At 52.1% G+C, this 98,710-nt stretch carries 82 protein-coding genes and 1 pseudogene (1 of these 83 running past the window's edge); 38 read left to right on the top strand and 45 right to left on the bottom strand.

From position 1 onward, the window contains the following. The first annotated feature begins 331 nt into the window (after nt 1-331). Nucleotides 332-760, top strand: coding sequence for an ExbD/TolR family protein (locus tag ACO0LK_RS02400; protein WP_422971810.1), 429 nt, complete (start codon nt 332-334; stop codon nt 758-760). 87 nt (nt 761-847) lie between these two features. Here ACO0LK_RS02400 and ACO0LK_RS02395 read toward each other — a convergent pair whose 3' ends face one another. From ACO0LK_RS02395 to ACO0LK_RS02380, 4 genes are all read right to left on the bottom strand, one after another. After that, complete coding sequence (locus ACO0LK_RS02395; protein WP_422971808.1) at nt 848-1,246, bottom strand: VOC family protein; 399 nt, start codon at nt 1,244-1,246, stop codon at nt 848-850. Between the two features lie 27 nt (nt 1,247-1,273). Beyond that, the gene (locus ACO0LK_RS02390; protein ID WP_422971806.1) at nt 1,274-2,110 is read right to left on the bottom strand and encodes a branched-chain amino acid aminotransferase; all 837 of its coding nucleotides are present in this window, start codon (nt 2,108-2,110) and stop codon (nt 1,274-1,276) included. Nucleotides 2,111-2,172: 62 nt separating this feature from the next. Beyond that, nucleotides 2,173-3,072: a DUF6348 family protein gene (locus ACO0LK_RS02385; protein WP_422971804.1), complete on the bottom strand. Its 900-nt coding sequence runs from the start codon at nt 3,070-3,072 to the stop codon at nt 2,173-2,175. Between the two features lie 173 nt (nt 3,073-3,245). Next, nucleotides 3,246-4,139, bottom strand: coding sequence for a LysR substrate-binding domain-containing protein (locus ACO0LK_RS02380; RefSeq protein ID WP_422971802.1), 894 nt, complete (start codon nt 4,137-4,139; stop codon nt 3,246-3,248). 115 nt (nt 4,140-4,254) lie between these two features. Here ACO0LK_RS02380 and ACO0LK_RS02375 point away from each other — a divergent pair, with 115 nt between their 5' ends. Beyond that, on the top strand, nt 4,255-5,019 hold the full coding sequence (locus ACO0LK_RS02375) for a sulfite exporter TauE/SafE family protein (protein WP_422971800.1): 765 nt from the start codon (nt 4,255-4,257) through the stop codon (nt 5,017-5,019). Beyond that, nucleotides 5,016-5,315 carry a GNAT family N-acetyltransferase gene (locus tag ACO0LK_RS02370; RefSeq protein ID WP_422971798.1) on the top strand — a complete coding sequence of 100 codons (300 nt, stop codon included), beginning with the start codon at nt 5,016-5,018 and terminating at the stop codon, nt 5,313-5,315. The genes ACO0LK_RS02375 and ACO0LK_RS02370 overlap by 4 nt, the downstream gene beginning before the upstream one ends. A gap of 219 nt (nt 5,316-5,534) precedes the next feature. Here ACO0LK_RS02370 and ACO0LK_RS02365 read toward each other — a convergent pair whose 3' ends face one another. The 10 genes from ACO0LK_RS02365 to ACO0LK_RS02320 all read right to left on the bottom strand — a co-directional run bounded on the left by ACO0LK_RS02365 (nt 5,535) and on the right by ACO0LK_RS02320 (nt 22,738). Next, the gene (locus tag ACO0LK_RS02365) at nt 5,535-6,602 is read right to left on the bottom strand and encodes an alpha/beta hydrolase family protein (RefSeq protein ID WP_422971796.1); all 1,068 of its coding nucleotides are present in this window, start codon (nt 6,600-6,602) and stop codon (nt 5,535-5,537) included. 120 nt (nt 6,603-6,722) lie between these two features. Next, nucleotides 6,723-7,868 carry a helix-turn-helix domain-containing protein gene (locus tag ACO0LK_RS02360; RefSeq protein WP_422971794.1) on the bottom strand — a complete coding sequence of 382 codons (1,146 nt, stop codon included), beginning with the start codon at nt 7,866-7,868 and terminating at the stop codon, nt 6,723-6,725. A gap of 88 nt (nt 7,869-7,956) precedes the next feature. Then, nucleotides 7,957-9,834, bottom strand: coding sequence for a glucokinase (locus tag ACO0LK_RS02355; protein WP_422971792.1), 1,878 nt, complete (start codon nt 9,832-9,834; stop codon nt 7,957-7,959). Between the two features lie 196 nt (nt 9,835-10,030). Beyond that, nucleotides 10,031-12,457 carry a TIM-barrel domain-containing protein gene (locus tag ACO0LK_RS02350; protein ID WP_422971790.1) on the bottom strand — a complete coding sequence of 809 codons (2,427 nt, stop codon included), beginning with the start codon at nt 12,455-12,457 and terminating at the stop codon, nt 10,031-10,033. Nucleotides 12,458-12,490: 33 nt separating this feature from the next. Beyond that, the gene (locus ACO0LK_RS02345) at nt 12,491-14,176 is read right to left on the bottom strand and encodes an alpha-amylase family glycosyl hydrolase (RefSeq protein WP_422971788.1); all 1,686 of its coding nucleotides are present in this window, start codon (nt 14,174-14,176) and stop codon (nt 12,491-12,493) included. A 25-nt stretch (nt 14,177-14,201) separates the two neighbouring features. Continuing rightward, nucleotides 14,202-15,566, bottom strand: coding sequence for an MFS transporter (locus tag ACO0LK_RS02340; protein ID WP_422971786.1), 1,365 nt, complete (start codon nt 15,564-15,566; stop codon nt 14,202-14,204). Nucleotides 15,567-15,963: 397 nt separating this feature from the next. Further along, nucleotides 15,964-17,163, bottom strand: a complete 1,200-nt coding sequence (locus tag ACO0LK_RS02335) for a cation:proton antiporter (RefSeq protein WP_408058855.1) — start codon at nt 17,161-17,163, stop codon at nt 15,964-15,966. Nucleotides 17,164-17,248: 85 nt separating this feature from the next. Further along, nucleotides 17,249-18,757, bottom strand: coding sequence for a tryptophan halogenase family protein (locus ACO0LK_RS02330; protein WP_422971783.1), 1,509 nt, complete (start codon nt 18,755-18,757; stop codon nt 17,249-17,251). A gap of 178 nt (nt 18,758-18,935) precedes the next feature. Further along, entirely contained in the window at nt 18,936-21,734 is a 2,799-nt protein-coding gene (locus tag ACO0LK_RS02325) for a TonB-dependent receptor (RefSeq protein WP_422971781.1), read from the bottom strand. 611 nt (nt 21,735-22,345) lie between these two features. Continuing rightward, on the bottom strand, nt 22,346-22,738 hold the full coding sequence (locus tag ACO0LK_RS02320) for a hypothetical protein (protein ID WP_422971779.1): 393 nt from the start codon (nt 22,736-22,738) through the stop codon (nt 22,346-22,348). A 256-nt stretch (nt 22,739-22,994) separates the two neighbouring features. Here ACO0LK_RS02320 and ACO0LK_RS02315 point away from each other — a divergent pair, with 256 nt between their 5' ends. The 6 genes from ACO0LK_RS02315 (at nt 22,995) to ACO0LK_RS02290 (ending at nt 30,100) form a co-directional block, all read left to right on the top strand. Then, nucleotides 22,995-24,314, top strand: coding sequence for an amidohydrolase family protein (locus ACO0LK_RS02315; RefSeq protein ID WP_422971777.1), 1,320 nt, complete (start codon nt 22,995-22,997; stop codon nt 24,312-24,314). Nucleotides 24,315-24,392: 78 nt separating this feature from the next. After that, on the top strand, nt 24,393-24,767 hold the full coding sequence (locus ACO0LK_RS02310) for a hypothetical protein (RefSeq protein WP_422971775.1): 375 nt from the start codon (nt 24,393-24,395) through the stop codon (nt 24,765-24,767). A 160-nt stretch (nt 24,768-24,927) separates the two neighbouring features. Continuing rightward, the gene (locus tag ACO0LK_RS02305) at nt 24,928-25,839 is read left to right on the top strand and encodes an SDR family NAD(P)-dependent oxidoreductase (protein WP_422971773.1); all 912 of its coding nucleotides are present in this window, start codon (nt 24,928-24,930) and stop codon (nt 25,837-25,839) included. 204 nt (nt 25,840-26,043) lie between these two features. Next, nucleotides 26,044-26,988 carry a hydrogen peroxide-inducible genes activator gene (locus ACO0LK_RS02300; RefSeq protein ID WP_422971771.1) on the top strand — a complete coding sequence of 315 codons (945 nt, stop codon included), beginning with the start codon at nt 26,044-26,046 and terminating at the stop codon, nt 26,986-26,988. 43 nt (nt 26,989-27,031) lie between these two features. Next, the gene (gene rimJ, locus ACO0LK_RS02295; protein ID WP_422971769.1) at nt 27,032-27,580 is read left to right on the top strand and encodes a ribosomal protein S5-alanine N-acetyltransferase; all 549 of its coding nucleotides are present in this window, start codon (nt 27,032-27,034) and stop codon (nt 27,578-27,580) included. A 195-nt stretch (nt 27,581-27,775) separates the two neighbouring features. Next, entirely contained in the window at nt 27,776-30,100 is a 2,325-nt protein-coding gene (locus ACO0LK_RS02290) for a patatin-like phospholipase family protein (protein WP_422971767.1), read from the top strand. Here ACO0LK_RS02290 and ACO0LK_RS02285 read toward each other — a convergent pair. Beyond that, nucleotides 30,073-30,861: a helix-turn-helix domain-containing protein gene (locus ACO0LK_RS02285; protein ID WP_422971765.1), complete on the bottom strand. Its 789-nt coding sequence runs from the start codon at nt 30,859-30,861 to the stop codon at nt 30,073-30,075. The genes ACO0LK_RS02290 and ACO0LK_RS02285 overlap by 28 nt on opposite strands. Before the next feature lie 350 nt (nt 30,862-31,211). Here ACO0LK_RS02285 and ACO0LK_RS02280 point away from each other — a divergent pair, with 350 nt between their 5' ends. Further along, nucleotides 31,212-31,436: a hypothetical protein gene (locus ACO0LK_RS02280; RefSeq protein WP_422971763.1), complete on the top strand. Its 225-nt coding sequence runs from the start codon at nt 31,212-31,214 to the stop codon at nt 31,434-31,436. Between the two features lie 56 nt (nt 31,437-31,492). Here ACO0LK_RS02280 and ACO0LK_RS02275 read toward each other — a convergent pair whose 3' ends face one another. From ACO0LK_RS02275 to ugpB, 4 genes are all read right to left on the bottom strand, one after another. Then, nucleotides 31,493-32,569, bottom strand: a complete 1,077-nt coding sequence (locus ACO0LK_RS02275) for a sn-glycerol-3-phosphate import ATP-binding protein UgpC (protein WP_422971761.1) — start codon at nt 32,567-32,569, stop codon at nt 31,493-31,495. A gap of 67 nt (nt 32,570-32,636) precedes the next feature. Beyond that, a complete protein-coding gene (ugpE, locus tag ACO0LK_RS02270) occupies nt 32,637-33,488 on the bottom strand; it encodes a sn-glycerol-3-phosphate ABC transporter permease UgpE (RefSeq protein WP_422971759.1) in 852 nt (283 codons plus the stop codon). A 2-nt stretch (nt 33,489-33,490) separates the two neighbouring features. Beyond that, entirely contained in the window at nt 33,491-34,372 is an 882-nt protein-coding gene (gene ugpA / locus ACO0LK_RS02265) for a sn-glycerol-3-phosphate ABC transporter permease UgpA (RefSeq protein WP_422971757.1), read from the bottom strand. 180 nt (nt 34,373-34,552) lie between these two features. After that, nucleotides 34,553-35,866 carry a sn-glycerol-3-phosphate ABC transporter substrate-binding protein UgpB gene (gene ugpB / locus ACO0LK_RS02260; protein WP_422971755.1) on the bottom strand — a complete coding sequence of 438 codons (1,314 nt, stop codon included), beginning with the start codon at nt 35,864-35,866 and terminating at the stop codon, nt 34,553-34,555. Nucleotides 35,867-35,989: 123 nt separating this feature from the next. On the opposite strand from ugpB, the gene ubiA reads away from it, so the two are divergent. The 4 genes from ubiA (at nt 35,990) to ACO0LK_RS02240 (ending at nt 38,037) form a co-directional block, all read left to right on the top strand. Further along, entirely contained in the window at nt 35,990-36,856 is an 867-nt protein-coding gene (gene ubiA, locus ACO0LK_RS02255) for a 4-hydroxybenzoate octaprenyltransferase (protein ID WP_422971753.1), read from the top strand. A gap of 141 nt (nt 36,857-36,997) precedes the next feature. After that, the gene (locus tag ACO0LK_RS02250; RefSeq protein WP_186947223.1) at nt 36,998-37,309 is read left to right on the top strand and encodes a DUF883 family protein; all 312 of its coding nucleotides are present in this window, start codon (nt 36,998-37,000) and stop codon (nt 37,307-37,309) included. Between the two features lie 4 nt (nt 37,310-37,313). Further along, a complete protein-coding gene (locus tag ACO0LK_RS02245; protein ID WP_422971751.1) occupies nt 37,314-37,697 on the top strand; it encodes a phage holin family protein in 384 nt (127 codons plus the stop codon). 10 nt (nt 37,698-37,707) lie between these two features. Further along, nucleotides 37,708-38,037: a YqjK family protein gene (locus ACO0LK_RS02240; protein ID WP_422971749.1), complete on the top strand. Its 330-nt coding sequence runs from the start codon at nt 37,708-37,710 to the stop codon at nt 38,035-38,037. Nucleotides 38,038-38,061: 24 nt separating this feature from the next. Here ACO0LK_RS02240 and ACO0LK_RS02235 read toward each other — a convergent pair whose 3' ends face one another. From ACO0LK_RS02235 to recA, 15 genes are all read right to left on the bottom strand, one after another. Then, nucleotides 38,062-39,315, bottom strand: a complete 1,254-nt coding sequence (locus tag ACO0LK_RS02235; protein WP_422971747.1) for a glycosyltransferase — start codon at nt 39,313-39,315, stop codon at nt 38,062-38,064. A 7-nt stretch (nt 39,316-39,322) separates the two neighbouring features. Beyond that, entirely contained in the window at nt 39,323-40,483 is a 1,161-nt protein-coding gene (locus ACO0LK_RS02230) for a glycosyltransferase (RefSeq protein ID WP_422971745.1), read from the bottom strand. A 31-nt stretch (nt 40,484-40,514) separates the two neighbouring features. Beyond that, on the bottom strand, nt 40,515-41,345 hold the full coding sequence (locus ACO0LK_RS02225) for a class I SAM-dependent methyltransferase (protein WP_422971743.1): 831 nt from the start codon (nt 41,343-41,345) through the stop codon (nt 40,515-40,517). A gap of 97 nt (nt 41,346-41,442) precedes the next feature. Then, nucleotides 41,443-43,359, bottom strand: a complete 1,917-nt coding sequence (asnB, locus tag ACO0LK_RS02220) for an asparagine synthase (glutamine-hydrolyzing) (protein ID WP_422971741.1) — start codon at nt 43,357-43,359, stop codon at nt 41,443-41,445. Nucleotides 43,360-43,362: 3 nt separating this feature from the next. Beyond that, nucleotides 43,363-44,811 (bottom strand): MOP flippase family protein, encoded by a 1,449-nt coding sequence (locus ACO0LK_RS02215; RefSeq protein WP_422971739.1) that lies wholly within the window; start codon nt 44,809-44,811, stop codon nt 43,363-43,365. 90 nt (nt 44,812-44,901) lie between these two features. After that, nucleotides 44,902-45,591 (bottom strand): class I SAM-dependent methyltransferase, encoded by a 690-nt coding sequence (locus ACO0LK_RS02210; protein WP_422971737.1) that lies wholly within the window; start codon nt 45,589-45,591, stop codon nt 44,902-44,904. Beyond that, complete coding sequence (locus ACO0LK_RS02205; protein ID WP_422971735.1) at nt 45,576-46,193, bottom strand: acyltransferase; 618 nt, start codon at nt 46,191-46,193, stop codon at nt 45,576-45,578. Before ACO0LK_RS02205 ends, ACO0LK_RS02210 begins: the two co-directional genes overlap by 16 nt. Continuing rightward, a complete protein-coding gene (locus ACO0LK_RS02200) occupies nt 46,187-47,350 on the bottom strand; it encodes a DegT/DnrJ/EryC1/StrS family aminotransferase (RefSeq protein ID WP_422971733.1) in 1,164 nt (387 codons plus the stop codon). The genes ACO0LK_RS02205 and ACO0LK_RS02200 overlap by 7 nt, the downstream gene beginning before the upstream one ends. 70 nt (nt 47,351-47,420) lie before the next feature. Further along, complete coding sequence (locus ACO0LK_RS02195; protein ID WP_422971731.1) at nt 47,421-48,038, bottom strand: FHA domain-containing protein; 618 nt, start codon at nt 48,036-48,038, stop codon at nt 47,421-47,423. A gap of 30 nt (nt 48,039-48,068) precedes the next feature. Beyond that, on the bottom strand, nt 48,069-48,905 hold the full coding sequence (locus ACO0LK_RS02190; protein ID WP_422971729.1) for a Stp1/IreP family PP2C-type Ser/Thr phosphatase: 837 nt from the start codon (nt 48,903-48,905) through the stop codon (nt 48,069-48,071). 173 nt (nt 48,906-49,078) lie between these two features. After that, nucleotides 49,079-49,960 (bottom strand): succinate--CoA ligase subunit alpha, encoded by an 882-nt coding sequence (sucD, locus tag ACO0LK_RS02185; protein WP_186947208.1) that lies wholly within the window; start codon nt 49,958-49,960, stop codon nt 49,079-49,081. Between the two features lie 18 nt (nt 49,961-49,978). Further along, complete coding sequence (gene sucC, locus ACO0LK_RS02180) at nt 49,979-51,163, bottom strand: ADP-forming succinate--CoA ligase subunit beta (RefSeq protein WP_268977622.1); 1,185 nt, start codon at nt 51,161-51,163, stop codon at nt 49,979-49,981. A 31-nt stretch (nt 51,164-51,194) separates the two neighbouring features. Then, nucleotides 51,195-51,779 carry a DUF2889 domain-containing protein gene (locus ACO0LK_RS02175; RefSeq protein WP_422971831.1) on the bottom strand — a complete coding sequence of 195 codons (585 nt, stop codon included), beginning with the start codon at nt 51,777-51,779 and terminating at the stop codon, nt 51,195-51,197. 242 nt (nt 51,780-52,021) lie between these two features. Continuing rightward, on the bottom strand, nt 52,022-52,480 hold the full coding sequence (recX, locus tag ACO0LK_RS02170) for a recombination regulator RecX (RefSeq protein ID WP_422971727.1): 459 nt from the start codon (nt 52,478-52,480) through the stop codon (nt 52,022-52,024). 99 nt (nt 52,481-52,579) lie between these two features. Then, the gene (gene recA / locus ACO0LK_RS02165) at nt 52,580-53,623 is read right to left on the bottom strand and encodes a recombinase RecA (protein ID WP_422971725.1); all 1,044 of its coding nucleotides are present in this window, start codon (nt 53,621-53,623) and stop codon (nt 52,580-52,582) included. 739 nt (nt 53,624-54,362) lie between these two features. Here recA and ACO0LK_RS02160 point away from each other — a divergent pair. The 3 genes from ACO0LK_RS02160 (at nt 54,363) to ACO0LK_RS02150 (ending at nt 59,095) form a co-directional block, all read left to right on the top strand. Then, a complete protein-coding gene (locus tag ACO0LK_RS02160) occupies nt 54,363-55,064 on the top strand; it encodes a hypothetical protein (protein WP_422971723.1) in 702 nt (233 codons plus the stop codon). A 215-nt stretch (nt 55,065-55,279) separates the two neighbouring features. Continuing rightward, complete coding sequence (locus tag ACO0LK_RS02155; RefSeq protein WP_422971721.1) at nt 55,280-56,353, top strand: alpha/beta fold hydrolase; 1,074 nt, start codon at nt 55,280-55,282, stop codon at nt 56,351-56,353. A 549-nt stretch (nt 56,354-56,902) separates the two neighbouring features. After that, complete coding sequence (locus ACO0LK_RS02150) at nt 56,903-59,095, top strand: TonB-dependent receptor plug domain-containing protein (protein WP_422971719.1); 2,193 nt, start codon at nt 56,903-56,905, stop codon at nt 59,093-59,095. A 152-nt stretch (nt 59,096-59,247) separates the two neighbouring features. Here ACO0LK_RS02150 and ACO0LK_RS02145 read toward each other — a convergent pair whose 3' ends face one another. Next, nucleotides 59,248-60,747, bottom strand: a complete 1,500-nt coding sequence (locus ACO0LK_RS02145; protein WP_422971717.1) for a diguanylate cyclase domain-containing protein — start codon at nt 60,745-60,747, stop codon at nt 59,248-59,250. A gap of 294 nt (nt 60,748-61,041) precedes the next feature. On the opposite strand from ACO0LK_RS02145, the gene ACO0LK_RS02140 reads away from it, so the two are divergent. Beyond that, nucleotides 61,042-63,873 (top strand): choice-of-anchor Q domain-containing protein, encoded by a 2,832-nt coding sequence (locus ACO0LK_RS02140; RefSeq protein WP_422971715.1) that lies wholly within the window; start codon nt 61,042-61,044, stop codon nt 63,871-63,873. A gap of 99 nt (nt 63,874-63,972) precedes the next feature. Here ACO0LK_RS02140 and ACO0LK_RS02135 read toward each other — a convergent pair whose 3' ends face one another. Continuing rightward, nucleotides 63,973-66,108: a hypothetical protein gene (locus ACO0LK_RS02135; protein ID WP_422971713.1), complete on the bottom strand. Its 2,136-nt coding sequence runs from the start codon at nt 66,106-66,108 to the stop codon at nt 63,973-63,975. A 444-nt stretch (nt 66,109-66,552) separates the two neighbouring features. On the opposite strand from ACO0LK_RS02135, the gene ACO0LK_RS02130 reads away from it, so the two are divergent. The 18 genes and pseudogenes from ACO0LK_RS02130 (at nt 66,553) to ACO0LK_RS02045 (ending at nt 86,918) form a co-directional block, all read left to right on the top strand. After that, nucleotides 66,553-67,467, top strand: a complete 915-nt coding sequence (locus ACO0LK_RS02130) for a LysR family transcriptional regulator (RefSeq protein WP_422971711.1) — start codon at nt 66,553-66,555, stop codon at nt 67,465-67,467. 129 nt (nt 67,468-67,596) lie between these two features. Next, the gene (locus tag ACO0LK_RS02125) at nt 67,597-68,499 is read left to right on the top strand and encodes an ABC transporter permease (protein ID WP_422971709.1); all 903 of its coding nucleotides are present in this window, start codon (nt 67,597-67,599) and stop codon (nt 68,497-68,499) included. Nucleotides 68,500-68,501: 2 nt separating this feature from the next. Continuing rightward, a complete protein-coding gene (locus ACO0LK_RS02120) occupies nt 68,502-69,395 on the top strand; it encodes an ABC transporter ATP-binding protein (protein ID WP_422971707.1) in 894 nt (297 codons plus the stop codon). A 2-nt stretch (nt 69,396-69,397) separates the two neighbouring features. Further along, nucleotides 69,398-70,672 (top strand): acyl-CoA dehydrogenase family protein, encoded by a 1,275-nt coding sequence (locus tag ACO0LK_RS02115; protein ID WP_422971705.1) that lies wholly within the window; start codon nt 69,398-69,400, stop codon nt 70,670-70,672. Further along, nucleotides 70,669-71,772, top strand: a complete 1,104-nt coding sequence (locus tag ACO0LK_RS02110; RefSeq protein ID WP_422971703.1) for an LLM class flavin-dependent oxidoreductase — start codon at nt 70,669-70,671, stop codon at nt 71,770-71,772. Before ACO0LK_RS02115 ends, ACO0LK_RS02110 begins: the two co-directional genes overlap by 4 nt. Nucleotides 71,773-71,785: 13 nt before the next feature. Beyond that, nucleotides 71,786-72,766, top strand: a complete 981-nt coding sequence (locus tag ACO0LK_RS02105; protein WP_422971701.1) for a D-isomer specific 2-hydroxyacid dehydrogenase family protein — start codon at nt 71,786-71,788, stop codon at nt 72,764-72,766. A 22-nt stretch (nt 72,767-72,788) separates the two neighbouring features. Beyond that, on the top strand, nt 72,789-73,670 hold the full coding sequence (locus ACO0LK_RS02100; RefSeq protein ID WP_422971699.1) for a class II aldolase/adducin family protein: 882 nt from the start codon (nt 72,789-72,791) through the stop codon (nt 73,668-73,670). Between the two features lie 115 nt (nt 73,671-73,785). Further along, nucleotides 73,786-74,526 carry a TonB family protein gene (locus tag ACO0LK_RS02095; protein ID WP_422971697.1) on the top strand — a complete coding sequence of 247 codons (741 nt, stop codon included), beginning with the start codon at nt 73,786-73,788 and terminating at the stop codon, nt 74,524-74,526. Nucleotides 74,527-74,540: 14 nt separating this feature from the next. Continuing rightward, on the top strand, nt 74,541-75,332 hold the full coding sequence (locus ACO0LK_RS02090) for a MotA/TolQ/ExbB proton channel family protein (RefSeq protein ID WP_422971695.1): 792 nt from the start codon (nt 74,541-74,543) through the stop codon (nt 75,330-75,332). A gap of 1 nt (nt 75,333) precedes the next feature. Then, entirely contained in the window at nt 75,334-75,756 is a 423-nt protein-coding gene (tolR, locus tag ACO0LK_RS02085; protein WP_186947190.1) for a protein TolR, read from the top strand. 25 nt (nt 75,757-75,781) lie between these two features. Then, the gene (locus tag ACO0LK_RS02080) at nt 75,782-76,789 is read left to right on the top strand and encodes an ABC transporter substrate-binding protein (protein ID WP_422971692.1); all 1,008 of its coding nucleotides are present in this window, start codon (nt 75,782-75,784) and stop codon (nt 76,787-76,789) included. Beyond that, nucleotides 76,674-79,154: pseudogene (locus tag ACO0LK_RS02075) on the top strand (TonB-dependent receptor plug domain-containing protein); the annotation flags it as partial. The gene ACO0LK_RS02080 and the pseudogene ACO0LK_RS02075, both read left to right, overlap by 116 nt. A gap of 178 nt (nt 79,155-79,332) precedes the next feature. Next, nucleotides 79,333-80,331, top strand: coding sequence for an ABC transporter substrate-binding protein (locus ACO0LK_RS02070; RefSeq protein ID WP_422971691.1), 999 nt, complete (start codon nt 79,333-79,335; stop codon nt 80,329-80,331). 31 nt (nt 80,332-80,362) lie between these two features. Continuing rightward, a complete protein-coding gene (locus ACO0LK_RS02065) occupies nt 80,363-81,691 on the top strand; it encodes an LLM class flavin-dependent oxidoreductase (protein WP_422971689.1) in 1,329 nt (442 codons plus the stop codon). A 46-nt stretch (nt 81,692-81,737) separates the two neighbouring features. Continuing rightward, entirely contained in the window at nt 81,738-82,307 is a 570-nt protein-coding gene (locus ACO0LK_RS02060) for a cysteine dioxygenase (RefSeq protein WP_422971687.1), read from the top strand. A gap of 21 nt (nt 82,308-82,328) precedes the next feature. Next, nucleotides 82,329-83,948, top strand: coding sequence for a rhodanese homology domain-containing protein (locus ACO0LK_RS02055; RefSeq protein ID WP_422971685.1), 1,620 nt, complete (start codon nt 82,329-82,331; stop codon nt 83,946-83,948). A 55-nt stretch (nt 83,949-84,003) separates the two neighbouring features. Beyond that, nucleotides 84,004-84,597 (top strand): NADPH-dependent FMN reductase, encoded by a 594-nt coding sequence (gene ssuE, locus ACO0LK_RS02050; protein WP_422971683.1) that lies wholly within the window; start codon nt 84,004-84,006, stop codon nt 84,595-84,597. 221 nt (nt 84,598-84,818) lie between these two features. Then, the gene (locus tag ACO0LK_RS02045; RefSeq protein WP_422971681.1) at nt 84,819-86,918 is read left to right on the top strand and encodes an AsmA family protein; all 2,100 of its coding nucleotides are present in this window, start codon (nt 84,819-84,821) and stop codon (nt 86,916-86,918) included. 88 nt (nt 86,919-87,006) lie between these two features. Here ACO0LK_RS02045 and ACO0LK_RS02040 read toward each other — a convergent pair whose 3' ends face one another. Both ACO0LK_RS02040 and ACO0LK_RS02035 read right to left on the bottom strand, forming a co-directional pair. Further along, nucleotides 87,007-88,011 carry a hypothetical protein gene (locus ACO0LK_RS02040; protein WP_422971679.1) on the bottom strand — a complete coding sequence of 335 codons (1,005 nt, stop codon included), beginning with the start codon at nt 88,009-88,011 and terminating at the stop codon, nt 87,007-87,009. A 39-nt stretch (nt 88,012-88,050) separates the two neighbouring features. Beyond that, nucleotides 88,051-90,492: a glycoside hydrolase family 2 TIM barrel-domain containing protein gene (locus ACO0LK_RS02035; RefSeq protein ID WP_422971677.1), complete on the bottom strand. Its 2,442-nt coding sequence runs from the start codon at nt 90,490-90,492 to the stop codon at nt 88,051-88,053. Nucleotides 90,493-90,660: 168 nt separating this feature from the next. Here ACO0LK_RS02035 and ACO0LK_RS02030 point away from each other — a divergent pair, with 168 nt between their 5' ends. After that, nucleotides 90,661-92,874, top strand: a complete 2,214-nt coding sequence (locus ACO0LK_RS02030) for a molybdopterin cofactor-binding domain-containing protein (protein ID WP_422971675.1) — start codon at nt 90,661-90,663, stop codon at nt 92,872-92,874. A 29-nt stretch (nt 92,875-92,903) separates the two neighbouring features. On the opposite strand, the gene ACO0LK_RS02025 is transcribed toward ACO0LK_RS02030, so the two are convergent. The 6 genes from ACO0LK_RS02025 to ACO0LK_RS02000 all read right to left on the bottom strand — a co-directional run bounded on the left by ACO0LK_RS02025 (nt 92,904) and on the right by ACO0LK_RS02000 (nt 96,859). Then, nucleotides 92,904-93,491, bottom strand: coding sequence for a metal-dependent hydrolase (locus tag ACO0LK_RS02025; RefSeq protein WP_422971673.1), 588 nt, complete (start codon nt 93,489-93,491; stop codon nt 92,904-92,906). Nucleotides 93,492-93,677: 186 nt separating this feature from the next. Further along, nucleotides 93,678-94,112: a hypothetical protein gene (locus tag ACO0LK_RS02020; RefSeq protein WP_422971671.1), complete on the bottom strand. Its 435-nt coding sequence runs from the start codon at nt 94,110-94,112 to the stop codon at nt 93,678-93,680. 98 nt (nt 94,113-94,210) lie between these two features. After that, a complete protein-coding gene (locus ACO0LK_RS02015; protein WP_422971669.1) occupies nt 94,211-94,738 on the bottom strand; it encodes an O-acetyl-ADP-ribose deacetylase in 528 nt (175 codons plus the stop codon). Beyond that, a complete protein-coding gene (locus ACO0LK_RS02010; RefSeq protein ID WP_422971667.1) occupies nt 94,731-95,021 on the bottom strand; it encodes a hypothetical protein in 291 nt (96 codons plus the stop codon). Before ACO0LK_RS02010 ends, ACO0LK_RS02015 begins: the two co-directional genes overlap by 8 nt. A 140-nt stretch (nt 95,022-95,161) precedes the next feature. Beyond that, nucleotides 95,162-96,004, bottom strand: a complete 843-nt coding sequence (locus ACO0LK_RS02005) for a hypothetical protein (RefSeq protein ID WP_422971665.1) — start codon at nt 96,002-96,004, stop codon at nt 95,162-95,164. A 261-nt stretch (nt 96,005-96,265) separates the two neighbouring features. Further along, entirely contained in the window at nt 96,266-96,859 is a 594-nt protein-coding gene (locus ACO0LK_RS02000; protein ID WP_422971663.1) for a hypothetical protein, read from the bottom strand. 262 nt (nt 96,860-97,121) lie between these two features. Between ACO0LK_RS02000 and ACO0LK_RS01995 the strand changes: the two genes are divergently transcribed. Next, on the top strand, nt 97,122-97,850 hold the full coding sequence (locus ACO0LK_RS01995) for a metallophosphoesterase family protein (protein ID WP_422971661.1): 729 nt from the start codon (nt 97,122-97,124) through the stop codon (nt 97,848-97,850). Between the two features lie 72 nt (nt 97,851-97,922). Here ACO0LK_RS01995 and ACO0LK_RS01990 read toward each other — a convergent pair whose 3' ends face one another. Then, nucleotides 97,923-98,710 carry the 3' portion of an alpha/beta hydrolase family protein gene (locus ACO0LK_RS01990; protein ID WP_422971659.1) on the bottom strand. Its footprint extends 457 nt past the window's final position, so 788 of the gene's 1,245 nt are visible here — the last part of the coding sequence; the start codon falls outside the window, past its right edge; it ends in the stop codon at nt 97,923-97,925.

Genomic DNA, 98,710 nt, shown 5'->3' with positions numbered 1-98,710 from the left:
GCGGGCAGGTATCGCCAAGGTAGGCTTCGTGATCGAACCGCCTGCACGTAATTAAGCGGAACTAAGCGGAACTACAAGCAATTCGATACAGACCTGAGACCTCTGAACACAGAGGCACAGGGATGCATAGAAAGGCAAAGAGAAATTCTGAAGAAGATAGAGAAGAGAAAAGCGAATACTGTGAAGTAATCTGATTCTCGTCTCCTATTTTTCCTCTGTGTTTCTATGTCTCTATGTCTCTGTGGTAAAGATTTCAGGTCTTGAAGTTTGATTTTTTATTCAGATTCCGAATCATTCGTGATGTGAATAAGTGATTCATAAAGGAAGCATTATGGGTATGCAAATAGGTTCCGGCGGTGCTTCGGCTGATCCGGAAGTAATGATAGAAATGAACATGACGCCATTGATTGACGTCATGCTGGTATTGATCATTATGTTGATTATTACCATTCCTATTCAGAACCATGCGATCAATCTGAACATGCCGACAGGCCCATCACCACCACCATTGGTTGAGCCGGTAGTAGTTAATATCGACGTGGACTTTGATGGTACGGTATTGTGGGATGGCGTGGCAGTCAACCCGACTGAGCTGGATGCCAAGTTGCAGGCAGCCGCGACCGCAGCAGTACAGCCAGAAGTGCATTTGCGTCCAGTGGCTGTGGTACCGTACAAATCGGTGGCTGCGGTGATGGCAGCAGCACAGCGCAAGGGTGTGACCAAGATCGGGATGGTCGGGAACGAGCAGTTCCTGAAATAAACACGATGGTGCATCAATGCAAAAAGGCGGGTATTCCGCCTTTTTGCTTTTGTATTCAGTCCATTACATCACAGCCGGCAACTGCCTTCAGCCATTTACGGGCACAGCCTCATAGAGTTCCAGCGGCAAGCCATCGGGGTCGGCAAAGAATACGAAGCGCCGCTTGGTGAATTCATCGACACGTATCGCCTCTACCGCTATGCCCTGCTCTTCCAGCACTGCCTTGCAGGCAGCCACATCATCCACTTCAAATGCCAAATGACGCAAACCTTGTGCTTCTGGTCGTGACGGTCTGGCAGGCGCACCGGGAAAAGAAAACAGTTCAAGCTGGGAGCCATCCGGCAAGGCCAGATCCAGCTTGTAAGACTGCCTGTCTTCCCTGTAATTTTCTGCGATGATGCGCAAGCCCAGGCATTTAGTATAGAAATGTCTGGACGTTGCATAATCTGCGCAGATAATCGCTACGTGATGAATGCGTTTAAGCATATTCATGACCAACCATCACAACCAGACTTATTGTTTTTCCATGAAGGCAAAATACAGGTCACGTGCACGGGTGGCTATGTCACCTACCGGCAACTGACGGTCTTCGTAACGCGTGCAAGGTGTGACTTTTGCAAAATTGCCGGTATTGAAAATCTCTTTGGCTTGCAACAGTTCTTCCGGTTTGACCGTGCGCTCTGACACTTGCTTGCCATCTTCTTTCAACAGGCCTATGACGCGGGCACGAGTGATCCCGGACAAAAAACTGCCGTTCGCAACGGGGGTGACGATTTCATCGTCTGCCGTCACAAAGAAGATATTGGCAGTCGCAAATTCAGCCACATTGCCATGCACATCACAAACCACGGCATTGTCATAACCACGGTCTTTGGCTTCGCGCAAAGCCTTGGTGGAATTCGGATATAAACAAGATGCCTTGGCATCTGTCGGCGCCATCGAAGGGTCGGGCCGACGCAAGCTGGACAGACAGGCAGAGAAACCAGAAAAAGCCGGCATGGCTGCGTCAAACAGTGTCAGCGCAAAACCGGAGGTTGCCGGTTCAGGAATCAGCAAGCCATCGGTACCAAATACCAGCGGGCGTATATACAGCTCTGCATCCGCCGGGAACAAGGCAATGCCTTCGCGGCACAAGGCTTCGAGTTCATCCACATTGTAAGGGCATTGCAAACCCAGTCTCTGGGCCGACTGTATAACCCTTTGCAGATGCAGGCGCAAATCCGGTGTCAGGCCACGTATGGAACGTGCGCCATCAAATACCGAAGAACCGAGCCAGACAGCATGATCCATCGCTCCAAATAAAGGCGTATTGCCTTCGCTCCATTGACCCTTGAAATAAGTGCGGTACATAGTATTCCTCAACGATAGAAAGGGATGACATTTGATTCTACAACTTGCCTGCCTGGGCTCAGCTATGCTTTAGGGCTTGAGGCATTGGCGCTGTCGATAACATTGTCGACAGCATTATCGGCAGAATGAATAGCGCCGCCAGCATTCACGCTACGCTCACTACTTCTGATCACGACATACTGCTTGCGAAATTCAAGGCCGCGTTGCGGCCATTTTTCTGCATAGTGCTGCAGATGTTCAGTTGCTGCTGGAAAGTCTTCGCCATTCACGCGACAATCAACGGCCAGCTTGCCTTCATTGTCACGCGAGACAAACAGGCGTACACCTAAAAATTGCCTGGTCTGTAACAGATCATGAAAAGCAGGCATGCTTTCCGTGAACAGGCAGCAGGGGCAAAATGGATGCTCTTCCTTGCGCTTGGGGGCTGGCAAGGTCGCCAGATGAGCCACCGGCCCCAATATGACTTGTCGGTACACGGCCTTGCCTGCCGCCACGTCAGTCTCACTCGCCACATTCATTTCAATGACAGTACAGTCTTTGGGTAACTCGCGCGTGGCATCCAGCAAGGCCAGCAAATCCATCCTGGCCCAGGTACGAAAGCCTTCCGTCATCGCCAGTACTTCGCTTGTTCCCATTGCATGTTGATATTCACTGAGACCTTGCGGAAAATAGTCTGCATGGCTGACATGAATACGGGTGCAGGTTCTGAACCTGTCTTCTGCCAGGGTCACTGCTTCTACCCTTTCGGCAGCCAATACCAGTCCGTCTGCCAGGCGCAGGTAGCTGCCTTGCCATGTAGCTTTGATGTTTTCTGCGGTCAATACTTCAAACACCATTTGCATCAGCACAGGATCTGTTTCAATCGATGGTGAGACTGCCTGTTGTTGCGAAATAGCCTGGGCAGGAAGCAACTTGTCTTTAACAGTATTGAAAACTTTGCTGAATGAATGCGTAAGGGACATGGCAGGAGGAAAAAACAAGGATGAGGACAATCAACCTGCATTGTAACAAGAACCTGCCATGCACGAGCAAATCATGCTGGCTGGTCTAATTTGTCTTCTAATTCGCCTTCTAATTCGCCTAATGCTTGCTCGCGGCATGTTCATGAACCATGCACAACTTGCTGATGACGGAATCAGGCCTTGATCATGGAAATCAGTTCACGTGCATGGGCTGGCAATTCATCATACTGACGTACGCAAATCAGCAGTTGCCGCACCGCCCAGACGTCAGTCAGTTGCAACTGGCTGATCTTCATTATTTTCTCGTAACGCAATGCCGCTGTCTCCGGAATGATGGCAATGCCAGCACCACTTTCCACCATGCGACAGATGCCGTCAAAGCTGCGCAAGCGTAGCCGGTAACGCAGACGCTGTCCCAGTCTGGCGGCATGATCACTCAGATATTGTTGAAGCGCACTGTCACCAGCCAGTCCGACAAAATCATACGTCAGACTATCGGCAAATGACACCCTGCCATTCACATCCGCCATCTGTGCCAGCGGATGCTCAGATGCCGTGACCAACACCAGTTGATCATGGCGAAAAGGAAAAACCTGCAAACCCGCACAACTGACTGTGTTGGCCACAATGCCGATATCGGCCTGGCCTTCCATCAGGGCCTGTACGATGTCATTGCTCAAACGTTCTTCCACTTCGATATTCACATGCGGATGTGCATGCATGTAGGCGGCCAGGGCCTGCGGTAAAAATTCTGTCAGGGCCGAGGTATTGCACAGCAGACGTATATGGCCTTTCAAGCCCTTTGCGTATTCGCCGAGATCACCACGCATTCTTTCCATTTGCTGCATCAGCAAACGGGCATGATGCAATAGCGTACGGCCAGCATCAGTCAATTCTATGCCGCGCCGGTTACGGGTTAGCAAGGGTACGCCCAGTTGTTCTTCCATGCCACGCAAACGGGCGCTGGCCGATGCCAGTGCGAGATGGCTGCGACCAGCCCCGGACGTAATACTGCCTGCTTCCACCACATGTAAAAATAACTGCAGATCGACCAGATCAAAGCGCATCGCGTAGTCTTCCTTAGTTTTTTATATCATCACCACTTCAGCCTAAGTATAATCCGAAGGCTAACTGAGTGTATTCCACATTTTCAGTTCTTGCTGGCAATGGCAAACTGTCAGAATGGAAAACTTGTTCAACCTGTTCGGCGGCTATCAGCAACTCCTGGTGATCTGCCTGGTTTTTATACTTGCTGGTATGGTCAAGGGCATTGTTGGCCTGGGCTTGCCTACGGTTGCCATAGGTTTGCTGAGTTTGTCCATGCCAACCATGGAGGCTGCGGCTTTATTGATCATGCCTTCGCTTTTAACGAATATATGGCAGCTTGCCGCCGGCCCTGATCTGCGCCAGCTATTGCATCGCCTGCGCCCCATGCTGCTGGGCATCTGCGCAGGCACCTTGGCGTCTGCCCTGCTGCTGACACGTATCAATCCTTACTGGTCAGGTATCGGTCTGGGTCTGGCCCTGATTACCTATGCCGGCATGGGCCTGGCATCATTTCACTGGAGCATGCCGGTCAGACTGGAAACCAGGATGGCTTCCGTTGCCGGTACGCTGACAGGCATAGTCACTGCTGCTACCGGCGTATTTGTGATGCCATCCGTTCCTTTTTTGCAAACCCTGAATCTGGAAAAAGACAGTCTGATACAGGCTATGGGCCTGACGTTTACCGTTTCCACGCTGGCGCTTGCTGCCAATCTGGCGTGGGCGGGGCAACTGCACTGGAACGCAGCTGGCAATTCTCTTTTTGCCTTGTTGCCTGCCGTTGCCGGCATGCAGTTGGGGCAAGTGCTACGCGACAAAATGCAACCCGTAGTTTTCAAGCGCTGCTTTTTTGCAGGCTTGCTCTTGCTGGGCTTGCATTATCTATGGGGAGCAAGAGGATGATCAACACCATACCCTGTGGCAATCTGGCAGAGTCCCTGAAGATCTGCAAGCAATGCAGTAGCACCGATCAGTGCAGCGTGCAGTTCAATGCATTCTGGGACAGGCAGCATGTAGGCGCACTCGATTGCAGCGTCAACGGCAAGCACATCCACATCAACGTCCTGTATGTGAAACCGGCATTCCGCGAACAGGGCATTGCCAAAGCCCTGCTCAATTTTCTGCGCGCCGACTTACCTGGAATGGAAGTGACCTGCCAGCAAACTGTCAAACCTGACAAACCAGCCAACCATCACTGACAAGATATCCAGAGGGGGTTTATAGCAATGTAAGCTACTATCCTCTCCCCACAATGACAATGCGTTTGAAATGAGTGTGAAATGAGTGTGAAATGAGTGTGAAATGAGTGTGAAATGAGTGTGAAATGAGTGTGAAATGAGTGTGAAATGAGTGTGAAATGAGTGTTTTTTAGCCCGCTTCAATTATTTACTGGCCAAATAATACTTTGATGTTCAAGCTCACTTCTGCACTAAATGCTGTTCGAAGAAACGCGCGATCTTTTGGTCAACTTCAGCCATCTGACTGCGATCAAATCCAGGCGGGTCATTCAGCATATCGCCTACCAAACCCGTCAATCCTGGCGGCAAAGGCGACAATAATGCGCCATGACCTGCGGCAGGCAAGTGCGCCAGCAGCACGCAGCTTTTACAGGCCTGCATCACCAGATCGCTGTGAAAGCGCGGTATCAGCCAACGGTCTTGCCCAGCCGTGATCAGGGCTACAGGCATGGCCGGATGCTCCAGCGATGTCATGTCAAAATCGGCCGCTGCCGGCACGCCCGCAACCACGGCAGCAATCCTTGGGTCATGGTGTTCCCGTGGCGTTGCATCACTGAAACGATGACGTATCACCAGCATGGCAGCCCATTTCTTGATGCCATCAAACATGCTGCCCGTCAAACGGGTAATCAGACCGACGCAGGATTGAAAATCTTCTTCCAGACTGGCTTCGCAATGCTGCTTGAAACCGGCTGGCGACCAGCGCCCGCCAGCCATGCTCAGGGCAGTGTGTCCGACTGCGGACATGCCGTAGATACCGACTTTGTCCAGCGTCAGCAAACTGGCAAAACGGGGATCACGCCCAACGGCATCAATGGCACGTGACACTTCTGCCGGCCTTAACGTCCAGCTATCCGGCCCAGGATTACTTTCATCCATAAAATTATCCGCATGATGCTGCGGCATGGCGACCACAAAGCCAGCCTCAACCATGGCACGTGCCAGATTTACATGTACCCAGGGCCCACCACCAGAACCATGTGAAATGACAATTAGACGACCATTGCCACGTATCGGCCCAGCCCGCTCTGCCAGGTTCAGCACAAAACGACCACGTCTTAGCGGCTGGTCCTCAGCCTGGGTGGGATAAAACAGGGTGACGATACCGTCAGTTACCGTTGCGGGTAATTCCTCCAAACCGACACCAGCCTGCGCCCTGTTCGTCCATAAGAACAAGACAAGTATCAATACAGGGAACAGGTAAGACCGCCAGATACGTTGAATGCTAAAAACAGGTAGGGTATGCATAGTCAGATTCCAGTTCATGTGAAAGCCACAGGCGGCTGCCTCCGGCGAAACTGACTATGGGTTTGAAACGAAACGATGTCTTGCCAGAGACTGCAAATTGCAGAATACGGCTAGCCGATTTCAGGAATCGGCCATATTTTCTTTGCGAAACTCGGTCGGTGTAAGACCGGTCGCAATCTTGAACGCACGGTTGAATGGTCCTATGGACTGAAAACCTGCCTCCAGCGCAATGCTCAACACCGGCAAATCCCGTAGCGCGGGGTCTTTCAGGGCAGTGCAGGCTTCGGTCAGACGAAACTCATTGATGTAGGCATTAAAGTTGCGATAACCCAGCCGCTGGTTAATCAGGCGACGCAAACGGTATTCAGGCAATTGCAGGCGCGCCGCCAGGCTGGCCAGACTTAGCTCTTCGCTGCGATACAGACGCTCTTGCTTCATCAAGTCCTGCAATCTGATAGCCAGGCGCTCTTCGGCGGGATCATCTTCAACGGCTCTGGGTGTCGGGGATATTGGCGGAGATCCTGGCGACAGTGGCTCATCTGCCTGCACCATATCAAGCTGTCCTGATACGGGCAGAGCATGCTGGCGTGGTGCGGGGAACAAATCCAGATTCCCCAATTTCAACATTTTGACTGTTACCGTAGCGATAATCAGTAACAGAATCAGCACATCGGCAGTAGCCGTCGGCCCCAATAAGCGCCCATGGGGTGAACCCAGCCGGGCTGCCAGCAGGATGACGGTATAGGCAATGCCGGTAATCACAATGAAGGCACGCAGACGCCGACGTTGCTCGACCAGGTCAGTACGCCATTGTCTGGCTGCTGCCAGGGCGGCGAGAGCAGCAAACAACAGCGGAACGCCGCGCTGCACACCCAGCAATAGCGGTGTCAGTATCGATGAACTGCCAGCAACCACAGCACAATTCAAGCCGCTGAGTACAGCCACCGCCAGCCAGAGCACAATATGCAAGGGACGCAGCACAAAGTCATCATCAAACAGGGCTTGTACAAATATCCAGAACAGCACGGCATTCGCGACAGAAACAGCCACCAGTGGTGCCTGCCATATGCGCGGCACCATCGCTTCAAACAAGGGGGTAGCCGCCAATACCTGCACTGCCAGCCCCAGGCAAAGGGCAATGCCGGTCCGCACCACGGTCAGGCGCGGACGGTCGCGCCAGAGGATGGCGGACAATAGCAGTAACAGGGCAATCAGTGTGCCACGCAGCCCAGCATCCAGCAGCATCAAAGGTTCGGTAAACGGCATGACAGATCATCACTATGAAAGATGATCACGATAGCAGCAAGCCGTTGATCTGCGCAAGCGCCTGAAGTATCAGTCAGCGATCCAGGAATTAACTGTCAAGGTGGGAAATCAGCAAATTGCTGAAACGCGATAATTCCTTGCGCCTGACTTCATCACCACCAGTACCAGTTACTGGTGCATCGATAGACAGCCCCACGGCCAGAATATCGATGAGCAGCAATTGCAGTATGCGGGAAATCATGGACAGGAAAGTAGCATTGTCTTCCGTATGATTGACGGCCAGACAGACCGTCGCCTTTTTTGCCAGCGGCGACTGGTTTGGCGTGATGGCGATGACATCAGCCCCGGCATGCAGGGCGGCATCCACTGCCTTCAACAATTCCGGCAACTTGCCAGAATTCGACACGACAATCACCACGTCACCCGGATTCAGCAATTCTGCCGCCATGGAAAACAAATGGGCATCACCATAGGAAGCAGTGGGAATGCGGAAGCGGAAAAATTTATGCTGACCATCCAGCGCCACCGCACGTGAATTACCCATGGCATAAAACTCGACCTTGTTGGCCTTGCGCAGTAACGCAATCGCCTGATCCAGCGAACGTACATCAAGCTGATCACGGAAATTCAAAATCGCCGACACGGTATTGTCGATCACCTTGGCACTCAGGTCATGCGTACTGTCGCTCATACGTACCTGACTGTGTCTTACCGGTATGGTACCGGTCAGGCTGCTGGCAAATTTGAGCTTGAAATCGGCCAGGCCCAGAAAGCCCAGGGAGCGGCAAAAACGAATCACGGTAGGCTGGCTGACATCGGCCAGACGGGCAATTTCTGCAATAGCTTCATTCAGCACGGTGCGCGGGTTTTCCAGCACCAGGCTGGCAACCCGTCTTTCGGCTGGCGTTAATTCAGCATGCAATTGCTGTATGCGGTCCATCAGTGAACTATCGCCACTGCGGCCACGCAAGTGTTCCGACAAAATCGCTGATACGCCGTAAAAGGCTGGATTCGGCGTGGTAATCACAAAGGTGGGGATTTGTGCGAGGTAGCTGGAAAAGCGCCCCTTGGCTTCAAAGCGGCTGCGGAAAGAGGAAGTCGCAAAACGCTCGCCCATCAGTGGCACAATGCCACCACCGATATAAATCCCGCCAAAAGCGCCAAGCGTCACTGCCAGATTGGCACTGAAACTGCCCAACATGCCGCAAAAGCATTCCAGCGTTTCCAGACACAATGCATCGCCATCCGTCAGCGCACCACGCATGATGTCTTGTGCCGGCAAAGCCTTGACAGTTTTTTTATTGCGATCGGCAAGGGCACGATAAATCAGTTCCAGACCTGGGCCGGAGATCAGACGTTCGGTAGAAACATGCGGCCATTCTTTCCAGGCAAATTGCAGGATGGCATATTCACGTTCATCTACCGGTGCAAAATTGACGTGCCCCCCTTCACTGCCCAGGGTAACAAAGCCGTCAGAAGTAGGGATCAGGCCAGACACGCCCAGACCGGTACCCGGCCCCAGCACACCAATCACGGATTTGGCAACAGGTGTACCACCACCTACCTGCATCAGATCCCTGGCCTGCAAGCCCGGCAAGGACATCGCCAGCGCAGTAAAATCATTCACGATGAGCAGTGTGTACAAACCAAATTCGCGGCGTACATCTTCAATCGAAAAAGCCCAGTCGCGGTTGGTCATTCTGACCTGATCACCATCGATAGGGTTAGCCAGCGCGAAAGCCGCATGATGTACCTTGCTGGCCGGTACCGACGACAGATAGGCACGTAACAGGGCAATGATGTCCGGGTATTCGTCACATTTCAGGACCTTAACGGATTCAAACACGCCTGGTGAAGATTCAAGCGTAAAACGTGCATGGGTAGCGCCAATATCGGCCAGCAAGCGTGGGCCACCGGAAAAACCTGCGGCATTGCCATGTTCTACAAGTGCGTGTTCTGTCGTCATGCTGTCTTCATGTGTCACGTTATACCATTCCGGGAACAAATTTCATCATCCGGCCATTCTCTGTCATGCCTGTCAGGCCTGTGATGTCTGTCAGGCATTCCTACATCAATCTCGCAATTTACCACAATCGTCAGCCAGATCAGGGCAAATCAGCCAACAAATGCCGCATTCCCTGCGGGCACCTGAGCAATATCACTCAATGACTGAGTTGCACATTCACATGATGGACAGTATTTTTTTGCCAGTGCACATCCACGCTCAGCAACTGCTTTTGTTCATCCCAGACAAAAGGCAGCGACCGTTTCTGACTCAGAACCTGTGCTGGCTTGCTGCGAATACCATGTACCAGCAATTTGATTGTGCGATCACTGGCAGGCATCAACCGTCCCTGTTGGGCACTAAAGCCGATATCCAGTTGCCTGCCCTTCACCTCGCTGTTAAAACGCAAGAGACTATATGCGCCTTTTTCATAGGCTTGCGCTGTCACGCCGTCATCATCGTAAAGCTTGCCACTGGCGCGCCTGACTGTAGCGTCATGGTAATAGTGTAGTTCCAGTGTACTGGCAGAATAGTCACGGGTATTTTGTATCGGTCCCGTCATCGGGACAAACGCACCGGCACGCACAAATACCGGAATATGACCTGCCTCGACAGCCACTACCTGGCTAGTGCCGCCACGGTATAACTGTCCGGTATAAAAATCAAACCAGTGATGTTGCGCAGGAAAATAAACGACGGCTTCTTTTTGCCCGGCATGCATTACCGGATGCACCAGAAAACTGTCGCCCCACAGATAGGTATCGGCCACATTCTGCAAGAAGGTCTTGTCCGGTTCCGCATAAAACAGCGGACGCATGAAAGGCAGTCCTTGCTGGTTGTTATCAAACGCCAGGGTGTAGTTGTAGGGTAAAAGACGATAACGCAATTCTATGGCGGCCTTGGCCAACGCCCTGGTCCTGGGCTCGCGCAGCACGGGTTCGGAAGCAACTTCTTCCTGAGCATGCGGGCGGAAAACCGGCTGAAAAACACCATACTGCAACCAGCGTGCATACAATTCATCATCCAGATTGGCACCGGCAAAACCACCGAGATCGGAGTGCATGTAGGCCATGCCCTGCATGCCCATTTGCAAGGCGATTTCAGGCTGTGAACGCAAACCGCCCCAACTACGGTTGACATCTCCCGACCAGGGAATCATGCCATATCGCTGGGAACCGGAATAACCGGAACGCATGAGTATAAAGGGCCGCTCGTCCGGATATTCTTTATGGTAGCCTTCGGCAATCAGCCTGGCCCAGTTATGTCCATAGATATTGTGCAGCTCGTCTGCACTGCCAGTTTTATGCTGCAAGGCTGAAGGATGCACTTCCGGTTCCCCCAGGTCCCCCCACCAGCCGGTGACACCCTGATTTTTCAAATCTTTGTAAATAGCCCAGAACCAGTCCTGGGCAGGTGGATTGAAGATATCGATGAGGCCAGTGTTTCCAAAATAAAAATCATAAGTAAATGGCTTGCCCTGTTTGTCGGTCGCCAACACATTTTTATCGACAGCTTCTTGCCATTTTTTTGACGTAGTCAGGACAAACGGTTCAGTGATCAGTATGGTTTTAATGCCCTGTTGCGCAAAATCAGCCATCATGCCACTGGGGTTGGGAAAACTGTCTCTGTCAAATTCCAGATTACCCATGGTGCCCTTGATATCTTTACCAAACCAGTACAGATCAAAGATGATGGCATCGACAGGGATTTTTTCTGCACGAAATTTATCCAGTATGCTGCGTGCTTCTGCTTCGGTATGGTAACCAAAGCGGCTGGCAAAATTGCCGAAGGTCCAGCGCGGCGGCAAAGGCTGGCGCCCGGTCAGGCTGGTATAGTTACTGACGATGTCAGCCCAGCTGTCACCGGCGATCACCTGGTAAGTTTTTCTGCCGCTGATTGTTTCATAAGCAAGTACATTGTTTTTCTTGCTGTCGAGATCAAGCTGGCCTATCGCTGCATTATCAAAATGCAGACCATACATTTTGGAAGAAAACACCAGTGGCATGGCAAAGTTCATCTGCTCTGAACGCTCTTCATAACCATAGTGAGCCTTGTTGTATAGCGGCAGGCGATTGCCACGACGATTCATCCCCAGGGCACGGGCACCACCGCCATACAGTGCCTCGGTCGCATCCAGATTAAAGTCCAGCACTTCTGCATCTGCAGTTTTGCTATAGCCATTTTTTTCAGACAACAGGGGCTTGCCCTTATACGCATAGGCAAGCTGCAACGGTGATCTGGTGATGGTCACACTGATATCGCCGGCGACATACTGAATGCTGCTGGCAGTTTCCCTGAAACTGGTCTTGACGGGTGAAGGCTGCAACACAACGGCGTGCGATGCAGGATTAAAACTCTCGGTAGCAGGGATAAAACTGGTTTCGATAATCTTGTCGCTATACGGCTTCAAGACATAGCGACCATCATTGGTTTTTATTTCCAGCTGATTCGCCTGCCGGAGCTGATTCGCCTGCAGCTTTACCGACACGATAGTGCGATTGGCATTTTGCGCATGCGCTGTATTCGCCAGTGACAAGGCCACAGCCACCATGATATTCAGTTTTAATATGGATTTTTTTCTCATGCTGTCTCAGATTATTTTTTCAATCCAGGCGTACTAAGGTGCGATCAATACCGTGCTCAGGTCACTATTGAACTGCACCTTGCCATTGACGACCGTGGCCGTCTTGCCCGAATAATAGTCTTTCAATATTTGTCCATCGGCAAACACACCATGCACACTGATCGCGGGATAGGTCTTTGCCGGTATATCGAGCGCGATCACCACTTTGTCACTGATGCCCTGCTGCTCATAGGTACGCTTGAAGGTATAGGGCTGGTCTGCCAGTTTTTCATGCAAGCCAGCACCTATGGCAGGATGGGCACGCCGGAACAGGCCAAGGCGGCTCCAGTGCCGGCGGACATCGGCAATGCGGTAGCCATCACGGCTGGCATTTTTTTTCAGCTCATCCCAGTTCATGAAAGAACGCAGGGTCGCATCACCCTGTGCACCAGCGACATTCAGCGATCTCGCGGTTTCATCCCCATAATAAATCTGCGCAGCACCAGGGCTTAGCAAAAGTTTATTGGCGGATTCAAACGGTTTTTGACGCAAGAGATCAAATGGCCCGCCATCATCATGTGAACTGATGTAATTGAGTACGGAATATCCGGCCAAAGCACCATGAAGACGCGCAGCATAGTCGCTGAACAGGGTTTCATAATTTTTATTGGCATCTGACTTGAAACCAAAATTGATGAGACTGTCAAAACCATTCTGGTAAAAATTGACGGTCTTGCCACCACCCATGTCAAAGTCCTGGCCATTGGCCAACACGTAGTTATACACTTCGCCGGTCATGAAAAAGGCCTGGTTGCCCAGTTTCTTTTTGGGGTTGGCATGCTTCCAGTCTTCATACGCCGCACTGGCAAGGCCATGCAATTCTTTCCAGATTTCTGGCTCGGTATGCTTGGCGGTATCAGCGCGAAAACCATCAACACCATATTTTTTCACCCAGTCTACATGCCATTTCATGAGGTAGTAGCGCGGTGCACGTGGCAAACCTGTGCGCTGAAAAAAGTCATCCAGCTCTTTGACTTCACTGTCGTAGCGCCCTTCTGCTTTCCACTTCTCTACCAGCACTGACGGCAAGCTGACAGGGACTTGACTGTCTGTACGTATATCCGGCAGGTTTTTCACCAGTGTGCAACTGACGGTGGTTACAGTATCCTTATAAGTACATGTGGGCGATGTCCTGACCCATTCTTCTGGCCAGACAGGGTCTTGCTCTGTCACTGGCCCCAGGTGGTTCATGACCACATCCAGCAAGACACGCATGCCGTGCGCATGCGCGGTATCGACAAACTCGCGCATGTCGGCTTCTGTACCCAGGTTGGCATCGACACGGGTGAAGTCTTTGGCCCAGTAACCGTGGAAACCATAGGATTTTCCCGTACCCTCATCGGTACCCGCATGGATTTGCTCAACCGGTGGCGTCAGCCAGATGACATCAATACCCAGGTCTTTGAAATAGCCGGACTTGATCCTGGCAGTGATACCAGCCAGATCACCACCGGCATAACCACGTAAAGCTGCCGCATCATTTTTGCGGCCATAGGCAAGGTCGTTTTTATGATTGGCGTTATGGAAGCGGTCTGTCAGTAAAAAATAGACAGTGGCGTTTTCCCATAAAAATGGCTGGAGTGAGCTTTTTTTGTGCGGAGATGGCTGAGCCATAGACGCAGGAATCGAACCCGCGGCCAGCAGCAATGCCAACCCCAGTTTTATTGCAGTCATTTGCATGATGAGTCCCGGACGGTGCTATGGATTAAACTACAGCAGCATTGGCTGCCGTCTTGTCAATGCCTGACGCAGCTTCGGCTGCTTCATCCCTGACCAGCAAGGTCAGCAAGCCCGCCAGTATCATGCAAAAGCCGCCCAGCATCAAAACCTTGACTGACTGATTATCAAACACATGTTTCAATATTGCGCCCAGCACGACACCAGCAATGATCTGCGGTATCACTACAAAGAAATTGAACAGGCCCATGTAATATCCCATGCGATTGGCAGGCAGGGCACCGGCCAATATCGCATACGGCATGGTCAATACACTGGCCCAGGCGATACCCACACCCACCATGGGCAAGAGTAGCATTTGCTTCGATGAAATCAGGAAGATGCTTACCAGGCTGACACCGCCAATCACCAGGCACAGCATGTGGACAAACTTGCGGCTGGTCATTTTCGCCAATACCGGCAACAGGAATGCTGCCAGTGCAGATACGCCACCGTACACGGCAAACATGATACCTACCCAGTTACCCCCTTCCTGGAAGGCCGCTGACTGTGCATCGCTGGTATGAAACACCGTTTGCGCAATCGAAGGCGTGGTATACACCCACATGGCAAACAGGGCGACCCAGGTAAAAAACTGTACCAGCGCCAGTTGCACCATGGTCCTGGGCATTTTGGTGAAGCCGCCGAGGATTTCCGATATCGCCTTGCCTATGCCCTGATTGTTTGTGCGTTCCTGTTTGAATTTTTCCAGATCAGCCGGAGGAATTTCCTTGCTGGTGAATACGGTCCACATGACAGACAAGGCAAAGATCGCACCGCCGAAATAGAAGGAATACCTGACGGTGTCGGGTATGGCTCCATTTACCGGCACATTGCTGACACCCAGATAATCTGTAAATATCGTCGGCAACAACGAAGCAATCACACCACCGCAACCAATAAAGAAAGTCTGCATGGCAAACCCGGCGGTTTGTTGCGACACGTCGAGTTTGTCACCGACAAAGGCACGGAAGGGCTCCATGGATATATTGATGGCGCTGTCCATCATCCACAACACGGCAATCGCCATCCACAAGGCCGTGGAATTGGGCATGAGGAACATCGCGACCGAAGCCAGTATCGCACCGATAAAAAAGAAAGGTCGCCGACGGCCCCAAAATGGATGCCAGGTATTGTCACTCAGATAGCCGATGACCGGTTGCACCAGCAAACCCGTGATGGGTGCGGCCAGCCAGAACAATGCCAGATCATCCGGATTTGCACCCAGGGTAGAAAATATGCGGCTGGTATTGGTATTTTGCAGCGCAAAACCGAATTGAATACCAAAGAAACCGAAACTCATATTCCACAACTGCCAGAACGACAGGCGTGGTTTGTATGCAGATACTTGCATGGTGTTGTGTCCCCAGATTTATTATCAATTAGAACTCATTTCATAAATAAGGATGAGTTCTACTTGTTGCGGCATCGCTTGGCGGCAGAAAACGACTTCCCAACAAAGTCACCATACCAAGCCCGCATTTTTGAAATACTACCACAGCAAAATGTAATCAAACTACATAAATTTTCAATGGCAACTACAAAGAATTTTAAAGCAACTTTTAAATAGAAAATTCAAAGCAGAGTGAGATTTGAAAATAGATGGTTGTAGCAATACTACCCATATTTTTACATGTGTTTCGTCGCTTGCTCCATCTTGCCAGAAAGGCCTGAAAGCATAAGGAAAAATGCCCGCTACCTTCATTAAAGCAGCGGGCATTTTCTATCGCAAAGCTAAACTGTCAGGCGTGTTACTTGCTCCTGAAAATAAGCTCCTTCATTTTCTGCAATTTCGGATACACGACAGGCACGGTCAACATGGTGCTGGCGATGGCCATCAACAGCAAGGCGGTAAAAGTCTCGCTGGTGATGATGTTTTTATCCAGCAAAATGTTGACGAAGATAATCATGATCAGGGCCTTGGTCTGCAATAACCAGCCTATGATGGAAGCCTCGCCCTTTTCCCATTTCAGTATCTTGCCTGCCACCTGTATGCCTATCAGCTTACCGGCAACCGAAGCGACCAATAACACACCTGCGGCAACAAACACGGCAACACCACCCATGGCCCAGTTGGTACGCAAGCCTGTGCTCAGGAAAAACACCGGCATGATGGCCAGCAGCACATGATGGCGCATCAAGTCCATTTTTTCCTGGTTAAACCAGTGTGCATCCATGACTGCCCCGGCCAGGAAAGCGCCCACCATATAGTGCAGACCAGCCCAGTCCGCGGCAAAACTGCAGGCAGCCAGCCAGATCAGCCCCACGTACCAGCGATCACGCTCTTGCAACCAGACCATGAGCTTGCGGAACAAATAGGTAGTGATGGCAAATAACAACAGAAAACCAACTTGCCGCCCTACCCGGGTCCAGTCCAGCAAGATAATCGCCAGCACGCCCCAGATGGCAATATCGTCCAGGCTGGCATAACGCAGGATGCGCTGACCTATGGGCTGGCGCAAAATCTCCAGCTTTTCCATCAACAATATCAGGATAGGCAAGGCAGTTACCGCACACGCCATGCCCACCCCGAGTACAAATTGCCAGCTCATGGCCTTGGGTCCCATCCAACCATCCATGGTCAGCAAACCCATGCCGGCAACACAACCAAACAGCAAAGGCATGCCCAGTGCCAGGCCTGCGGTAATGGTACTTTCACGCCGGTGTTCCCAGGCCTTCTTCAAGTCCAGTTCTATTCCGGCAACCATGACAAAAATCATCACCGCCCACCATGCAATACCATTCAACGACTGTATCACCTGGGGATTAAACACAAATTTATAGTAATCCGGAAAAATGGCGCCCAACACGCCAGGCCCCAGCAAGATACCAGTGATAATCTGCACTACGACCAGTGGGGCATAATAGTCGGTTTTTCCTACCCGCCAGATCAGGTAGGGCAAGGTAAAAATCACAAACATCGCGATCAAGAAAATCTCGGTGGTGCTCATCCCTGTATGCATAATTTTGATTGGATTTAGGTTTATATTTTTATGCACCGCCTTTTCTGGCGGCGTCTCCCCGCACCTGTATTGCTTAACTTCTGGCCGCGCAATACTGGGCAATATAGGCAGCATGATCCGGCATGATGGCCACACATTTCTGCACTACTTCACGCACACTCTCGAGATAGTCGATCGTATCCGCTTCGGTCTGTAAATCTACCAGAGGATTGGTATTTTCAGGGACTAAATTTTGTCCTTCAAACACCTGCAACCAGCCCACCTCGGCAAACAATTCATTGTCAATGCGCAGCAAGCGGCCGGTAGCACGGAACAAATCTATTTTGTGCTGCAGACTGTCTGGCACCTGCATGCTGGCACAGTCTTTCCAGAAGTCGGAATCCTCACGCTGATTGAGCTTGTAGTGCAAAATCACGAAGTCACGGATACGTTCATATTCAAGGCGCGACTGGCGATTGTATTCCGCAATATCAACCGCATTGAAACCCTGATTAGGAAAGAAATCGATGAGACGCGCAATCGCCGACTGTATCAGATGAATACTGGTCGATTCCAATGGCTCCAGAAACCCGCCGGCAAGTCCTATCGCTACCACATTCTTGTTCCAGGCCTTGTTACGCATGCCGGTCTTGAACCTGATCACGCGCGGATCGGCCAAGGGCTTGCCATCAAGATTGTCCAGCAAAACCGATGTTGCCTCATCATCACTGACGTACTTGCTGCAATACACATGGCCATTGCCTGTACGATGCTGCAAGGGTATGCGCCATTGCCAGCCTGCACGGTGCGCCGTCGCGCGGGTATAGGGTAAAAATTCTGCTGCCGATTCACAGGGAACTGCCTGCGCCCGGTCGCATGGCAGCCAATGTGACCAGTCTTCATAACCTGTCTGCAAGGTCTGTTCTATCAGCAAACCGCGAAAGCCAGAACAATCAATAAACAGATCACCGCTGATGCGCTGACCATTTTCCAGCGTGACGGCATCGACAAAACCATCAGCTTCACGCTGACTGACTGAAACAATCTTGCCCTCGGTACGAACGACACCGCGCGACTCGGCAACTTTACGCAAGTAACGCGCATACAGGCTGGCATCAAAATGGTAGGCGTGAGCGATCTGGTTAAGCGGTGAATTCGGTACATCATGCCGCGCCGGCATGAACTTGTTTGCTCTGGCAGCCATGCGCGTGATTGAATATGCGGCCAGCTCATCCGCCTTGCCCTGCTTGCGCATTTTTTGCCAGTACTGGTCAAAACGCACGGTTCCCAGGTCCTGGCCTATGGTGCCAAAACCATGCATGTAGCGATCACCCGGCTTGCCCCAGTTGACAAATTCTATGGCCAGCTTGAAACTGCCCTGGGTTTCTCGCAGGAACTCATTTTCATCAATGCCAACCACCTGGTTGAATCTTTGTATCATCGGTATGGTTGCCTCACCGACACCGACAATACCAATTTCATCCGACTCCACGACATGAATCCGGTATTGCCCCTGCAATACCGTTGCCAGTGCAGTCGCCGTCATCCAGCCTGCCGTACCACCACCAACCACTACAATATTTTTTATATTTGTATTCTGCATTTTTGTCCCCTGCAACACCTGAAAAACAAATCCCCTGCATAAAAGAAAGCGACCAAGCCTGGAGGCGACACGCATTTGAATACGAATTCAAATGAATGACATCTCAGGCTTGGTCGGCAGTTTTTAAAACATAAGCGCTGTCGGCATTATGCTGACAGCGGCTTGTTTGCAATCCGGTTCAGAACTTATAGTTCACACCGAATAAATAAGTCCTGCCGTACACAATCTTGTCAGTGATCACACTGGGGTCAGTGTTGTACTGCTGGAACGGTGCATTGTTCCAGTTATTTGCCTGCGCCAGCACCGACAAGCCTTTCAGCCAGCCAGTCTGGAATTCATACGACATTTGCAGATCGACTATCGTTTCCCCCTTGATAAAAGTCAGTTGCTGATTATCCTGGAAGTCGCTGATCTGTCCCAGGAAGTCGGAACGCTTGCGACCTGCGATAGCAATCTGGAAGCCATTTTTTTCATAATACAGGCGCAGATTGCTGACACGTTTGGACAAACCCGGCAAAGGAATATTGGCGGCACTGATATTCGTGGTGCCAAACCCAATTGCCGGCAGGGTGATCTGGCTGGAGGTGTCCGAATGATTCACCATCACGCCAAAACCGTCAAGCACAGGTGTGATCAGCGAGAAAGGAATATTCAATGCAATTTCAAACCCGGAAATACTGCCACCCGTGCCATTTTGCGGTGTAGTCAACAAGCCCATGGTGGAACCCTTGTACGGGCCACTCAAAGGTAAAGGTGTATTGGCGCTGACGAAAGGTTTAAAGTCAAATGAACGAGGTGCGCGGTAGATATAAGTATCAAGCTGCTTATAGAAACCGGCAACGCTGAAATAGCCTTTCTTGCCGAAATATTTTTCATATGACAGGTCAAAAGCTTTTGCACTGAAAGGCTTTAACTCTGCATTGCCGCCACTACCTGTCAGGATAGGATAAGGACCGCCGTTATTAACGCCAAATTCCTGGCTGGCGCGCAGGTCATCCATATTCGCACGCGACAAGACCTTGGCCATACCCAAACGCAGGAATTGTTCTTTACCCAGGTCAAACGACACATTCAGGCTGGGCAGGAAATCAGAATACGATTTGCCGCCACTGACGGTTGTAAAGGGGCAGGTGGCAGCGGTAATGCCGGTACACTTCGCCAGATCAACCTGGTTGCCGGTAGAGTTTTGATTGGTATGAATGAATTGTCCACCAAAATTGCCACGGTAATTAAAGCCCATCAATTGGCCGTCCAGGTCACCCATGGCATAGGCTGTCGTGACTTTTTCACTCACGGACCAGTCTTTTGCCAGCACCGAAGCATCCACCCAGCGCGCCAGTTCGTAAATCGAACCCAGAGAATTATCCGGATCGAAAGAGACGATAGGCAAACCCACTGTGCCAGCTGTTGCGACAGCACTGCCAGGCACTGCTGCGGATGCATAGCCGCCACCACCTTTGACGACCAGGCGACCTTCCTGACCCGTGCGTGCCTTGTCGCGATCAGTGTAATTGAAGCCAAACTGTGCCGCCACGACAGGACCGAAGTTCAGGTCACGTTTTGCGATCAAACGTATGCTGCTGACTTTGTCGTTAATATCCGGCAGGGCGACATAACCGGCTTGCGGCGTGTTCGGGCCACCGCCCCAACCATCAACGTCTGTCAGTTTGGCGACATTGCGGTCAGCATAGTTCAGGCTCGTGGTGTACTTGACGTCAGCAAAGTTACTGCCATTAAAACCGGTGTACGAAATCGAACCCAGAGAAGCTGCATCACCGGGCTGGCCGGCTGTGGTTTCATAGCGTTTGCTGTGCTTGACTGCCTTGGAATAGGACAGATCGGCAATCGCCGTCCATTCATCCAGTTTCAGTTCATTGTTCCAGCCTATCGATGTCAGCTTGTCGTCGGCGCTTTCCTTATGATTGCGTACTACGCCTTTATAGTTGCTGAAAGTACCAGCTGTGGCAACACCGTTCACGATGGTGGCATTGCTCAGCACGCCATCCGGGTCATAGCCACCGGCAGAACCGGCAATTGCACCTTCCAGACCGGTTTTCTTCAAACTGGTGGAACCGGCGGAATAAAATACATCGACCGCAGATTTAAAGTTTTTATTTGGCTTGTATTGCAAGGTCAGCGAAGCACCATCGCGGTTGTTTTTACTGACTTCGGTATCGGATTTAAAGCCACCAGGTGCGGCAACCTTGGCACCGTTATAGTCTACCAAAGGCGCATAACCACCCCAGGAATCAAATTTTTGCTGGCCGCCGCCATCTTCCTTGAACTTGGTCAGCCCCAGTGACAAACCGATGGTACGGTCGGCAAACTGATCCACATAAGAGAATGATGCGCGATCGCCTGTGCCCTCTTCGGAGCCTGATTGCACACCTGAGCGTTGCTTGCGATAGCTTGCCGCCAAAACACGTTTGCCAAAGTCCAGCGGCTTGAGTGTATTCAGATCAATGGTAGCGGCCAGACCCTGACCAACCAGAGCTGCATCCGGTGTTTTATAGATCAGCACAGAACCCATGAGTTCTGCCGGAAACAGATCAAATTCCGGGCTGCGCGCATTGCCGGTAGATGCCTGTTCACGACCGTTCAGCAAGGAACCGTTGAAACTGGGCGAGAGACCACGCACACTGACATCAGCCGCCTTGCCCGACGAACGGCTACGCTGCGCCGTGACGCCAGGCAAACGGGCAATCGATTCGGCCACACTGGCATCTGGCAATTTGCCGATGTCTTCTGCGGAAATGGCTTCAACGATGGAATTGGAATTTTTCTTGATGGAAATTGCCTCTTCAATACCCTTGCGGATACCCGTGACCACGACGGTGTTGTCTACCGCCTCTTGCGCTGACGCGATGTCAGTCAAACCAAAAATCAACACTGCACATCCGGCCGCAACCGGACTCAACTTAAAAGAAAAACGATGCAGAGCTCCGCCCTGCTGACGCTTTTGCGTAGCATGTTTCATGTAATGTCCCCTCACACTTTTATATATGACCTGCACTCTTCGAGCTGCCAGACAGAAACCCAACATTCCGGCCCAGCAATCAGAACCCAACGTTCCGAAATGGATTCTGTACTAAAACTAGATTCAATGTCAAACGAAGACTACAAAAAACTACAAGGAAAATACACAAACCAATATAGATTCATATGAGGAAAGGCTCTAATTGCGCCTGAACATGTTGCGAATGCCCCACAAAGCAGCAAAGTTTAATATGTAGTTAGACTACTTTATGTAATTGGACTACTTACTTTTTTAATGTATACGTCCTAAAGCCCGTATTTATTTGGTGTGAACTTGCCCATCGCACGTAAATGCGTGAAAAGCACCGGGGGCCGGTATTGAAGAAGAAATAAGGAAGAAGAAATAAGGAAGAAGAAATAAGGAAGAAGAAATAAGGAAGAAGAAATAAGGAAGAAGAAATAAGGAAGGAGATATAAGGAAGGAGAAACAAGGCGAAATTACCTGTGGAGTGCAATATGCGAAACCACGGCCAGATCAGCAACAGTGATAAGCCGACACACCCGATCAGGGTGCGGAAACATTCTTAAGCGCTTGAAAAGTACCTGGCAGTTTTATTCTGCACCAAGCTGCTGACGCCGCCAGATGGCGCCGTACACACGCAAAAGAGCGAATGGCAATAAAAACCAGAAGCAGACATTCGCAATCACGCTTACCTGTGTGAAACTGAAGTGGTAATAATTGTCGTTGGCATCTACATACACCGCCACGTAAGGCAGGCCGGCAAACCAGCCCGGGCCCATACTGTTCGGATAGGGAAACAGCATCCAGAACGTTGCCAGGCTGGAAATCAGTCCCAGCAGCAGGCCCGCACCCAGGGTAGAAAAAACCAGCTTCTTCCAGTTCTTTGGTGTCGCACCCGATCTGGCAAAGCGCCAGATGCCAACAAAACCCCAGACACTGACCAGCATCAACAGCGTGGCAGCAATAACAATAAAGATCAACATGACATGCCTGGAAATATGAACGGAAATACTGCCAACATACCTGAAGGCCGGGCTGACTGCAATGCCCCGGTTTATCAAGGTCCCGCTTAAAACCCGTCAAAGTTCTGCGCCGATCTTCTGCGCACTTTCCACCTGAACACCGTCGTGACAAACAGTCAATTTACCCTGAGATCAGTCACAGCGATCAAATTCCCCATGGGTGCTATGTTATATTCGACGGGGATACTCATCGAAAAACACAACAAGGGTAAGAATAATGAAAAAAAACCAGATGCAACACGTCTTCACCAGCCTGTTTTGCAGCAGCCTGCTGCTTGTTTCTGCTACTGCAGTTGCCGAGGAAAAAGTAGCTGCAAAACAACTGATCGCCATCAAGGCAGGCCGTTTGATTGATGTTGAAAATGCTAGAGTCTTGCGTGATCAACTGATCATGATTGATGGCGAACGCATTGCCGCCATTAGTCCTTTAGCGACGACCAGCATACCGGTCAATGCCACGGTGATAGATTTGTCGAAAGCGACTGTACTTCCCGGCCTGATTGATGCGCACACCCACCTGACCAGCAATCCACGCCAGCACGGCTATAGTTCGCTAGGCACATCCAATGTCAGGGCCGCACTATATGGTGTCAGGGCAGCACGCGACACCCTGAATGCCGGCTTTACCACCGTACGCGATGTCGGCTCTGAAGGTTTTGCCGATGTCGCCTTGCGCGATGCCATCAATGATAGTGACTTCCCCGGTCCACGGGTGCTTGCATCCGGTTATGCATTAGGCATCAAGGGTGGCCATTGCGACAATAATTTATTGCCGCCAGAATACAATGACGTTGGCAAGGGCGTTGCAGACGGCCCCTGGGCAGCGCGCAGCAAGGTCAGGGAAATGGCCAAGTATGGTGCCGACCAGATCAAGATTTGTGCTACCGGCGGAGTCTTGTCCAAGGGTGACGCCGCCGGCGCACAGCAATATACGCTGGAGGAAATGCAGGCTATCGTACAGGAAGCACACAAGCTGGGGCGCAAGGTGGCGGCCCATGCCCACGGCGCCAGCGGCATCAGCGATGCCATTCGCGCCGGGGTAGATTCGGTCGAACACAGCAGCCTGATCGATGCCGAAGGCATACAACTGGCGAAACAGCATGGCACCTGGCTGGTGATGGATATCTATAATGATGACTATATTCTGGGCGAAGGTGAGAAAGCTGGTTTCTTGCCAGAGTCACTGGAAAAAGAAAGGGAAATAGGCCAGAAGCAGCGTGACAACTTCCGCGCTGCCCTGCTCGGTGGTGCACGCATGGCCTTTGGTTCCGATGCAGGCGTCTACCCGCATGGTGACAATGCCAAACAATTTTATTATATGGTCAAATATGGCATGACACCCATGCAGGCGATACAGGCAGCCACCATCAATGCAGCCGATCTGCTGGGACTAAAAGAAAAAATCGGCAGTATCAAGGCAGGTAAATTTGCGGACCTGATCGCGGTAGAAGCCGATCCGCTGGCGGATGTCACCGTCCTCACCAAGGTGTCTTTTGTCATGAAAAACGGCAGCATCTACAAAACAGCAACAAAATAAGAATTCAAACAATTCAAACAATTCAAACAATTCAAACATATGAGGGCATCACGCCCTCAACCACTCCGGAAAGCAGCAATGAGTCACAAATTAAGCATAGATGAATACGACGCCCTTGAGCAATTAAGCAAGTTACCACGCCAGAGCAAACCAGGCGTCTGCATCAGTCGCAATGCCAAGCGCCTGTGCGGTATCAAGCTGATGGCATACCGCAAGGACGGCACACTGGAACTGACTGAAAACGGCCGTCAAACCCTGTTCATCAAGCAATGCATAGATGGTCTGCGCGCCATCGCCAATGACCCCGACACAGCCCTGCCCGGCCCGGTCGCCACCTTCCTCGGCAAAAAAGCACATGTGGAAGTGGATGCAGATACTGGCAAGCTGCTCATCACACAACGTGGACGTGAATGCCTGGCAGATATTGATGCACAAATGCAGTCCAGCAAATAAACACGTCGCCATCCATTCCGGACCAGTGCATCCTGTGCCTCCGGATGGCCAGATAGCTGGATAGCAGAATGATCAGACGACAAGTAAATCATACAAAATCTCTTTAACGACTCTGCCTGCTTGCCAACAAGCAGGCACTTTTTATAAATAAGGACTAACAATGACTATCGACTTCAAAGGCCGTGTTGCCATCGTGACTGGTGCAGGTGGTGGACTTGGGCGTGAACATGCGCTGGCGCTGGCGGCACGCGGTGCCAAAGTGGTCGTCAACGACCTCGGCGGTGCGCGTGACGGTTCAGGTGGCTCGTCTGCCGCTGCCCTGGCAGTGGTGGAAGAAATCCGTGCAGCAGGTGGCGAAGCCATCGCCAATGGCGCATCGGTCACCGACTTTGAGGCTGTACAGGCGATGGTAGCTGACACCATGGCACAATGGGGTCGTGTCGATATCCTGATCAATAATGCAGGTATCCTGCGCGACAAGAGCTTTGCCAAAATGGATATCGCCGATTTCAAACTGGTACTGGACGTGCATCTGATGGGAGCCGTGCATTGCTGCAAAGCAGTCTGGCCCATCATGACTGAACAAAAGTATGGTCGCATCGTGATGACGACTTCGTCGTCCGGCCTGTACGGCAACTTCGGCCAGTCGAATTACGGCGCTGCCAAACTGGCGCTGGTCGGCCTGATGCAGACTCTGGCGCTGGAGGGCGCCAAGTATGACATCCGCGTCAATAGCCTGGCACCAACCGCAGCCACCCGCATGACAGAAGCCTTGTTCCCGGAAGAAATCCTGAAAGCCCTGCAACCATCCGATATCGTTCCGGCGATGTTGGTGCTGGCGTCTGAACAGGCGCCGACTCGCGCTATTCTGTGCGCTGGCGCTGGCAGCTTTGAAGCAGCCCATATCACCATGACTCAGGGTGTATGGGTAGGCAGGGGCGGCGATGCCCCTGAACAACTGGCAGCCCGCCTGAGCGAAGTCAGGCAGCGCGACGCAGAAACCGTGCCGGAAAGTGGAGCGGCACAAGGTCATCTGGAGCTGAGCAAGGCCATGAGCCAGCTCAAGGCCTGAGCCAAAACCGGGCATCGGCCGTTATCGGGGTGCCCGGTTACAATTTAGGGACAAGCCAGAGTATCCGCGAATTCAGCAATCCCATGCCTGTCGGGTATGACTATCCAAAGATACTCCCCCATTTTCTTGTGAAAATAGAAAAAAATATAGATCCGGAGCCAAGCACTTGCTGACGCTGCCCGCAGTCTGTGCCAAACTATCGGCATGACACTTACAGAATTAAAATACATCGTTGCGGTTGCCCGGCAAAAGCACTTTGGCCATGCGGCTGAAGCCTGCTTTGTTGCGCAACCAACGCTGTCCGTCGCCATCAAAAAACTCGAAGATGAATTGGGCGTCACCATCTTTGAACGCGGTGGCACGGAAGTCTCGACTACGCCACTGGGCGCGCAGATTGTCGCCCAGGCCGAACGCGTGCTGGAACAAACTGCTGCCATCAAAGAAATTGCCAAGCAAAACAAGGATCCGCTGGCTGGTCCTTTCCGTCTTGGCGTCATCTACACCATCGGCCCTTACCTGCTACCCACGCTGGTCAAAACCATGATACAGCAGGTGCCGCAGATGCCACTGGTATTGCAGGAGAACTTTACCGTCAAACTGATGGAATTGCTGCGCCAGGGTGAACTGGATGCAGCCATCGTCGCCCTGCCCATACCCGACCACGGTATGGTGGTGCAGGCACTGTATGACGAACCATTCGTGGTCGCCATGCCCAAAGACCATGCATGGGCAGAACGCAGCGAAGTATCCGCCGAAGAACTCAAGTCAGAAACCATGCTCTTGCTGGGAAATGGTCACTGTTTCCGCGATCAGGTGCTTGAAGTCTGCCCTGAGATGTCACGTTTTTCTACCACCGGTGATGGCATCGCCAGAACCTTTGAAGGATCTTCACTGGAAACCATACGTCATATGGTGGCTTCCGGCATAGGCATTACAGTATTACCTATGGCTTCGGTGCCTGACATGGATGCACGTGACGGTATGTTGCGTTATCTTCCATTCACGGCACCAGCACCTGACCGCCGCGTGGTGATAGCCTGGCGCAAGAGCTTTACCCGCCAGGCTGCCATTGAGGCCATACGCCAGGCCGTACTGGCTTGTGATTTGCCCGGCGTCACCATGCTCGATGAAGCGCCCAGTGGCCAGTAACACGTAATAATTCTATTACCCCTTGTTGTTAAAGACGATGTTGATGATGGATGCTATCGCCACCGCGCGCCTGCAATTGCGGGTACTTTTGCCGGAACAGGCCACATTGCTGCAGCAGTATCTACTGAACAATCGCGAGCATCTGGCCCCCTGGGAGCCGGCTCGTGATACGGCTTTCTTTTCGCTGGAAAAATGCGAAGAACGCCTGCTGGCCAGTACACGCTTGATGGAAGCCGGGCTGGCAGTGCATTTTGCGGTATGCCAGGGTCAGGAAATGATAGGCATCTGCAATTTCAGCAATATCGTGCGCGGTGCCTTCCAGGCCTGCCACCTTGGCTATGCCATAGGTGAAAAACAGCAGGGACAAGGATACATGTTTGAAGCGGTACAGGCCGGCATCCGGTATATGTTCGATGCACATAATCTGCACCGCGTCATGGCCAATTACGTGCCGGAAAACCAGCGCAGCGCTGCCCTGCTCACTCGACTGGGTTTTGAAAAAGAAGGCTACGCCAAGTCCTACCTGAAAATCAATGGTGTCTGGCGTGACCATGTATTGACCGCCCTGGTCAATACCGCAGAACAAACCTGAGCTGCCTGGGCAGACACGCAGCCCGTAGCCCGCATCCCGCAACCCGCAACCCGCAACACATTGCCATTTTATTCATTATTGCCATGGCTTAGGTATAGTTCCGTATATACTGCGGTCTTTTGCGAAACCAGATGAGCATTGTGCGGTCTATTCCACTGCCACGTCATCATCGCCTTTCTAAAGAAAGCAGTATCCATGTCATCGCTACGCTCGTTTCTGCACTTGTTACCAAGAGACTATTGCAAGACTAACCCGGCGCTGCTGCGTCTGTCGCTGAACCACATGGTCGTGCTGGTTGCTCTGGTGGCCAGTATTTTTCCTCTTTCCAGTCAAGCCCAGAGCGCTACTGAAGCATCGCCAGCAGCCAATACCAGTTCTGTTGCCAACCCGCGCCCCAAGGTCGCGCTGGTCCTGTCTGGCGGTGGTGCCCGTGGCTTTGCCCATATCGGCGTCTTGCGTGCCCTGCGCAAACTGCGCGTGCCGGTAGATATGGTCGTAGGCACCAGCATAGGTGCCGTTGTTGGTGGTGCCTATGCAGCCGGCCGTTCTGCTGACGAACTTGAACAGATCGTCCGTGATACCAACTGGGACAACGTGCTGGCCGACCGCCCTGCCCGTTATGACCTCGATTACCGGCGCAAGGAAGAAGATTTTCTACTACCTTCCCGCATAGAATTTGCCGTGACCAAATCCGGCGTCTTCCTGCCCCCTGCGGCAGCCGGTAATGCGGCGCTGGAAAATGCATTGACCCGTCTGATGCCGGAAGGCATGCGCGACCAGCCGGTTGATCAACTAACGCTGCCTTTCCGCTCTGTCGCTTCTGACTTGCTGACCGGAGACATGGTAGAACTGAACGACACACCTTTGCTAATGACCATGCGTGCCTCACTGGCACTGCCTGGTGTATTTGCGCCAGTACGTATCAAACAGAAACTGGTGGTAGATGGGGGACTGGTCAGCAATCTGCCGGTAGAACTGGCGCGTTCCATGGGCGCCGATATTGTGATTGCAGTCAATGTTGGTACACCACTGGCAAAAGAAAATGAATTGAACAGTGCGATTGAAGTCACCAAACAAATGCTGCAAATTCTGACCGAACAGAATGTACAGCGTTCGATCAAGGATCTGCGTAGCAACGATATTCTGATTGCGCCAGAATTATCCGGCATCAGTTTTCTCGACTTTGGTGAATATGTGAAATCCATCAAGGCAGGCGAAGCCGCCACCCATAAAATGGCCGATAAACTGGCTGCCCTGCGCGTTACGGACGAACAATATGCCAGTTTTGAATACCAACGCTCCACTGGCACACTGACCGCCAAACCCAGCACCGGCAAACTGCCACTGGCGAAGGTGGAAGTGGAAGGCCCTCGCTATATCAACCCCAAGGCCCTTATCACCCAAACCGGCCTACAGGAAGGGCAGGTACTGACGCCAGAACAGATACGACAGGCATCTGCACGCTTGTATGGACGCGGCGACATCGATAATGTGGAAACCGTTATCACCGATGCGGAAGGCAAGCGCAATGTGTTGATACGGCCAACAGAATCCAATTCCAGTCGTAACCGCCTGCGCGTGGGCCTGGAGCTGACCAGCGATTTTGCAGACGAAAACCGCTTCGCCTTAAGTCTCATGCATGTCGCTTCATCACTCAACAGTTACGGGGCTGAGCTGCGCAGCGTCGCGCGCATAGGCAGCGAACGTCAGTTGGGTATGCAGTTCTGGCAGCCCATTGGGTCAGGGTCACCCTGGTTCCTGGCCCCTTCCATCCAATACAATGGCAAAAGCCTGGACTTGTTTAATGATGGCCGCAAGATTGCCCGTGTCGGTGTGCGTGCCACCCAGGCAACCATGAGCTTTGGTCGTCTGCTGGACAACTGGGGCAAGATAGAAGCAGGTATAACGCGAGGTTTTGGTAAAATCGATTTGCTGCTGCCAGCCAATACCAGCCAGGACAGTGTGCGTTATTTTGATACGACGCAATTTGTCAATTTCCAGCTCGATACACTGGATTCACTGGCTTACCCAAGCCGTGGGAATCGTATCGCGGCAACCTGGGAAAGAGCACCGTCCAAAGGACCGGGCGAACCATCTCAGGCACAATCAGAAATCGATGTATTGACGGCCTTTCAGTTCGGCGAATGGGCTGGTCACGTGTATGGCGAATGGGGTAAATCGCAGCGCGGCAGCGCACCAAATCCGCTGGGTGGATTCTTGCGTCTGTCCGGTACGGCAAATAATTCACTGACGGGCAATGCCACCGCATTCAGCCGTATACTGCTGGCACGCAAGATAGGTTCACTTCCGAGCACGGTGGGCGGTGCCATACGGCTGGGCTTTTCTGCCGAGATCGGCAATGCCTATGGCGATACCCAGCCGCTACGCTTCAATACACTGAAGCAGGCAGCCAGCGCCCACATATCGATTGATACCCGGTTTGGCCCACTGTTTTTTGCCGCCGGAGCAACCCGCGGCAACGGTTCCTCGCTTTATCTTTTCCTTGGACCTATCTGGTGAGTCAGGCTTTTGACAGCGGGCGCTGCTTCCGGGCGGCGCAGCGCAGTGAAGGCTGAAAACTCCCAGGAGCGGAAACCCACCAGCAAGGTGAACCCATCACGCTCTTCCGGCTTCAGGCGCCGGTCATCCTGATGCAGCCTGGCCAGCTCGGCTGCCAGTTGCTGGATCTTTTGCACCAGTTCCTGTGCGCTGTGTGAAGAAACCCTTGCCGGTACAAACAGCAGGGTTTCACCAGGCCCGTCAAAGCTGCCGGCGAAGTAATCGCTGACCACCACATCACGAAAATATTGCTGTATCGGGCCATCCGGACGCCAGTGAAATGCGGGCGACACATTCAGGCGATAACGGTTATGCGGGCGCAGTTCTATCAGGGCCAGCTTGTCGAGTGCAATCATTTGCAATATGCATTCCGATTCGGACATGTGATAGGTTTCGATGATCTGTTCCAGCGTCCAGTGTCCAAGACAGCAAATTGCCACCAGCAAGAGCTTGGGGTCAGCCATCAGCGATTGTTCCTGCTCAAGGCTGAGGGTGTCAGATTGCGGTGTGACATCCGCTGCCTGCCGCAATATATCTTCCATAGCGATGCCTGCTGCCTTGCAGATTTCTGCCAGACGCGAAAGGCTCATGTCCTTTTGCCCGAACATGCGCTTCATGCTGGATTCGCTCATGCCTATGCGTTCTGCCAGCATTTTGTATGTCACGCCTGCTGCCCGCAATTCTGAACGCAAGACTTTCAAGACCAATTCGGGTGAACTCATGAACGCTTCCTGAGGAAAAGTTAAATTTTGCAAATAGTACCGTATTTCAATACTAAAAATAGTAATAAACAATGCTTTTAGTAATTTTATGGTACGTAATTTTAATTATTGCGACACTTCGACTCGCAATAACAGTGTGAAGTTCAACCCGTCGTGAAACTGCTCAGGGATTCTCAAAAAGACCCTGCCTGTCACATCACTGTCGCGCAAATAGGGTGTTGTCGTGTATTTGCGCAGTCCAGTCCGATAGTGCCGTCCAGTTTTCAGCGCGATGTCAACTCTGATACAGAGGAGCAAATATGGGCAGGGAAGTGGTAAGTAGAACAAGTCCGACAATCAAGGCCATCAATATGGAAACAGCCAGCAGATACCTCATCAGCATCTGCCTGACAATCACAATATTCGGGCTAGGCTATTTTTGCGGCACACAGGCAGAAAAAGAAACCCGCTTTAACAGGCATTTACATATCGGCACCCCTGCCACCAGTGCGACCGCTGATACCAGCCCCGCCAGCGTGCCTGTAGAAACACTGCGTCAGCAACAAATACCGCGCAAGGCAGGATTGCTGGTGTGACAAAACAGTTCAGCTTGCCTGAAAAAACGGCAAAAACCTGTCCGACAGGTGTGCCGTTAAAACCGTTTGTTTGTCACCGGATCAAACCAGTGCATTACATCGGCCGCAAAACCAACCGAAGTATGCTCACCGGCTTCCACTGCCGTACCGGTAGGCGTTCTTATCACCACAGGCTGTTCACCACAGAGTCCATGTACAAGCAAATCCGCTCCCAGCGATTCCACCAGTTGTACTTCCAGTGGCAACCCAGGCATGCCTATGAACAAATGTTCTGGTCGCACGCCCAGTATCAGTTCACGGTGCGCGACGCGCTCTGCTTCGCTTTGCACCAGCGGCAATGACACCAGCGACTGCCCTATCTGCATCTGGCGGCCAGTTTCACTGAGCTTGCCGCGCAACAGATTCATCGGTGGCGAGCCAATAAAGCTGGCGACAAAGGTAGTGGCTGGTGTGCCATACACCTCTGCCGGGGTCCCGATCTGTTCTGCCACACCTGCATTCATGACGATCATGCGCTGCCCCAGCGTCATGGCTTCCACCTGGTCATGCGTGACATACAGACTGGTCGTGCCCAGGGTCTTGTGCAGGCGCTGAATTTCCAGGCGCATCTGCACCCGCAGTTTGGCATCCAGATTCGACAGGGGTTCATCAAACAGAAACACTGCCGGTTCCCGGACAATGGCGCGGCCCATCGCCACCCTTTGCCGCTGCCCACCTGATAACTGGCGCGGCGTTCTTTGCAACAGCTCGCCCAGTTCCAGTATCTGCGCTGCCTTCTGCACCCGGGTTTCGATATCGGCTTTGGAAAAGCCACGTATCTTCAGCCCATAAGCCATGTTCTGGTAAACACTCATATGCGGGTATAGCGCATAGTTCTGGAAAACCATGGCAATGTCGCGGTCCTTGGGTTCAAGTTCATTGACAATGCGGTCACCAATGATGATATCGCCAGACGTGATTTCTTCCAGTCCGGCCACCATGCGCAACAAAGTGGATTTACCACAACCTGACGGACCCACCATGACGATGAATTCACCATGCTGTATGTCTATGGAGATACCATGAATGATATCAACGGCCTTGTCTCCTTTGCCGTAGGTTTTTTTGACGTTTTTTAAATGAACCTGTGCCATATGTTTATTATGTAACTCCATACGAATTGAAGCTTGACCGAGCATTTGTCATTTTTTGCCAGGGCATTTATTTCTCGGCATCGACCAGTCCCTTGATAAACCATCTTTGCATGACGACCACGACCAGAGCTGGCGGCAGCATGGCCAGCAGCAGGCTCGCCATCACCATATTCCATTCAACCGCAGCATCACCACCGGCAATCATGCGCCGGATGCCAACGCCTATGGGGTACATATCCTGTTCTGTCGATACCAGTAAGGGCCACAGGTACTGGTTCCAGCCATAAATGAACATGATGACAAACAGGGCAATCACATTGGTGCGTGACAAGGGCCACAGAATATCGACAAGAAACCGCACGGGGCCAGCACCATCTATGCGCGCAGCTTCTGCCAGTTCATCCGGCACCGTCAAAAAAAACTGCCGGAACAGGAAAGTCGCCGTCGCTGACGCAATCAGCGGTACGGTCAGCCCGGCATAACTATTGAGCATGGACAGATCAGACACAACCTTGTAGGTAGGACTGATACGCACCTCCACCGGCAGCATCAGGGTGATGAAGATCATCCAGAAAAACAGGCTGCGCCCCGGGAAGCGGAAATACACCAGCGCAAATGCAGACAGCATGGAAATGGAAATCTTCCCTATTGCTATCATCAGTGCCGACACCAGGCTGACCCATAGCATGCGTCCTACCGGGCTGGTAGCGACATTGCCAGATGTACCGCTGCCAAGTACCGCACTCAGGTTATGCCATAGCTGATCACCCGGGATCAGCGACATCGGTGCCAGTGCCGACTGCTCCGCTGTTTGCGTGCTGGCGACAAAAGCAACATAGACAGGAAACGCCACCAGACTGACGCCCAGTATCAGGATAAGGTGGCTGAACATTCCCAGAAAAGGACGGCGTTCTATCATGTTCAATACTGCACTTTCTTTTCTACATACTTGAACTGCAATACGGTAAGGACAATGACGATGCTCATCAGTATCACCGACTGCGCCGCTGCACTGCCCAGGTCACCACCCTTGAAGCCGTCATTGAATACCTTGAAGACCAGGATTTCAGTATCCTTGCCAGGCCCACCCTGCGTGGTTGCTTCCACGATCGCAAAGGTATCAAAAAAAGCATAGACAACATTCACCACCAGCAGAAAAAAGGAGGTGGGTGTCAGTAAAGGAAAAACGATGGTAAAAAAGCGGCGCCAGGGCCCGGCACCATCAATCGCTGCCGCTTCTATCAGGGATTTCGGAATGGACTGCAAACCCGCGAGAAAAAACAGGAAGTTGTAACTGATCTGCTTCCACACCGCAGCCAGAACGATCAGTATCATGGCATGCTGGCCATTCAAAAGACTATTCCATTCGACACCCACATGCCGCAAGCCATGCGCCACAATACCCAGCGTGGGATTGAGCAAGAACATCCATAACACACCGACCACCACAGGCGATACGGCATAAGGCAGAATCAGCATGGTCTTGTAAAACGAACTACCCCTGACCACGCGGTCAGCAAACACGGCCAGCAGCAATGAAATACTCAAGCCCAGCACCGCCACCAAAAACGAGAACAAGGCCGTGGTCTTGAAGGCCGCCAGGTAAGTGGGATCGGCAAACAAGTCCTTGAAATTATCCAGCCAGACAAACTGAGAAGCTATGCCAAATGCATCCTGCAGCAGTACCGACTGATAAAGGGCCTGGGCCGCAGGCCAGAAAAAAAACAGTATGGTGACCAAGATCTGCGGCAGCAGCAACAGATACGGCAACCAGGCAGATCGAAAACGTGCGCGTTTTTCCAAAAAATCCTCGAATGCTTAAATACTAAAACGGTAAAACCAAAAAGCTCACCACAGAGGCACGGAAACACAGAGAAAACAAAGGAGAGAAAGTATGGATTAAATTATTTCTCCATGAAGCTTTCCGCACTTCCTCTGTGCCTCTCTGTGTCTCCGTGCCTCTGTGTTGAGAGGTCTTGCAGTTCACTTATTCGCTTTTTCGAAACGTTCCAGCAATTCATTACCACGGGCGACCGCGCTATCCAGTGCTGCCTTGGCCGGTTTTTTACCGCTCCAGACTGCTTCCAGTTCTTCATCCATGATGGTGCGTATCTGTACGAAACTGCCCAGACGTATGCCGCGTGACTTGTCGGTGGTCTTGACGATCATCTGCTGCACGGCGACGCCAGGGCCTGGTGTCTTTTCATAAAAGCCCGAACTTTTGGTCAGTTCGTATGCAGCGTTGGTGGTGGGCAGATAGCCGGTTTCCTGATGCCATTTGGCCTGTACCTCTGCCTGTGAAAGAAATTTATAGAACTTGGCAACACCTTTGTATTCTTCCGTCTTCTTGCCATTCATGGCCCATAGTGATGCGCCGCCTATGATGGTATTTTGTGGCGCACCTTTGACGTCAGAATAATAGGGCATGGGCGACACGGCAAATTTGAATTTGGCGTTTTTTGCCACATTGCCATAAGCAGAACTGGATGAGGTCAGCATGCCGCATTCACCGGAGTAAAACTTGGCCTCTGGCTCATTCTTGCGGCCGGCATAAGTGAAATAACCTTGTTTGGCCCAGTTTTCCAGATTTTCTATATGTTTGACGTGTAAAGGGCTGTTGAACTTCAGCCGCGCATCCAGACCGCCGAAACCATTGCCTTTGGATGCAAATTCGACGTTATGCCAGGCAGAAAAACTTTCCAGGTGCACCCAGGTTTGCCAGCCGGTGGTGTACGCACATTTTTCGCCGTTGGCTTTCAGGCGGGCTGCGGCGGCCACCACTTCCTGCCAGGTAGCGGGTGCCTTGTTGGGGTCCATACCGGCTTTGGCAAACATGTCCTTGTTATAGTAAAACACGGTAGTCGAACTGTTAAAGGGGAAAGACAGCATCTCCCCTTTCGGTGAGGTGTAATACCCGGCGACCGCGGCTACATAACCCGAGGTATCAAATTTCTCGCCCGCCACCTTCATAACTTCCGACACCGGCTTGATGGCACCTTTGGAATACATCATGGTAGCCGTACCCACTTCAAATACTTGCAGGATATGCGGGGCATTGCCAGCGCGGAATGCAGCTATGCCAGCAGCCAGCGCTTCATCATAGCTACCCTTGTAGACAGCCGTCACACGGTATTCTGTCTGGCTTTTATTGAATTGATCTGCCAGACCGGTAACGCGGTCACCCAGCGCACCGGTCATCGAATGCCACCAACTGATTTCGGTCACGGCATGGGCAGAACCGGCAAGGCCCATGCACGCGGCGGCACTTACCAGTTGCAATTTGGTCGTAAATTTCATAGATGTCCCCGAAGATTTTATTAGCGTACTGTTTCTTGCAATAACACTACGATAGCATTGCCAACTGTCCAATGTATAGATAACACTTATAATTCTGCCTATGTGCAACAACAAAGCTGAATCATGAACCGCCTGTATTCTCGTCTGCATCTGTATTTCAAGCTGGTCAGGCTGGACAAGCCCATAGGTATCCTGTTATTGCTGTGGCCAACCCTGGCGGCGCTATGGCTGTCCTCGCAAGGTCAGCCCAGCTGGCAACTGGTGCTGGTTTTCAGTGTGGGTACAGTGTTGATGCGCTCTGCCGGTTGCGCCATCAATGATTATGCAGACCGTGATTTTGACCGGCACGTCAAGCGCACGGCAGAAAGACCGCTGACCAGTGGCAAAATCAGCGGTAAGGAAGCCGTTGGCGTGGCCGTGGTACTGGCCCTGATATCTTTTTCCCTGATACTGCCCTTGAACACGCTGACCAAGCAATTGTCCGTCGCTGCCGTGCTGGTGGCGGGCAGCTACCCTTATTTCAAGCGGTTTTTTGCCATCCCGCAGGCGTATCTGGGCATTGCTTTCGGCTTTGGTATCCCTATGGCTTATGCTGCGGTGCAAGATACAGTGCCCATGAGTGCCTGGATATTATTGCTGGCAAATGTCTTCTGGGCCGTCGCCTATGACACTGAATACGCCATGGTGGACCGTGACGATGACCTCAAAATCGGTATCAAGACCTCAGCCATCACTTTTGGCCGCTATGACGTGCTGGCCATCATGCTGTGTTATGCCATCAGTTTTGCCCTGATACTGGCAGTAGGCTGGCAAGCCGGACTGCGTACCTGGTTTGTGGCGGGCATGGGTGTAGCCGTATTGTTCGCGATTTACCATTACAGCCTGATACGCGAGCGTGAACGCATGGCCTGTTTTGCCGCCTTTCTGAATAACAATTGGCTGGGTGCAGCAATCTTCGCTGGCATTGCGCTGGACTATGCAGTAAAGTAAAACCATAGATTGCTACTTATTCAATTTTCTTGCGAGTCCTTGCGTTTCGACAAACCCGCCCCCATCTTTTTGCATAGACTGAATTTAATTAACTTATTTAATTCACTTGTTAATTCACTTCCCAACCAGAAAGGAAACATCATGAGTACAGTAGATGAGCATAAAGAACAGTTGATGAATGACTTGCATCTCGTCATCCGTGATGCAGAAGATTTGCTGAAAAACACCGAGCAACAAAGCGGCGAAGGCTTCAGAGCAGCCAAAGCCAAGTTTGAAAAAACCCTGAAAAATGCCAAGGCAGAAGTCGAACGCATTGAAGACCTGGTCGTCACCCGCACCAAAGAAGCAGCCCGTGCCACCGACGTCTATGTCAAGGAAAACCCATGGCAGTCTGCCGGCATTGCTGCTGGTATAGGTTTGCTGGTAGGTTTGCTCATCGGCCGCAGTAAATAAGTTCATGGCCATTACCGATTCGCTGGCACAACTGGCATCGACACTGATCAACAGTGTCCATACACGCCTGGAATTAGCCTCGGTAGAGCTGGAAGAAGAGCTGAATCGCTTTTCTTCCAGCCTGTTATGGTCGCTGGCAGCCATGTTTTTTGCCGGTCTGGCGATACTGGTTGCCATACTGACGCTGATTGCCCTGTTCTGGGATAGCTATCGCTATACCGTCCTGTTATCGCTGCTGGGTCTGTTTTCGCTGCTGGCCATCGGTATTTCCCTGCACGTACGCAGTGTCATGCGCAACAAACCGGCATTTCTATCCTTCACATTGGCTGAGCTGAAAAAAGACAGCACCAGCTTAAGCAATGCTGACCGCACTGTGGTTAAGGAATAGGCGTTCAGTCATGGTGAAACGGCAAGAAAAACTCGCACAGAAACGTCAGGCCTTATTGCTGAAGATACAGGCCCAACGCAGCCTGGTCACCATCTATGGCACAGAAATCAGGCAATCATTAAGCCTGGTGGATATGGCCAGCGAACTGTTCGGCAAGATGGGCAACTCTGCCCGTCGCCGTCCCATTGCCAGTCTGCTCATTACCGCCGTGGTCATGATACTCAAACCCGCGCGCGCCTTCGCTGTCGCAAGATCCGCCCTGATGGGCTGGCAAATCTGGCAAAGCCTGTCCAGCCTGGTGAAACACCTGCGTCAAAGCAGGGATAAGCCTGCGGCTTGAAGGCAGGAATAAGGAGTTTTTTACCTAACTCTTCTCTACAGCATCAAAAAAAGCCGCCATGAATTGTTGTCTGGTTGATTCATCACTAAATTCATCCGGTAATGGGTAGGTGATGCATTCCTGACAGGCATTAATAAATTGTTCAATACGTTTTGTGGCGTTTTCAATATTCTCGTACTCAGCAACAAATAACTGAGGCAGCCTTGCACTGATCTCACCGACAATACTGTCCATCGATGCAATGGCAAGTATAGGGTGTCCGGAAACCAGATAATCGAATAACTTGGCAGGTATGGATGCCTGGGATGAAGAAAGCATGATCAGACCATCCGCATTTGTGAGCAGCTCAAGTACGGCCTGACGTGGTACCAGTGAGCGAATCTCAATTGTCCAGTTGATAGCTCTGAACCGTTCTTCCCATGAACGCAATCCTGCAATTTCAGCGGTAGATAGATCTCCAACAAAAATCAGATTGCCATGGGCTTTTGGTAAGCCTTCCAGCAAAGGGTGTAGCAAGTCTGCGATTTTTCGTTCGGCACGTGAACTAAAAATCCGTCCGGCGTACATCAATTGCAAATGCCGCCCCTGATCTTTTTTTATGACATGGGGCAATTGACTGCCAGGCGGATAAGCGTTCGTTATGGCAACTGTTTTTTCGCGACAAAATGGAAGTCGTTCAACCAGCATTTTTTTCCAGCGCTCAGATGTAACCGTTATCAAACTTGCCTGTTTGAGTATCCTTTTCTCAGTCAAGCCTTCGCGCCAGCGCTGCAATGCAGAACTGACCAGCAAAGGCTTCATCGGTTCGTCCAGCCAGCCATCACGCATATCTACCAGCAATGGCAATTGAAACCGAAATGCAAGGTGAGATGCCGCAACATGAACAGATTCTGGAAAACTGGAAGACAATATAGCGTCAGCCTTGCCTGCATATTCCTTTACCAGCGGATGTCGCATTGCCCTGCGAGCCCAAAGCACACCGGGATCAGGGCTCAATAAAGCATAGGCCAGCAAACGCAGGCGTCGACGCACTTTGACAACGAAAGCATGCTTCGGTTGAACGTTAGATGAAAAACGTTGGTCGCTTTTCTTTCCATAGATACCCAGAGGATCAGGGATGCAAATCAAATGCCCCCATTCCATTTTACTAAACGTCTCTTGTTCAGCAGAGGCAATGATGGTGACAACAACTCCGGACGCCGACAACCAGCGAACGAAGCGCTCTATTCGATATTGTCCCAAGTGCTGTGGATCACACCAGTACGGTGCAATGATCATTAAATGACTACACTTCACGAGTCGCTCGCAATTCGCGGTAGATGCTTGCAAGCCTGTCAGCTTGCAATGTGACATCATATTCAGCTTCTATCAGGTCGCGGGCAGCCCGGCTGAGATCAATCCATTTTTCCGGCGCGAGTATCAAGGACTGCATTTGCGCCAACAGGCCATCGACATCATGCTCGTGTGCCAGCAAGCCGGATACGCCGTGCTTGATCACTTCCGGAATATCGCAATGAAAGGTACTGACAACTGGCATGCCGCTAGCGGCCATTTCTATAATGGAAACAGGCAAGCCACCTTCCGAATCGCCATCTTGAGCATGCACGCTGGGCGAAAAGAAAATATGGCTCTTATATGCTTCTTCCAGCATCTTCGTGTGAGTACAATACCCCAGCATCCGCACCTTGTCTGCCATGCCGTATTTGTCGATAACTGCAAGGATGTTTTGCTTTTCTTCCTTACTGCGAGGATCAGCATCAGCGTCACCAATCAGGGTAATCTCCAGACAAACACTATCCTGCAACCGGCCCAATACTTCCAGTGCACAAGGAATGCCTTTTTTTTCTCTGAAAGCGCCTGCTATCAAAACTTTTAACGGCGTAGCCGGATCCCATGCCCGGGGCTGGAAAGGAATGAATTTCAGATCCACCCCAAGATGATGGACACGCACTTTCTCTGCCTTACACCCTCTGGCTACAATACGGGAAGCCATGTGGCTTCCTTCACATAAAACCAGATCAACGCTATCAAACAATTGCGCGTAACGTGTCAGCCAACGCGAATCCTGCTGGGGAAGATGATCGACATCCAATCCGTAAAAAGTCACCACATGCGGCAAATTTAATTGTGTTGCGGCGAGAAGATCGAACCACCCCATATTACCAAAGTGGGAATGTATCACTGTACTACGCGAACGTTTGGCATACTGCTTCAACCAAAACGGATACAGGGGAATATTCAGTTTTCTGAGCAAAGCCTCAAACTTATAACGCAAGCCAGATGTACCACAGAAGCTATGCAAATCGGCTACTGGAAACAATTCAGGCTTACTAAGACCGATACAGGCAACTGTGCATTCAATATCTGCGGGCAAAGACTTAATCTGGTTATACAACCAGGTTTGTGTCGGTGCCAGCCAGACAGGGCAGCTATGTAATATTTTCACAGGTCGATAACTCAAGTTGCGTACCTTTACGTTATTCCACAGCCACCTGGGCATCTGTTTTTTGCACTATCCACAAATCCTGCCGATGAAAACCCTCGGGTGAAAAATGGATGACTTTGTATCCTATTTGATGGACTACGGATTCAACCCATTGTTTCGGATGAAAAGAACCAAACAGTTTTTTCCCCTCAATATCGCCGTCTCTGGTCACCAGGTTCCCTTGCCGAAAAGATTCCATCTGCTCTGGGCTTAAACAAAAAGTAAATTTCTCTCCATGAGTGGTAAACGCGAAATATCCTTGATCCTTCAACAGACGGTGCATTTCAGCCAGCCATTCATGTATTGATTTTTCTGACAGATGGGTAAAAATCGAAATCGCGTAAATAAAGTTGAATTGCTGATCGTTCAAGGCAATAGGTGGAGACAATCGATTTTCAAGGAAATGAATACCAGGTAATTTGGCATTACACCACTGAATCGAGGCGGCATTATAGTCAGACCCGGTCAATTCAACTTTTTGAAATCGCGTCAATTTTGCGCCAAGATGCCGAATTATTCGCGCCGGACCACAACCCCATTCAAAGACAGCGGCATCTGGACCATCAACATAGCGTTCGATCAGATCTGCAATCTTTTGCGCGTCAGTCATTCCAGATGAACGATAAGTCTCCCAGTTGACATTATGATTCGCATCAAATATCAATTCAGGTGGTGGAAGCTGAAATTCAGGATACTTCTTAACGAAAGCCGCATTTTCTTCTTCAAACTTTTTATTCAGGTAGCGGAAGTGTAATTTGTCAGCGACACCGCGCAGCCCCAGTGACCAAATTAGTTTTATCAAGTCTGATTTAAGTTTTTTCACGATAATTAAAGTTATAAGTTTGAGGGTGGTATTTGTTAACCATAGCAATGTGCGACTGTTTTCCAGGTAGCGATTTTAATCAATGCGCCACAAAAAATTACTGAGGCGCGAATCGCAATTCTTCCTGATTGACACAACGATGCCACCAAAAAATGACAGACAGCACGCGCCATAAATAGTACGGTTGGCCTTGAGCTAATTGCCGGTAAGCACCTTGCAGGTTGACAAAATCAATGAATGGGCAATCCGCTGTTGCCGCAACAAGTAAAAATTCACGATCATGCAGCAACAACCAATTCGTCATCGGAAAAGGAAAACCCATTTTTGTTTTTCGCCACACCACTTGGGAAGGCAGAAAATCTTCAGATGATTTGCGTAAAATCCATTTCAGCCAGCCATTCCGGATCAAATAATGCAAGGGAAGTGAAAACGCAAATTCAAGCAGCCGATGATCAAGAAACGGTGCGCGCACCTCTAGCGGCACTCCCATCGAAGACTGGTTACCAGAACGCAGCCAGTAATTCATACGCCAATTGCCGACATTGTCAATGAGCCGCTGGTTTATTTCCAGAGAGGCACCAGCACCTGGAAAACTGGTGTGTGAACCCGTTTTCAGTATGTTAAAAGCCGGTTCCGTTTGCGTCTTCCCGTTAGAAATTTTCAGGCCTCTGAGCAAGGTATTGAGAGGGGAAGCACGCATCTCGCTGAACCTGGCAATCTCATTGAGCATGGCAGGCCAGCGCCTTTGTCCATTTAAATGCCGTAAATATGGCCTGAAATATTCAGCGTAACCTGCCAGCACCTCATCACCAGCTGCGCCATTGATACTGATCTTAATTCCATCTGCCTTCATGCGTCGCCAGATATTGTGATTGGTAAGCATGTTGGGGGCATGAAAAGGTTCGTCCATGAGCGCAACAAAGCTGTCCATCTGTGGCAAAAAATCTTCTGATGGTGGTCGTAATACTGTGTAATCTACTTGCTGCGGATAACGTTCTGCAACCATGCGGGCATAAGGTTCCTCATTCTCACTCTTTGCCTGAAAAGCTACGGTGTATGCTTTCAACGAAGAACCTGCGCTGGCGGCAAATCCGACCAGGGCCGATGAATCCATACCGCCACTCAGCTCAAACCCGATAGGTACGTCGGCTCGCAAGCGGATCCTTAATGCATCACTTAGTATATTTTTAAATTGACCAATCGCTTCCTGATCGGAAATATCACTAGCCTGCATGCGCGACGCGGGGACAGCCCAATATGACTGGGGAACAAAACGACCATCATCATCGATCCAAGCATACGATGCGGCAGGAAAACTGAAGACATTGTCGTAGAAAGTTTTATTGTCGACATCGCGCCAACCAGATTGCACAAAATCCAGGATCGCATCCTTACGAACATCAAATTTCGTACCAAGTGAACGGAGCCCTTTTATTTCGGACGACCAGGCCAGGCGATCATGCAATCGACTGATATAAAGTGGTGCCTTGCCCAATCGGTCACGTGCCAGCAAAATCGCATTTCGGTCTACATCATATAGACTCAATGCCCAAAAACCATTGAGTCTTGAAAAACATCGCTCTCCCCAGCACTGGTAAGCACGTACCAATACTTCAGTATCGGAAGATGTATAAAATACATAGCCTAGTGCCTGAAGCTCGGTTCGAATCTCAAGAAAATTATAGATTTCACCGTTGAAAGAGATGCACACTTTATGATCGTCAGACCAAAAGGGTTGATGACCAGCATTCGATATATCAATAATAGAAAAACGAAGGTGGCCAAATGCAGCCCAATGCGGGAAGCATTCACTGGAATGTAATTGTGGCAAAGCCACGCCTTTGGCAGAGCGCAAAGTTCCGAAATCTATTGGTGCACCACCGTTAGCAGGAATGAATGTAATTCCTTCGTCATCAGGTCCCCGGTGATGAATCGCTGAATTCATCGCCATTATTTTATGGGCAGTGTCTTCTAGCCGGTGACGATGCATCTGGTAGCCTGAAACTCCACACATCACTCATTTCCCTTTAATCAGATCGATCAATTCGTTCAAATATTTGCGGCAAAACACCATAATATTGCAAATGTACAGGGCAGCACCACATGCAATAAGGCAGGTCAATCGGAAGGCATTTTCAAGTTTAGCCAACAGATAGTGATCCAGCCCCCACATTACCAGTGACATTAAAAACCCAGAAATAAGGAATGGCCAGACAACGCGCAAAAAGTCACTGGCTCGCATACCAACCAGCTTTGAACGCAGATAAAAATCCACTGGCATAACAAAAATGGCCGTAGTCAGTAACAATGCCCAAGCTATGCCAGTGATATTGAAAAAACTACCTATATAAAGGGCTGAAATGTACATCGTTAGCCCATATACGTTCATCCAGAAACCTAAATCGGCGCGTCCCTTTGCAAGCAAAATGCTGCCTAGCAAATTTCCAAACGAATATAAGATACCAAGGAAAGCTAGTATCTTTAAAACTCCTGCGCTTCCCAGCCAACGGTCACCAAACAGAAATTGAATAAGCGGATCGGCAATGCTTGCCATACCAAAGTATATGGGTACGCACACTAAGGCAATTCCAGAAATTACGAAATGATAACCACGTTGTATTTTTTGATTATCAGTTTGTACCTGTGCGAACAAGGGAAAGCTTACGCGCGATATGGCGGAACTCATCGCGGAAAACGGTTTGATCATCAATTGCGACGCGACCGAGTAAACGCCCAAAGCATCCGCCCCTAATATTTTACCGATCAGCAATTTATCGATATTCATATAAAGCAGATTCAGAATACGCTCGCCCATCTGGTATCCACCAAAAACCAGATAAGGCCTGACGTCCTGCATACTGAAATGCCAATCTGGCGACCAGCGCTTTCGCCCAAGTACTACCAGCAGACATGAGCGCAAAAGTGTAGAAACCAGCAAACCCCAGGCAACCGACCTTGCCTTTTCGCCGAAATAGGCCGTACTGCAAGCAGCAATTGTGCCGAATGACAATGCGATTATTTCAATAATCGCAATTTGTTTAAAACGAAATTCTTTTTGCATGAGCGACTGGAATTGCTGCCCTGCCGGGGCAATCAGAATACTTAGCGCGGCAAGGCGGACAATCGCACTCAACTCAGGCTCCATATAAAGCTGCGCAATACCTGGTGCAATCAAGATGAGAAAGGCACAAGCCAAACTGCCAAATATCCAGCTCAACCAATACAAACTAGATAACTGTGATTGACTGGCACTCTGAAAATGCACCAGAGCGTTACTCATGCCTGCATCAACAAAGCCTTGAAATATCGTAATTACCACGAGAACCAAAACTATCAGTCCATACTCGTGGATATTCAAAAGGCGGGTAAGTAACACCAGTTGAAGTATCTGCAGCGCACCCGTCACAATGGTAGATAGTCCTGACCATCTAACACCAAGATAAGCGCGTTTCTTCAGCGAGGCCACTTCAGCAGTACCCCTGTCAGCGTTAAAATTTTTGCAAAGGAACACACTACATTCTGACCCGCACCGATGCTGCTTCTACCGTTGAGGTTATCAGGTGAAATCATCAGGCGCCCCAGGATTTTCTGGTTTCTGCGCAACCACAAGATACATCCATGTCCATTGCTCAGTCTTATCCAGTTTATCCAACAAAAATGCACATGCCTGAACAAGCAAACCAAGTGCGTCGACAATCCGAAACCAGCGTAACGGGCCTCTGTTGAAACGATATAAATTGTAGACAAACAATTGCCCAAAGGTTACCCAAAAACCAGAAAGCGCTTCGAGTTCAACGATAACAAAGCCAGCTTTCTTAAAGATGTGTTCCAGCCCATACTTGGTAAACCGGTAGAAGTCTCTGGGTTCTTCATGCAGGTGCCAAATGAAAGGAACAGAATATATGGCGTAACCACCAGGTCGCAGCACGCGAAAGCATTCTTTGAGTGCAAGCTCAGGCTCCTCAAGGTGCTCCAAAACTGCTGTACAAACCGCAGTGTCAAAACTACCGTCTTCAACTGGTATCTGGTATGCGGTGCCCAGCAAATCCATGTTTGATTTGTCATGCACAGACAGTTCGTGATCAACACCAACATGTTCGGTGACATGTCCTGCAAAAATCTTCTGGTAGGGTTTAATGCCGCAACCAATATCAATCAATCTACCACGTGCAAAGTTTTTCGCCTGCACAAGTAGACGACGATCATGAATGTAATTGACAAGTAGATTTTTTAAGACTTTTGCCATTCTTCGTACCATTCAAGAAGTTGGGGATCACGCAAATGACGTTTATCCAGCGTTCGTGTATCTCCAACTTTTTTTGCCGGCGAACCAGAAATGATGGCAAAAGCTTCAAAACTCCCGGCCACCAAAGCGCCCGCACTGACCAAAGCGCCGTCGCCAATTTGGGTACCGGGCAAAATGGTACAACCAGCACCAATAAATACATACTTACCTATACTGACTGGCGCAATGTCATAAGCTACTCTTTCATACTCAGGAATATCTTGATAGTGACGACCATATAAACGAATCGCACAATGTGAGCTGTGTGTGAATAAGCCACACCAAAATCCTACCTGGCACCCTTCACCGATTTCAAGCCCACCAGTTCCGTCCAAAATACTGTAGTGTCCGACAAACACGTTGTCACCTACGTTGATCTTCTCTGGATGGTTCAGTACAACGGTATCGCTAATTCTTGTTTTTTTTTGAAGTGATCCGTCAAAGTTGCGGTATCCCGCGATCATTCGGGGTGCTTTTAATCTGCGCCAGATCTGGATAATTTTTTCACGTAAAAAAATCCTTAACGACTCGGAGGTCAGCGCGATTAACACCGCCTTTAACATCGCAAGCTTCTCCGCACGGCAGCAATGACATCCTCTACATCTTCATCAGTTAACTTGGGAGACAGTGGAATACTCACCGTACTATTCCCTATGGCAGCAGCATGAGGATAATCTTCAGATTTCCAGCCAAAACGTTGCTGATAATAAGGATGCTCTGGCAAACTCAAGTAATGTACGCCAACGCCAATATTCTCAGCCGCCATGGTATCGAGAAATTGATCTCTTGCTATTCCAGATTGATCTTCATTAACTAAAATAGTGTACAGATGATAAGCATGCCTGGTGTCAGCCTCTACGGGCGATGGCAGAGTAATGGGTAAATCTGCAAAGGCCTGTTGATAAGTATTCCAAATCTGTTCGCGACGTAACCAGTTTTTTTCTACCCTGGCCAGTTGATGAATACCAATTGCGGCCTGCAAATCCATCATATTGTATTTAAAGCCACACTCAATCACCTGGTAATGTTTATAGCCATCATCGCCAAAACGTTTCCATGCATCCTTACTCATACCATGCAAACCAAGTACCTTAATGCGGGCAATATCTTCTTCGCGCCGGGCGACGACCATTCCCCCTTCGCCCGAACTGACATTCTTGGTTGCATAAAAACTGAAACAGGAGAAATCGCCAAAAGTACCAGCTTTTTGCCCCCGGTATTCGGTTTCTATTGCATGCGCACAATCTTCGATCAGCTTTAATTGATGATCGTTAGCGATGGTGACAATCTCATCCATATCGCAAGAACGACCGGCGAAATGAACAGGAAGCAAAGCGCGGGTTTTTGAATTTATCTTTTCACGAATTTTTTTTACATCAATATTCATGCTGTGGGGATCGACATCAACCAACACTGGTGTCGCACCGGCATGAATGATGGCATTGACACTGGCACAGAAAGTCATTGGTGTAGTAATCACTTCATCACCAGGACCGACACCTGCAGCCAGCAAACTTAAATGCAAGGCCGCTGTGCAAGAATTCAAAGCGGCCACATAAGGCACTTCTTTATAGTTGGAAAAGTCTTTTTCAAACTTCGCGACTTTAGGGCCAGTGCCTAACCAGCCCTTATGCATGGAATCAATGACGTCATCGATTTCATCTTGCTGTATCTCGGGCTGTCCAAAAACGAGAAATTCAGATTTAGGGCGGACACGCATGAAGAAGAATCTCCGGTTTTAACAATATTTTTTACCAACCAGGCAACCAGCAGCCCGGTATATTTTTTAATTACATAAACACAAACTGTACCTGGATGCCAGCCACATCAACGATATCACCATTCGTCAGCGGCGATGCCTGTGGATCAATTGGTTTGTCATTCAATTTTGATATAACACTTCCCTCGACCTGACGTATCACATAACGATTATCTTGACGTGTTATCGCCACCACCTGGTGTCCAGGTTTACCCAAGGTTGTAACTGGCTTGCTCAGCACCATTTCCTTGCCTGAATTTGCTCCGTTAAGCACCTTGATCTTTGCCACTGCAATAGCCGACGCTTTAACGGTAGGCTGCTCTTTTACCTCTGCCGGTGAAAGTGCTGGAGTCGTGCCTTTCGCTTCAACCTGGAAACGCAATTTGTATTTGCCGATGTCAATGATATCGTCATGTTGCAGCAAATGTTTTTTTACCGGCTGGCCATTGACCATGGTGCCATTGGTACTGCCCAGATCCAGCACAAATGAACCGTTCGACGACGTATCGACCGCAGCATGCTGGCCGCTGACGGTCAGGTGATCAATGACCACGTCATTACTTGGCCTGCGACCTATGGTCAGCCTTGATTTGGTGATTGTCAGTTCTTGTTGGACCAGACCATTAAAGGTGACGACAATTTTCGCCATAAATCTCTCATCAATTCGTAAGCCCCAGAACTACCGGGTAAAGGTTCTTTGCAACCAGGATTTGTTTTCTTCGCCAACCAGTCTGAACAGGATAACCGATATATTGTCGAGCCCGCCACGATCATTCGCATGATCGATGAGTGCACCGCAACATAATCGCATATCCGAACCGTAGCGACTAAGGATGGTGTGGATTTCATCATGACTGAGCATATCGGTCAATCCATCCGAACAAATCAGGTAAAGATCGTCATCCTGGGTATGGTGTATATGCAACTCCACCAATAATTCCTGCTGGGTACCGACGGCGCGGGTAATCAGGTTCTTGATAGATGAAAAGCGGGCATCGGCTTCTGAGATCAGGCCGGCATTGAGTTGTTCTTGCAATACAGAGTGGTCTTCGGTGAGTTTGGTCAGCTCACCGGCACGATAGCGGTATGCCCTTGAATCGCCTACATGGGCCAGCAAAAGCTTATCCTGCAAACAACAGGCTGTTACCACGGTTGTACCCATGCCTGCGCATTCGGGGTTGGTTTGTGCGACGTGCAAGACCTCACGATTGGCAGATTCAATCGCCTCTGTCATCCAGCGCGCCATGGCAACCGGCCTGGGGCCCATGGACGGAAACCACAAGCCATCCATTTTGGTACACAGATATTCGGCAACGATTTGCGACGTCATCGCACTGGCAACTTCACCGGCGTTATACCCACCCATGCCATCTGCCAGCACGGCGCAGCCATAATCGGCGCAAACAACGATAGCATCTTCGTTATGCGCTCTGACTCGCCCGGTGTCAGACAAGGCGGCAAATTCTAAAACACGCTGGTATGGCATCAATAAACGGCTGACTAAAATTTTTTGCAAATTAATTAATAATCATCAAACCATAAAACTGGATTGATTTTTTCTCTATAAGTTAAGCTTAACATTAAGGAAATCTATTTGCACTGGATATCCTCAGTAAATGCAAGCATAAACAAAAAGAGTCGCAAAATCTGCGACTCTTTTTTTAACCAACTTTTTTTACCAAAAAAACCTTACAGCATGGCTTTCAACAAACGTGCCATTTCAGATGGGTTTTTGGTTGCTTTGATGCCACATTCTTCCATGATATCCAGCTTCGCTTGTGCTGTATCAGCACCACCAGAAATAAGGGCGCCTGCGTGGCCCATGCGCTTGCCCGGAGGCGCAGTAACACCAGCGATGAAACCAACAACTGGCTTCTTCATGTTGTCGCGTACCCAGTAAGAAGCATTGGCTTCATCCGGGCCACCGATTTCACCGATCATGATAACGGCGTCAGTATCTGGATCATCATTGAACATCTTCATGATGTCGATGTGTTTCAGACCATTGATAGGATCGCCACCGATACCTACAGCAGAAGACTGACCCAGACCCAGTGCAGTCAATTGACCCACTGCTTCATACGTCAGCGTACCGGAACGGGAAACCACGCCGATACGACCTTTACGGTGGATATGGCCTGGCATGATGCCGATCTTGATTTCGTCTGGTGTGATCAGACCTGGGCAGTTAGGGCCGAGCAATTTTGTTTTGCTGCCGGACTTTGCCATGCGGTCTTTCAACATCATCATGTCACGGACTGGAATGCCTTCAGTGATGCAAATTGCCAGGTCCAAGTCAGCTTCAACGGCTTCCCAGATGGCAGCTGCTGCACCTGCTGGTGGAACGTAGATCACGGAAACTGTCGCGCCAGTAGCCGCTTTAGCTTCAGATACGTTAGCAAAAATCGGGATGCCTTCGAAATCTTCGCCAGCTTTTTTCGGGTTCACGCCAGCGACGAAACAGTTTTTACCGTTTGCGTAATCGCGGCACATGCGAGTATGGAACTGGCCAGTTTTGCCAGTAATACCTTGGGTGATGACTTTAGTGTCTTTATTGATCAGGATGGACATATCTGTTCCTTGCGATTATTAAGCTTGAGCTGCAGCAGCTGCAACAACCTTCTGTGCTGCTTCTTCCATCGTGTCAGCCGCGATGATAGGCAGGCCAGAGTCAGCCAGCATCTTCTTGCCGATGTCTTCGTTAGTACCCTTCATACGCACAACCAGTGGTACTTGCAGGGAAACAGCCTTGGATGCAGTGATCACGCCTTCGGCGATCACGTCACAACGCATGATGCCGCCGAAAATGTTGACCAGGATGGCTTTCAGGCCTGGGTTTTTCAACATGATCTTGAAGGCTTCTGTTACTTTTTCTGCTGTCGCGCCACCACCTACGTCAAGGAAGTTGGCTGGTTCGCCGCCGAACAGTTTGATGGTGTCCATGGTTGCCATCGCCAGACCAGCACCGTTGACCAGACAGCCGATATTGCCGTCGAGGGAAATGTAAGCCAGGTCAAATTTGGAGGCTTCGATTTCAGCTGGGTCTTCTTCATCCAGATCGCGGTAAGCCACGATTTCTGGTTGACGGAACAAGGCATTCGCGTCGAAGTTGAATTTTGCATCCAGTGCGATAACCTTGCCAGAGCCTGTCAGGATCAAAGGATTGATCTCTGCCAGGGAGCAGTCAGTTTCCATGAAGGCTTTGTACAAACCCTGCAACTGTACACGCGCATCAGCGATAGAACCTTCAGGCACACCGATTTTGCGGGAGATGTCGTCAGCTTCAGCATCTTGCAGACCATTGGTCGGGTCGATTGCCAGATTGTGGATCAGTTCTGGATGTTTTTCTGCTACTTCTTCGATATCCATACCGCCTTCGCTGGAGGCCATCAGGACCACGCGCTGGCTGATACGGTCAGTCACCATACTCACGTACAGTTCTTTTTTGATATCTGCGCCTTCTTCGATCAGCAGGCGACGAACCTTTTGACCTTCTGGACTAGTCTGATGCGTGACCAGTTGCATGCCCAGGATGGCATCTGCGTATTCACGCACTTGTTCCAGGGATTTGGCGACTTTCACGCCACCACCCTTACCACGGCCACCGGCGTGAATCTGGGCTTTAACGACCCAGACTGGTCCGCCCAGTGTTTCGGCTGCTTTGACAGCTTCGTCAACAGACAGGCATGGAATACCGCGTGGTACTGTCACTCCGAATTTGCGGAGGATTTCTTTACCCTGATACTCATGAATTTTCATACGACTTCCCTTCAGACACTGAGGTATAAATAATTAAACAAACAAACTAGCTGGGTGATTTCACACTGGACAAGGTCTTTGACCAGCGCGGGTAATACTTGACAACCGCAGGCCCATCAGTACGCAGGGCATGGCAGCGATCGAGTTGAAAAGGTTGTTCTGACTGCTGCGCGTCATCGGTCGCACCATCGCGGGTATCGATGACATCGCCGGCGAAAGCCTGGACTGCTGCAGTGGGTAAAATTTGTGCCATTTCGGTTAAATGGGTACAGCCATGAATGCCGGACAGGCGTTCTTTCACGCCCTGGCGGAACTGCCGTAGCAGATTCAGGCCGATCAACTTCTTGTAATCGGGAACAATCGCTTCACAATAACCAGGATAAGGAACCGCGTCGGAAGCCGCCTCAACATCCACAACATTGAGTTGCAAATCGATGGTCAGGCGTAAGCTCAGGTCGTGAAGGGCAGCACCATTCGGGCGCGTGCCGGAGGCAAGAGTGATATCGCGTGGCTTATAATCAGTAATACGGGCGTCAAGATCCCACAATCCATCATCGCGCGCGAACGCTTCGATCTGGATAGTACGCGTATGGTTCAAAGCGCGTCTGTTGGTGGACGGAGATAAGGGCATCATGCCTGCTGGCGGCTCATTCTGAATAAATAGCCACAATTGCGTGTCGTTACCGCAGCTTCTACGATAACAGCCGCTCCTGCGGCCCTGCAAAAAAACCAGCAGAGTTTAGCACAGACCTGCGCGGAACTCATCATATGACTACAATTTAAGCAGATTTCTGCCTAAGCTTATGCAAAAATATAAGTAGAAAATTAATATTTTTGTTAGTGGTCTAGCTACATATCAAAACGGCTTTGCTGTTATGGCAACTCTTCGTCGCGCGGTGCACGCAGGGCTGCCTGGGTGGCGCGACTGGAAAAACCTCTTTGCTGCAAAAATGCCGACTGTTTCATCTTTTCCTGGTGATCTTGCGGCGGCCGGGAAAATTTTCGGTGCAAGACCTGAATCGCCCTTTCCAGTTCGGATTCTTTCAAGTCTTCCTTTACATGTTCTATATCCTGCGCATCCAGGCCATGACTTTGCAACTCCGCCAGAATACGGTTATTGCCAAACCTGGCCTGGCGCCGGTTCACCAGCGATTCAGAAAAACGTTCGCCAGACAAATACTTGGCCGCCTCCAGAAAATCCAGCACGCCTTCTATATCATCGCCCTCTTCTGCATAGCGCGCCAGCTTGCGTTCCAACTCCATACGGCTATGTTCACGCATGGATAAATAACGCAGAGCACGGGCTTTCAGGCTAAGTGGAGGTCTTTTCATACTTTAAAAACAAAAATGCCAGTCAGCCAGCGCAAATATCTCGCGCCGCCAACTGGCATGACTTAAGGTTCATGGCCCATGGCTCAGAACCTGTCTGTCTTAGTCAGCAGTCACCGCTGACGGCATCAACAAAGGCACACCCAGATGTAAGCGCACTTTATTTTCAATTTCAAATGCTAGCTCAGGACGCTCTTTCAGATAAGTACGTGCATTATCCTTACCCTGACCAATACGCTCACCGTTATAGCTATACCAGGCACCGGCTTTCTCTATGATCTTGGCATCCGCCGCCAGATCCAGAATCTCGCCTTCGCGGGACGTGCCTTCGCCATACATGATGTCAAAATGCGCTTCTTTAAATGGCGGTGCCACCTTATTCTTGACAACCTTCACCTTGGTTTCATTGCCAACCACTTCATCACCTGACTTGATGGAACCAGTGCGACGGATATCCAGGCGCACAGAAGCATAAAACTTCAAGGCATTACCACCTGTTGTAGTTTCCGGGCTACCGAACATGACACCAATCTTCATACGAATCTGGTTAATAAAGATCACCAGCGTATTCGTACGCTTGATACTGCCTGTCAGCTTACGCAAAGCCTGAGACATCAGACGTGCCTGCAAACCAGGCAAGGAATCACCCATGTCGCCTTCGATCTCGGCACGTGGCGTCAGGGCTGCCACAGAATCGATAACCACCAGGTCAACACTGCCTGAACGCACCAGCGCATCCGTAATTTCCAGCGCCTGTTCACCCGTGTCTGGCTGGGAAATCAGCAAATCAGACAGATTTACGCCAAGCTTCTGGGCATAACCCACGTCCAGCGCATGTTCTGCATCGATAAACGCACAAGTACCACCCAGTTTTTGCATTTCAGCAATAGCTTGCAGTGTCAATGTGGTTTTACCAGAGGATTCAGGACCATAAATCTCGACAACACGGCCACGTGGCAAGCCACCGACGCCCAGTGCAATATCCAGACCCAGCGAACCCGTGGACACAACCTGCACTTCTTCCACCACCTCGCCATCGGCCATACGCATGACCGAACCTTTACCAAACTGCTTTTCTATCTGTGCCAGTGCGGCAGCAAGTGCCTTTGCTTTTTCTGAGGCATTCTCTGGTTTCTTATCGTCCATACATTCTTTCATTCAATAAGCGGCGGGTGGAAAAATGAAGCGCAGATTTAATTTCCTGCGTTTTGCAGTACTGTATAAAAAAACAGTGATTTATGCAAGCGACTTTTTGCATTGATTGTTGAACGGGGGATTTTACAGCGAAGTGTTGGCAATAATAAAATTATTATTCGTTTGACAAAATTTCCATTTCTGTCGAAATTGTCGATTTTCATTTAACTCTGAATTTTTCCACTTAACTCTGAACTCTTATGATGGCCTAAAGACCACTTTTACTATCTTCGAATGACTTTTGAAGCGCAGATAGACGGTGTTGCTTGATTGAAATTTCGAAAGTAAGAGAATTAGTGCAGGAAAAACGACCGTTTGTCGTAGGGTCAACAAAATTCCCAAAGGGGGCCGCAAAACCACAAGAAAACTTATTGATAAAAACTACACGATATCGTACCCTTGGACTTAGCTTTTCTTGTACGTCAGATGCGTTATGTTGTTCGGTGATGACGGCGATGGCAGCGACGACTGAGCCTAAAGCCAATGCCGTCGAAGTGGCACGCCGTTTGGACACTACGATCACGTCCCTTTATGCATGTGTGAATGGTGATGGCAGGTTGAAGCAAACAGGACAGAAAATTTTGATTAAAACGTGGCTGAATCGGCAGAGGCTGGCCAAAAGCGAACCGCTTGCGTAGCAATCAACGTAACCCTTCATGTTAGTCCCGCTGTTAAATCGTATGGAGTGCCCATGTCAACTGCCAACAAATTTTGGATGTCGTCCAGGTGCAAAAGTATTGCAGGCATCTTAATCGCATTCAAATTAATCATCGCGAGCGCTCCTGGCTGGGCCCAGGCCACATCCCGTCATTGTGAGGACGTGAACGTCAACGAAGAAAAAGCTGGCCCCGCATGTCTGCTTTCACATGAGAGCTTGGGCAACTTTAACGCAGATACCGTCTATTGGAGTCTGGATAAATATTCCAGCGTCGAAGCAGCGCAGCGGGATGTAGTCCGGGGCGCTTCGGTTGTCAAAGCGTTTGGCAGCTTCTGGTTGTTCACCGTCGGACCGGTGGCATCGCGCCCGCTTAACGGAGAACACGTCGCGCAAGTGGGGCCTATTCCAATAGATAGAAATACTTCGTATGATGCGGAGTTTCTCAAATCTACCTTTAGCCCAGGTATGACAGCACCAATCCATGTCCACTCTGGGCCCGAAGCTTTTTATGCCGTCAGCGGGGATTCCTGTCTGGAAACGCCAGAAGGCGTACAAGTAGGGCGCGGAGCAGGAAATAGCATGGTAATACGTGGGGGCCCGCCAATGCTGCTAATGGCATTAGGGCACGAACCGAGAAAAGGTTTCGCACTTATCCTCCATGCCCCCTCTCTTCCGCCAACTACATTGGTTCATAACTGGACGCCAAAGGGGCTATGCCAGGCGGAGATGCGTTGATTTTAGTTGCGCGGTGTTCCGTATGAAGCTGACAACGCAAATGATAGGCAATTTAGGGCTACTATCGGCCAAAAGCCGCCTCCGATGCGGCCGAATCATTAGACGTAGATTTACCTGCGTCAATGTAGCAGCATACGGGCGAGCAGTTCATGAAACGAAAATAACCGAAGAGAAGACATCTCAAGAACGCTTAAGACGCTTAAAAGGGGGTCTCGATGAAACTCGTTCATGTTCTTTGGCAGGCAATACTTGCCACTTTTTGTATGCTGACCGCCATTCACGGCTTGGCCGCGGACTATCCGGCGCCGAAGGAAAGTGACTGGATCGTGCGCGATTTCCGGTTTCACTCTGGAGAAGTTTTGCCCGAGCTTAGGCTCCACTACACGACCGTTGGTGCTCCGACCGGCGAGCCAGTACTGATCCTTCACGGCACGACTCAATCGAGTTCCAGCATGCTTGCACCTGCGTTCGCTGGCGAACTCTTCGGACCGGGGCAGCCACTAGATGCAAGCCGTTACTTTGTGATTATGCCCGACGCAATCGGCCACGGCAAATCGAGCAAGCCCTCTGACGGACTCCGCATGAAATTTCCGAAATATAACTATGAGGACATGGTCGACGCCCAGTACAAACTTGTGTCAGAGCACCTCGGCATATCCCGTCTGAGACTCGTTCTTGGATATTCCATGGGCGGGATGGAGACATGGATTTTCGCTCAAAAACATCCGGGGTTAATGGACGTCTCCGTTCCGATGGCATCGCTGCCGACCGAAATGTCAAGCCGAAACTGGATGCTCAGGCGGCTCATCATAGATTCAATTCGCAACGATCCAGAATGGATGAGCGGAAATTATTTGAAGCAACCGCGAAGCGCGAAATTCGCCTCTGTGTTTTTTGGTGTTGCCACTAACGGTGGCAATCAAGCAATGACAAGAGCAAATCCGACACGCCAGAAAGCCGACGAAAATCTTGATCAACGGCTCAACGCGCCCTTCAGTGCTGATGCCAATGATGTACTCTATCAATGGGAATCTTCGCGCGATTACAACGCGTCATCTGGACTTGAGCGAATCCAGTCCGCGCTGTTGGCGATCAATTCCGCTGATGACGAACGCAATCCACCAGAGCTTGGAATTCTGGATCGTGAAATCAAGCGCGTAAAGAACGGACACGTTTTTCTCATACCTATGAGTGACCAGACGGCCGGTCACGGAACAGCATTCCAAGCGAGGTTTTGGAAGGCTGAATTGGCCAACCTGCTGCAATCTGTGCCACCTTCTTTGAAATAGAACCACATACACTCGCCTACGCTGCTCTACATCAGCGCGACAAACAATCAGTGCCATCTACAAAAGTGCATTACAACTTTCAAGCTGGCTTAAAACTGAAGCAGATAAAAACCGTAAGCAGCGACGCAGCTTAAAACAAATCATCTGGATCTGAAAGAACTGGAATTTGAGGGGTCGTATGACTGGATGGCCGCCGTCTTCAGGAAGTGGACAGTGGATCAAACTGACAGAATCATTTCAGCTAGCAAACGCACAACTCATGTCGCTACCAGCAATAAATTACCGCATTTTTTAAGACGGTAATAGGCGACATATTGAGTAAAGGTGACAAAAAATTTGAATAAAATGAGCAAACCGAAAAGTTCAGAGTAAATGAATATCGACAATCATCCAGTTATTATTTTTTGATAATTTTTTTTCGATATTCATTTACTCTGAATTTGTCAATTAACTCTTAGCTCTTTACGACACTGATGTAGCGCCAGATAATTTCCCGAGAGGAAGATATAACGCCGTATCATATCGATTTTATTTTCATAAAAATTTCTAATGCCTCGTCGTCTTTTCCTCGTTTCCTTGCTCGCCACTGGCAGCAGTCACGCCCAACAGGAAACCGCAGCACCGGTTGATACCGCGCCAGTAGCCGTGCGAAAAGACGCGGTGCCTGCACCCGCGCTAAAAAATGAACCAGCCACAGCCGATGCAGCGCCGGCGGCGCCGTCCGTTGAAATCCGTGGTGCCGTCGATGCAATACGTCGCAACGAAACCGCCACTAAAATCGTCGTTCCGAATGAAGAACTGGTCAAATACGGCGACCCGAATGTGCTTGACGCGATGAAGCGTCTGCCCGGCGTGACGGTGCAAGGCACCAGTGTGCGTATGCGCGGCCTTGGCAATGGCTACACCCAGATCCTGGTCAATGGAGAGCGCCCATCGGCTGGCTTCTCGCTCGATACGTTGGCGCCGGACATGGTGGAGCGGGTCGAGATCGTGCGTGCTGCCACTGCCGAATTCAGTACCCAGGCGATCGCTGGTACCATCAACATCGTGCTCAAGAAGGCAGTTACCAAGGGTGCCAGCGAAGTGAAAGTGCTCGCCGGTGGTGCGCATGGCCAGCACAACGCCAGTACCAATCTGTCGACATCGGACCGCTCGGACAACCTGTCCTATACGCTGGGTGCCAACTTGAATTTCAACCGGAATACCAATCCGTCATACGGCACGGTTGTGCGCAACGCTGCCAATGTTGATCTGACCGAGAATCGTAACACGACCTCAGTCAACACCAGTCAAGCCGAGGGTATCAATCTCAATAGCCGTTTGAACTGGAGGCTAAAAGGAGAAGACAGCTTTACCTGGCAAACCTTTGCCAATCAAGGATACTTCAAGGGCAGCAACGACGACCGCACCGCGACCTTGACGGGACCGGCCTATCCTTCTTTGCTTGTAGCTGACTTCAACGGCATGTTCCGCAATCTGCGCAGCGATATGAACTGGGTGGCAAAGTTTGTCGACGGTGGCACGCTCGATGCCAAGCTGGGTATCTCCGGTTCGGACAATGAGTGCTTCGTTGGTCGCCAGGGTCGCAGCACGGCCAATGCCCTAGTGCTTGACCGCGACTACACCACGCGTGGTAACGACCGAGGTGTTAGCACGACCGGCAAATACACGGCACCCTGGCTGACCGGCCACTCAATCGCGTTTGGCTGGGACTTAGGCTACGCCAGATATCACGAAAACGAAGTGCAGGATGACACCGATGTGAAGCTAGACTTCAACAATAACTTCAGTGCGACCATCACCCGCCTCGCTGCGTTTGTGCAGGACGAGTGGGACATTACCAAGGACTTGTCAATGTACCTCGGCGCACGATGGGAAGGCGTGCGCACCCATGCAACGGCCATTGGCATTGATTCGGGCTCGCATCTGTCGGTGCTGAGCCCACTGATGCAGACCCTGTACAAAATCCCTGGTCGCAAAGGCGACCAGCTGCGTTTCGCGCTGACCAGGACCTACAAGGCACCAGGATTGTGGCAACTGGTGCCACGCCATTTCTACAGTTCGTTCAACACGGCTGTCTCACCTGACTCCAGCGGCAATCCGGGCCTCAAGCCAGAACTGGCACTGGGTATCGATGCTGCCTTCGAGCATTACTGGTCCGAAGGTGCACTGCTGTCGGTTGCGGTGTCGTCGCGCAAGATCGAAGGTTTGATACGCAATGAAGTACTTCCAGTCGGCGACCGCTATGTGTCGGCACCGTATAACCAGGGCAAGGCCCACGTCAAGGGCCTGGAACTGGAAGCGAAATTTCCGCTCAAGGCCGTAATAAAGGATGCGCCAAACGTTGACGTGCGCGCCAGCGTCAGCCGCAACTGGTCTACCGTCGATGGCGTGCCAGGCCCTGGGAGTCGCCTCGATAACCAGCCGCGCCTCTCGGCCAACTTTGGTGCAGACATCAAGCTTGGCCAATGGAATGGCGGCGCCAGCTTCTCGTATGTGGAAGGTTCGTGGTCCCGCACCTCGTTGACCGATTCGCGCTTCAATTCCTCGCGGCGCGACCTTGAAGCGTACCTGCTATACAAGTTCACGCCGAAGATCCTGTTGCGAATCACAGCGCGCGACCTGCTGCGCCCTGACAATGTGAGTAAATTGCGCTTCGATGATCCAAATGGCAGCTACGAGAGTATGTCGACTAGTCCAGTGCGTCCGGGCTGGCGCATCGCCTACGAGCACAAGCTGTAAGAGTATAAAGGCAATGCGATAAGCTTCCAAAAAGCAACATGCCTATAACAGGATAGCTTACCAAACGTGGTTCAAAATCGATACAAATTATCCGATAACGTGAGTCAAATTTCAGCGCGAATCTACAGCAAGCTCAATTTATCAAGCAGGCTTTATTCCAAAAACGCGGCAATGGCGCTGCGACTGGATGCAGCCTGTTTTGCCTTGTACATGGCGATGTCGGCTTCTTTCAGGAACTGCTCGGCATCCGCCGGGGAATCGTAAATGCTGATCCCAATACTAGTTGACATCATAATCGCAGAACCAGGTACCGGCACGTCCAGTGTTGTGACAATTTTCCGGGCCAGGATCTGGGCATGTTCCAATACCCGCACACCTTCGGCAAGCACAACAAATTCATCGCCCCCAAGGCGAGCCATCGTGTCACTTTCGCGCAAACAGCCAGAAACTCTTTTTGCAAATTCTTTCAGGACCTGATCGCCCGTGTCATGACCATTGGTATCATTTATTTTTTTGAAACCGTTCAAGTCCATGAACAATAAAGCCAGGCCATTGTTTTGCCGTAGTTGCCGGACAATCGATTGATGCAAGACTTCCATAAAGTGCCGCCGATTTGGGAGTCCGGTCAATCCGTCCGACAAGGCCATTTCATTCAATGCTTCTTCCCATTTCTTGCGTTCGGAAATGTCGTGCAAAAAAGCAGTGAATTCAAGCCGGTCTGCAACGTTATTGACGTTCAAACTTACCTCGACGGAGATTTCTTTACCGTCGCGGTCAACAGCAAGGAATTCCCGCCGCGCAGTCGTTGCTGTTTTTGCAAATTTATCCAGATGCTTCAAAATATTGACAAAGGAATTTCTGAAAGCAGGTGGCACGATGAGATCGGTGATATTACGTCCCATGGCTTCATGATTGTTCCAGCCAAACAGGGATTCGGAAGAGCGATTCCATTGCGTCACAATTCCTGTATTGTCTATCGATATCACTGCGTCGTTGGCATGTTCCAGGATGGTGCGTATGCGTTCTTCACTCGCCCGGAGTTGTGCCTGCACACGCAGCATCTCGTCAAAGGCGACCTGTTTTCCGAGAGCGGCTCCCAGTGCTGACCCCATTAGTTCCAGGGTCTGTAAATCTTCCTCATCAAAGCCGTTTGCCTGCTCCGACATAACTTTAAGGACGCCGACTGGCAGCCCTCTTTCAAAAAGAGGCGTACAAATCATGGAACGAACACCTACTCTTTTGCAGGCATTTGCATCGACGCGTGGATCGGTTTCTGCATCGTCGCACCGAAGAATTTCTGCGCTGCTGACGCATAAGCCTGACAAGCTATTCGCTCTCAACAGGCGCAAACCAACATGCTGGGATATCGCGCCGCTGGCGGAACGGTAAACCATGTAATCACCATCGACCAGTTCAACTACCGCACCTTTGGCATCTGTCAATTCTTGCAATGTATTTACGACAAGTTGCATGAAAGCCGCAAGATCCAGATCGGCCTGGGCAAGCAGTGATTGTGTCTCAATGATTCGCTCTAACCGGTCAAGTTGTCTTTTGTTTTTCTTCATTTTCCGATTCCAAGCAGTTTTAAACATCCTCGATATTTTATGGCATTTCCGATTGATTTCTATTTCAATATATAGCGGATCCAACATTTTTTTTGTAAATTATTGCGGCTTGAGCGTCAAAGGTTTTGCAAGGAAAACAAGTGGGCCGTCATCCAGCACAAACTCACTGAAAACCGATATTTTCACTTCCCTGTGTTGTTCGTTTTGCTCTGAATTTTCCAGTTTCCATAAAGTGCCTGGTTACCAATTGTAGGTTTTGGTAACAAAAAATCATTACGATTGTGAATAAATGCTAAATCTGCCAGCATTTGCTTTGTATTTTTCCAACATGACAAGGCCCTGCCTGTTCTACCGGGAAGCACTCTTTCAAAAGGTAAAGTGATGTACACAATTCGCAAGTCTGGATGGATGTCATGGATGCTGCAAGCGAGCATGGTCGCCCTGTTAAGTGCATGTGGAGGCGCAAACGATAAGGCAGCTTCGGGTAGCCCGCAGGCAGTCATATCCAACCCGCCACCAGCGTCCACTGCCAGTTCTTCATCGCCTGGTACATTGAGCGCATTGATGCAAACGACAAAAAGTACGTCTGCAACTTTGAGTCCTGCGCCGCAAGTCTTGTATACCGATACACTCAGCGGGCCGACCACGGGTGGAGAAAACAACCTGGGTGCCTATCTTTCCATTTTCGGTAGAAATTTTGGCTCGGCCAGCGATCTGGGTACGAATACAAAAGTCTATATAGGTGATAACGAAGTCGCCAACTATCGCTATCTGGGAAAAGCGAAATCAAGCGACAAGACGGGCTTGCAACAAATCACCGTACAGGTAGGCTCACTTGCAGGTGCCGCTGCCGGGACGGCACTGCCAGTAAAAATCGTGTTTAACGGCGCAGCTTCCAACACAGACAATAGCTTTACACCAAGTTCCGGACGTATCCTTTTCGTTGCATTGTCTGGCTCTGACACCAGCGCGGTGGCAAATAATATTGCCAAACCATGGCGCTCGTTGCAGAACATGAATACGTTAAAGGGTGCTTACTTTGCCATGCAGGCTGGCGACCAGATCGTACTGCGCGGCGGTGCCTGGCATGACACCAACGGCCAAGATAAAACATGGATGCGTTTTGGCAGCGGTATCTATGCCAGAAACGGTAGTGCTTCAGCATGGATACATATCACTGCCTATCCCGGCCCCATCAACGGCAACGCCATAGAAGATGTGCACTATACGACGCCAGCCGGTGCATCCGGCGGTATCGCTGGCCCCTGGTCCGCCATCGCAGGCACTTCAGGTGAGTTCATCGCGGTGTCCAATTTAAGGATGGATGTGGCGGGTGATGCCAGCCGTGATGCTGCCCCGATTAACCTGCAATACACCGCAGGCCCATGGCGCGTAGTCAACAATGAGCTTGGTCCCTGGGTGGCCGGCAATTCTGCCACGCTGAACGCTGCGGGTGTTTCTGGTCACGGCAACGGCAACAAAGTTCTGGGTAATCACATCCATGATATTGCTGGTACGTCTGAGTTGCAGAATCATGGCATCTATGCCGACACCACGGCCCAGAACTGGGAAGTGGCCTATAACTGGATACACAATATTACTGGTGGTTCAGCCGTGCAGTTCAATGACAATGAAGGTGGTGCGGGCTCGGTTACGCTGCCTCATGGTGGCGGCATCTGGCAGGGCTTCACCGGCATACGGATACATCACAACTGGCTGGAAAACGCCGCTAAATATGGTATCAATTTCAATGACCAGGGCAGCACGCATAAGGGAACTTATGAAGCCCAGAGCTGGAATAATGTCATTACCGGCACAAAGCTCTACCCAATACGCATCAATTCAACAGCCACCACACAAAACATGTGGTTTGCCTTTAACACGGTCTACAACGCCATGACCGGGTCGGCCGGAAATAAAGCCTACATCATGGATGAAGGCTTTGGCAGTGGTGCAGGTATTCACAACAAGTTCTATAACAATATTTTTGCATTCGGGCCAGATACCCAGGCCGGCACCACGTGGCTGATTGATTACAGTACACCATCCACAACCACCAGTTATGACTTCAAGCAGAACCTGTACTTCAGCAATGGACAAACTGTGCCATCACCGGCCACACTGGGCGACAACGCGGCTATTTCTGCCAATCCGCTGTTCAATAATGCCAGCGCAGGAAATTATTCTTTGCAGGCGACCAGCCCGGCGGTGGATGCGGCCAACCAGCCAGCTCTGTTTGCCGTCGATGACGACTTGGTCAATGCCGCACGACCACAAGGCACCAGCAAGGACATTGGTGCGTTTGAACTCATAGGTGGTGGCACTGTACCCGTTACAACACCTGTCAGTGGCCTGTGTGGCAGTGCGAACGCTCAGTCATTCAGTGTGGCACCCAGCAGCAATCTTTGTTCGGCAGGTATCGCATCATCCGTATCATTGATCAATAGCAGTGGTGGTGGTAGTAGCAGTGGCAGCGGATCATGGGCCTGGAGTTGTGCGGGCTCAAACGGGGGGGCGACAGCAAGTTGCAGTGCGACAGTGGCTTCAAATCCTGATCCGTCCACCCCACCCAGCGTGCGGCAGCAATACTCCGGTGTCATTACACCAGGATCAAGCACACATCATTTTGCGGGTGACGTGTCGGCGGGTAACTGGATACTGGTGACAGTGGGCGTGAACAATAATGCGGTCGGCGTATCAGGCACACTGTCAGACAATCAGGGCCATACCGATATCGGCTCTTTCACATCGCTGGGTAATATCTACGTTGATGGTATGGGAACCGATGTCTATGCGGTGAAGGTATCGACATCAGGTGCGTACACATTGACCGTGGCGATTCCAAACCAGGGCAGCATACACATGCTGGAAATCCAGAATGCAGACGCCTTTAATTTGCTGGATGTTCCTTTGGCGACCAGTGCTGGCCCACGATTTGCAACTACCGCACAATCTTCACCTACGCAGACCACCTCCAGGACCAATGATCTTATTCTTGCGCTGGTTGATTTGGGCATCGGCAATGCCATTCCGTTTAGCCCAACGGGATCGTGGCAACTGGTAAGCCCACAGACAGGCACAAGCATCACTTCGCGTCTCTATGAATGGCAACCGGGCACCACCGGGGTATTCAACATTTCCGGAACCGTCAGCGGTAGCGGTGCCGGGTATCCGGGTTGGGAAACAGTACTCATTGTGATCAAAGGACGGTAGAACCTATTTTTCTGCTGTTCGCTCCTGCTGCTGAAATACGTTCCGCCCCCTTGTCGGGAGTGTCATCCAGGTAATGACATTCCTGGCAGATGAGTCTGTCTATTCCATAGAAACCGTTCCATCTCCATATTCTTCTACCGCAGGGTCCAGGTTTTCCGGTGCATGGAGTATCGCAGGCCCTCTGGAGCAAGCCTGTCTGGTCAGGTATTCTGTCAAACCTTCGGCTTGCACGGCAGGTGGAATCGTCGCCTGCATTTCGCTCAATAATTCTTCCGTTGCTCTGACTATCCATTCCACGCTGCGATACCTGGGCGAGACGATCTGAATATTTTGCGAATCAGTCTGATCAAAGAAACCATGCTGCAGTTTGTGTCTGACGTAAGAAAGCGCAGTGATACCAGGGATGGTGCGCTGTTCCAGATAGGCCTGTTTGCCAGTCTCATCATAACGGACGACGATATCCGGAAACTCGTATCCTTCATCTTCCAGCAGCGCTTCGCTGACGATATGTGGCAGCAGCGGTCTGGCATCCTCATGACCCACTTCGAACAAAATAATTTTCTTGAGTTTCTTCATTTCTTTCTGCTCTTCCGTATCGGTCTTCTGAATGGCAATAGTCGGGAAGTATTCGCGGATGAAGGCATTGGATTTGCTGATCAGTTCATCTCTGCTGATCTCTGGCCGGTGCTGGAAGAAACGGTCATCCATGTCCATCATCTTCCAGGCATGATTGAGATCATGAATGAGAAATTCAAGCGGAGACTGCCAGAATTCATCGACGTACACAGGCTCAGTTGATACGCCGATAAAATAGACTGGTGTGCCCCGTATTTTCATGAGGTCAGTAGCAGAGATATTGTCGAACGTAGGAATGATGATGACTTCTGGAATCCGCCGCATCAACTCTTCGTAGCGATACCAGTACTTCTTTTGGAAATGGGTACTCAGGTTCTTTTCAGTACGACATGCGATATCAAAGAAGCCTACTGCCTCGAACAGAATACGCAAGGTCGGGGCATAGGGACACATCGCGCCGTTCTGTATCGTCACATGATGGAATTTATGCAGCAACTGATCGCGCATAAAGGAAAGAGCGGCATTGTCGCGGCACTTCTCATCCATCGCCGCCAGGGTCATCTGGCTACGGAAATAATCGACCACTGGCAAGAGTTCCATCACTGGCGTATCCAGGCTACCATTATGCAATTCAAACCGTGTACGTAATCCGCGATATAACTCCACGGGGTTCCTGACCCATTCCCGTATCCATTCGTGATGGGAAATACCCTGCGTTTTGCTGAAGTTTTTTGCCACCAGCGCAGCGGCAATCTGTTTGTGATGACCAAAGGCAAAAGAACCTTCTTCCGCATTTGGTGTGGTCATCACACTCTCGGGCAGCCACCTGCCCTGCACGCCTTCTGTGTCGGAAATTTCTACGAGAAATCCAACCGTGTCCACGATATGACGCGGATCTGATGGCAGGGCAATCTCTTTGAGATGGTCGCGATATCCGTGAGAAACGGTTCTGTCCATGTAGATACGGGCTTCGTTTTCCTCTTTATTCTCCGCATCCCTCGCCCCTGCATTTTTTGCTTCGCTCCGTACAAAATAATATTTACGCCCGTCTTTTTCTGAAATCCCGTATTCTGGTGTTACAGATCCGAACACTTTGCTGCCGGTTACCCGGAGTGCCGCAAAAATATTGCCTGGAATTCCAAATTCGTTTTGTTCATCTTCATCTTGCAGTAGCCCACCCGGCAGGGCCATGCCTTCAGGGAAAAACGTCCGGTCCAGGACAAGAAATTCCCGCCCTTGCTGGCCGTCGCGCATCACAAGCACATCAACAGTCTTGCGAACCATGACGCCCTGATCAATTCGCTGCTTCGCCTGGACTTTAAGCCTCTGATCGGACAATAAGGCACTCACTACTGCGGATTGACGATCCACATTTAAATAGTTTGCCACGCAATCTTCGATCCCATTCTTGCGGATGGGATCACGCAGACGATGGAACCAGTACACCATATACAGGAGCGATTCTGCATACAGACTTGCCGGATGGCTTTGCGTATCGACGCTTACCGCGTGTTGATTCAGTATTTCAAAAACGATATGCGCTGCACTGGTCTCTGCTGCCTGCATGTCCGATAGCGAAGGCGACAGATTGAGCATATTTTTTTGGGATTCCGTGTTATCCGGTAGCCCGGGAGTCGATGTAGACGCATTCAATGTCATATTATTTTCCGTAAGAATTTCTTGCATATTGCTCATTCACATAAAACTTGCCAATTACTGTCATTGCAATATTGCCAGTAAATCACATCTGAAGGCAGGAAAATCGATGCTTTTGACAGAAATCGTTACCGGGCTCAATTCTTCTGTCATCTGCACATTGATTATTCTCAATATTTATATTTCAATATAATAAATAATTACTTTGCACATAATCTTTTGCAACATAAGATCAGTTCGACTTAATCATCTTATGGAAAATAACTATGACAGTAATTCGTCAAGCACTCGTTATGCGCCTCGCCACAGGCAGTAGCTGCACAGGCAGCATTCAATCGAGGTTGCCAGAGACTACCAGATGGGGGCGACTATCATGTACCCGTCAGTTACAAATTCTGATGCTGGTAAGATGACGACTGATTTTGCATGGAATATCCCTACAACGACATGAAAATAGATGACATCAGCGCCTTCGTCGCAGTTGTGCGCAACCAGTCAATCAGTGCCGCAGCCGACGCACTGGGCTTGACCCAGTCTGCCATTACACGCCGGGTACAGAACCTCGAACACGCGCTGGGCGTGGAACTACTCGACCGCAGCGTCAAGCCGCCCAAACCCAGCGCAATGGGGCGACAGGTGTTCGATCAATGCGGCAAAGTGCTACAGGAGGTTGACCGCCTTCGCAACCTGGTGCAGGACGACCATGCACCAACCGGGGTGTTCCGCATCGGCGTGATACAGACCATCGGCGATGTGGTGCTGCTGGATACCTTGCAACGACTAAGCCGCAACTTCGAAGGCCTTCATACCGAAGTGTCTTCTGGCTGGGGCTCGCAACTGGTAGAACGTGTCGCCAAGGCTGAAATCGACGCTGCGGTAGCACTATTCCCGGCCACCAAGGTGCTGCCAGAGGGATTACGAGGTCGCGGGCTGGGCAGCATCGAGCTGGTCGTTGTCGCAAAAAAGAATGCAATGCCCAAGCGATCCTACAAGCTTCGCGATATTTTTAGTATAGGCTGGGTGCTCAATCCTGACGGTTGCGGTTTTCGCGCAGGTCTGGCACGTGCGTTGGCAGAACAGGGTCTGTCGTTCAAAATCAACCTGGAAACCTTCGGCACCGACCTGCAACTGGGCCTGGTCGCCAATGAAATGGGCTTGGGGTTGATGCCGCGCCCTATTTTCGAGCGCAGCCGTCATCGCTCGCAACTCGATATCGTCAACGTCAGCGATTTCAAACCGGTACTCGATATCTGGCTGGTGCAACCCTTGCAACCAGGCCCGGTGCAACATGCAATCGACTTTTTTGCCGAGGCAGTACAGCATGCCTTTGCAGAAGCGCCGCTCAAGGTAGTCGCACGCTGACATTAAGATTATTCCTGAAAATCATATATCAATAGTAGAAACAATTAGTTTTAGCATAATCATTTGCTCTCTATACTGATTTCAATGGCTGGAAAAGCCTTCGGATCAACAGTATAGGAAAGCAAAGACATGTCGGTTTCAACCCACTCTTACGGCGCTGCTCCCGCATCTGTGCACGATGCAGCGCCGGTTTCTCAAGTCTCGCAAAATCCACAAGATTCGGGCATGTCACAAGTATCGCAAGTGTCGCGAATCTCAATTCAGCGCGCAATTCTTGTGTCCCTGTTTCGTCGTGCCCTTAGCCCGCTGGTGTTGCTTGCGCTGTGGGAGCTTGCTTCCCGCACCGGCGTGCTGCCAGAACGCATACTGGCAGCGCCTTCGCAAATATTCGTCACGCTTGGTGACCTGATTGTTTCTGGCGAGATGGGTGTCAATGTACTGGTGTCCCTGCAGCGCGTGGTCACTGGCCTGGTGGTGTCGCTATCACTGGGTACGGCACTGGCGCTGGCCTCCGGTCTGTCGCGCCAGGGTGAAATCGCGATCGATTCAACCATGCAGATGGCGCGTACCTTGCCCTTCCTGGGGTTGGTACCGCTGTTCATCCTGTGGTTCGGCATTGGCGAGTTCACCAAGATCGCACTGATTGCCTTTGCTACCACCTTCCCGATGTACCTGACCTTATACAGCGGCATCCGTGGCATTGATGCAAAGCTGGTGGAAGCAGCCCGGCTGTTCGGCTTGAGCTATCCGCAACTGATCGTCCATGTGATCCTGCCTGGTGCCCTGCCATCTTTCCTGATCGGCTTGCGCTACTCGCTGGGTGTCGGCTGGTTGTCACTGGTGGCGGTAGAACAGATCAATGCCACCGCCGGCCTCGGCTACCTGATCAATAACGCCCGCGACTTCATGCGCACCGACGTCATCGTGGTCTGCCTGCTGGTGTACAGCTTGCTGGGTCTTGCCACTGATTTGCTGGTACGTACGATCGAACATTATCTGCTGGCATGGCGACCGACTTTTATCAAGGATTAAGCATGACCAGCATACAACTCAACCTGTTAGACGTGCAGCTTCGCAATGACAATACGGTCGGCCAGCGCACTGATACGCCAACGCTGCCGCAAACTCACACGCCAACGCACACGCCGGCACATACCCCGGCACAGACTCCGGTGCACGCGCGTCAGTTGACCAAGCGTTTTGGCGACAACGTCATCCTTGATCAACTGAACCTTGATATTCGTGCCGGTGAATTTGTTGCGCTGCTGGGCCGCAGCGGCTCTGGCAAGACCACGCTGTTACGCGCTTTGGCGGGACTGGATCGCATCACTTCCGGTACGCTGGAAGTTCCGAAAGCCTGCACTGCAGTTTTCCAGGAACCACGCCTGATGCCCTGGAAACGCGCCTGGCGCAACGTGACGCTGGGTCTGAAGCTGGATCAGCCACGACAGCACGCACGCCAGGCTCTGGCCGAAGTAGGGCTGGCGCATCGCGAGAACGCCTGGCCTGGCACCTTGTCCGGTGGTGAAGCACAGCGCGTAGCGCTGGCACGTGCACTGGTACGCGAGCCACAGTTGCTGCTGCTGGACGAACCCTTTGCCGCACTCGATGCACTGACCCGTATCCGTATGCATCAACTGATTCTGTCACTGTGGCGGCAGCACCGCCCGGCGGTACTGTTGGTCACACATGACGTCGACGAAGCGGTACTGCTGGCCGACCGCGTGCTGGTGCTGGAACAGGGCCGCATCGTCTCTGATATCGCCATCACCCAGCCACGTCCACGCAGCGCCGAACTACCGCAATTCCAGCAGGTGCGCGCGCAATTGCTGGAGCTGCTGGGTGTCGAAATTGACACTCCGGTCACAGCAGAGAATGCACCAGCGCCGGTAGTCATGCCTTTCAACTTCAGTAACTTCTCGATCTGATCATGTCTACTTCTGTCCTTCGCCTGCCTTCCGTCCACAATGCCCATCAGTTGGATAGCCCGGAATTTGCCGCGTTGCTGGAAACGCTGACGGCGGAATTTTCCGCCACCGCCGAACAGCATGACCGCGACGCCAGCTTCCCACACGGGAATTTCGAGCGGCTGCACGAATTGGGTCTGCTCGGACTGACAGTACCGCGTGCCCTGGGCGGCCTGGGTGCCAACCTGGCACAGACTACACGCGTGGTGGCTGCTGTCGCACGCGGCGAGCCATCCACCGCGCTGGTACTGACCATGCAATACCTGCACCACGCATCCGACCGCAAGACACGCTGGCCACAACATCTGCTGCAGCGAGTAATCGACGAGACCTTACGCGATGGTGCCCTGATCAATGCGCTACGCGTGGAACCTGAACTAGGCACGCCGGCACGTGGTGGCCTACCGGGTACCATTGCGCGACGCACGCCAGAGGGCTGGCGCATCAGTGGTCGTAAAATCTACTCGACCGGCATACCACGTCTGACCTGGCTGGGTGTGTGGGCCCGCAGTGACGATGCTGAACCATTGGTCGGCAGTTGGCTGGTGCGGCGCGATACGCCGGGCATCAGTGTGATTGAAACCTGGGATCACCTTGGCATGCGTGCCACCGGCAGCCACGAAGTGGTGTTCGACGATGTACTGGTACCACTTGACCACGCCGTCGAAGTGGCGCCAGCCGGATCCGCGCCTGATATTGATGCCTCGCTGCTGCTATGGATGTCGGTACTGCTATCGGCCATCTATGATGCCGTGGCCCGCTCGGCGCGTGACTGGCTGGCCGGATGGCTGGAAGGACGCATTCCGGCCAATCTGGGTGCGCCACTTGCCAGCCTGCCGCGCTTCCAGGAAGCACTGGGCGAGCTGGATGCATGGCTGTTTTCCAACCGGGTACTGATTGATGCAGCTACCAGCGGTGCGATAGCACCAGTTGACGGTTTCCGGGTGAAATATCTGGTGACCAACCAGGCGATCCGGGTAGTGGAAAAGGCCATCGAACTAAGTGGCAATCCAGGTCTGTCACGCAGCAACCCCTTGCAACGCCATTACCGCGACGTACTGTGCAGCCGCATCCACACGCCGCAGAACGACACGATTCTTGTCAATAGTGGCCGTGCGGCATTTGCAGCACGTGCCGCAGGTGCCGCGGGTGCCTCAGGTGCTGCAAATACCATACATAACACCCCTCTCGCCGGCACGGCCGGCATTTCATCCATCTCTGCAAAGGAAGCATCATGAGCATCGAATTCATCGGCTTTAGCGCCACCCAGGAAGTGTCTGAAACAGTACTGCCGCAAGGCGCGGTTGTGAATAAGAGTTTTCTCGCGGCGGTCGCCAATGCCCACGAGTACGCAGGTTTTGACCGCGTGCTGGTTGCCCACAGCAGCGGCTCTGTAGACGGTTTTCAGGTTGCCTCGTACATCGCTTCGCAAACAGAGAAAATCGGCATTTTGCTGGCACATCGTCCCGGCTTCGTGGCACCAACGCTGGCGGCGCGGCAACTGGCCACACTCGACCACTTTAGCGATGGCCGCGTGGCGGTACACATCATCAGTGGTGGTGATGACACTGAGCAGCAACGCGACGGCGATTATCTCGACCATGACCAACGCTACGCACGCACAGAAGAATATCTCGACGTGGTCAAAAAAACTTGGGCCTCGGAAGGCCCGTTCGACCACGAGGGCGCCAACTACCGTCTGAAAGGTCAAAATGCAGGCGTACGTCCATTGCACAACCAGCACCTGCCGATCTACTTTGGTGGTTCGTCCGATGTCGCTATCGAGGTCGCTGGCAAGCACGCCGATGTCTATGCCTTGTGGGGTGAATCGCTGGCCCAGGTTGCAGACACCATCGCCCGCGTGCGCGCTGCTGCTGCCAAACATGGCCGCGCCGACAAAATCCGTTTCAGCCTGTCGCTGCGCCCGGTGCTGGCCGCAACTGAAGAAGCAGCATGGGCCAAGGCCGACGCTATCCTGGCTGCCGCTACTGACCGTGTCAAACACAATGCCCATTTCAGCAAGCGTCCGCAGGAACCTCAGAATACAGGTGCCAAGCGATTGCTGGAAACCGCGGCACAAGGCAAAGTGGTCGACGAACGCCTGTGGACCGGCATTACTGCACTGACCAAGGCCGCCGGCAATTCTACTGGGCTGGTGGGCACACCAGAACAGGTACGCGACGCATTGCTGAAGTACTGGGACCTGGGCGTCACCACCTTCCTGATCCGCGGCTTCGATCCTGTCCAGGACGCGCTGCAGTACGGTCGTGACCTGATACCGCTGGTGCGTGCTGCCGTGGCGGAACGCGAGGCGCAAGTACAGCGCCTGGCCGCCTGATAAGGAGCCGGCGATGAGCGAGTCAAAGAGTGAGTCAAGGAACGCGTCGAAGAGCGAGCTGATTGTAGCCAGCCAGTTCGACCCCAGGGTGAACCAGTTGCTGGCACAGCGTACCGGCCTGGCAGTGCATGATGTACCACCTGGCCCCCTGACCCAATTGCCGCCGGGTGCTGATGTGCTGTTCGTGCTGCCGGCACCTAACGGGCAAACGCTGCTACAGACACCAGCACCCTGGGGCTGGGACAAAGTACGCTGGGTGCAACTGGCTTCCGTCGGCATCGACTACTACCCGGACTGGCTGTTCGATGGCCCGGTGGTGACTTCGGCGCGGGGTACGGCATCCATCTCCATCGCCGAATACGTACTGGCAGCAATCTTCAGCGCTGCCAAGCGCATCCCGGATATCTGGTTGAAACAGGCCGCCGACTGGCGCCGCCTGTCGCTCGGCCTGGTGCAGGGCAGCACTCTGGGCCTGTATGGTTTTGGTTCTATCGGTCAGGCGCTGGCGCAACGCGCACTGGCGCTGGGCATCAAGGTAATCGCACTACGCCGCTCCGACACACCGTTAGAAGTGGATGGCGTGGAACGCGTTGCAACGCTGGAAGAACTGCTGCAACGTTCCGACCATCTGGTACTGGCAGCGCCGTCAACCGCAGAAACCCGTCACGCCATCAACCGTGCTTCGCTGAAGCACGCCAGGGCCGGTCTGCACCTGATCAATATCGCACGCGGTAACCTGGTCGATCACCAGGCGCTGCTGGATGCACTGGACGAAGGCAAACTGGCCCTGGCGACACTGGATGTGACTGACCCCGAACCACTGCCAGCGGGCCATGCCTTCTACAGCCATCCGCAGGTACGCCTGTCACCACATATTTCGCCCAGTACCGACCAGATCGTGCCGGCACTGATAGACAAATTTGTACTCAACCTCGACCGCTTCCGCAGCGGAAAACCGCTGGCCGACGTGGTCGATACTGCACGCGGCTACTAAAAACGACCAACAAGGAACCATCATGAGCAGTTCTTCGCCTTTATATTCCGCGCCACTGTCGCGGCCCCATCTGCGCCAGGTTGGCAATGCTCATCAGCATCAGCATCCGCGTCCGGCCATCTACAGCGCACCGCGTGATGCCAACGGCGGCATCATCTTTGCAGAACCACCACCGCCACCCACGGTGGAAGAACAACGCCAGCATCGCAAGGAAAGGCTGGCCGTATCGTTCCGCCTGTTTGCCCGCTATGGCTACGACATGGGCGGCGCCGGCCACATCACGGCGCGTGATCCCGAATTTCCGGATCATTTCTGGGTCAATCCTGCCGGTGTGTATTTCGGCCATATCCGTGTATCGGACCTGATCCTGGTCAGCCACAACGGCAAGGTTGTGGAAGGCGATGGCCTGTTGAACCGCGCCGCTTTCGCGATCCACTCCGAGCTGCACAAGGCACGTCCAGACGTGATCGCCGCCGCCCATTCACATGGCCTGTATGGCAAGGCATTCGCCGCGCAGGGTCGCCTGCTTGATCCGCTGACCCAGGATTCCTGCGCGTTCTACGAAGACCATGCAGTCTTCTCCGATTTCAGCGGTGTGGTTCTGGATTCAAGTGAAGGTGAACGCATAGCCACCACGCTGGGCGCACGCAAGGCAGTCATCCTGCAAAACCACGGCCTGCTGACAGTAGGCGCATCGGTGGAATCCGCAGTATGGCGTTACATCGCCTTTGAAAACGCGGCACAGGCGCAACTGTTGTCGGAAGCGGCTGGTCCGACCAAACCGATACCGCATGAGGTGGCGCGCCACACAGCCAAACAGATCGGATCCGATGCCGGTGGCTGGTTCAGCTTCCAGCCCTTGTGGGACGTAATCACCCGCGAAGAGCCGGACCTGTTCGATTGAGTTCGCTTAGGCTCGATTAAGTTCGCTTAGGCTCGATTAAGTTCGCTTAGGCTCGATTGAGTTCGCTTAGGCTCGATTGAGTTCGCTTAAGTTCTATTTAGTAAGGAAAACAAACATGACAAGCGCCATTCTATTGCAGTACGACGCACATGCGGGTAACACCGGCGGCAGCCTGCGCAAGCCAGGTGCAGCGATATCGGTACTGATACACGGGGCGGCACTGCTTGCTATCTGGGGCTGGTCTGGTCGCACCGTACAGGTAGCGCCGCCGGTGGCAGTGGTAGAGCTGATACGCCTGCAGGCAGAACCCAGGCAGGAGTTGGTGCCACCAAAGACCGAGCCTAAAAAAGCGCCAGTAGAACTGGCACCGCCCACGCCGGTAGCACAGACGGTTCCAGTGCCAAAGACCGTGGAGACATCCGCGGCCAAGGCCGAAACCTATACGCCGCCCGCAGCGCCGGTTCATGCCGACCCCATAGTACCGGTGGCACCGGTTGCAGCAACCCCGGCCCCGGCACAACCACCTGCACCCACACCGGTAGCAGCCGCCCCCAGACAAATCAGCAATGAAGGCATACCGACCGATTATGTGAACCAGGTCTATGCGCGTATCAATAGCAATACCGACTATCCGCGTGAAGCCAAGATACGTCGCCAGCAGGGCAAGGTCGGCTACAAACTGACACTGAATCCGGCAGGTGCACTGATCTCGTTCGATATCCAGTCGTCCGGTTTGGATGTGCTGGACGAAGCAGCCCGTGAAGCCATACGCCGTGCCGCCCCCTTCCCGCGCCTGCCCGATCTGGGTGGCAGCAGCTATCTGCTGGCCGGAAACATCATTTTCAAAATCAACTAAACCAAGGAAGCATCATGAGTACCACACCTATTGCCGCACACTTATCACCACTGGAACTGTTCGAGCAGGCTGATTTTATCGTCAAGTCCATCCTTGTTTTGCTGGCCCTGGCATCCTTCGTAAGCTGGGGTGTCATTGTCGACAAGCTGCTACGCTTTGCCCGTCTGCGCCGCAATGCGGCGGTCTGGAGCACTGCATTGTCCGGACAGCGCTCACTGGCACGCCTATCGCAAGAACTGCGGCAGCAGCCACTGGATCCGTTCGCCCGCATCTTCGCCACCATCACTGAAGAATGGCATGTCAGCCACCGTCAGCGCCTGCACCTGGATGCAACAGGACGCGACAACTTGAAAGAACGCATCAACCGTGTCGGCCAGATTGCTGGCAATGTCGAAACCGAACAGTTGCAGAAAGGCTTGTCCGTACTGGCAACGATAGGATCGGTAGCGCCTTTCGTGGGTTTGTTCGGCACCGTGTGGGGCATCATGAATGCCTTTCAGGGTATCGCTGCCAACAACAACACCAGCCTGGCGGTGGTTGCGCCAGGTATTGCAGAGGCACTGTTTGCCACCGCGCTGGGCCTGGTCGCCGCGATTCCTGCCGTGGTGGCATATAACCGCGCCTCCGGCGATTTGAACAGTTATGCAGCGCGCCTGGCGACGCTGACCGGGCTGGTCGAGGTGCAGTTGTCGCGTCAACTCGATTCTGGCGAAGCGCTTGCCGAAGTATCCGAAACTGCGCCACCACCGGCAAAGGCCGAACGCAGTACCCACAACGTCACGCCGCTGGCGGCGCAAGGAGCCTGACATGGGAGTGCGTTTATCTTCCGGGCCTTCGCACCGGGTCGGTCCTGTCAGCGACATCAACGTCACACCACTGGTGGACGTAATGCTGGTCCTGCTGATCGTCTTCATGGTGGCCGCGCCGATGATGACGGCAGGTGTCAAAGTTGACTTGCCAACCTCCAGCGCCAAGCCGCTGCAGGAACCCAAGCCGCCTATCGTCGTCAGCATTGATGCGGCCGGCACGGTCTACGTCAACCAGGCAGCTACCACAGCGGAGACCCTGCTAACCCTGATGGCGCAAGAGGCCAGTGGTGACAAGGAACGCCGTATCCACCTGCGTGGCGACCAGACGCTGGCTTATGGCCGCATCGTGCAAACCATGGGGACGCTAAACGATGCTGGGTATGCCCGCATCGCCCTGGTGTCGGAAGCGCCGCAGCACTAAACACTTATTTGAACAGGAACAAAAAATGGATTCGATCATTTCGAAGGGCGACGCTCGCCGTCAATTTTTGCGACATAGCGCAAAACTCGGTGCCGGTGCTGGCCTGGCCGCGCTGTTCGGTAGCTGGAGCAATGCCACCCGTGCTGCAGCCACACAGTTAAGAGACACAACCTTGCGCGTCGGTACCTATAAAGGCGGGGACTCCAGTTATTTCAGCGAAGCCGGCGTCGCCAACATACCGTACAAAACCGTACTGGCCGAATTTGCAGCCGGCAATCTGATCGTCGAAGCACTGGCGGCGGATTCGCTGGACTTTGGCAGCATGAGCGAAATCCCGCCTATTTTTGCCGCTGCCAGCGGTGCACCGATGAAGGTTATCGCCGTCCTGCGCGGCGATGTCAATAATCAGGTAGTGCTGGTACCAAAGGATTCGCCGATTACCGACCCGGCCCAGTTCAAAGGCAAGCGCATCGGTTATGCGCGTTCAACCACATCGCACTACTTCCTGCTGCAAATGCTGAAGGAAAATGGTCTGAGCTTCAAGGATATCCAGCCAGTGGCATTACCGCCGCAGGATGCCCTGGCAGCATTCAAGAGCGGTCAGCTGGATGCATGGGTGATCTATGGCCTGGTGGTAGAACTGGCCAAGAATCAGGGCGCACGCGTGCTGCGCACCGCCGACGGCTACCTGTCCGGCAACTACGTCATCAGCGCATCGAACAAGGCGATAGCCGATCCGCTCAAGCATGCCGCCATCGGCGACTACCTGCAACGCCTGGCCAAGGTCTACGACTGGATCAACCGCAATCCAAAACCCTGGGCCACCAAGAGCGGCCAGATCGCCGGCGTGCCCTCACAACTGTTCCTGAATCAGGTAAGCCAGCGCAGCCAACCCTACAAGCTGGTGGCAGTGGACGATGCGGCAATTCGCTCGCAACAGCAGGTGGCGGATGTATTTGCAGATGCCGGCCTGCTGTCACGCCGCCTTGACGTGCGCCCACTGTGGGAGCGCAGTTTCGCTTCTTATCTTTAACTTATTTTTAACCATACTTGAAATCAGAAGGAATGACGACATGCAGCAATCAGAGAATAATAAGAGAAGCGCACCGCGACTGACCACCTTGCCCCGGACGCTGCTGGCGGCGGGTCTTCTGGGTGGTAGCGCGGCGATGGCACAGACCGGTATCGGCCAGGTGCAGGATGTGGTAGTGACCACCGGCGTGCGCGGCGAAGCCCGCACCGTAGCGGACAGCCCTGCCCCCATCGATGTGATCAGCGGTGAACAACTGATACACACCGGACGTGCAGAGTTGGGCGAGGCACTGGCGCGCCTGCTGCCATCGTTTAATTTCGGTACCAACCAGGCCGGTGTCAATTCAGTGGTACGCCCGGTCAGCAACCGTGGGCTGGGCCCGGCCTACACGCTGGTGCTGGTCAATGGCAAGCGCCGCCACAATGCAGCCTTATTGACCAACGGCGGTGGTGACACCAGCGGTGTCAATGCCATCGACCTGGACACCATTCCGCTCAGCGCCATCGACCACATCGAAGTGCTGAAGGACAGCGCTGCTGCACAATATGGTTCGGATGCGGTGGCCGGCGTGGTCAACGTCATTCTCAAGAACAGCAATCATGGTGGTTCGATCTCGGCCAGCTACGGCAAGCTGAAAGATGGCCAGGGCGACCTGACCAGCAAGAAGCTGGAAGCCGACATTGGCTTCGCATTGGGCGACGATGGCTTCATACACCTTGGTGCGGTACTGCGTAAACGCGGCCAGGCCTGGTACAACTTCCCATCCACTAACCTGGTAGCGTATTCACCGGCCTCGAATCCGAAAAATGCCACCTGGGACCGTGATGGCGCGCACAATGGTGATCCTGGTATCGAAGCCTACGACGTCGCCTTCAATGCCGAAAAACCGTATGACAAGGACATCACGCTGTATGCCTTCGGTACCGCAGGCACACGCAACACGGTGGCGGGCAATAACTTCCGTCGTCCGAACGGACTCGCAACCATAGGACAGTTGTTCCCGGACGGGTATTTCGCCCTGAATAATATGAGCGCCTACGACTTCCAGTTGAATGCCGGTGCACGTGGCCGCAGTGCTGGCTGGGCCTGGGATATCAGCTCGGGCTATGGCAGGAACCGTGCCCGTCAATACAGTAACCTGACGTCGAATCCTTCGCTGGGACCAAGCTCACCGACCAGTTTCGACAACCTCGCAACCTACCAGTTCGAGCAGTGGACCACCAATGAAGATTTCACCCGGACGGTGGATATCGGCCTGAAGAAACCGCTGCAATGGTCATGGGGGCTGGAGCAGCGTATCGAACGCTTCAGTACCTATGCCGGTGATCCGCTGGGCTATATCAATGGTGGCTACATCTTCAAGACTGGCGACCAGGAAGGTAATCCCAACGTCGGCAAACCGGCAGCAGTAGGCGCGCAAGCCGGTGTGGCACTGTCGCCAGCTGATGCCACCAGCATCCGTCGTACGGTGCTGGCGGTGTATAACGATCTCGGTTTCTATCCGCTTGAGAACCTGTTCGTCGATGGCGCAGTACGTGCCGAACACTATAATGACAGCGCAGGAAACACCGCCAGCGGCAAGATCAACAGCCGCTACGACTTCACACCAGTGCTGGCGATACGCGGCACTGTCGGCACCGGATTCCGTGCGCCATCACTGACGCAGAGCGGCTATTCGCAGACCGATAACCGCACCAATATCAATCCCGTCACTGGTGTCGTCGGCCCCAGTCTGTCCAAGCTTTTACGCAATGATTCTGCACTGGCACACACGTTTGGCGCGCGCGATCTGGTACCTGAGAAGTCGGTCAACTTCGGTATCGGCGTGGTGCTCAAGCCGGCTGACAATATCAATGTGACGCTGGACGGCTACCAGGTCAAAGTCAAGGACCGCATCGTCCGCACCGGCTACATGTTCGGTCCGGCCTTCGCACCGACGCTGATCGCGGCCGGGCTGACCGGAACCGAATGGATACAGTACTTCGCCAATGCGGTCGACACACGCACGGAAGGTGCCGACCTGGTGGCTGACATCACCAGCGATTACGGCAAATATGGTGTGGTACGCTGGGGTGCAGCGGCAAACTGGAACCGCACGACGGTCACCCGTATCAATGCCACACCATCCGAAATCACCGGTCTGGGTGCCAACCCTGGCGGCAGCTCGGTATGGTTCGGCTACGCCGCCGGTGGCGGCATCGGCGACCTGAGCGCGACGCCACGCACCAAGCTGATACTGTCAGCACGCTGGTCTGTCGGCGCACTGGAAACCAATCTGCAAACCACGCGCTACGATGCCTACCTGTGGCAGACAACCGCCAACCGTGCACAGGACTACCATTTCGGTGCCAAGTGGCTGACCGACCTGGATGTCAGCTATGGCATTACCAAGCGCGCCAAACTGGTGGTGGGAGCAGCCAACCTGTTCAACGTCAAGCCGGACAAGAATGGTCCTGGTGATGCCAATTCTGGCGGCAACAGTTTCGTCTACGGCCCGGCACCGTTCGCGCCAACTGGTGCCTACTACTACGCCAAGGTGACATATGACTTCTGATCCCAATCGAATCCGGCGCTTGCTAACGATGTTGCCGGCAGCCGCATTGCTTGGTGCCTGCGGCAAGGCGGCGATACCACCGGCAAGCGGCCCGGTTGCGGCACCAGACCTGTCCAAAGTCAAACTGGTGTTGGGTGACCAGGTCAAGCTGCTACGCACCAAGGCAGAAGCGGCAGGCGTGCTGGAAGGCATACCGTACCAGATCGAGTGGGCCAGCTTTCAGGGCGCTGCACCGCTATTCGAGGCGGTAGTGTCGGGCGACGTCGATACCGCAATGGCAGCCGATACCCCGGCACTGGCTGCAGCAGCAGGCGGCGCACGGGTGAAGGTAGTGGCTGCCAGTGTGTCTTCACCGACGGGTGTGGCGATACTGGTCCCGTCCGGTTCACCGATCAAAACGGTGGCCGATCTCAAAGGCCGCAATGTCATCGTCTCGTCAGCGCGTGGCAGCGTGGCGCATTACCTGCTGTTCGGTGCGCTGCGTGAAGCAGGCTTGAAAACGGAAGATGTCAATACTGGATTTCTACTGCCCAGCGATGCGGCTGTTGCTTTTTCCAGTGGAAAAATCGAAGCCTGGGCTACCTTCGGTACCTACCAGGCCAGCGCCGAAATCAACGGTGCGCGCGTGCTGCGCAACGGCGTTGGCATCAATTCCGGCATCGGCGTCATCGCCGCATCCGATGCCGCACTGGCCAATGCAGGCAAGCGTGCGGCGCTGGCGGACGTACTGCGCCGCCTGGCGCTGTCTAACACCTGGGCCAACGCCCATCCTGAAGAATACGGTGATGTTTTTCAGCGACTGACTGGTCTGCCAGCCGATGTGGCCAGGCTGGCGGTCAGTCGCGACCGCCCCCAGTTGCGCGCAGTTGACGGCGAAATCGTGCGTCAGTTGCAACTGGTGGCAGACACGTTTTTTGAAGCCAAACTATTCCCGCGCCGGGTCGATGCCAGCCTGCTGGTCGACGCCACGCTGTATCGCCCCGTCTGAACCCATACAAGGAACAACAAGGAACACCATCATGAGCAAACGACAATTAAAACTTGGCTTTATCCTGCACGGCGTAGGCCCCGGTTGGGGCGACTGGCGTCATGCCGACGCCGACCCAACAGCAAGCACCAACATCGATTTCTACCTGCGCCAGGCAAAACTGGCCGAACAAGGAAAATTCGATTTCCTGTTTGTGGCTGACAGCGTCCACATCACCGAAAAATCCAGCCCGCATTACCTTAACCGCTTCGAACCACTGACCATTCTGTCGGCGCTGGCTACCGCGACCACGCATATCGGCCTGGTCGGCACGCTGACGGTCAGCTACAGCGAGCCTTATACTGTAGCGCGCCAATTCGCATCGCTGGATCACATCAGCCGTGGCCGTGCGGGCTGGAACGTGGTTACTTCATGGCTATCAGGCAGTGCAGAAAACTATGGCAAACCTTCACATCCACCACATGAGGTGCGTTACCGCATTGCGGCCGAACACTTGCAGACAGTACAGGGTCTGTGGGATTCGTGGGAAGACGATGCGCTGGTGCGTAATAAGGTCAGCGGTGAATTTCTGGACCCTTCCAAGTTGCATACGCTGCACCACCAGGGCGAATTTTTCTCGGTGCGCGGACCATTGAACATCAGCCGCTCGCCACAGGGCCAGCCGGTGATTTTCCAGGCCGGTGCATCGGAAGACGGTCGCAATTTCTCGGCGCGCCATGCCGAAGCATTTTTCACCGAAGGTTCGACCTTCGAATCTTCGCAGACATATTACGCCGACATCAAGAAGCGGGCAGCCACCTTTGGTCGTCCTGCCCAACGTCTCGCTGTGTTGCCGGCGCTGCGCGCCATCGTTGGTCGTACCGCAGAGGATGCAGAACGCCTGTACTCGGAAGCCGTGGCGCTGATACGCATTGAAGATGCACTGGTAGCACTTGCGCGTTCCTTCAACGAACATGACCTGGGTCAGTACCCACTGGATGGTCCGTTTCCCGACATCGCCCATTTCGGCAGTGAAAGCAACCGTAGCGCATCGGAGCGCATTATCCGCACCGCACGCGAAGAAAACCTGACGCTGCGCCAGACCGCACTGCGCTACGCCAGTCCACGCCGGGAATTCGTCGGCACTGGCGTACAGGTAGCGGACGCAATCCAGCGCTGGTTCGATGGTGCTGCTGCTGATGGCTTCATCCTGTTCGAATCACTACCATTCCAGCTGGATGCCTTCATCGCCGAAGTGGTGCCCGTACTGCAGCAGCGCGGCTTGTTCCGGAAGGAATATGAACATAGTACGCTGCGTGGTAATCTGGGTCTGGAAGTGCCGGAAAACCGCTACACCGCTGCCCGTCGCCAGGTGGCCTGATTGTCTGATGATTTGATTGTCTGATTGCATGACCCCGGAGAGCAAGATGAGCGATATACAAAAAAGCGACCTGCCACCACGATTGCTGGGCTTCGTCGAAGGACTTGAAAACCTGATCGGCCAGGACGAGCCACATATTGTCGTGCAGGGATCCATATTGCTGGGCGATCTGGTGACACACGACGACTGGCTACCGCAATCTGCATCGCTGCCAGACCCGCAGTATTACCGGCAGTATTTGTTATACCGCGATCCAGCCGCACGCTTTTCAGTAGTCAGCTTTGTCTGGGGTCCCGGGCAATCGACACCCATCCACGACCACACTGTATGGGGCCTGATCGGCCTGCTGCGTGGTGCCGAGATATCGCAGGACTACCGCCGCAACGCCAGCGGTGTGCTGGAGAAAACCGGCACGCCGCAACGTCTGGAAACCGGTGTGGTGACAGCAGTTTCACCATCGCTGGGCGACATCCACCAGGTTTTCAACGCCTATGACGACCGCGTCTCGATCGGTATTCACGTCTACGGTGCCGACATCGGTGCGGTAGACCGCAGCGTATTTACCACCGATGGCAAGATCAAGCCTTTCCGTTCCGGCTATGCCAATGCCACATGACTCAATAAAGAATCCAATACCATGACTAAAAACCTGCTTCAATCCGGTCTTTTTGATTTTCCGTACCGCAGCTACCATCAGGTTCGCGAAGCGCTGCTGGCTGGCGACGAGATCGCCCTGCTGGACGTACGCGAAGAAGATCCACACGCTCAGGCTCACCCGCTGTTCGCCGCCAACCTGCCTTATGGCCGTATTGAACTGGACGCCTACAGCAAGCTGCCACGCCACGACGTATCCATTGTGGTACTGGACAGCGGTGAGGGTCTGGCGATTTCCGCCGCCAGCCGCCTGCGTCGGCTTGGCTATTCCAATGTCTCACTGCTGGAAGGTGGCGTCGAAGGCTGGCATACGGCCGGCGGCGAGTTGTTCCGCGACGTGAATGTGCCCAGCAAGGCATTCGGTGAACTGGTGGAATCAGTGCTGCATACGCCATCCCTGTCGGCCCCGGAAGTACAGGCACTGATCGATAACGGCGACAACATTGTCATTCTCGACGCACGCCGCTATGACGAATACCAGACCATGAGCATCCCTGGCAGCGTCAGTGTGCCTGGTGCCGAGCTGGCGTTGCGGGCACGTGAACTGGCACCCGATGCCAGCACACGCATCATCGTTAACTGCGCCGGTCGTACCCGCAGCATCATCGGCACACAGTCCCTGATCAACGCCGGTGTGCCGAACCCGATTGCAGCGTTACGCAACGGCACCATAGGCTGGACGCTGGCGCAGCAAAAACTGGAGCATGGTCAGTCACGCACTTATCCACCAGCATCAGAAACCAACCGCACACAGGCAGCGCAGGATGCAAGAGCACTGGCCGACCGCGCCGGCGTGCTACGACTGGAACATGCGGGGCTGGGTGCGCTGCATGCCGATGCAACACGCACTACTTATTTCTTCGACGTTCGTAGCCCGGCAGAATTTGACCATGGGCGGTTGCCGCATTTCCGCTCTGCCCCCGGCGGCCAACTGGTCCAGGAGACCGAGCAATTTGCACCGGTGCGTGGCGCCCGCATCGTGCTGGCAGACAGCGACGGCGTTCGAGCCAACCTGACGGCACACTGGCTGCGGCAGATGAACCACGAGGTATATGTGGTGGATGGCCTGCAAGCGGCAGACTTCAATGTTACTGAACCATGGAAGGCCGAACTGGCGCCGCAACCACAGGTGAGCGAGGTTGATGCCGCCACCTTGTCAACATGGCTGGCAGAAACACCGGAAGAAATCGCGGTGCTGGACTTTACCTCCGGCGTCAACTATCAGAAGCGTCACATTCCTGGCGCCTGGTTTGCGCTGCGCTCGGAACTTGCCGCCATACTGACGACGCTGCCTAAAAGCGTCCGACGCTATGTGCTTACCTGTGGCAGTAGCCTGCTGGCGCGCTATGCCGCAGCCGACCTGCGCACCCTGACCGAACTACCGGTACATGTTCTGGACGGTGGCACCGGCGCATGGGTAGCAGCAGGCTTGCCGGTGGAATCCGGCGCAACGCGACTGGCATCGCCATTGATAGACCGCTATCGCCGCCCTTACGAAGGTACCGACAATCGCGCCGAAGCGATGCAGGCCTATCTCGATTGGGAGTTCGGGCTGGTGGATCAACTGGGGCGCGATGGCACACACGGCTTCCGGGTGATCTGATCACTATTTGATATTGCTCGATATTGCTTAATATCGCTTAAGAAAGGAGTTCATTTTGAATATCTTATTACTGGGTGCTAGCCCGTCCCGCACGTCAAGCAGCAGGGCCTTGCTGGCAGACGTGGGCGAACGTCTGGCGGGTCTGGGGCACCACCTGTCCTGGCTGGAAGTATGCGACTTGCCTTCGCAGGCACTGCTGCACGCCGACTTTCATGACGCAGATATCGTTGCCGCACTTGCCCAAGTGGAAGAGGCAGAGGCGGTGGTGATCGCCACGCCCGTCTATCAGGCGTCTTACACCGGCATATTGAAGGTATTTCTGGATATCCTGCCTCAGGATGGACTGAAGAATAAGCTGGTGTTACCACTGGCAGTAGGTGGCAGCCAATCGCACATGCTGGCAATCGATTATGCCTTGCGACCTGTATTGCAGGCGCTGTCTGCGGAACTGGTTCTACCCGGCATCTACGCCACATCAGCACAATTGAAGGGTGCGGGTGGCCAGGCTTATGCAGTGGAAGCAGCGCTGGCGACGCGACTCGAACAAGGGATAACGCGCCTGCATGCGGAATCCCGGAGGTATCATGTTGACAACGGCGAGTTTCTGCACAGAACTCCATCTGTGGCAAAAGAGTTGGCGCTGAGATAAAAGCGTCACTTTCTTGCAATAGGCCATGCCGGAGTATCAGGTAACTCCGGAAAATATTGCTTAATTTGAAATTTTTCTTTTCATTCTGATTTTTTTAGCAAAGCTTCTGTTTGAAAACGCACAGAAGTTTTTCTCTTGCCAAGGTATCCTTGAAAAACTTCTGGCATGAAATGGACTAAACCCCAAAAACAGGCCTGGCTTTTCTTCACATCAGGATACTCATGGCAACTTCCAGGCCAGTAAAAATCATATTTTGGACTTTTGCCAGTTTATTGGTGGCAATTGTGGCTCTGTTTATTTTCATCGCGACCTTCGACTGGAACCTGGCCCGTCCCTATGTAAATCGAAAAGTTTCAGAAAGTACCGGGCGCGAATTTTCCATTCGCGGCAACCTGAAAGTAGGGTTCGCGCAAGGCTCTGACATGCAGCCCGGCTGGCTGCCAAGACTGGAAATCAAAGCCGAAGATGTGCAAATAAGCAATCCTGAATGGAGTGCCGTCGGCCCAAAGATGGTCGGCGCTCAACGTATCGTGATCGCCCTGCAACCACTTCCTTTGCTGTATAAAAACATCGTGGTGACGGATCTGTCCCTTGATTCTGCATTGGTGGCGTTGCAGCGAAGGGCAGATGGCAGCAATTCATGGACACTGAAAAACAGTGGTTCTTCTGACTGGAATATAAAAATCCAGCGCATGGCCTTAAGCGAAGGCAATTTTCGTTATCTGGACGAAGGCATCAAGCTGGACCTACAGGCAAAGCTAACATCCCTTGCGGACAAAGATGCTGCTGCCAAAGTCGGCGCTGGTGTCCTCACCAAGGAAGCGCAGGTCCAAAAGTTTGCCCTGAAAATTGACCTCGCTGGCAGCTACCGCAATGCGCCCATCACCGGTAGCGGCCAGGCTGGCGCGCTGCTGTCGCTGAAAGATGAGCATACGATCTATCCGGTCGAAGCGCATGCCAATATTGGCAAGAACAAAATGGCCATTGCTGGCACATTGACAGACCCAAAATCGCTCGCAGGCATCGATCTTCAACTGACGCTGGGAGGTGCCAGCATGGCAGACCTGTATCCGCTGACGGGTGTATTGTTGCCTGAAACGCCTGCCTACGCCATCAAGGGCCGTTTGATGGGCAAGAAAGTCAATGCTTTATGGAACTGGCGGTATCAGGACTTTAGCGGCACCGTGGGTGGCAGCGATGTGGCCGGTAGCTTGCAGTACCAGCAGCAGCAACCCCGCCCTTTGTTAAGCGGCATAATCACATCGCAGCAATTGCGACTGGAAGACCTGGGGCCGACGATAGGTGCAGAAAGCAAGGCATCCAAAGCGGCCCAAAACAAGGTGTCGCTACAGCCAGATCAAAAAGTGCTGCCAGTGGCACAATTCAATACGGCAAATTGGGATGCGCTTGATGCAGATGTCAAATTCAAAGGCAAGAAACTGGTGCGCACGCATGAAATACCCTTACAGGACGTGGTTGCGGACATCCACATGAAAGACAAGGTGCTGAGTCTGACGCCTTTGAATTTCGGCATGGCAGGCGGCGATGTAACGTCCAATATTTCACTCGATGGCCGCAAGGAAAAAATTACTGCCCAGATAAAATTGACCGCGCGCCATTTAAAGGTACGCGAACTATTCCCTGCACTGGAATCCATGAAGACAAGCTTTGGTGAAGTCAATAGTGATGCCGCCTTGACCGGCCACGGCAATTCCATTTCTTCGATGCTGGCTACCTCAAACGGTCAGATCGGCGCTGTCGTCACCGAAGGCACCGTCAGCCAGTTCATGCTGGAAATCGCTGGCCTGAATCTCGCGAACGCAGTATTCGTTAAAGTCTTTGGCGACAAACAGGTTCATCTGAATTGCCTCGCCAGTGATTTCAGTGTGAAAAACGGCCTGGCAGAAGTGAAGCATTTTGTGATTGATACCGATGATGCAGTGATCGACATTAGCGGCAACATCAACCTCGCACAGGAACAGTTGAACCTGGATGTCAATCCCAAAACCAAAGGTTTACGCATCATTTCCTTACGGACTCCGCTGTATGCCAAAGGTACATTCAAACATCCTGACATAGGCCTGTATAAAGGACCATTGGCGCTAAAAGCCGGTGCGGCAGTGGCACTTGCCGCCGCGTCACCTCTTGCAGCCTTGCTGCCCATGATCAATATGGGTAACAACCCGAATACGGATTGCGCGAGCGCGCTGGCGAAGACAGCGAAAATCATGCGAGCACCAAAGACTGAACAGGTAGCAGCACCAGCCAAGGCTGTCAGTGCGGAACAGATGAAGACGCTGAAGGATGAAAAAAAGAAATAAGGCAGAGCAAATACCGGACGACTCTTCAGTTCGTGAGGTATTCAGAAAATCATGCGACTTGTCCGGGATTCAAAAATTGCACATTGACTTAACGGATATCCCCAAAATAAACCTGCTCCGCTTTTTCCGCCCTATCCAGAAGCTGCACCGTAGTTGATGGGCCAAGGTTAGGGTCTTTCCACTGGTGCAGTGCCCACACCACTTTCTTATCTGGTGTCACTTCCAGCAATTGTGCGGGTGCTGTGGCGGCATCAATATTCGCACCGGCTGCGCTCCATTGGTTGACCCAGTGGTTCAACAGGGTATTGCCATTGGGCAGACGCTGGGCGATCTGGAAGCTGGTGTACTGGTAGGCGGCCAGGTCTTCTGGTGTCAGGCTCCAGACTACTTCGGCCTTGCTGTTGTATTCAAATACGCCGGTCTTGCCGGTGATGAGCGTATTGCCATTGTCCAGGCGTTTGGCTGACCAGATGCCGGGGAAAGGCAGGATCCAGACTTCTTTGCCATTGCTGTCAAATTCCACCGCACGTTTCATGTCCATCTGTGCCACCAGATAGGTACCGTTGCTAGTCAGACGTGCATGGCGCAACTGACCATGGGTGTTGTTGAGGTTACCGGCGGGGATGGCAATTTCGCGCTCTATCTTGTTGGTCTTGATATTGGCGACCATGATGCGTGGACGCGTGCCACTCTGGATGAAGATGACTCTGTCATTGCCGATGAACTGCGCCGTGTGTATCTCGTGTTTTTCTTCTGCCGTATATGCCCACAATGTCTTGCGGTTCTGGTCAACGACCTTCACGCCATGCTGATGTGTCATGACGATATTGCCGCTGGATGCCATCAGTGCATCACTGATTTCACCATCTACTGACGTATCATGAAAATCCCAGTCCACCTTGCCACCACGGATAATATACACATCACGGGTCCTGGCTTCGCCAGCATATAAAAAATCATGCTGGGCCAGGTCCTTGCCCGGCATGGCTGGTGGCGTATCTGCTGCATGACTGACAGCAGCCAGCATGAGGACTGTGAGCGATGGTAGTTTGAGCAGTTTGATTAGTTTGTTCAGAGTTGGTGTGCTTGTCATATACGATGTCTCTATTTTATTAAACAAGAAGCTGCAAGCTTAAAAACTGCGCAGTGGCACCAGAGCTGCCGCCGGTTTGACTGGAATGCTCACCACACTCTCTGGCACATCGGGCATGGCTGGCACACGAACACGTACCGTGATCTTGCCGTTGCTGGCATTGGCGCGCAGGATGGCAATTGCATTGCCGTCATACAGTTTGCGGCGGCTGGTCTGGTAAGGATCGTGGTCTTGCATATTGCCGTTGTCGACGGCGATGACTTTGCCTTCGCCCTCTGCCAAAAACTCGACTACGGTATCGTTGTCTGGAATGCGTACGCCCTTGTCGTCAACCAGGGTGACTGTCACATGGGCGACATCATCAAGATGCTGGCTCAGTGTAGTATCGGCGGATAATTGCAGGCGCGCCGCCTTGCCAGCAGTTTGTAATTCATCCGTGGCAATGACCTTGCCGTCACGTTTGGCGATGGCTTTCAGGCTACCAGCCGCAAATGGTAACTTGACGACGATGGGCGTCGCATCCGCATGGCGCTTTTCATTTGCGACAGTTTGTCCGTTCAGGCTAAGTTCAATTTCATCGGCATTGGTATAAATCTCCAGTGTCTCGGTATGTGGTTCACGATTGGCAGGTGACCAGTCTGCCACCAGTGGTTGTGAGAAACGTGGTCTAGCAGTTGCTGCCGCCTGGGCTGGCTGATCTGCCGGTGCAGCACCGGGGCCAAATACAGGCTCGACCACATTCTGCCCAACCGTGGCAACGCGCCGGGCAATTTTCACCATGGGCAGGCTTGACCACCACGACAGGCGTTCAAACGCACGTGGCCTTTGCAAGCCAGTGCTAAGCAAAAGGCCAGAACCCGTGCCTATGGTTGGCCAGCGACCGGCTTCACCCAGATAATCAACACCTGTCCACAAGAACTGCCCGGCGTATTCGGGATGATCGCGCACAGCCACCCATTGATTCACTTCATGGGTATTTTCTGTACCCAGGATTTTGCGTGTGGGCTTTTGTACATAGGCTGCCAGAATTTCTTTTTCACGATAATTCTGACCGACAACGTCCAGCAAATCGGCATAACCATTGTCATAATCTTTGGTCACGTTGGGACGGAACAGGGCCTGTGTGACAGGGCGTGTAGGGTCAACGTCATGATGTACTTTGATCAGACGTTTTGCCCATTCAAATGCCACTTGCGGCTGCGTGGTATCGCGAATTTCATTGCCGATGGAATAGATGACAATGCTGGCATGATTGCGATCGCGCTTCACCAGGTCAGCGGTATCGCGTTCTGCCCAATCCTTGAAATGCAGACTGTAGTCATACGGTACCTTGGCCAGGGTCCACTGATCAAAAAATTCATCCATGACCAGAAAGCCCATGCGGTCGCACAGATCAAGAAACTCTGGAGCAACCGCATTATGCGCGGTGCGGATGGCATTCACACCCAGCTTGCGCAATTCCGTCAGGCGACGCTTCCAAACAGCCAGCGGCACGGCCGCGCCCACGGCACCACCATCCGAATGCAGGCCGACGCCATATATCTTCAAGGCACGGCCATTCAGGAAAAAGCCTTTGGGTGCATTAAATTCAAAGCTGCGGATACCGAATGCAACGTCTTCATTGTCCACGGCTTTGCCATCGCGCAGCAAGCTGACGGCGGCTGTGTACAACACGGGGCTGTCAATATCCCAGCGCTGCGGTTTGTTCACGGCGATATCAGTTTCAAGCTGTAGCGTCTGTCCTGGTTTGGCCTGTACAGCTTTTGTGCTGGCTGTCTTCAACACCACACCGCTGGGATCAAGCAGGCGCACTTGCAATACCAGCTTGCCACCATCCGGGCTGATGATGCTGCTGCGTACATGCACGGTCGCCTTGTCATCTGTCAGTTTGGGTGTGCTGACAAAAGTACCCCAGGGTTCGATATGGGTATCGCCCGTGCTGACCAGACGCACCTGACGGTAAATGCCGGCACCCAGGTACCAGCGCAATGAAGGTTCATTCGGATTGTCACAGCGCACGGCGATGATGTTGTCGCCGGGTTTAAGATAGGCAGTCAGATCATGTACAAAACTGACATAACCATTCGGGCGGCGGCCCAGATGCTGGCCATTGATCCAGACATCGCTATTCGCCATTACTCCATCGAATACAATGAAACTGCGCCTGCCCGGTTGCAATGCATCGATATGCAGGGTCTGGCGGTACCAGCCCACTCCACCAGGAAAGAATCCACCAGCAGGGCCGGACGGATTATCCTGAGCTACCGGTCCTTCTATACTGTAATCATGCGGTACGCTAACGCGACGCCATTTGCTGTCATCAAAACCTGTTTGTTCGGCGCCGCTGACATCGCCCTTGCTGAAGCGCCATCCTTCAGACAGCAATTGCACGCTGCGTGGCGCATTTTCGGTAGCGGCCATCGACTGGCTGATAGCAAGAGTGCACAACAGTGACAGCAGGAAAATACGGATCAAGCCCATGAGACAGTCGCCTAAAAAACGGGATAAATAAGACTGGCAATAGTAAGTCAGCCTAAAAGAGCGGACGATACCGCAGCCCTAAAAATCATCTTCTTGAGCAGGTTTTGGTAGCAAACCCTGCATAATTCCTTAACTCAATCCCAGACGCCATTGTCAGGCAAACATTTCATGGATCGCAGAAGTTTTCTCCGACTTTCCTCTTTCAGCGCCGGTGCATGGCTGCTGTCAGAAGCGCTGCCCGCTGCGCTGGCACAGACAGAGTCAGGCTCAAATACAGGCTTAGGGGCCGTCTTAGATGCAGCCACAGGTACAGCCTTTCACCCTTCACCACTGATACGCATTGCAGCCAATGGCCAGATTACCCTGTTCGTGCAAAAACAGGAAATGGGTCAGGGTGTGCGGACTGCCATGCCGGTACTGCTGGCAGAAGAACTGGATGCCGATTTTAACAAGATAACAATCGAAGCCCTGCCCTATGACGCCGCCAGCGGGGGCCAGTACAACACCTGGGCCAGCGCCAGTGTCAAGGGTGGCTGGGGCAGCTTGCGCAAGGCGGGTGCCGCTGCCCGTGCCATGTTGGCCAGCGCCGCTGCCAGCACATGGAATATCCCCGTCGAACGGGTAAAAACCAGCAACAGTATGGTCATCAATCTTGATACCAATGCGGTATTGCCCTATGCCGCCCTGATCGAAGCTGCCAGCAAACTACCTGTACCAGCCAACCCTGTGCTAAAGCCGCGTAGCGAATACAAACTGATAGGCAAACCTGTCAAACGCTACCACGCCGAAGAGAAAGGCAATGGACAGGAACAGTTCGGCATGGATTTCAGCCTGCCCGGCATGCTGGTGGCCACCATCGTGCGATCCCCTACATTTTTTGGCAAGGTACGCAGCTTTGACGATAGCGCTGTAAAAGCGCTGGGGCCGGGCATCATTGCGGTTCTGGAAGTTAAACAAATGAATGGCTGTGATAACCGTAATGGTGTCGCGATTGTCGCCAGCAATACCTGGCTGGCCCTGCAAGGCCAGTCGCTATTAAAAGTGAAATGGGATCAGGGGCCAGCTCTTGCCAACCCGGACAGCGCCACCCTGTCGGTTTCCATGCGCAATGCCATCAAAAACGACACGCCAGCCCTCAGTTACGACAAGCTGGGTAAAAGCAAAAGCTACATTGCGGCCCCCGATACCAGTTTCAGTGCCGAGTATGAATTGCCCTTCCTGAACCAGGCACCAATGGAAGTACCGAATTGCGTTGCCAGTTATCAAGACGGTAAATATGACATCTGGGGTGGTTTTCAGGCTCCCGGTTTTTTTGCCAGCACGCTGGCCAAGGCATTCGAGGTAGACAAGTCCGCCATTTTTGCCCATCTGTTGCCTATGGGTGGTGCCTTTGGCCGCAAGGAAAAAGTCGATAATGCAGCAGAAGCCATGCAGTTGTCCAAGGCCCTTGGCAAACCCGTCAAACTGATTTTTTCGCGGCCAGACGATATGCGCAACAGCTTTTACCGCCCCGCCACCTTCCATCGCCTGTCAGCCAGGGCCGACAAATCGGGCATACAGGCATGGCATCATCAGCTTGCTGTCAGCACCTTCCCGGCCAAAACCATCGCCTCGGCCCAGCATATTTACGGCGGGCCATCGAACGATCTGATTTATCCTGCGGCAGATTACCAAAGTGGCTTTTACCCGGTAGAGTCACCCATCCCGGTTGGTTCATGGCGTTCCATTTCATACAGCCAGAATGTGTTTGCGGTGGAATCCTTCATCGACGAACTGGCTGTACACAACAAGACCGACCCATTGGAATACCGGCTGATGCTGCTGCGCCAGTATGGTAACGACACCGTGCAGGCGACCCACCGCAAGCGCATGGAAGCGGTGCTGCTACGATGTGCCGATGCCATAGGCTGGCGCAAACCCGCAGCACGTGGCCGTTATCGCGGCATTGCCTGTTGCGTCTACACCCACACCCATGCCTATACCGCACATGCATTTGAAATCAGCGTCTCGTCTAAAAATGTCGTGAAAATACACAAGACCGTGTGCGTCACCGATTGTGGCGTGGTAGTTGACCCATCCGGCTTCAGAGCGCAGATTGAAGGCAGCATGGTGTGGGGCTTGTCTGCCGTGATGAAAGGCGAAATCACAGTAAAAGACGGCGCAGTGGAGCAACAGAATTTTTCTGACTATCAGGTATTACGGCTGAATGAATTGCCGCCGATGGAAATCATCGTCATCGATAGCGAAGAATCCCCCGCAGGTGCCGGCGAACCCGCCGTACCTTCGATAGCACCCGCTCTATGCAATGCGATTGCGGCGGCCACGAAGGGCAAGCGCGTGCGTACATTGCCGTTGTCGAAAGCGGGATTCAGTTTTGTGTGACGCATTGGGTCAACCAGCAGCTCCAGCGCTCACATTGTCGTCAAACTGCTACTGCAAAATAACAAACCAAGCCACATCGTCAACACCAATATAATTTCAGGCACATACCTGCGTAGTGATAGCCGCCGGACGCTCGCAATGAGCGCTACGCATACAGGCAAGAGCAGACAGCATTCTACGGCCAGGTTACGCCAGAATACATAGCTGATCAGCCCGGTATGGGCAGCACCTGGCAGTACAGCTACAGGCAAACACAGTTCAACAACAGAAAATGGCCACAACAAAGGCAAAGACCGTCCAACCAGCAGATCAAGCAGTAAATGCGAACAACTCGCCAACAGCAAAAGCCAGAAACTCAGTATCAGATTGCGTGATCTACACCATCGCCTTGCCATCAGCCAGGCCAGGCAACTCATTGCCAGGCAAAAGAACAGCGAATGCGTGTAACGCTGCTCAAACCGAACACCCAAAAACCAGATCGCAAAATAATCAAAATCGGGCAATATGGCCAGCAATACTGGCAACATCACAACGACAGATGATCGCCGCTGCGAGCTATCTTCATTGCAAAGATACAGACTCGCCCCGGCAGCAACGTGGGCCAACAATGACGACATAATGAAAACAGCCAAACGGCAAGTAACAAAGACTGCGCTAGCTTATCGAGGGACTGTGAAGTGGGTATGCGCTGGGTGTGAAGATGATTTATTTTTTATGTAGCTGATTTGGACAATTTTATTGATCTTACTTTGAAGAAGAACATTTGAAATCATTCATCACTAACCATTGCATCCATTAGGCGTTTATAAATTCATGCCATTTTCAGATAAGGCCTTAGAGATCGCATCAGCGTGATGCGGATATTCGGCCGCAAAATTCCGACAGGTCATTTCAAATATTTTCTTGAACTCAGCCTCTTTGTACACACGCCAGTTGGGTTTGAAGAATGAAGTTTCATCAACCCACACTAAAAAGTCATTATCATCAAAATTACCTGCCAAATTCCCTGCTTCCGTGGTGTGTCGGTATTTCCATTTCGCAATATCCCATTGATCAACACTCTCTCCGCCTTGACCTAATCCGTTAAATACGCGATCAAATAACGCCTCTGCACAAAACAGATCATCCGGACTTGCCGCAGATTCTTTAATAAGATATAAAACACCAGAAATACATTCACCAAGCGCACCATGCTCGTCTTTTACATACTCAGATGGCAGAAAATAAAAATCATTCATGAATTGTGGTGATCCAAGATTTTTCCAAGCATTTATTGCGACTTCGGAATTGCTGATGTTAAAAAATATGTCTCCAAACAGTACTAGTACACCACACGTCAAATTTCTCTACGCTTTATGATTGTCTGATAAATATCGTAATTATCCTGTTCGTAGCAAACGATATTAATCGTCTCTACACTTTGATTGTCTTCAAAAAAAGCAAATATCGTATCGCTTGCTATCTGTGCAGCCAACTCCTTTGGGAATTTGTAAGTGCCGGTTGAAATATTGGGGAAAGACATGCTACGCGCATTGTGCTCTACAGCTAAATGCAAACATCTCTGGTAAGTCTGTTGAAGTAATTCAGCCTCGCCTTTCGTGCCGTCATTCCACCTGGGGCCGACGGCGTGGATGACATATTTGGCAGGTAATAATCCAGCTGTCGTTATGACTGCATTGCCGGCAAAACAACCGCCTTGTCGCGCTCTGATCTTTCGGCATTCATCCAGTATTGCTGCTCCACCTTTACGATGTATGGCTCCGTCAACACCGCCACCGCCCAATAATGAAGAGTTCGCTGCATTGACGATGATATCTGCGGGATATACGGTGATATCGCCTTTCAAAACAATAATGTTACACATCTGCCAGAATTTCTAATAAGCTATCAAAAGCATGCTTGATTCCATCTTCATCCTCCGGGCTGCACAATATAACCAGTACCTGGTCATCTATACGAAGGTCAACAACATCTACACCCAGCCAGCCTTTTGACCAGAATTCAATTGAGCCAAGCAATGAAGAGGATGCAAATTCGGCTCTTTTCAGATCACCGAAGTCACCATTTGGAAAATCTGACCAGGTAAGCAAATAATCGCCCGGAATCTTCGGTTTTACAAACTCTTCAAAATATTCAAAGTGATTCATGCCATTCATTTTCAATTTGAATTCACATTATTAATCCAACGATTTTTATCATCAGATACAGGCAGAGCGGATTTTGTGACAGCGTAAAGACGGCGCGCGAACCGTATTATGGCACTGGCCCACAGCCTTATTCACGAATTTCACATAAAAATCGCCTGCCAGCCACTCGCTGGCATGATCAGGTTTTCTTTTTCCCTGGCCACGTCCTTGGCAGAAAATCTGGTGCAATGGACCTTGTTTTTCAAAGGGTCGATAGCGTCGTTATTTGCTGGCAGATGGACTTCTTCGCTACCTTTGACCAGCACGATCTGGTTTTGGTCTGCATAACAAATTCCCACGCCATTAACCGATGGCATGAACAGGCGCAAGTACCAGGGTACCAATTCCTTGATGGCGGATTGTGCCGCTTCTATGCTTTCGCTGATGTCGGCATATTTGAAGATATCTTGCGGCAGTTTGGGCAAGAGCAGGATATTGACTTCCATCGACCCTTTTTTCTGGTTGGTCACAAACTCTGCACCGTCCGCATAGGCCGTAGCATCCAGCGGTACGGTGACATAACCGGTGGGCGATATGTCGAGTTGTTGATGTGTGTTCTTACCGTCGAGATAAATATTCAGATTGGGTAGCGGTGCATGAGTTTTGGCAGAAGTAATGCGTATCAGTATGTGTACCTTGTCCTTGCTTGCGCCACGTACTTTGGATATCAGCTCATATGCAACTTTATAAGGCAGAATGGCCGGGTCCCGGACGGCTTTGACTTCTACACTGGGCAACTCTTCCGCCGCACTGGCTGACGAGCTTGCGGAGGTGCTTGCAGTCGGGCCTACAGTCGAGCTTGTTGCTGAACTTGCAGGCGCATTGACCTGAGCTTGCGCCTGGTTTATTGACAGGGTCAGCGATGCGCTCAGCAATGCCAGCATGAATGCAAGCTTGGCGAAAGGTCTTGAGAAAGCAGGGGCAGGACTAAAAACAGAATGCATGGTAAAGATTCCTTGAATTATTATTTGGATGGCTAGGGAACAATGTATCCATGCCATCAGTTCATGCTGGCCTCGAACTTGCCTCGAACTTGCCTCGAACAACGCCGTCCAATCCTTCAATTGGCACAGCAAGCAAAACCATAATTCAAAGTGTCGCCACTTTTGGTGATTGGTACTATATTTTTGAACAAAGTACTAATATTTCATCCATATAGCACTACATAACAGCACCATTTTACAAATTTCTTCTGTATCTGCACATCATTTCACCTCTATCGCCTCCACCCTGATCACCTCGCAGGCACCAGCGCCGGTATCGTCACGTGTCAGCGATGAACGCCAGTGCCAGCCATCGGCAGCAGTCGCTTCAACCAGTTGACCGCGTATGGTGACGACCTGGCCGACCCGTACTGCCTTCATCTTTTTTTCCAGTTCGGGGGTCGTCGGTATCAGGTGCATATTGGCGCTGTGGCTGGCTATTTCGGCTGGGGGACGTGGTGGTTCATTGTCCCAGTGATAGTGATAGAAACGATTGCCCTGACCTATCGACAGTTTATCGAGCACGGCAGAATCTGACATTGCGCCCCAGCCCAGGGCCAGATCTACGGGTGACAATTCAGCCTCACGATCGGAAGAATAGGTTTCTTTGGACAGCACGCGTGCTTCTACCGTAAATTCTGCCAGTGCTTTGAGCTTGTAATTATTTTGCTGATACTCAGGTCCGCGATCAAGCATGTTCTGCACAGGATCATTGGGCGCAATGCTGCCTGGGGGCACGGTTACAGACCGCCCACGCCATTGGTGTATGGCACCAAATACAATTAAAGCCACCAGGATCCATCGCCATGAAAACATGCCTGCCTCTGTAGATAAAAGATATGAAAACCGTTGCAACTTCAGACAAACTCCCCCTCTGTCGTCAGCAGCAAGGCCGCTCTCCCTTATAAAGGGTCAATTCCACAACAATTCATGCAAATTGTCTTGCAGCCATGATATTTGAAATTTGATGTAAGGTATATTGCGCATGGGCTCAATATCGCGAGCGTCTGTGAAGGAAGCGACATTGCGGTAAGCTGAGCAGCACAATACCTATCAATTCACTGTCAAGCTGTACATTATGCAAGCAATCTATTTCTGCGGCGACACACATGGCAACTTTCAGCATGTAATAGATGTCGTCCTGGCGAATCGCCCTGCTGCCATCATTTTTTTGGGTGATCTGCAAGCCAGGCAGCCGCTGGAGCAGGAGCTGGCCGCCATTATGGGCAGTACCGACATCTGGTACATCCATGGCAATCATGATACCGATACAGACGAAGATTATGATCATCTGTTCGGTTCGGCCCTGGCTGGCCGCAATCTGCATGGGCGGGTTGTGGATATAGCGGGTTACAGAATTGCTGGTCTGGGCGGGGTGTTTCGCGGGCATATCTGGATGCCGCCGGGCGCCAAACATTTTCAGACGCAAAGAGAATACAACACCAAAGCAGGCAAGGAAAACCGCTGGCGTGAAGGCTTACCACGCAAACATTACAGTTCCATCTTCCCTACCGATTACAACTATCTGGCCAGCCAGCGCGCTGACATTCTTGTCAGTCATGAAGCACCCAGCTCGCACCCGCATGGTTTTGCAGTCATTGATGAACTGGCGCGACGTATGCGCGTTACACGCTCATTCCATGGACACCACCACGACCGCATCGATTACAGCAAACAGCACGAACAGATGGGTTTCAAGGCGTTTGGCGTCGGCTTTCGTGGCGTGACGGATATCAACGGCGATGTCGTTGTCGCCGGTCAGTATGACCATGAAGTGCCGTGGGCGACGCTGAACAGGCGTTATTGAGCCGCCATGTTCGCTACACGCAAATCAATAACTTGATGCGTGCAGCGGCGACTAGCAACCACAACCTGGAAATTACAATCCTCGCGCCAAAGCGCCCAGCCGGGTGATATCGCTGATCAGGAATGAGGGCACACAGGCGATATGCTCGGAAGGTTTGGCCGGGCAATCCATACGATCTATCAACGACGCCGCACCACGTTTTGTCATAGTTTGAAACGCTGAATCGGTATTGCCATACGGGACAGTGGTGTCATCACGTCCATGGAAAAAGGAGATAGGTGATTGTGGCGTCCAGTCATAGACATTGCTTTGTACGGCAATGCTGGCGTCGTCATCGTTGAGGAAATTATCCAGGAATGTCGGGTCAAAGCTGATATCGCTCTGACTGCCCAGGGCAGATGACAACAACAGATTGCGTACGTTCGCCCTGTCATTGGCGCCGAGTTTTTTCAAGAATCCCGGACTGATAAGCGCGCCAAGAACAGGATTATCCTTGCGGATGGTACTGAGCATGGTATTCAATGTCAGCACGACATCATACGGGCCTGCACCAAGAAAGGTGCTGACTGGCAGCACGGTACTTGCAGTCTTGTTTTGAGTCAACAGACGCAAGGTTGCCATCGATGCATAAGCTCCTTCAGAATAGCCGGTTAAAAACACCTGGCCATTGTCCGCAATCGCCTTCATCTGGCGCCAGCGTGCAGTAGCCGTCATGAAATCAATCACAGAAACAGCAGTCGGTGTCGCCAGCAAATACGGATGCGGCAAGCCTTTGGTCGTGCCATAGCCAACATAATCGGCGGCACTGACCAAATACCCTATGGAAGCAAACAACACCGCAGGTTCGTCCGGCGTAGCAT

This window comes from Undibacterium sp. Ji49W, from assembly GCF_049340205.1.
Lineage (GTDB): Bacteria > Pseudomonadota > Gammaproteobacteria > Burkholderiales > Burkholderiaceae_D > Undibacterium.
Note: the sequence above shows the minus strand (reverse complement) of the source record. Positions and strands in the feature narration are given on the sequence as shown.

Bases quoted from the DNA above. Each gene is read 5' to 3' on its own strand.
- ACO0LK_RS02400 (WP_422971810.1), top strand. From the start codon at position 332: ATGGGTATGCAAATAGGTTCCGGCGGTGCTTCGGCTGATCCGGAAGTA.
- ACO0LK_RS02395 (WP_422971808.1), bottom strand. From the start codon at position 1,246: ATGCTTAAACGCATTCATCACGTAGCGATTATCTGCGCAGATTATGCA.
- ACO0LK_RS02390 (WP_422971806.1), bottom strand. From the start codon at position 2,110: ATGTACCGCACTTATTTCAAGGGTCAATGGAGCGAAGGCAATACGCCT.
- ACO0LK_RS02385 (WP_422971804.1), bottom strand. From the start codon at position 3,072: ATGTCCCTTACGCATTCATTCAGCAAAGTTTTCAATACTGTTAAAGAC.
- ACO0LK_RS02380 (WP_422971802.1), bottom strand. From the start codon at position 4,139: ATGCGCTTTGATCTGGTCGATCTGCAGTTATTTTTACATGTGGTGGAA.
- ACO0LK_RS02375 (WP_422971800.1), top strand. From the start codon at position 4,255: ATGGAAAACTTGTTCAACCTGTTCGGCGGCTATCAGCAACTCCTGGTG.
- ACO0LK_RS02370 (WP_422971798.1), top strand. From the start codon at position 5,016: ATGATCAACACCATACCCTGTGGCAATCTGGCAGAGTCCCTGAAGATC.
- ACO0LK_RS02365 (WP_422971796.1), bottom strand. From the start codon at position 6,602: ATGCATACCCTACCTGTTTTTAGCATTCAACGTATCTGGCGGTCTTAC.
- ACO0LK_RS02360 (WP_422971794.1), bottom strand. From the start codon at position 7,868: ATGCCGTTTACCGAACCTTTGATGCTGCTGGATGCTGGGCTGCGTGGC.
- ACO0LK_RS02355 (WP_422971792.1), bottom strand. From the start codon at position 9,834: ATGACGACAGAACACGCACTTGTAGAACATGGCAATGCCGCAGGTTTT.
- ACO0LK_RS02350 (WP_422971790.1), bottom strand. From the start codon at position 12,457: ATGAGAAAAAAATCCATATTAAAACTGAATATCATGGTGGCTGTGGCC.
- ACO0LK_RS02345 (WP_422971788.1), bottom strand. From the start codon at position 14,176: ATGCAAATGACTGCAATAAAACTGGGGTTGGCATTGCTGCTGGCCGCG.
- ACO0LK_RS02340 (WP_422971786.1), bottom strand. From the start codon at position 15,566: ATGCAAGTATCTGCATACAAACCACGCCTGTCGTTCTGGCAGTTGTGG.
- ACO0LK_RS02335 (WP_408058855.1), bottom strand. From the start codon at position 17,163: ATGAGCACCACCGAGATTTTCTTGATCGCGATGTTTGTGATTTTTACC.
- ACO0LK_RS02330 (WP_422971783.1), bottom strand. From the start codon at position 18,757: ATGCAGAATACAAATATAAAAAATATTGTAGTGGTTGGTGGTGGTACG.
- ACO0LK_RS02325 (WP_422971781.1), bottom strand. From the start codon at position 21,734: ATGAAACATGCTACGCAAAAGCGTCAGCAGGGCGGAGCTCTGCATCGT.
- ACO0LK_RS02320 (WP_422971779.1), bottom strand. From the start codon at position 22,738: ATGTTGATCTTTATTGTTATTGCTGCCACGCTGTTGATGCTGGTCAGT.
- ACO0LK_RS02315 (WP_422971777.1), top strand. From the start codon at position 22,995: ATGAAAAAAAACCAGATGCAACACGTCTTCACCAGCCTGTTTTGCAGC.
- ACO0LK_RS02310 (WP_422971775.1), top strand. From the start codon at position 24,393: ATGAGTCACAAATTAAGCATAGATGAATACGACGCCCTTGAGCAATTA.
- ACO0LK_RS02305 (WP_422971773.1), top strand. From the start codon at position 24,928: ATGACTATCGACTTCAAAGGCCGTGTTGCCATCGTGACTGGTGCAGGT.
- ACO0LK_RS02300 (WP_422971771.1), top strand. From the start codon at position 26,044: ATGACACTTACAGAATTAAAATACATCGTTGCGGTTGCCCGGCAAAAG.
- rimJ (WP_422971769.1), top strand. From the start codon at position 27,032: ATGATGGATGCTATCGCCACCGCGCGCCTGCAATTGCGGGTACTTTTG.
- ACO0LK_RS02290 (WP_422971767.1), top strand. From the start codon at position 27,776: ATGTCATCGCTACGCTCGTTTCTGCACTTGTTACCAAGAGACTATTGC.
- ACO0LK_RS02285 (WP_422971765.1), bottom strand. From the start codon at position 30,861: ATGAGTTCACCCGAATTGGTCTTGAAAGTCTTGCGTTCAGAATTGCGG.
- ACO0LK_RS02280 (WP_422971763.1), top strand. From the start codon at position 31,212: ATGGAAACAGCCAGCAGATACCTCATCAGCATCTGCCTGACAATCACA.
- ACO0LK_RS02275 (WP_422971761.1), bottom strand. From the start codon at position 32,569: ATGGCACAGGTTCATTTAAAAAACGTCAAAAAAACCTACGGCAAAGGA.
- ugpE (WP_422971759.1), bottom strand. From the start codon at position 33,488: ATGATAGAACGCCGTCCTTTTCTGGGAATGTTCAGCCACCTTATCCTG.
- ugpB (WP_422971755.1), bottom strand. From the start codon at position 35,866: ATGAAATTTACGACCAAATTGCAACTGGTAAGTGCCGCCGCGTGCATG.
- ubiA (WP_422971753.1), top strand. From the start codon at position 35,990: ATGAACCGCCTGTATTCTCGTCTGCATCTGTATTTCAAGCTGGTCAGG.
- ACO0LK_RS02250 (WP_186947223.1), top strand. From the start codon at position 36,998: ATGAGTACAGTAGATGAGCATAAAGAACAGTTGATGAATGACTTGCAT.
- ACO0LK_RS02245 (WP_422971751.1), top strand. From the start codon at position 37,314: ATGGCCATTACCGATTCGCTGGCACAACTGGCATCGACACTGATCAAC.
- ACO0LK_RS02240 (WP_422971749.1), top strand. From the start codon at position 37,708: ATGGTGAAACGGCAAGAAAAACTCGCACAGAAACGTCAGGCCTTATTG.
- ACO0LK_RS02235 (WP_422971747.1), bottom strand. From the start codon at position 39,315: ATGATCATTGCACCGTACTGGTGTGATCCACAGCACTTGGGACAATAT.
- asnB (WP_422971741.1), bottom strand. From the start codon at position 43,359: ATGTGTGGAGTTTCAGGCTACCAGATGCATCGTCACCGGCTAGAAGAC.
- ACO0LK_RS02210 (WP_422971737.1), bottom strand. From the start codon at position 45,591: ATGGCAAAAGTCTTAAAAAATCTACTTGTCAATTACATTCATGATCGT.
- ACO0LK_RS02205 (WP_422971735.1), bottom strand. From the start codon at position 46,193: ATGTTAAAGGCGGTGTTAATCGCGCTGACCTCCGAGTCGTTAAGGATT.
- ACO0LK_RS02200 (WP_422971733.1), bottom strand. From the start codon at position 47,350: ATGCGTGTCCGCCCTAAATCTGAATTTCTCGTTTTTGGACAGCCCGAG.
- ACO0LK_RS02195 (WP_422971731.1), bottom strand. From the start codon at position 48,038: ATGGCGAAAATTGTCGTCACCTTTAATGGTCTGGTCCAACAAGAACTG.
- sucD (WP_186947208.1), bottom strand. From the start codon at position 49,960: ATGTCCATCCTGATCAATAAAGACACTAAAGTCATCACCCAAGGTATT.
- ACO0LK_RS02175 (WP_422971831.1), bottom strand. From the start codon at position 51,779: ATGCCCTTATCTCCGTCCACCAACAGACGCGCTTTGAACCATACGCGT.
- recX (WP_422971727.1), bottom strand. From the start codon at position 52,480: ATGAAAAGACCTCCACTTAGCCTGAAAGCCCGTGCTCTGCGTTATTTA.
- recA (WP_422971725.1), bottom strand. From the start codon at position 53,623: ATGGACGATAAGAAACCAGAGAATGCCTCAGAAAAAGCAAAGGCACTT.
- ACO0LK_RS02160 (WP_422971723.1), top strand. From the start codon at position 54,363: ATGTCAACTGCCAACAAATTTTGGATGTCGTCCAGGTGCAAAAGTATT.
- ACO0LK_RS02155 (WP_422971721.1), top strand. From the start codon at position 55,280: ATGAAACTCGTTCATGTTCTTTGGCAGGCAATACTTGCCACTTTTTGT.
- ACO0LK_RS02150 (WP_422971719.1), top strand. From the start codon at position 56,903: ATGCCTCGTCGTCTTTTCCTCGTTTCCTTGCTCGCCACTGGCAGCAGT.
- ACO0LK_RS02145 (WP_422971717.1), bottom strand. From the start codon at position 60,747: ATGTTGGATCCGCTATATATTGAAATAGAAATCAATCGGAAATGCCAT.
- ACO0LK_RS02140 (WP_422971715.1), top strand. From the start codon at position 61,042: ATGTACACAATTCGCAAGTCTGGATGGATGTCATGGATGCTGCAAGCG.
- ACO0LK_RS02135 (WP_422971713.1), bottom strand. From the start codon at position 66,108: ATGACATTGAATGCGTCTACATCGACTCCCGGGCTACCGGATAACACG.
- ACO0LK_RS02130 (WP_422971711.1), top strand. From the start codon at position 66,553: ATGAAAATAGATGACATCAGCGCCTTCGTCGCAGTTGTGCGCAACCAG.
- ACO0LK_RS02125 (WP_422971709.1), top strand. From the start codon at position 67,597: ATGTCGGTTTCAACCCACTCTTACGGCGCTGCTCCCGCATCTGTGCAC.
- ACO0LK_RS02120 (WP_422971707.1), top strand. From the start codon at position 68,502: ATGACCAGCATACAACTCAACCTGTTAGACGTGCAGCTTCGCAATGAC.
- ACO0LK_RS02115 (WP_422971705.1), top strand. From the start codon at position 69,398: ATGTCTACTTCTGTCCTTCGCCTGCCTTCCGTCCACAATGCCCATCAG.
- ACO0LK_RS02110 (WP_422971703.1), top strand. From the start codon at position 70,669: ATGAGCATCGAATTCATCGGCTTTAGCGCCACCCAGGAAGTGTCTGAA.
- ACO0LK_RS02105 (WP_422971701.1), top strand. From the start codon at position 71,786: ATGAGCGAGTCAAAGAGTGAGTCAAGGAACGCGTCGAAGAGCGAGCTG.
- ACO0LK_RS02100 (WP_422971699.1), top strand. From the start codon at position 72,789: ATGAGCAGTTCTTCGCCTTTATATTCCGCGCCACTGTCGCGGCCCCAT.
- ACO0LK_RS02095 (WP_422971697.1), top strand. From the start codon at position 73,786: ATGACAAGCGCCATTCTATTGCAGTACGACGCACATGCGGGTAACACC.
- ACO0LK_RS02090 (WP_422971695.1), top strand. From the start codon at position 74,541: ATGAGTACCACACCTATTGCCGCACACTTATCACCACTGGAACTGTTC.
- tolR (WP_186947190.1), top strand. From the start codon at position 75,334: ATGGGAGTGCGTTTATCTTCCGGGCCTTCGCACCGGGTCGGTCCTGTC.
- ACO0LK_RS02080 (WP_422971692.1), top strand. From the start codon at position 75,782: ATGGATTCGATCATTTCGAAGGGCGACGCTCGCCGTCAATTTTTGCGA.
- ACO0LK_RS02070 (WP_422971691.1), top strand. From the start codon at position 79,333: ATGACTTCTGATCCCAATCGAATCCGGCGCTTGCTAACGATGTTGCCG.
- ACO0LK_RS02065 (WP_422971689.1), top strand. From the start codon at position 80,363: ATGAGCAAACGACAATTAAAACTTGGCTTTATCCTGCACGGCGTAGGC.
- ACO0LK_RS02060 (WP_422971687.1), top strand. From the start codon at position 81,738: ATGAGCGATATACAAAAAAGCGACCTGCCACCACGATTGCTGGGCTTC.
- ACO0LK_RS02055 (WP_422971685.1), top strand. From the start codon at position 82,329: ATGACTAAAAACCTGCTTCAATCCGGTCTTTTTGATTTTCCGTACCGC.
- ACO0LK_RS02045 (WP_422971681.1), top strand. From the start codon at position 84,819: ATGGCAACTTCCAGGCCAGTAAAAATCATATTTTGGACTTTTGCCAGT.
- ACO0LK_RS02040 (WP_422971679.1), bottom strand. From the start codon at position 88,011: ATGACAAGCACACCAACTCTGAACAAACTAATCAAACTGCTCAAACTA.
- ACO0LK_RS02035 (WP_422971677.1), bottom strand. From the start codon at position 90,492: ATGGGCTTGATCCGTATTTTCCTGCTGTCACTGTTGTGCACTCTTGCT.
- ACO0LK_RS02030 (WP_422971675.1), top strand. From the start codon at position 90,661: ATGGATCGCAGAAGTTTTCTCCGACTTTCCTCTTTCAGCGCCGGTGCA.
- ACO0LK_RS02025 (WP_422971673.1), bottom strand. From the start codon at position 93,491: ATGTCGTCATTGTTGGCCCACGTTGCTGCCGGGGCGAGTCTGTATCTT.
- ACO0LK_RS02020 (WP_422971671.1), bottom strand. From the start codon at position 94,112: ATGAATGATTTTTATTTTCTGCCATCTGAGTATGTAAAAGACGAGCAT.
- ACO0LK_RS02015 (WP_422971669.1), bottom strand. From the start codon at position 94,738: ATGTGTAACATTATTGTTTTGAAAGGCGATATCACCGTATATCCCGCA.
- ACO0LK_RS02010 (WP_422971667.1), bottom strand. From the start codon at position 95,021: ATGAATCACTTTGAATATTTTGAAGAGTTTGTAAAACCGAAGATTCCG.
- ACO0LK_RS02005 (WP_422971665.1), bottom strand. From the start codon at position 96,004: ATGCATTCTGTTTTTAGTCCTGCCCCTGCTTTCTCAAGACCTTTCGCC.
- ACO0LK_RS02000 (WP_422971663.1), bottom strand. From the start codon at position 96,859: ATGTTTTCATGGCGATGGATCCTGGTGGCTTTAATTGTATTTGGTGCC.
- ACO0LK_RS01995 (WP_422971661.1), top strand. From the start codon at position 97,122: ATGCAAGCAATCTATTTCTGCGGCGACACACATGGCAACTTTCAGCAT.